At 59.9% G+C, this 114,952-nt stretch carries 103 protein-coding genes, 1 tRNA gene and 3 pseudogenes (2 of these 107 only partly in view); 59 read left to right on the top strand and 48 right to left on the bottom strand.

The features are described from left to right. On the top strand, positions 1-1,490 hold the 3' portion of the coding sequence (locus ACEN8Z_RS25925) for an O-linked N-acetylglucosamine transferase, SPINDLY family protein (RefSeq protein ID WP_495596095.1). 346 nt of this gene lie to the left of the window's left edge; the window shows 1,490 of its 1,836 coding nt (coding positions 347-1,836); its start codon lies beyond the left edge, outside the window; its stop codon occupies positions 1,488-1,490. 133 nt (positions 1,491-1,623) lie between these two features. Here ACEN8Z_RS25925 and ACEN8Z_RS25920 read toward each other — a convergent pair whose 3' ends face one another. Genes ACEN8Z_RS25920 through ACEN8Z_RS25910 form a run of 3 tightly spaced genes read right to left on the bottom strand, consistent with a single transcriptional unit; the run spans position 1,624 to position 6,012 of the window. After that, positions 1,624-2,952: a TolC family outer membrane protein gene (locus ACEN8Z_RS25920; protein ID WP_495596094.1), complete on the bottom strand. Its 1,329-nt coding sequence runs from the start codon at positions 2,950-2,952 to the stop codon at positions 1,624-1,626. Beyond that, positions 2,949-4,283, bottom strand: coding sequence for an HlyD family type I secretion periplasmic adaptor subunit (locus ACEN8Z_RS25915; RefSeq protein WP_495596093.1), 1,335 nt, complete (start codon positions 4,281-4,283; stop codon positions 2,949-2,951). Before ACEN8Z_RS25915 ends, ACEN8Z_RS25920 begins: the two co-directional genes overlap by 4 nt. 7 nt (positions 4,284-4,290) lie before the next feature. Continuing rightward, a complete protein-coding gene (locus tag ACEN8Z_RS25910) occupies positions 4,291-6,012 on the bottom strand; it encodes a type I secretion system permease/ATPase (protein WP_495596092.1) in 1,722 nt (573 codons plus the stop codon). 12 nt (positions 6,013-6,024) lie between these two features. Here ACEN8Z_RS25910 and ACEN8Z_RS25905 point away from each other — a divergent pair, with 12 nt between their 5' ends. Beyond that, a complete protein-coding gene (locus tag ACEN8Z_RS25905; RefSeq protein WP_495596091.1) occupies positions 6,025-6,249 on the top strand; it encodes a hypothetical protein in 225 nt (74 codons plus the stop codon). Positions 6,250-6,335: 86 nt separating this feature from the next. On the opposite strand, the gene ACEN8Z_RS25900 is transcribed toward ACEN8Z_RS25905, so the two are convergent. From ACEN8Z_RS25900 to ACEN8Z_RS25885, 4 genes are read right to left on the bottom strand one after another with little or no spacing between them, the layout of a single operon-like run. Next, complete coding sequence (locus tag ACEN8Z_RS25900; protein WP_495596090.1) at positions 6,336-7,499, bottom strand: DUF4350 domain-containing protein; 1,164 nt, start codon at positions 7,497-7,499, stop codon at positions 6,336-6,338. Continuing rightward, entirely contained in the window at positions 7,496-9,028 is a 1,533-nt protein-coding gene (locus ACEN8Z_RS25895) for a DUF4129 domain-containing protein (protein ID WP_495596089.1), read from the bottom strand. The genes ACEN8Z_RS25900 and ACEN8Z_RS25895 overlap by 4 nt, the downstream gene beginning before the upstream one ends. After that, positions 9,015-9,992 carry a stage II sporulation protein M gene (locus tag ACEN8Z_RS25890; protein WP_495596088.1) on the bottom strand — a complete coding sequence of 326 codons (978 nt, stop codon included), beginning with the start codon at positions 9,990-9,992 and terminating at the stop codon, positions 9,015-9,017. Before ACEN8Z_RS25890 ends, ACEN8Z_RS25895 begins: the two co-directional genes overlap by 14 nt. Next, positions 9,989-10,714 carry an RDD family protein gene (locus ACEN8Z_RS25885; RefSeq protein WP_495596087.1) on the bottom strand — a complete coding sequence of 242 codons (726 nt, stop codon included), beginning with the start codon at positions 10,712-10,714 and terminating at the stop codon, positions 9,989-9,991. Before ACEN8Z_RS25885 ends, ACEN8Z_RS25890 begins: the two co-directional genes overlap by 4 nt. Before the next feature lie 186 nt (positions 10,715-10,900). Here ACEN8Z_RS25885 and sbcB point away from each other — a divergent pair, with 186 nt between their 5' ends. Further along, positions 10,901-12,331, top strand: coding sequence for an exodeoxyribonuclease I (gene sbcB / locus ACEN8Z_RS25880; RefSeq protein WP_495596086.1), 1,431 nt, complete (start codon positions 10,901-10,903; stop codon positions 12,329-12,331). Between the two features lie 99 nt (positions 12,332-12,430). Here sbcB and mvaT read toward each other — a convergent pair whose 3' ends face one another. Further along, on the bottom strand, positions 12,431-12,808 hold the full coding sequence (gene mvaT / locus ACEN8Z_RS25875; protein WP_007933316.1) for a histone-like nucleoid-structuring protein MvaT: 378 nt from the start codon (positions 12,806-12,808) through the stop codon (positions 12,431-12,433). Between the two features lie 336 nt (positions 12,809-13,144). Here mvaT and purU point away from each other — a divergent pair, with 336 nt between their 5' ends. Together purU and ACEN8Z_RS25865 are read left to right on the top strand one after the other, a co-directional pair. Beyond that, the gene (purU, locus tag ACEN8Z_RS25870; protein WP_007993692.1) at positions 13,145-13,993 is read left to right on the top strand and encodes a formyltetrahydrofolate deformylase; all 849 of its coding nucleotides are present in this window, start codon (positions 13,145-13,147) and stop codon (positions 13,991-13,993) included. 80 nt (positions 13,994-14,073) lie between these two features. Continuing rightward, positions 14,074-14,256, top strand: a complete 183-nt coding sequence (locus ACEN8Z_RS25865) for a hypothetical protein (RefSeq protein WP_495598209.1) — start codon at positions 14,074-14,076, stop codon at positions 14,254-14,256. Here the strand turns inward: ACEN8Z_RS25865 and gpgF are convergent. The 5 genes and pseudogenes from gpgF to ACEN8Z_RS25840 all read right to left on the bottom strand — a co-directional run. Then, positions 14,243-15,238: a glucosaminyl phosphatidylglycerol flippase gene (gpgF, locus tag ACEN8Z_RS25860; RefSeq protein ID WP_495596085.1), complete on the bottom strand. Its 996-nt coding sequence runs from the start codon at positions 15,236-15,238 to the stop codon at positions 14,243-14,245. The two genes, ACEN8Z_RS25865 and gpgF, sit on opposite strands and share 14 nt — an antisense overlap. Then, a complete protein-coding gene (gene gpgD, locus ACEN8Z_RS25855; protein WP_495596084.1) occupies positions 15,235-16,011 on the bottom strand; it encodes an N-acetylglucosaminyl phosphatidylglycerol deacetylase in 777 nt (258 codons plus the stop codon). Before gpgD ends, gpgF begins: the two co-directional genes overlap by 4 nt. Next, complete coding sequence (gpgS, locus tag ACEN8Z_RS25850) at positions 16,004-17,116, bottom strand: N-acetylglucosaminyl phosphatidylglycerol synthase (protein WP_495596083.1); 1,113 nt, start codon at positions 17,114-17,116, stop codon at positions 16,004-16,006. Before gpgS ends, gpgD begins: the two co-directional genes overlap by 8 nt. A 225-nt stretch (positions 17,117-17,341) precedes the next feature. After that, a complete protein-coding gene (locus tag ACEN8Z_RS25845) occupies positions 17,342-18,106 on the bottom strand; it encodes a methyl-accepting chemotaxis protein (protein WP_428608872.1) in 765 nt (254 codons plus the stop codon). A 93-nt stretch (positions 18,107-18,199) separates the two neighbouring features. After that, a pseudogene (locus ACEN8Z_RS25840) lies at positions 18,200-19,231 on the bottom strand (HAMP domain-containing protein); the annotation flags it as partial. A gap of 188 nt (positions 19,232-19,419) precedes the next feature. On the opposite strand from ACEN8Z_RS25840, the gene ACEN8Z_RS25835 reads away from it, so the two are divergent. Then, positions 19,420-20,898, top strand: coding sequence for a helicase HerA-like domain-containing protein (locus tag ACEN8Z_RS25835; protein WP_495596082.1), 1,479 nt, complete (start codon positions 19,420-19,422; stop codon positions 20,896-20,898). Positions 20,899-21,018: 120 nt separating this feature from the next. Here ACEN8Z_RS25835 and ACEN8Z_RS25830 read toward each other — a convergent pair whose 3' ends face one another. Continuing rightward, complete coding sequence (locus ACEN8Z_RS25830) at positions 21,019-21,474, bottom strand: DUF721 domain-containing protein (RefSeq protein ID WP_007993705.1); 456 nt, start codon at positions 21,472-21,474, stop codon at positions 21,019-21,021. A 307-nt stretch (positions 21,475-21,781) separates the two neighbouring features. Between ACEN8Z_RS25830 and secA the strand changes: the two genes are divergently transcribed. The 4 genes from secA to ACEN8Z_RS25810 all read left to right on the top strand — a co-directional run bounded on the left by secA (position 21,782) and on the right by ACEN8Z_RS25810 (position 27,592). After that, the gene (secA, locus tag ACEN8Z_RS25825; protein WP_495596081.1) at positions 21,782-24,517 is read left to right on the top strand and encodes a preprotein translocase subunit SecA; all 2,736 of its coding nucleotides are present in this window, start codon (positions 21,782-21,784) and stop codon (positions 24,515-24,517) included. Between the two features lie 121 nt (positions 24,518-24,638). Then, positions 24,639-25,856: a bifunctional glutamate N-acetyltransferase/amino-acid acetyltransferase ArgJ gene (argJ, locus tag ACEN8Z_RS25820; RefSeq protein ID WP_007990760.1), complete on the top strand. Its 1,218-nt coding sequence runs from the start codon at positions 24,639-24,641 to the stop codon at positions 25,854-25,856. Positions 25,857-26,018: 162 nt separating this feature from the next. After that, the gene (locus ACEN8Z_RS25815) at positions 26,019-26,651 is read left to right on the top strand and encodes a glutathione S-transferase family protein (RefSeq protein WP_495596080.1); all 633 of its coding nucleotides are present in this window, start codon (positions 26,019-26,021) and stop codon (positions 26,649-26,651) included. Then, complete coding sequence (locus tag ACEN8Z_RS25810) at positions 26,648-27,592, top strand: Nudix family hydrolase (RefSeq protein WP_495596079.1); 945 nt, start codon at positions 26,648-26,650, stop codon at positions 27,590-27,592. Before ACEN8Z_RS25815 ends, ACEN8Z_RS25810 begins: the two co-directional genes overlap by 4 nt. A 117-nt stretch (positions 27,593-27,709) precedes the next feature. Here the strand turns inward: ACEN8Z_RS25810 and ACEN8Z_RS25805 are convergent, their stop codons facing one another. From ACEN8Z_RS25805 to ACEN8Z_RS25795, 3 genes are read right to left on the bottom strand one after another with little or no spacing between them, the layout of a single operon-like run. Continuing rightward, the gene (locus ACEN8Z_RS25805) at positions 27,710-28,291 is read right to left on the bottom strand and encodes a cob(I)yrinic acid a,c-diamide adenosyltransferase (protein ID WP_495596078.1); all 582 of its coding nucleotides are present in this window, start codon (positions 28,289-28,291) and stop codon (positions 27,710-27,712) included. Positions 28,292-28,293: 2 nt separating this feature from the next. Then, on the bottom strand, positions 28,294-30,330 hold the full coding sequence (locus tag ACEN8Z_RS25800; protein WP_495596077.1) for a sensor histidine kinase: 2,037 nt from the start codon (positions 30,328-30,330) through the stop codon (positions 28,294-28,296). 45 nt (positions 30,331-30,375) lie between these two features. Then, positions 30,376-31,293: a putative 2-dehydropantoate 2-reductase gene (locus ACEN8Z_RS25795; protein WP_008000744.1), complete on the bottom strand. Its 918-nt coding sequence runs from the start codon at positions 31,291-31,293 to the stop codon at positions 30,376-30,378. Positions 31,294-31,428: 135 nt separating this feature from the next. On the opposite strand from ACEN8Z_RS25795, the gene ACEN8Z_RS25790 reads away from it, so the two are divergent. Both ACEN8Z_RS25790 and ACEN8Z_RS25785 read left to right on the top strand, forming a co-directional pair. After that, the gene (locus ACEN8Z_RS25790) at positions 31,429-31,914 is read left to right on the top strand and encodes a YajQ family cyclic di-GMP-binding protein (protein ID WP_007990750.1); all 486 of its coding nucleotides are present in this window, start codon (positions 31,429-31,431) and stop codon (positions 31,912-31,914) included. Positions 31,915-32,050: 136 nt separating this feature from the next. Next, positions 32,051-32,893, top strand: a complete 843-nt coding sequence (locus tag ACEN8Z_RS25785) for a mechanosensitive ion channel family protein (RefSeq protein ID WP_008000743.1) — start codon at positions 32,051-32,053, stop codon at positions 32,891-32,893. A gap of 144 nt (positions 32,894-33,037) precedes the next feature. On the opposite strand, the gene ACEN8Z_RS25780 is transcribed toward ACEN8Z_RS25785, so the two are convergent. Next, the gene (locus tag ACEN8Z_RS25780) at positions 33,038-34,366 is read right to left on the bottom strand and encodes an OprD family porin (protein WP_495596076.1); all 1,329 of its coding nucleotides are present in this window, start codon (positions 34,364-34,366) and stop codon (positions 33,038-33,040) included. Between the two features lie 910 nt (positions 34,367-35,276). On the opposite strand from ACEN8Z_RS25780, the gene ACEN8Z_RS25775 reads away from it, so the two are divergent. Next, on the top strand, positions 35,277-35,702 hold the full coding sequence (locus tag ACEN8Z_RS25775; RefSeq protein ID WP_495596075.1) for an HIT domain-containing protein: 426 nt from the start codon (positions 35,277-35,279) through the stop codon (positions 35,700-35,702). A gap of 3 nt (positions 35,703-35,705) precedes the next feature. Then, on the top strand, positions 35,706-35,912 hold the full coding sequence (locus ACEN8Z_RS25770; protein WP_007977339.1) for a SlyX family protein: 207 nt from the start codon (positions 35,706-35,708) through the stop codon (positions 35,910-35,912). Positions 35,913-35,977: 65 nt separating this feature from the next. Here the strand turns inward: ACEN8Z_RS25770 and ACEN8Z_RS25765 are convergent, their stop codons facing one another. Continuing rightward, positions 35,978-36,580 (bottom strand): cold-shock protein, encoded by a 603-nt coding sequence (locus ACEN8Z_RS25765; protein WP_007995644.1) that lies wholly within the window; start codon positions 36,578-36,580, stop codon positions 35,978-35,980. Between the two features lie 589 nt (positions 36,581-37,169). Between ACEN8Z_RS25765 and ACEN8Z_RS25760 the strand changes: the two genes are divergently transcribed. The 18 genes from ACEN8Z_RS25760 to nadA all read left to right on the top strand — a co-directional run bounded on the left by ACEN8Z_RS25760 (position 37,170) and on the right by nadA (position 51,615). Next, complete coding sequence (locus ACEN8Z_RS25760) at positions 37,170-37,505, top strand: ribbon-helix-helix domain-containing protein (protein WP_495596074.1); 336 nt, start codon at positions 37,170-37,172, stop codon at positions 37,503-37,505. Between the two features lie 136 nt (positions 37,506-37,641). After that, positions 37,642-37,863, top strand: coding sequence for an FmdB family zinc ribbon protein (locus ACEN8Z_RS25755; protein ID WP_032829812.1), 222 nt, complete (start codon positions 37,642-37,644; stop codon positions 37,861-37,863). Between the two features lie 120 nt (positions 37,864-37,983). Continuing rightward, positions 37,984-39,759 carry an aspartate--tRNA ligase gene (gene aspS, locus ACEN8Z_RS25750; protein WP_007995642.1) on the top strand — a complete coding sequence of 592 codons (1,776 nt, stop codon included), beginning with the start codon at positions 37,984-37,986 and terminating at the stop codon, positions 39,757-39,759. 135 nt (positions 39,760-39,894) lie between these two features. Next, positions 39,895-40,641 carry a YebC/PmpR family DNA-binding transcriptional regulator gene (locus tag ACEN8Z_RS25745; RefSeq protein WP_007995641.1) on the top strand — a complete coding sequence of 249 codons (747 nt, stop codon included), beginning with the start codon at positions 39,895-39,897 and terminating at the stop codon, positions 40,639-40,641. A gap of 159 nt (positions 40,642-40,800) precedes the next feature. Continuing rightward, on the top strand, positions 40,801-41,325 hold the full coding sequence (ruvC, locus tag ACEN8Z_RS25740) for a crossover junction endodeoxyribonuclease RuvC (protein ID WP_007990733.1): 525 nt from the start codon (positions 40,801-40,803) through the stop codon (positions 41,323-41,325). Between the two features lie 114 nt (positions 41,326-41,439). Next, positions 41,440-42,048, top strand: a complete 609-nt coding sequence (gene ruvA, locus ACEN8Z_RS25735; RefSeq protein WP_007995640.1) for a Holliday junction branch migration protein RuvA — start codon at positions 41,440-41,442, stop codon at positions 42,046-42,048. Continuing rightward, positions 42,049-43,110, top strand: coding sequence for a Holliday junction branch migration DNA helicase RuvB (gene ruvB / locus ACEN8Z_RS25730; RefSeq protein WP_007990728.1), 1,062 nt, complete (start codon positions 42,049-42,051; stop codon positions 43,108-43,110). It abuts the gene before it with no gap. Positions 43,111-43,237: 127 nt separating this feature from the next. Next, positions 43,238-43,705 carry a tol-pal system-associated acyl-CoA thioesterase gene (gene ybgC, locus ACEN8Z_RS25725; RefSeq protein WP_007995638.1) on the top strand — a complete coding sequence of 156 codons (468 nt, stop codon included), beginning with the start codon at positions 43,238-43,240 and terminating at the stop codon, positions 43,703-43,705. Further along, positions 43,695-44,390 (top strand): protein TolQ, encoded by a 696-nt coding sequence (gene tolQ, locus ACEN8Z_RS25720; RefSeq protein ID WP_007995636.1) that lies wholly within the window; start codon positions 43,695-43,697, stop codon positions 44,388-44,390. Before ybgC ends, tolQ begins: the two co-directional genes overlap by 11 nt. A gap of 23 nt (positions 44,391-44,413) precedes the next feature. Continuing rightward, positions 44,414-44,866, top strand: a complete 453-nt coding sequence (tolR, locus tag ACEN8Z_RS25715) for a protein TolR (protein WP_162130673.1) — start codon at positions 44,414-44,416, stop codon at positions 44,864-44,866. Next, entirely contained in the window at positions 44,866-45,945 is a 1,080-nt protein-coding gene (gene tolA, locus ACEN8Z_RS25710; protein ID WP_495596073.1) for a cell envelope integrity protein TolA, read from the top strand. Before tolR ends, tolA begins: the two co-directional genes overlap by 1 nt. A gap of 17 nt (positions 45,946-45,962) precedes the next feature. Then, positions 45,963-47,243 carry a Tol-Pal system beta propeller repeat protein TolB gene (tolB, locus tag ACEN8Z_RS25705; RefSeq protein WP_177323268.1) on the top strand — a complete coding sequence of 427 codons (1,281 nt, stop codon included), beginning with the start codon at positions 45,963-45,965 and terminating at the stop codon, positions 47,241-47,243. 52 nt (positions 47,244-47,295) lie between these two features. Next, on the top strand, positions 47,296-47,793 hold the full coding sequence (gene pal / locus ACEN8Z_RS25700; RefSeq protein WP_003178634.1) for a peptidoglycan-associated lipoprotein Pal: 498 nt from the start codon (positions 47,296-47,298) through the stop codon (positions 47,791-47,793). A 6-nt stretch (positions 47,794-47,799) separates the two neighbouring features. Beyond that, positions 47,800-48,639, top strand: a complete 840-nt coding sequence (gene ybgF / locus ACEN8Z_RS25695) for a tol-pal system protein YbgF (protein WP_495596072.1) — start codon at positions 47,800-47,802, stop codon at positions 48,637-48,639. 166 nt (positions 48,640-48,805) lie between these two features. Then, positions 48,806-49,453 (top strand): 7-carboxy-7-deazaguanine synthase QueE, encoded by a 648-nt coding sequence (queE, locus tag ACEN8Z_RS25690; RefSeq protein ID WP_007995628.1) that lies wholly within the window; start codon positions 48,806-48,808, stop codon positions 49,451-49,453. Between the two features lies 1 nt (position 49,454). Next, on the top strand, positions 49,455-50,147 hold the full coding sequence (gene queC / locus ACEN8Z_RS25685) for a 7-cyano-7-deazaguanine synthase QueC (RefSeq protein ID WP_108228647.1): 693 nt from the start codon (positions 49,455-49,457) through the stop codon (positions 50,145-50,147). A gap of 63 nt (positions 50,148-50,210) precedes the next feature. Next, a tRNA-Lys gene (locus ACEN8Z_RS25680) sits at positions 50,211-50,286 on the top strand. A 270-nt stretch (positions 50,287-50,556) separates the two neighbouring features. Continuing rightward, the gene (gene nadA / locus ACEN8Z_RS25675) at positions 50,557-51,615 is read left to right on the top strand and encodes a quinolinate synthase NadA (protein ID WP_007982288.1); all 1,059 of its coding nucleotides are present in this window, start codon (positions 50,557-50,559) and stop codon (positions 51,613-51,615) included. A 150-nt stretch (positions 51,616-51,765) separates the two neighbouring features. Here nadA and ACEN8Z_RS25670 read toward each other — a convergent pair whose 3' ends face one another. The 12 genes from ACEN8Z_RS25670 to arcD (ACEN8Z_RS25615) all read right to left on the bottom strand — a co-directional run bounded on the left by ACEN8Z_RS25670 (position 51,766) and on the right by arcD (ACEN8Z_RS25615) (position 66,481). Next, entirely contained in the window at positions 51,766-52,254 is a 489-nt protein-coding gene (locus tag ACEN8Z_RS25670; RefSeq protein ID WP_495596071.1) for an RDD family protein, read from the bottom strand. 95 nt (positions 52,255-52,349) lie between these two features. Then, positions 52,350-52,562 carry a cold-shock protein gene (locus tag ACEN8Z_RS25665; protein WP_007977299.1) on the bottom strand — a complete coding sequence of 71 codons (213 nt, stop codon included), beginning with the start codon at positions 52,560-52,562 and terminating at the stop codon, positions 52,350-52,352. Positions 52,563-52,964: 402 nt separating this feature from the next. Further along, positions 52,965-54,089 carry a glycine cleavage system aminomethyltransferase GcvT gene (gene gcvT / locus ACEN8Z_RS25660; protein WP_495596070.1) on the bottom strand — a complete coding sequence of 375 codons (1,125 nt, stop codon included), beginning with the start codon at positions 54,087-54,089 and terminating at the stop codon, positions 52,965-52,967. A gap of 36 nt (positions 54,090-54,125) precedes the next feature. After that, positions 54,126-55,502: an L-serine ammonia-lyase gene (locus ACEN8Z_RS25655; RefSeq protein WP_495596069.1), complete on the bottom strand. Its 1,377-nt coding sequence runs from the start codon at positions 55,500-55,502 to the stop codon at positions 54,126-54,128. Between the two features lie 204 nt (positions 55,503-55,706). After that, positions 55,707-58,559 carry an aminomethyl-transferring glycine dehydrogenase gene (gene gcvP / locus ACEN8Z_RS25650; RefSeq protein WP_495596068.1) on the bottom strand — a complete coding sequence of 951 codons (2,853 nt, stop codon included), beginning with the start codon at positions 58,557-58,559 and terminating at the stop codon, positions 55,707-55,709. Positions 58,560-58,570: 11 nt separating this feature from the next. Then, positions 58,571-58,954 (bottom strand): glycine cleavage system protein GcvH, encoded by a 384-nt coding sequence (gcvH, locus tag ACEN8Z_RS25645; protein ID WP_007996035.1) that lies wholly within the window; start codon positions 58,952-58,954, stop codon positions 58,571-58,573. 454 nt (positions 58,955-59,408) lie between these two features. Continuing rightward, on the bottom strand, positions 59,409-60,917 hold the full coding sequence (gene gcsR / locus ACEN8Z_RS25640; RefSeq protein WP_429491039.1) for a transcriptional regulator GcsR: 1,509 nt from the start codon (positions 60,915-60,917) through the stop codon (positions 59,409-59,411). A 208-nt stretch (positions 60,918-61,125) separates the two neighbouring features. Then, positions 61,126-61,488, bottom strand: coding sequence for a DUF5064 family protein (locus ACEN8Z_RS25635; RefSeq protein WP_495596067.1), 363 nt, complete (start codon positions 61,486-61,488; stop codon positions 61,126-61,128). A 64-nt stretch (positions 61,489-61,552) separates the two neighbouring features. After that, a complete protein-coding gene (gene arcC, locus ACEN8Z_RS25630; RefSeq protein ID WP_007996028.1) occupies positions 61,553-62,482 on the bottom strand; it encodes a carbamate kinase in 930 nt (309 codons plus the stop codon). Between the two features lie 189 nt (positions 62,483-62,671). Further along, a complete protein-coding gene (locus tag ACEN8Z_RS25625) occupies positions 62,672-63,682 on the bottom strand; it encodes an ornithine carbamoyltransferase (protein WP_495596066.1) in 1,011 nt (336 codons plus the stop codon). 81 nt (positions 63,683-63,763) lie between these two features. Continuing rightward, on the bottom strand, positions 63,764-65,020 hold the full coding sequence (gene arcA, locus ACEN8Z_RS25620; protein WP_495596065.1) for an arginine deiminase: 1,257 nt from the start codon (positions 65,018-65,020) through the stop codon (positions 63,764-63,766). Between the two features lie 33 nt (positions 65,021-65,053). Then, positions 65,054-66,481: an arginine-ornithine antiporter gene (gene arcD, locus ACEN8Z_RS25615; RefSeq protein ID WP_495596064.1), complete on the bottom strand. Its 1,428-nt coding sequence runs from the start codon at positions 66,479-66,481 to the stop codon at positions 65,054-65,056. A 443-nt stretch (positions 66,482-66,924) separates the two neighbouring features. Between arcD (ACEN8Z_RS25615) and arcD (ACEN8Z_RS25610) the strand changes: the two genes are divergently transcribed. Further along, a complete protein-coding gene (arcD, locus tag ACEN8Z_RS25610; RefSeq protein WP_495596063.1) occupies positions 66,925-68,352 on the top strand; it encodes an arginine-ornithine antiporter in 1,428 nt (475 codons plus the stop codon). Next, positions 68,349-69,212 (top strand): DNA-3-methyladenine glycosylase family protein, encoded by an 864-nt coding sequence (locus ACEN8Z_RS25605; protein WP_495596062.1) that lies wholly within the window; start codon positions 68,349-68,351, stop codon positions 69,210-69,212. The genes arcD (ACEN8Z_RS25610) and ACEN8Z_RS25605 overlap by 4 nt, the downstream gene beginning before the upstream one ends. Positions 69,213-69,342: 130 nt before the next feature. Here ACEN8Z_RS25605 and ACEN8Z_RS25600 read toward each other — a convergent pair whose 3' ends face one another. The 10 genes and pseudogenes from ACEN8Z_RS25600 to gap form a co-directional block, all read right to left on the bottom strand. After that, entirely contained in the window at positions 69,343-70,692 is a 1,350-nt protein-coding gene (locus ACEN8Z_RS25600; RefSeq protein WP_495596061.1) for a CoA transferase, read from the bottom strand. Between the two features lie 173 nt (positions 70,693-70,865). Next, entirely contained in the window at positions 70,866-71,621 is a 756-nt protein-coding gene (locus ACEN8Z_RS25595) for a methyl-accepting chemotaxis protein (RefSeq protein ID WP_404942368.1), read from the bottom strand. Positions 71,622-71,723: 102 nt separating this feature from the next. Then, positions 71,724-72,731: pseudogene (locus ACEN8Z_RS25590) on the bottom strand (methyl-accepting chemotaxis protein); the annotation flags it as partial. Between the two features lie 473 nt (positions 72,732-73,204). After that, positions 73,205-73,594, bottom strand: a complete 390-nt coding sequence (locus tag ACEN8Z_RS25585; protein WP_495596060.1) for a YbaN family protein — start codon at positions 73,592-73,594, stop codon at positions 73,205-73,207. Between the two features lie 158 nt (positions 73,595-73,752). Beyond that, entirely contained in the window at positions 73,753-74,361 is a 609-nt protein-coding gene (locus ACEN8Z_RS25580; RefSeq protein WP_495596059.1) for a biliverdin-producing heme oxygenase, read from the bottom strand. A gap of 112 nt (positions 74,362-74,473) precedes the next feature. After that, a complete protein-coding gene (locus ACEN8Z_RS25575) occupies positions 74,474-77,038 on the bottom strand; it encodes a TonB-dependent receptor (protein ID WP_495596058.1) in 2,565 nt (854 codons plus the stop codon). Positions 77,039-77,160: 122 nt separating this feature from the next. Further along, positions 77,161-78,126, bottom strand: coding sequence for a FecR family protein (locus tag ACEN8Z_RS25570; protein ID WP_495596057.1), 966 nt, complete (start codon positions 78,124-78,126; stop codon positions 77,161-77,163). A 100-nt stretch (positions 78,127-78,226) separates the two neighbouring features. Then, on the bottom strand, positions 78,227-78,754 hold the full coding sequence (locus tag ACEN8Z_RS25565) for an RNA polymerase sigma factor (RefSeq protein ID WP_495596056.1): 528 nt from the start codon (positions 78,752-78,754) through the stop codon (positions 78,227-78,229). Between the two features lie 77 nt (positions 78,755-78,831). Next, complete coding sequence (locus ACEN8Z_RS25560) at positions 78,832-79,296, bottom strand: methylglyoxal synthase (protein ID WP_495596055.1); 465 nt, start codon at positions 79,294-79,296, stop codon at positions 78,832-78,834. Between the two features lie 149 nt (positions 79,297-79,445). Continuing rightward, positions 79,446-80,447, bottom strand: coding sequence for a type I glyceraldehyde-3-phosphate dehydrogenase (gene gap, locus ACEN8Z_RS25555; protein WP_007996007.1), 1,002 nt, complete (start codon positions 80,445-80,447; stop codon positions 79,446-79,448). A 220-nt stretch (positions 80,448-80,667) separates the two neighbouring features. Here gap and edd point away from each other — a divergent pair, with 220 nt between their 5' ends. From edd to ACEN8Z_RS25500, 11 genes are all read left to right on the top strand, one after another. Next, entirely contained in the window at positions 80,668-82,494 is a 1,827-nt protein-coding gene (gene edd, locus ACEN8Z_RS25550; protein ID WP_495596054.1) for a phosphogluconate dehydratase, read from the top strand. Next, positions 82,491-83,450 (top strand): glucokinase, encoded by a 960-nt coding sequence (locus ACEN8Z_RS25545; protein WP_495596053.1) that lies wholly within the window; start codon positions 82,491-82,493, stop codon positions 83,448-83,450. Before edd ends, ACEN8Z_RS25545 begins: the two co-directional genes overlap by 4 nt. Before the next feature lie 176 nt (positions 83,451-83,626). Next, complete coding sequence (locus ACEN8Z_RS25540; RefSeq protein ID WP_495596052.1) at positions 83,627-84,358, top strand: response regulator; 732 nt, start codon at positions 83,627-83,629, stop codon at positions 84,356-84,358. After that, positions 84,348-85,817, top strand: coding sequence for an ATP-binding protein (locus ACEN8Z_RS25535; RefSeq protein ID WP_495596051.1), 1,470 nt, complete (start codon positions 84,348-84,350; stop codon positions 85,815-85,817). The genes ACEN8Z_RS25540 and ACEN8Z_RS25535 overlap by 11 nt, the downstream gene beginning before the upstream one ends. A gap of 227 nt (positions 85,818-86,044) precedes the next feature. Beyond that, positions 86,045-87,304 (top strand): D-mannose isomerase, encoded by a 1,260-nt coding sequence (locus tag ACEN8Z_RS25530; RefSeq protein ID WP_495596050.1) that lies wholly within the window; start codon positions 86,045-86,047, stop codon positions 87,302-87,304. 117 nt (positions 87,305-87,421) lie between these two features. After that, complete coding sequence (locus tag ACEN8Z_RS25525) at positions 87,422-88,720, top strand: ABC transporter substrate-binding protein (RefSeq protein ID WP_495596049.1); 1,299 nt, start codon at positions 87,422-87,424, stop codon at positions 88,718-88,720. A 200-nt stretch (positions 88,721-88,920) separates the two neighbouring features. Then, positions 88,921-89,829: a carbohydrate ABC transporter permease gene (locus tag ACEN8Z_RS25520; protein WP_007974433.1), complete on the top strand. Its 909-nt coding sequence runs from the start codon at positions 88,921-88,923 to the stop codon at positions 89,827-89,829. Beyond that, positions 89,822-90,667, top strand: coding sequence for a carbohydrate ABC transporter permease (locus ACEN8Z_RS25515; RefSeq protein WP_495596048.1), 846 nt, complete (start codon positions 89,822-89,824; stop codon positions 90,665-90,667). Before ACEN8Z_RS25520 ends, ACEN8Z_RS25515 begins: the two co-directional genes overlap by 8 nt. 4 nt (positions 90,668-90,671) lie before the next feature. Then, on the top strand, positions 90,672-91,832 hold the full coding sequence (locus ACEN8Z_RS25510) for an ABC transporter ATP-binding protein (RefSeq protein WP_495596047.1): 1,161 nt from the start codon (positions 90,672-90,674) through the stop codon (positions 91,830-91,832). Positions 91,833-92,048: 216 nt separating this feature from the next. Continuing rightward, entirely contained in the window at positions 92,049-93,395 is a 1,347-nt protein-coding gene (locus ACEN8Z_RS25505) for a carbohydrate porin (RefSeq protein ID WP_495596046.1), read from the top strand. 114 nt (positions 93,396-93,509) lie between these two features. After that, positions 93,510-94,364: a D-hexose-6-phosphate mutarotase gene (locus tag ACEN8Z_RS25500; protein ID WP_442096996.1), complete on the top strand. Its 855-nt coding sequence runs from the start codon at positions 93,510-93,512 to the stop codon at positions 94,362-94,364. A 125-nt stretch (positions 94,365-94,489) separates the two neighbouring features. Here ACEN8Z_RS25500 and ACEN8Z_RS25495 read toward each other — a convergent pair whose 3' ends face one another. Further along, positions 94,490-95,350: a MurR/RpiR family transcriptional regulator gene (locus ACEN8Z_RS25495; protein ID WP_170948639.1), complete on the bottom strand. Its 861-nt coding sequence runs from the start codon at positions 95,348-95,350 to the stop codon at positions 94,490-94,492. A 228-nt stretch (positions 95,351-95,578) separates the two neighbouring features. Here ACEN8Z_RS25495 and zwf point away from each other — a divergent pair, with 228 nt between their 5' ends. The 4 genes from zwf (at position 95,579) to ACEN8Z_RS25475 (ending at position 99,381) form a co-directional block, all read left to right on the top strand. Then, positions 95,579-97,048, top strand: a complete 1,470-nt coding sequence (zwf, locus tag ACEN8Z_RS25490; protein WP_495596045.1) for a glucose-6-phosphate dehydrogenase — start codon at positions 95,579-95,581, stop codon at positions 97,046-97,048. Next, positions 97,035-97,748: a 6-phosphogluconolactonase gene (gene pgl, locus ACEN8Z_RS25485; RefSeq protein ID WP_495596044.1), complete on the top strand. Its 714-nt coding sequence runs from the start codon at positions 97,035-97,037 to the stop codon at positions 97,746-97,748. The genes zwf and pgl overlap by 14 nt, the downstream gene beginning before the upstream one ends. 17 nt (positions 97,749-97,765) lie before the next feature. Continuing rightward, on the top strand, positions 97,766-98,431 hold the full coding sequence (locus ACEN8Z_RS25480) for a bifunctional 4-hydroxy-2-oxoglutarate aldolase/2-dehydro-3-deoxy-phosphogluconate aldolase (RefSeq protein ID WP_007995989.1): 666 nt from the start codon (positions 97,766-97,768) through the stop codon (positions 98,429-98,431). A gap of 224 nt (positions 98,432-98,655) precedes the next feature. Further along, positions 98,656-99,381: an intradiol ring-cleavage dioxygenase gene (locus tag ACEN8Z_RS25475; RefSeq protein WP_495596043.1), complete on the top strand. Its 726-nt coding sequence runs from the start codon at positions 98,656-98,658 to the stop codon at positions 99,379-99,381. Between the two features lie 2 nt (positions 99,382-99,383). Here ACEN8Z_RS25475 and ACEN8Z_RS25470 read toward each other — a convergent pair whose 3' ends face one another. The 4 genes from ACEN8Z_RS25470 to ACEN8Z_RS25455 all read right to left on the bottom strand — a co-directional run bounded on the left by ACEN8Z_RS25470 (position 99,384) and on the right by ACEN8Z_RS25455 (position 102,626). Beyond that, positions 99,384-100,565 carry an aminotransferase class V-fold PLP-dependent enzyme gene (locus tag ACEN8Z_RS25470; RefSeq protein WP_495596042.1) on the bottom strand — a complete coding sequence of 394 codons (1,182 nt, stop codon included), beginning with the start codon at positions 100,563-100,565 and terminating at the stop codon, positions 99,384-99,386. A gap of 19 nt (positions 100,566-100,584) precedes the next feature. Next, the gene (locus ACEN8Z_RS25465) at positions 100,585-100,821 is read right to left on the bottom strand and encodes a DUF3820 family protein (RefSeq protein ID WP_003227425.1); all 237 of its coding nucleotides are present in this window, start codon (positions 100,819-100,821) and stop codon (positions 100,585-100,587) included. 348 nt (positions 100,822-101,169) lie between these two features. Next, on the bottom strand, positions 101,170-101,640 hold the full coding sequence (locus tag ACEN8Z_RS25460) for a MaoC family dehydratase (protein WP_007995982.1): 471 nt from the start codon (positions 101,638-101,640) through the stop codon (positions 101,170-101,172). 41 nt (positions 101,641-101,681) lie between these two features. After that, positions 101,682-102,626: an alpha/beta hydrolase gene (locus ACEN8Z_RS25455; protein ID WP_495596041.1), complete on the bottom strand. Its 945-nt coding sequence runs from the start codon at positions 102,624-102,626 to the stop codon at positions 101,682-101,684. A 239-nt stretch (positions 102,627-102,865) separates the two neighbouring features. On the opposite strand from ACEN8Z_RS25455, the gene fadD2 reads away from it, so the two are divergent. Both fadD2 and fadD1 read left to right on the top strand, forming a co-directional pair. After that, positions 102,866-104,554, top strand: a complete 1,689-nt coding sequence (gene fadD2 / locus ACEN8Z_RS25450; RefSeq protein ID WP_495596040.1) for a long-chain-fatty-acid--CoA ligase FadD2 — start codon at positions 102,866-102,868, stop codon at positions 104,552-104,554. 382 nt (positions 104,555-104,936) lie between these two features. After that, a complete protein-coding gene (fadD1, locus tag ACEN8Z_RS25445) occupies positions 104,937-106,637 on the top strand; it encodes a long-chain-fatty-acid--CoA ligase FadD1 (protein ID WP_495596039.1) in 1,701 nt (566 codons plus the stop codon). A gap of 147 nt (positions 106,638-106,784) precedes the next feature. On the opposite strand, the gene ACEN8Z_RS25440 is transcribed toward fadD1, so the two are convergent. Next, the gene (locus ACEN8Z_RS25440; protein ID WP_007996168.1) at positions 106,785-107,162 is read right to left on the bottom strand and encodes a hypothetical protein; all 378 of its coding nucleotides are present in this window, start codon (positions 107,160-107,162) and stop codon (positions 106,785-106,787) included. 354 nt (positions 107,163-107,516) lie between these two features. Between ACEN8Z_RS25440 and ACEN8Z_RS25435 the strand changes: the two genes are divergently transcribed. Next, positions 107,517-108,473 (top strand): YihY/virulence factor BrkB family protein, encoded by a 957-nt coding sequence (locus tag ACEN8Z_RS25435; RefSeq protein WP_007996169.1) that lies wholly within the window; start codon positions 107,517-107,519, stop codon positions 108,471-108,473. Between the two features lie 2 nt (positions 108,474-108,475). After that, on the top strand, positions 108,476-109,015 hold the full coding sequence (gene def / locus ACEN8Z_RS25430) for a peptide deformylase (RefSeq protein WP_008019271.1): 540 nt from the start codon (positions 108,476-108,478) through the stop codon (positions 109,013-109,015). A gap of 131 nt (positions 109,016-109,146) precedes the next feature. On the opposite strand, the gene ACEN8Z_RS25425 is transcribed toward def, so the two are convergent. Next, a complete protein-coding gene (locus tag ACEN8Z_RS25425; protein WP_495596038.1) occupies positions 109,147-109,563 on the bottom strand; it encodes a GNAT family N-acetyltransferase in 417 nt (138 codons plus the stop codon). Positions 109,564-109,891: 328 nt separating this feature from the next. Between ACEN8Z_RS25425 and ACEN8Z_RS25420 the strand changes: the two genes are divergently transcribed. From ACEN8Z_RS25420 to ACEN8Z_RS25395, 6 genes and pseudogenes are all read left to right on the top strand, one after another. Further along, a complete protein-coding gene (locus tag ACEN8Z_RS25420; RefSeq protein ID WP_495596037.1) occupies positions 109,892-110,833 on the top strand; it encodes a fatty acid desaturase in 942 nt (313 codons plus the stop codon). 143 nt (positions 110,834-110,976) lie between these two features. Next, complete coding sequence (locus ACEN8Z_RS25415) at positions 110,977-111,768, top strand: phosphate/phosphite/phosphonate ABC transporter substrate-binding protein (RefSeq protein ID WP_495596036.1); 792 nt, start codon at positions 110,977-110,979, stop codon at positions 111,766-111,768. 239 nt (positions 111,769-112,007) lie between these two features. Continuing rightward, positions 112,008-112,556: a sigma-70 family RNA polymerase sigma factor gene (locus ACEN8Z_RS25410; RefSeq protein ID WP_495596035.1), complete on the top strand. Its 549-nt coding sequence runs from the start codon at positions 112,008-112,010 to the stop codon at positions 112,554-112,556. After that, complete coding sequence (locus ACEN8Z_RS25405) at positions 112,553-113,566, top strand: ABC transporter substrate-binding protein (RefSeq protein ID WP_495596034.1); 1,014 nt, start codon at positions 112,553-112,555, stop codon at positions 113,564-113,566. Before ACEN8Z_RS25410 ends, ACEN8Z_RS25405 begins: the two co-directional genes overlap by 4 nt. 480 nt (positions 113,567-114,046) lie before the next feature. Further along, positions 114,047-114,907, top strand: a pseudogene (locus tag ACEN8Z_RS25400) (PAS domain-containing protein); the annotation flags it as partial. Positions 114,908-114,916: 9 nt separating this feature from the next. Then, on the top strand, positions 114,917-114,952 hold the beginning of the coding sequence (locus ACEN8Z_RS25395; RefSeq protein WP_495598195.1) for a methyl-accepting chemotaxis protein. 504 nt of this gene lie beyond the right edge of the window; only the first 36 of its 540 coding nucleotides appear in the window; the start codon lies at positions 114,917-114,919; its stop codon lies beyond the right edge, outside the window.

The following is a 114,952-nucleotide window of genomic DNA, read 5'->3' as shown; positions in this document are numbered from 1 at the left end:
AGGAGGCCCTGGCCATCTGGCAGTCGATGCTCGATGACCGCATGGTCGACGCCACGCAAAGCCGCGAGCTGTACCTGATGACCTGCAACAACCTGGGCCGCCTGTTCGAGGAAACCCGGCAGTTGCAGAAATCCGAAGCCATCCTGCGCACCAGCCTGGAAGCCGACCCGAATCAACCCAAGGTGATTCAGCACTGGGTGCACCTGCGCCAGAAACAATGCGTGTGGCCGGTCTATGAGCCGCCGGCAGGCTTGACCCGTGGCGACCTGCTCAAGGCGTCCTCGCCCCTGGCACTGCTCGCCGGCAGCGATGACCCCGGCCTGCAACTGGCCGCCGCGGTGCACTTCGTCAAGGAACGGGTCAATGTACGGGTACCCGCCCTGGCTTCGGCCCAGGGCTATGGCCACCAGAAGTTGCGCATCGGCTTCCTGTCTTCGGACTTCTGCCTGCATGCGGTGTCGTTGCTGACGGTGGAGCTGTTCGAGCTGATCGATCGGCAGCGCTTCGAGGTGTACGGTTTTTGCTGGAGCCGCGAAGACGGCTCGGCCCTGCGCGAGCGGGTCAGGCAGGCCATGGATCACTTCGTGCGCATCGACGCCATGGATGACGCCGCTGCCGCGCAATGCATCCGCAACCATGAGATCGACATCCTCATCGACCTGCACGGGCTGACGTCCGGGGCCCGTCCGGACATTCCGGCATACCGCCCGGCTGCGGTGCAGATGACCTACCTGGGCTTTCCCGGGTCGACCGGCCTGCCGGGCATCGATTATGTGATCGCCGATCGCTACCTGATCCCCGACAGCGAGAAGGCGTACTACAGTGAAACACCGCTGTACCTGGCGCAGATCTACCAGTGCAGCGACCGCCAGCGACCCGTTGCGGCGTTGCCGACCCGCGCCGAGTGCGGCTTGCCGCAAGAGCGTTTCGTGTTTTGCTCGTTCAACAACAACTACAAGTTCAACGAAGAAGTGTTCGACTGCTGGATGCGTATCCTGCAGCGCGCCCCCGACAGTGTGTTGTGGCTGCTGGCCGACAACCAGTGGGCCCAGGAAAACCTCTGCGCCAGGGCCGAGGCGCATGGCGTGGATCCGGCACGCCTGCTGTTCGCCCCACGGGTTGCACCGGCGCAATACCTGGCCCGCTACAGTGCCGCGGATCTGTTCCTCGACGCGTATCCGTTCAACGCCGGGACCACGGCCAACGATGCCCTGTGGATGGGCCTGCCGGTACTGACCCGCTCAGGACGTACTTTTGCCTCGCGCATGGCCGGCAGCCTGCTGACTGCGCTGGACCTGCCGGAGCTGATCACCACCACGCTGGCCGAGTACGAAGAGCGTGCCGTCGAACTGGCGACCCGGGCGGACCTGTTGCCTGGCTTGCGCGAGCGTCTGGACCAGGGCCGCGAGCACTCGGCGCTGTTCGACACACCACGCTTCGTCAGGGATTTCGAGGACGCGATCAGCAGTGTGGCGCCTGGCCGGGTGTAGGAGCGAGCTCGCGATGGACCTGTAGGAGCGAGCTTGCTCGCGATGGACTTGAGAGCGCCGCGTTTAGTCAGTAAACACGCGTTATCGTTAACGACCATCGCGAGCAAGCTCGCTCCTACAGTTGATCAGTTGGTCAGAACAACCCCTGGACCTTTTCCAGCTCGTTGCGGGTCATCTGGCCGGTGCGGGTGTGCAGGTTGACATAGCTTTGCAGCATCGCCAGCTTGGTATCGAGCAGGTCACGCTTGGAGGAGAACAGGCGCTGTTGGGCGTCGAGGATGTCGACCGTCGAGCGCACGCCGGCCTCATAGCCTTTTTCCGCGGACTTCAGGGCGGTCTGGCTGGAGCGCACGGCCGTCACCAGGGCCTTGATCTTCTCGAAGCCCGCCACCACCCCCAGGTAGTTGAGCTCGAGGTCCTCGTTCATTTGCTGGAGCTGGACCTCATAGCCGGACCGGGCACTCTCCAGGGCAGCGCGGGCTTTTTCGGAAGAAGCGCTGACCCCGCCGCCCTGGTACAGCGGGATATCGATGACGACGCCCACGTAGTATGTCGACTGGCGCTGGGTCGTTTCGTTGATGTCGCTCTGGTCGACCCGCGCCAGCCGGCCGCTCAGCGCCACGGTCGGGTAGTGCCCGGCCTTCTGCTGCTTGAGGTTGGCTTCGGCCACTTTGATCGAAGCACGGCTGATGCCCAGTGCAGACGCGGCCTGGTCGGCCTTGATCAGCCAATAGTCGAGGTCCTGCTCGGGGGCAAGCAAGGCGCCGGCCGGTGCCTGCTCCTGCATCTGCGGGATCTCGCTGACGGTAATCCCGGCGCGACCCGCCAGCTTGCGCAGGGCCGCACGATGCTGGGCCTGCAACTGGATTTCCTGGGCGCGGATAGAATCGAGCCGGGCTTGCGCTTCTTCAAGGTCGGTGATGCTGCCTTCACCGGCTTCGAACAGGCGCCGGGATTGCTTGGCCAGTTCTTCGACCGAGGCTTTCTGCTGGGTCGTCAGCTTGAGCTCGTTTTCCACCTGGGCGAGATCGAAATAGGCCTGCACCACGCGATCGAACAGCTGCTGGTCGGCGCCTTCGTGCTGGACTTCGCCCAACTGCCCGCGCGCCTTGGCCTGCTCGTAGGAGGCCCAGCGGCCTTTGTCGAACAGCGGCTGGATGACCGACAGAGCAATGCTGTCGGAAGCGTATTGATCCTCCTGGCTATTGGCCCGGGACTGTTTTTCGAACTGGCCGCCCTGGCCGTAGCGTGAGTTGATGGCGACCTGCGGCAGCAAGCCGCTGCGGCCGATAGCCTCTTCCTGGCGCGATGCCTCGAAGTCATGATTGGCAACCTGGTAGGTCGCATCGTTGAGTCGCGAGGCGTCGTAGAGGGCGACCAGTGACAACGGCGCTTCAGCCGCCAGCAGCCGGCACGAGCAAAACACGGAGAGTAGCAAGGCGATGCGTACGGACACGGTCATTCTTCCTTGAAAGCGCCGGCCATACGTTCGGTCACCGGCTGCATCAAGTAGTTGGCAAGGGTGCGTTCGCCGGTCTTGACCAGTACTTCGGCCTGCATGCCTGGCTTGACATCCAGGCCCAGCTCGCGCAGATGGATGATCGCCTCGGGGCTGACCGAAACCTCCACCGAAAAGTAGGGCGAACCGGTGTGTTCGTCGATCAACTGGTCGGCCGACACCGTGAGCACCTTGCCGACGATCACCGGGGTGTGGACCCGTTGCAACGAACCGAAACGCAGATCGACCGGCAGCTCCGGTTTGAGCCGGTCAGCCATCATCGGCGGGAATTGCGCCTTGACCACCCAACTGGAGCCTTGCGGGACAATGTCCATCAGGCGCTGGCCCGCGGGTGCGACGCCGCCGACGGTGTGTACGGTCATGCCCATCACCTGGCCGGTGACGGGCGCGACGATGGCGGCGCTGTTGACTTCGAATTCCAACGACTTGATCTGGTCGATCAGGCTCGAGGTCTGAGCCACGACCTGGGTCAATTGCGACTCGGCGTCGCTGCGAAAGACCTGCCCCTGTTGCAGCGCCTTGAGCTCGCTTTCATTGATCGCCTGGCGCGTGCGGCCGATATCGGAAACGCTCGAAGCCAATTGGGCGCCCAGCTGCGCCGCACTGCTTTCCGCTTCGAACAGCCGGTTGCGTGGCAGATAACCTTCACGGGCCAGTTCCCGCAGCCCCTTGAGCGCCTGCTCCTGGAATTGCAGCTGTACGGCGTGGTTGCGCTTGATCTCTTCGAAGCCCTGGAGCTGTTCTTTGAGCGAGGCTATTTCGTGCCGGCTGATTTGCATGCGGCTGGCCAGTTCGGCACGGCGGGTGGCGAACAGATAGCCTTGCAGCTCCATCGCCGCGACGGCGCGCGGGTCACTGGCGCGGGCCAGCAATGCCTCGGACCACTGCACTGTGTCGCGGTTCAGGCGTTCGGCCGTCAGCCGATCCTCGACCGCGCGGGCGCCGAGCCACTGGCCCAGGGCGACATCCAGTTGCGACTTGGCCTGGACGGTATTGAGCTGCATCACCACTTGCCCCTGCTGCACCTGGTCGCCTTCACGTACCAGGATGTTGTCGATCGTGCCGCCATTGCGCGACTGCACGGTCTTGCGCTCGCCGGAAACCACCACTGTGCCGCTACCGACCACGCCGCGGTCAAGCGGCGCCAGGCAGGCCCAGAGCAGGAACCCGCCGAGGCTCAGGAGCAAAAACCACACGCCGATCCTGGCAATGCCCGCGGCATCCGCATCGGGCTTGTTCTCGGGGGTCGAAATGTCGCTCGAACTGGGTTGCATTGACGCCTCAGGCTTCTTGATTGCGGGGTTCGACGGCTTTTGCCGGTGTCGCAGGCACCAGGGTCTTGAGCACCTGGTCACGCGGGCCGAACAGGGTTTGTACGCCGTCCTTGAGGAACAACAGCTTGTCGACCGCGCCGAGAATGCTCGGCCTGTGGGTGACCAGCACCACGGTGCAGCCTTCGGCCTTGAGCTTGCGCACGGCCTGCACCAGCGCAGCTTCACCGGCATCGTCGAGGTTGGAGTTGGGCTCGTCGAGCACCACCAGCGCCGGCTGGCCATACAACGCGCGGGCCAGGCCGATGCGCTGCTTCTGGCCGCCGGACAACCCCAGTCCGCCAGTCCCGAGCAAGGTGTCATAGCCTTTGGGGAAGTGCAGGATCATCTCGTTGATACCGGCCAGCTGCGCCGCTGCGATGACCTTGCCTGCATCCACCTCGCCGAAGCGCGCGATGTTTTCGGCGATGCTGCCATCGAACAGCTCGATGTCCTGGGGCAGGTAACCCAAGTGCGGGCCGAGGGCTGCACGCGACCACTGGCCGACCTCGGCGCTGTCCAGGCGTACCGAACCCTGCCTGGCGGTCCAGATGCCGACCATGGCGCGTGCCAGGGAAGACTTGCCTGACGCGCTCGGACCGATGATCGCCAGTACTTCGCCCTTGGCCAGGCTAATGGTCACACCGTTGACCGCGGGCTTGTGCATGCCCGGCGGGATGATCACCAGGCGGTCGATGCTCAGGGCCCCGGTCGGCGCCGGCAGGGGCATGCCTGGCGCGGCCTTGGGGAATTCGTTGAGCAGGCGGTTCAAGCGTTCGTAGCTGCTCTTGGCGTTCCCCATCTGCTTCCACGAACCGATCAGCGCTTCGGCCGGCGCCATGGCTCGTCCCAGCAATACCGACACGGCGATCATCACCCCGGCGGAAATCTGGTTCTCGATCACCAGGATGGCCCCCAGGCCAAGGGCCAGCGATTGCCAGGTCATGCGCACAAAGCGTGACAGCGCAGCGATCCGCGAGCTGCGGTCACTGGCCTCACCCTGCTCGGTAATGACCCGCTGCTGTACGTTGAACCAGCGCTGGCGCAAGGGCGCGAGCATGCCCATCGCCTGAATCACCTCGGCGTTCTGCAAGGTGCTGTTCACGTAGCTGGAAGACGCCACGGACAAACGGTTGGCTTCGCTCATGCTTTTGCGCGTGGTCAGCTCGTTCCAGACGCCCAGCCCGGCAAGGATCAGTGAGCCGATGACCGTGAACACCCCAAGCCAGGGATGGAACAGGAACGTCGCGATGACATAGATCGGCAGCCACGGCGCATCGAAGATGGCAATCAGCGCCGGACCGGTGACGAACTGCCGGATGCTGTTCAAATCGCTCAGCACCTGGGCCGGGTTGGAGCTGTGCTCCTTCAGGCTACGCTCGAACGCCGCATCGAATACCCGCTCGCCCAACTGAGTGTCCAGGCCGGCGCTCATCTTGATCATCACCTGGCCGCGCACCCACTCCAGCACACAGCCAAGGGCAAAGAACCCGAGCAGGATCAGGCTCAGCATCAACAGCGTGGTTTCATTGCGGCTGGTCAGGACGCGGTCGAAAACCTGCATCATATAGATGGACGGGACCAGCATCAGCAGGTTGATCACCCCGCTGAACAGAGCCAACACGCCGAACAGTCGACGATAACGTAGCAGCGCGGCATCAATATCTCGCTGGGGATCTAGGAAGAATCGCATAAAGTCCGAAAGATGAAAAAAGCATTGGGAAAGACGACGGTTATGTTGATGCCCGGGGTGCATTGCGCGGCGGCCGATGCTAGCACTTTGCCCCTTGTTAATGAACTGCTTGAAGCCAGTCGGCACCTCTATTCCATCGGCTTGAAGGAGGCGATCTTGAGTGGGTTTTCGATGGGCCGACGAGCAGTCACCAAGCCGGCTCGATGCGGGCATGGGCAAGCCCGCTTCATGCGCTGAGAAAGTCGCCTTTGGAGCGCGTCGAATCTCCCCGGATTCTCCAGGCACCTTGCAAGCTCAATGCGTAACGCTTTCCCAGTGCCGGATCACAGGGCGTTCCTCAAGGATTGCAGGTGGGCGACCTGACGGCTGAATTCGACGCTGGAAAGCCGTTGGTTCGGACGCGGGCTCATGGCCTGGCTGATGGCGCGTGTGGGTTGGCCGGTCAGGCGCGCGAGCACCAGCCATTGTTCGGCAACGCCGAGTTGTTCAAAACCGGGATGGCGACGTCGCACGCGCCGCAGAATGTCCTGCTGCAAGGCTTGCAGCAGACCGGCCTGACCGTTGCGGCGCAACAGGAAGTCGGCACTGGCGCGCAGGTGCTCCTGCAATTGCCGGCGTGCTTTCGGTGCCGGCTCCAGCAATGGCCCCTGACGCACGCCAACGTGCCAGAAACCCAGGCCGATCAAAGCGAGCAACGCGACCAGCGCCTGGGGAAAATAGCGCAGCAGCAAGGTCGGCAGGTTGTCGTGATCGGCAGTGAAAATCAGCGTCACGCGGGTATCGGCAGTCAGGTACCAGAGCAGCCAGGCATTGTCGAACTGGCCAATGGCCGGGGTTTTCCACAAGTCGGCATCGGTGACCACGGTGATCGAGCCGCGCCCGTGGCTGAGCTGCATCATGTGCGTGGCCCTGGCGCTGTTGGCCCAGGCCTGGGCGAGGTTTTTCGGGTCTTCGAGATGGAACGCAGTATTGAAACCGGCATAGGCCGGGGCGTCTTCGTTTTCCAGATAGAGCTTGGTCAGTAGCGGGAAAGGATCGTCGCCGACATTGGGCGGCGGTTCCTTGAGGTCTTTGCTCAGGGACTGGTGCAGTTGCACCCGATCGAGCAGCAGGTCTTTGCTGTGGCCGAGTTTTTTATTCCACAGTGACTCGGCGACGAACAGGAGCCGCCCGCCGGCCCGGGTCCAGTTCATTACCTGGTCGATCTGTCGTGGGGTCATGTTGTTGTGGTCCCCGAGCAACAGCAGGCTGCGTCGACGCGGGTCGAGACCGGGCAGGATGTCGAGGTCATTGGCGTGCTCGACGCTCAGGCCTTGGTTGCGCAAAAAGAGCTCCGCCGCCAGATAAGGGTTGGCCCTGGCTTCGGGGGAGGGACCGTGGTCAATTACGGTCTGGTAAGGGATAACCTTGAGGTACAGATAAACGCTCAGCGCAACCGCCGACACGGCGATCAACGCCGCAGCTATCGCCCCCCTGCGCCGACTCAACGGGCGGCCCCGGGGCCGAACAACACACGCCAGCCATTACACAATTGCTGTTGCACATGATCGGGCGGCAGGCGATGACCGTAAGCCATGTTTTGCCAGTGCCCGGTCAGGTTTGTGCTATAGGCCAGCAAGGCCGGTTGCTGTAACAGTTCGACCCGCCGAAGTACCTGCCCTTCGGTGTCGGCGGCTTTGAGCGCGATGTTGAAGTCGTGCACCAGGCGGCTGAGCAGGGCGCGATAGAGCAAGCCGAGCGCTTCGCGCGGGTTAGTCTGCCAGAGGCTTTCAGCGTTGGAGGCAATGTCCGCAGGCAGGGACTCGGGTTTGAGGTCCAGGCCGAATGCCTGCTGCGGTAACGGCCGCGTGGTTTTGACATTGAGTGCCGGTCGTCGGCTGACGAACGCCTGCAACCAGTCGCGATAGCGCCAGATCAACAGGCCGATGGCTGCGACGACCGTGCCCCACAGTACGATTTCAATCAGTGTCGCCAAGGTCCCGAAGTGCTGCCCCTCAAACAGCTTCAACAGGGCCTGCAGCCATTGCGGTGTCGGGGCTCCGGCGCCCGGTTTGTCTTCGCCCAAACGGTAGCGTGTCACCGTTTCCCGGTTCTTGAAGGGTGGCTGTTCGAGGATTGCCTTGATGTGGTCCCTGGAGGCCTGGCTGTTCAGGGGCTGGCCCAGCAGGCGCGGGCTGTCGGGCGAAATGGCGGGTTCGGCGGCCCACGCGCTGTGTGTGGCCGGCATCAGCACAATCACGGCGATCAACAGGACAGCACCTGCACTGACGAGACGCTGGCGCATTCGGCGGAACACCAGTTCGATATCCCAGGCCTCCAGAACGGTGCGCCGGTTCAGGTAAAGGCTGAAACCGCAGGCGACATAGACCGGTTCCCAGACCACCAGTACCAAGGCATAAAACGCGTTGGTCAGGTGTTCCAGCCAGCGCCAATCCTGGGTGGCCGCAGAAATCAGCGACTGCCACCTCCAGTCGAGCGCGACCTGTTGTGGCAGGAGCAGATAGAACAGCACCATCAAGCCGATCCACAACGCACCTTCGAGATGCGCACCGATGATCGTCAGCCATCGCGCCACGCCACCGTCTCGCTGCAGCAATACGTGCAAACGCTGCTGTCGCGCGTGTCCGTGCAGGCCTTCCAGTTGCATCACCGGCATCAGGAAGCTGCGGTGCAGGCTCAGGCGGCGCCAGGTCAGGCTGGCCAGCAGTTGTGGCTTGAGCAACCGTGGCCATTGATAGAGGGCCTGCTTGAGCGTCGGCGTTTCACCGAACATGGCTTTGGACAGGATGTACAAGGGCAGGCGTTCGAACGCCGGCTTCAGCCACCAGAAAATGAACACGGCGAGAGAGGGCGAATCCCGGAATCCCCAACTGAGCAGCGCGAAAACCGGCAAGGTGACAATGGCCCAACTGGTCATCAACAGGCGTCGGTGACGCTGGCTCAGGAGCACCCCGAGGTCCATGGCTTCCCAGGTCGGGCGTGGGCGAATCACCACCGTGGCGTCACTCAGGCGCATGGCGGTGACGTCCGGCAAACACGAGATAAACCCCCACCAGCAACCAGAGCGCCGCGCCGACCAGGTACTTGGTCTGGTGCGACGGGTGAGTCATTGATGACCAGTAGGCTTCGATAAACGCCGCGATCAACAGAAACAGCATGACGCCGCAGATCAGTAGCACACTCTTGCGCGCTGCCAGGCGCAAGGCCTCGGCGCGTGGCAGGCGGCCCGGGGCGATCAACGCCCAGCCCAGCTTCAGGCCGGCGGCACCGGCCAGGGCGATGGCGCTGAGTTCGAAAGCGCCGTGGCCGATCACGAATGACCAAAAGGATTGCCCGTAGCCGATGTAAGTCAGGTGGCCGGCCACTGCACCGATCATCAGACCGTTGAAGATCAGGAAAAATACGCTGCCCAAACCAAGCAGCAAACCGCTGGCGAAGGTCTGAAAGGCAATGCCGATGTTGTGCATGATGTAGTAGCCGAACATCGCCCAGTCCTCGCTGGCGGCTCGTTCCGCCGTGCGCCCGAGGTGACCGGCAATGGGGTCGTACATGCTTTGCATTTCACTGACCTGCCTGGCGGGGATCAGGTTGTAGACCAGGTCCGGGTACAGGTACACCAGCAACGCGAAGCCGGCCAGGCTGCCAAAAAACAGCAGGCTGGCGACGAGTACGAAACGCCACTGTTCGCGCACCAGCCGCGGGAAGTCGGCCAGGATGAATGCCAGCACATTGCCCCCCAAATGGCTGCGGTGACGGTAAAGCTGCTGATGCCCGCGCAGCACCTGTTGCTGCAGGGAGTCGATCAGAAAACTGCTGTAGCCGCGCTCCCTGGCCAGTGCCAGGTGTTGGCAGAGACGGCGGTAGTCCCTCGGGAAATTGCCGGCCCCGGTGGCTTTCCTGTCGTGCTCCAATTGCTCGAGCAGGCGAGCGAACTGTTCCCATTCGGCCTTGTGCCGGTTTTCAAAAAGGCTTTGCTTCATGTCGGCCCCAACAAGCCGCGGGCGATGCCGTTGAGCTCGGTCACCGCCTGCGGGGCCGTGATTTGCAACGGTTGGGCGAGGATCGCAGCGAGTTCATCGACCCGCGCCTGGGAGAGTTCACCCTGGCGCTCGGCAAACCCGAGGATGGCCCGTTGCTCGCTGAGCGTCAGGGCAAATGCCGTACGGCGGGGCTGGGCTTCGGGGAGTTCGGGGCGGGTGTGCGAGCGTTCGCGGTAGATCACCAGGGTCCCGGCGGCGATATCGCCAAGGCGCTTGAAGTGGGGGTGTTGCAGGCAGCTGATGGCCCCGAGGAAGTAACCGAAGGGCAACAGGTCGACAACGCGCAGCAGGTTGCGCAGCAGCGAAGCGGACCAGCCGACCGGGGTGCCATCGTCGTGCACCACTCGTAGCCCCATCCATAGCTTGCCCGGCGAACGACCCTGGTTGAGCACCTCGAACAGCACCATGTACCACCAGCTCACCCCGAACAGCAGGATCGACCCGAGCCCGGCGCCCAATTTGCCGAGCATCGCCAGCGCAATGAACAGCACACCGAGGACCAGGCCGCGCAAACCAAGATCGATGGCGAACGCCAGCGCACGTACCATCAACCCGGCCGGGCGCAGTGGCAGGTCGACGCCCTCCGGCGTTTCGACCTGGTATCGCGTATCCAGTGGCGGTGACAGCGGCGCATTCCCTGGCAGTGCTGTGGTCTCGAGCATGGGCAACCTGATGATGTGGCCTGGATCGGGATTCTCTGTCTATCCGATGCTAGCAGCCAATGCGCAGGGAAACGACATAACTGTGTATGGTCGGGCGAGCCGCGCAAGGTGCTTGAATGACAGACTACTGGCCGTGGCGGGAGGTGAACGCCTAGACTTTGCCGATCTTCAGTTCAGGAATCGCCCGTGACCTCCATCTTCTGGTACGACTACGAAACCACTGGCATCAATCCCCGTTGCGACCGTCCGTTGCAAATGGCCGGCCTGCGCACCGACTTCGATCTCAATGAAATCGACGAGCCGGTCAATCTTTATTGCCAACCCAGTGACGATATCCTGCCGCATCCGGCCGCTTGTGCGATCACGGGAATCACGCCCGGGCAACTGCAGGCGCAGGGCTTGAGCGAAGCCGATTTCATGACCCGGGTGCATGCCCAGCTCGCGGCGCCGGGTACCTGTGGCGCGGGGTATAACACCTTGCGCTTCGACGACGAGATGACCCGCTACAGCCTGTACCGCAACTTTTTCGACCCTTATGCACGGGAGTGGCAGGGCGGCAACAGCCGTTGGGACCTGATCGATGTGGTGCGCGCCGCCTATGCCTTGCGCCCCGATGGCATGGTCTGGCCGACCGATGACGAGGGGCGGGTCACGCTCAAGCTCGAACGCCTGACCGCTGCCAATGGCATCGATCATGGCAATGCCCACGAAGCGCTGTCGGACGTTCGCGCGACGATTGCCCTGGCACGCCTGATACGGGAAAAACAGCCAAAGCTGTACGATTGGCTGTTTCAGTTGCGCAGCAAGCAAAAAGTCATGGACCAGATACGCCTGCTGCAACCGCTGGTGCATGTATCCGGGCGTTTTTCGGCCGCGCGCAGTTATGTGGGTGTGGTGTTGCCGCTGGCCTGGCACCCGCGCAACAAGAACGCCCTGATTGTTTGTGACCTGCACCTCGATCCCCAGAGCCTGCTCGACCTGGATGCCGAAAGCTTGCGTCAGCGCTTGTATACCCGCCGCGACGAACTGGCCGAGGGGGAGTTGCCGGTGCCGTTGAAGCTGATTCACATCAACAAGTGCCCGGTAGTGGCACCGTTGTCTGTACTTCGCCAAGAAGATCAGCAGCGTCTGGGGCTGGATATGGCGCTGTATCAGCAGCGGGTGTTGCGGCTAAATGACGCGCAGAAAGTTTGGCTGGATAAAATCCTGGCGATTTATGCCCGCGAAGATTTTTCTCCGAGCCAGGATCCGGAGCAGCAGTTATATGATGGATTTATCGGTGATCGGGATCGGCGATTGTGTGAGCAAGTCAGAACCGTTGACCCGATGCAATTGGCACAAGAGCAGTGGCCTTTCGATGACGAACGTTTGCCTGAATTGCTGTTTCGATATCGCGCACGCAACTTTCCCGATACGTTGAATCCCGAAGAGCAGGAGCGCTGGCGAATATTCTGTCAGAAACGTTTGTCAGAACCCGGGTGGGGGGCGCCAAATACCCTTGAAAGTTTTGTAGAAGCCGCGGCCCAGTTGAGCGTTAGTGCTACTCCGTTTCAGCAGGGGGTACTCAGTGAGTGGCAGGATTATGTCCAGGGACTGCGCCAGCGTTTGTGTCTTTGAAATCGAACATGCCAGGGCTTAAATACCCCGTAAAAAATAACGCCAGCATTTGCTGGCGTTATTTTTTGTCACGGTTCCGTCTGCGACAAGCTCTGAGGCTTAGCCCAGCAGGGTAGCCCAGCCTTCCACCACGTCACCGCCCCACTTGGCTTTCCACTCTTTCAGAGTCTTGTGGTTGCCACCTTTGGTTTCGATGACTTCACCGTTGTGCGGGTTTTTGTATTGTTTAACTTTGCGAGCACGCTTGGTGCCGGTAGTTTTCACTGCGCCGCCGCGTGGTGCCTTGGTTTTGGATTCTGGATCCAGCAGCGCGATGATGTCACGCAGGGACTTGGAGTATTCACCCATCAGGGTGCGCAGTTTGCCTTCGAATTCCAGCTCGGTTTGCAGTTTGTCGTCTTGGGACAGGTTCTTCAAACGGGCTTGCAGCTCTTTGATAGCTTCTTCTGTGGCGCGATATTCGTTGATCAAGGACATGTGGACTACCTTATGTTGTACGCTGGATGGCAGGTGACAATGCCGCAATAATAGTCACGGTGTTTCATCAAGTAAACATTTAAGCCAGGTTTATTTAATTTAATTGCTGTGGTTTCGGCGCACATTGGTAATGCAGTTGTAAGTGTGGTCCGGGTCTGACAGATATACATAAATTAACAAATGACTGGCACCGCTAGAGCATCCGGACGAACTGGCAGCGGTGCTGTCCGCCCTGCCGCACCGACCTTCCGGCAGGGCGAAACGTCAACAATACTGCAGTTTTGCTGCGTAATCGCTAGAATGGCGGCCTTTGCGAAGTTCTGGAGTTTCCCCCTCATGCGCACTTTTCGTCTGGTGATTTCTTGCCCGGACCGTGTTGGCATCGTTGCCAAAGTCAGTAACTTTCTGGCATCACACAACGGCTGGATCACTGAAGCGAGCCATCACTCGGACAATCTCAGTGGCTGGTTCTTCATGCGTCACGAAATCCGTGCCGACTCCCTGCCATTTGGTATCGAAGCGTTTCGCGAAGCCTTTGCCCCGATTGCCGAAGAGTTCTCGATGGACTGGCGCATCACCGATACCGAACAAAAGAAACGCGTGGTCCTGATGGCCAGTCGTGAGTCGCACTGCCTGGCCGACTTGCTGCACCGCTGGCACAGCGATGAACTGGACTGCGAAATTTCCTGTGTGATTTCCAACCATGATGACTTGCGTAGCATGGTGGAGTGGCACGGCATTCCGTACTACCACGTTCCGGTCAATCCGCAGGACAAGCAACCGGCCTTCGCCGAGGTTTCGCGCCTGGTCAAACAGCACGATGCCGAAGTGGTGGTACTTGCCCGTTACATGCAAATCCTGCCGCCCGAGTTGTGCAGTGAATACGCGCACAAGGTCATCAACATTCACCACAGCTTCTTGCCGTCGTTCGTCGGTGCCAAGCCGTATCACCAGGCGTCCCTGCGTGGCGTGAAGCTGATCGGCGCGACCTGTCACTATGTGACCGAAGAGCTGGATGCCGGCCCGATCATCGAGCAGGACGTGGTGCGTGTCAGCCACAGCGACAGCATCGAAGACATGGTGCGTTTCGGCCGTGATGTCGAGAAGATGGTGCTGGCCCGTGGCCTGCGTTATCACCTGGAAGATCGGGTGCTGGTCCACGGCAACAAAACCGTCGTCTTCTGACAGACGTACGGCGCAGTTGAAATTCGAAGGGCCTGGGCGTTCAATCGCTTCAGGCCCTTCGCCGTTTCTGCACTGAGGACATGACCATAGCCGATCCACTGGACAAAGCCACCTCCAAGGCTCCCGCCACGCTGGGCGAGGGCTGCCTGAGCCGCTACGACCCGGATGACATGGGGCCTGAAACGGGGACGGAGTTTCCGGATGCCGCGCAGTTGTGGGAGCAGTTGCAGCAGGCGCCCGACGACAAACCTAAGCCTGTCTGAGTTTCATCAGCTTCATCAGCAGCGATCGACCCAGCATCAGCAAGAACACCGGGCCACCGACCAGCAAGTAGAAGTAATACGTCACTGCCCGCCAAATCAGAATCGCCGCTGCCGCCGTGGATTTTCCGACCATGGGCGCCAGCAGCGCAGCGGACGTCAGTTCAGCCGCCCCGGCTCCACCGGGCAGAAGGCTGAATTGTCCGGCGCTCAGCGCCAGCATCTGGACCAGAAAACACCAGGCCCACTGCAAATCCGCGCCAAGCCCGCGCAACGCCAGGTACAGCACGCTGTAGCGCAGGACCCAATGCACACAGGTCAGGGCAAATACCTTGATCAAGGTCTGCACGGGCAACTTCAACGTGTCGGTAAACGCCGCCAGAAACTGCAGTAGCTTGCGCGCCCAGCGCATTCGAGTGGCCGCTTTGACATTGACTCGGGCGAGCCATCGGCCGCTCAGGCGAATCAATAAACGGTGATAGCGCGCCACCATGACGCAAACGATCAGGCCACCGAACAGCGAGACGGCGCTGACCATCAGCATCCATTCCATGCGCTGGCTGAGGTGCTGGAACAGTGCGTAAATCAGAATCCCGCTCAGGGCGCAGAGGAAAAACAGCAAATCGCTCAGTTGGTCCATGGCAAACACTGCGCTGCCCCTGGCCGGACGCACGCCGTGTCGCGCCAGCAAAGCCATGATCGTCAGCGGCCCGCCACTGCCGCCGGGGGTGGCGCAGTAGGCAAATTCGGCGGCCATCACCACGCCGAGGCTTCTGAGCCGGCTGACCTTGCCGCATTGATCCCCCAGCAACAGGCGCAAGCGCAAGGTGTTCACTGCCCAGCACAGCAGGATCATGCTGAACATGACCAGCAGCCACGGCAGCGGAAAACCGGTCAGCCGAGACCAGGTCTCGCTGCCACCCAGCAGTGTCGGAATCAGCAGCGCCGCGAGCAGGCCAACGAGCAACAGCAGTCCGCGACTCACGCGGCACGACCCATCTGGTCGTCTTGCAGTGTCAGCCACTGGGCCTTGGTCATTGGAACGCGGCCGTTGTCGAGCAGGCGCTCGAGGGTTTGCAGCCAGTATCGACGCGAGAACTCATGGCGCATGTCCTCCGGGTGCAGGCCCAGGCGAATCACCGGGGCGTGCTGCCAGCGTTGTTCACGGCGGTCGCTGACGAGCTTCGATACGCCCCGGCGCCAGGCACTGCGCGCGCTCCATACCAGTCCAGGCGCTTCGATCGCGGTGAAATCCGGCAAGCGGTATAAATGCTGCGAGTCGCTGGTGTAACTCAGTGGCAATTGGTGCAATGCCTGGCGAGTGCCCGGGCTCATCAGCCAGGCCGGGGCGACGAACCCTTCCAGCGGCCAGTCATGACGTTGGAACATCTCGATGCCCGAACGCAGGCGGGCGAGGGCGTCTTCTTGCGACAAACGGTAAAACTCGCCTTCGTGGGTGTAGACCCGACGCATGAACCAGTCTCGGGGATTGCCGGTCATCGGCCCGTCGTCGCAGTGGAAGTAACCATGCAGCGCCAGTTCGTCACCCCGGGCGAGCCTGGTACTGAGCTGGCGGCGAAATTGCGGATGGGCGTCCAGGTTGTTGTGTTTGTGGAAATCCGGTACCACCAGCCAGGTGATCGGTACGCCACCCAAGGCATCGACGGCTTTGACGAACGGCTGATAATCGGCCCAGGTTGGCGGTGCCACGTCGTGCAGTACCAGCAGTAAAGCGGGACTGTTCATGGGCTCAACCATTGGCTGTCAGCGGCCATTGGCTGCCGAGCACGGCGTGGTAGTGGCGCAACAAGCTGTTGACCACCGTATCCCAGGCGTAATGCCGTTCGACATGCAATCGCGCTTGTTGGCCCAACGCTGCGCTGCCCGACCCGAACAGTTCTCGAACGGCGGTGGCCATTGCGGCGGGATTGTTCGGTGCGCAGAGCACACCGCAGTCATCGGTGACGATTTCCTCGAAGGCCCCGGCGGCCACAGCCACCACCGGAATGCCGCTGGCCATGGCTTCGAGTAACACCAGGCCGAAGGTTTCCTGATCGCCGGCGTGCAACAGTGCATCGGCACTGGCCATCAGGCGGGCAACTTGTGCAGCCGGGCAGAACTCGTCGATCACCGTCACGTTGGACGGCACGGCCGTGGGCATCGACGAGCCAACCAGCAACAGGTGATAGCGACGGCCCAGGCGATTCATGCAGTCGAGCAGCACCGGCAGGTTTTTTTCCTTGGCGCCGCGCCCGGCGAAGATCAATAGGTAGGTGTTTTCATCCAGGCCCAGCTCGGCTCGCAGCCCGGGGTCTCTGGCATCGGGATTGAAGGTTTGCAGGTCGACGCCGAGCGGTTGCACAAACACATTCCTGACCCCAAGCCCGGTGAGCTTGTCAGCCATGACCCGACTGGGCGCCAGGACCCGGTCGAAGTTGCCGTAGAGCTTGCTGACATAAGCCTCGACGTTGTTGGTCACCCAATTGCCCATGCGGTTGCGGACCAGTAGCGGCAGGTCCGAGTGATAGAAGCCGATGACCGGTACATCGAGTTGGCGCCGTGCATCCAGCGCTGCCCATGCGGTGAGATAGGGGTCGCCGACTTCGATCAGATCGGGTTGCAAGTCTTGCAGGACATTGCGCCAGGGCGCGAGACGCAGAGGAAAGCGATAGCCCTTGCCGAAGGGCAGGGCGGGTGCCGGAACCGTGTAGATGCCATCCTGCTCGCTAAAAGAAGATCCGGGAATCAACAAACTGTGGCGAATGCCCGGTTTGATCCCCATACGACGGTGTTTAGCATCCAGGTAAGTGCGCACGCCACCGCTGGCAGGGGCGTAGAACATGGTGATGTCAGCGATATGCACGATGAATAATCCTCCGGTCCCGGTACTCCCTTGGTTGACCTATATGAAGGATAGATGTTCGGTTGGGGTTGTGCGGGTGGGGGTGTCAGCGGGGATATGTATCGTTTGACGGGCCGCTATCGCGAGCAAGCTCGCTCCCACAGTAGATCTCCAGTGCGACAAAGATTCCTGTGGGAGCGAGCTTGCTCCGGGCGGCGTTCCGACGATGAGGCCGGTGAGGTTGCCTCAGATCCTGAAACTACCCACCAACTGCTTCAACCGTGCCGCCTGCTGCTCAAGGTCCGAGCACGCGCGCAACGTCGATTGCAGGTTTTCCACACCTTCCTGGTTCAGCGTATTGATCTCGGTGATGTCGACGTTGATCGACTCCACCACCGCAGTCTGTTCCTCGGTCGCAGTGGCCACCGACTGGTTCATGCCGTCGATTTCACCGATACGCAGCGTCACGCTGTTCAGGCGTTCGCCCGCGAGGTTGGCGATTTCCACGCTGTCCTGGCTGTGGCGCTGACTGTCGCTCATGGTGCTGACCGATTCCCGGGCGCCGACTTGCAGCTCCTCGATCATGGTTTGCACCTGTTGCGCCGATTCCTGCGTGCGGTGTGCCAGGTTACGCACCTCGTCCGCCACTACGGCAAAACCGCGACCGGCCTCACCGGCGCGGGCGGCTTCAATCGCGGCGTTGAGCGCCAGAAGGTTGGTTTGTTGGGAAATGCTGGTGATGACTTCGAGGATCTGCCCGATGTTCACGGTTTTGCTGTTCAGCGATTCGATATTGGTACTCGATGCGCTCAGCATGCTCGACAGTTGATTCATCGCCACGATACTGCGGTCCACCACTTGCTGGCCGTCTTCGGCCAGGCTGCGGGCATCGCTGGCCTGGCTCGAGGCCTGTGCCGCATTGCGGGCGATTTCCTGGGCGGCGGCGCCGAGCTGATTGATCGCGGCCGCAACGCTGCTGGTGCGCGAGGCTTGCTGGTCGGAGTTGAACATCGACGAGTTGGAAGCGGCGACCACGCGCAACGCCACTTCGTTGACTTGCCCGGTCGCCGAGGATACTTCGCGGATCGAGCCGTGAATGCGCTCGACGAAGCGGTTGAACGCGGTGCCGAGGGTTCCGAATTCGTCGTTGTTCTGGATGGTCAGGCGCTTGGTCAGGTCGCCTTCGCCGTCGGCGATGTCAGCCATGGCACGGGTCATGACGTGCAAAGGCTGGATCAGAAGGCGGATCAACATGCCGAGCAGGGCGATGATGATGGCCACGGCAATGATCGTCGCAATCACCGCGGAGGTGCGGAATTCGCTGAGCATCGAGTAGGCTTTTTCTTTGTCGACCGACAGACCGATGTACCAGTTGACCGACGACAAGCCTTTGATCGGGGTGAAGGTCACGATGCGGGTTTTGCCGTCGACCTGGATTTCGCTCAGTGCGCTGCTGATGGCCGGCGTGTCTTGCGGGTAGACATCCTTGAGCGTCTTCATCGCCAGTGCTTTGTCGGGATGTACCAGGATCTTGCCGTCGGAACTGACCAGGAAGGCATAACCTTTGCCGTCGAAATCCAGCGTGCCAAGGCTGTCAATGATCACTTGCAAACTCAGGTCGCCACCGACCACGCCGATGTTCTGGCCGTCCTTGATAACGCTGTCGACAATGGAAATCACCAGCTGGCCGGAGGCCAGGTCGATGTAAGGCTCGGTTAAGGCCGAACCGCTGCTGCCTTGCGCGCTCTTGTACCAAGGGCGTGCACGCGGGTCATAGCCATCGGGCATCTTGCTGTCCGGGCGAATGATGAAAGAGCCATCCTTGCTGCCGAGGTAGGCGCCCATGAAGGTCGAGGTCACGGCTTTTTGTACAAGCAGCCTGGAAACGTTGTCAGCATCGGGATTGAGCGCGACAGTTTGTGACAGGTTTTCAATCAGCAGGCTGCGCCCGTTCAACCAGGTCTGGATATTGTTGGCGGTCACTGCGCCCATTTCCTGAAGATAGTTCTCCAGGTCTTCGCGGATGGCGTTGCGCTGTAAATAGTCGTTGTACAGCGTGAATGAGGCGAAGGCGGCAATAACAATGAGGGCGGCGGCAAGCAGGATTTTATGGCTGAAACGCAGATTTTTGTTCATGGCTTGGGGTTCCGCTAAGGTCTTAATGTCCAGCGCGTGCTTTTATAAAGGGGCGCACAACGGGCAAGGTTGAAAGCAAGTGAATTTTCCGACTCTCCTTAGGGAAATTTCTGACCAGATCGTGTCTGACTGCTTTGTCGTTATCTCTATCGGCCGTGTAGGACCAAAGATTAATCATGGGTGACAAAATGCCTGACTCATTGCAACTCGTTATCGGCGCCGATCTCGAAGGGCTGCCGGTTGCCCAGGCCATGCGCCTGGCGAACCGCCACGGTTTGATCGCGGGCGCGACCGGCACCGGCAAGACCGTCACTTTGCAACGAATGGCCGAAGCCTTCAGCGATGCCGGCGTGGCGGTGTTCGCCGCTGACATCAAGGGTGACCTGTGCGGCCTCGGCGCTGCGGGCAACCCTCAGGGCAAGATCGCCGAGCGGATTGCCGGGATGCCCTGGCTCAACCACAAGCCTCAGGCTTATCCGGTGACGTTGTGGGACGTACACGGTCAGTCCGGTCATCCATTGCGCACGACTTTGAGTGAAATGGGGCCGTTGCTGCTGGGCAGTCTGCTGGAATTGACCGACAGTCAGCAGTCGGCGTTATACGCCGCGTTCAAGGTAGCGGACCGCGAAGGCCTGTTGTTGCTGGATCTGAAAGATCTGAAAGCGTTGCTCAATCACCTGCGGGACAACCCCCTGTTGCTGGGCGACGATGCGGCATTGATGACCACCGGTTCCAGTCAGGCATTGCTGCGGCGTCTGGCGACCCTGGAGCAACAGGGCGCCGAGGCCCTGTTCGGCGAGCCGGCGCTGCAACTCGAAGATATCCTCCAACCCACTGCCGATGGCCGCGGGCGCATTCATTTGCTGGATGCCAGTCGTCTGGTGCATGAAGCGCCGAAAGTCTACGCGACGTTCCTGCTGTGGCTGCTGGCCGAGCTGTTCGAGCAGTTGCCAGAGCGTGGCGATGCCGAAAAACCGTTGCTGGCGCTGTTCTTCGACGAGGCCCACTTGCTGTTCAACGGTACGCCCCAGGCATTGCGTGACCGTCTGGAGCAAGTCGTGAGGCTGATTCGTTCGAAAGGTGTGGGCGTGTATTTCGTCACCCAGTCGCCCGGTGACCTGCCGGATGATGTACTGGCGCAGTTGGGCTTGCGCATCCAGCATGGCTTGCGTGCGTTCACCGCCAAGGAGCAAAAGTCCCTGCGCGCAGTGGCCGAAGGTTTCCGGCCGAATCCGGCGTTCGATACGTTGTCGGTGTTGACCGAGCTCGGGATCGGCGAGGCGCTGGTCGGCACCCTGCAGGAAAAGGGCACGCCGGAAATGGTCCAGCGGGTGCTGGTAGCACCGCCGCAATCGCGGATCGGGCCGTTGACCGACGCCGAGCGTAAGGTGTTGATCGCAGGTTCACCGTTCAAAGGGCGTTATGACCAGCCGATCGATCGTGAATCAGCCTATGAAGTGCTGATGGGGCGCAAGGGCCTGGCGCCCGAGCCCGAGGCGGAGCAGGGCAAACAGGAACCGAGTTTCACCGAACAGGCGGGAGAGTTCCTCGGTACGGCAGCAGGGAAGGCGCTGAAATCGGCGATGCAACAGGCGGCGAACCAGCTTGGCCGACAGTTGGTGCGCGGCTTGATGGGATCATTGTTGGGTGGCAGCAAACGCCGCTAGCTTGAGCGGACACAGTCAGTGTAGGAGCGAGCCTGCTCGCGATAGCGGTCTGACATTCAACTTTTATGCTGACTGTTACACCGTCATCGCGAGCAGGCTCGCTCCTACATGGGGCCTGTGTCAGGATTTGGTCTTGGCGTGCGCCGCCAGTCGCTCCAGCGCTGCCCGCAGATTCGGGTCGCTGATTCCGTCGGCCGTGGCCTGGATGGTCGCGGCCGCATCATCCGACAGATCCATGGTGTGCCCGGCCGCGCCCCGCTGGACGGTGGGCGGCTGCACCTTGAACAGGATTCGCGTCAGGCTGGCAAACTCGTCGAACAGTTGCAGTTGCCGTTGCAGGCGCTTCTGCTGGTAGCGCAGGCGGGTGGCCCAATGACCGTCGGTGACAATCAGCAACAAACTGCCTTCGCGCCAGGAAGCCACGTGGCAATGCTCGCGAGCGGCGGGTTGCAATTGGCTTTCGAGCAATCGTTGCAGATGACCCAGGCGTTGTGCGTGGCCGAGAATGGCTTTCAGCGGCTTGGCTTCGCGTAGTAGAACGGCAGGTACTTTGGCCGTAAGTGGGCGAAATGCCATGATCAGACACCTGAAGTAACAGAGGCGCCATGGTAGCAGAAAGCACCGAATGCACCCGCCCATTGCTTTTGTGGGCGCTTTACCCATTAAATCAACAACTAACTTCTGCCTTGAACGGCTTGAAGTTGAGCAAAACGCCCTTATTTTAAGTGAGCCCCGTCAAAGCGCTGTGCCAGCATCGTGGAATATCGCCACTTTCCTCTCCATCGTTTCCGGGTAGAATGCTCGTTCGCATGCGGCCATGAGGGCTGCACGGGCGACTCACGGGGCCGCCCTCCATCCCTTTAGTGTGGAAGATCCTGCCGATATGTTTGCGCCTTTGTTAAAGAAACTTTTTGGAAGCAAGAACGAGCGTGAAGTCAAACGCATGCTCAAGACGGTGCAACTCGTCAATGCCTTCGAAGAGCAAATGGTGGCCCTTTCGGACGATCAATTGCGTGCCAAGACCAGCGAGTTCAAGGCCCGCATCGCCAAAGGGGAATCCCTCGACAAAATGCTGCCAGAAGCCTTTGCGGTCGCCCGTGAAGCCGGCAAGCGTGTCATGGGCATGCGCCACTTCGATGTCCAGCTGATCGGCGGCATGACCTTGCATGAAGGCATGATCGCGGAAATGCGCACCGGTGAAGGCAAGACCCTGGTGGCAACACTGGCCGTTTACCTGAACGCGTTGTCCGGCAACGGCGTTCACGTTGTGACGGTGAACGACTACCTGGCCCGCCGTGACGCCAACTGGATGCGCCCGCTGTATGAATTCCTCGGCCTGACGGTCGGCGTTGTCACGCCGTTCCAGCCGCCGGAAGAGAAGCGTGCTGCCTACGCCGCCGACATCACCTACGGCACCAACAACGAATTCGGTTTCGATTACCTGCGCGACAACATGGCGTTCAGCATGGAAGAAAAATTCCAGCGCGAACTCAATTTTGCCGTGATCGACGAAGTCGACTCCATCCTCATCGACGAAGCTCGTACGCCGCTGATCATCTCCGGTCAGGCCGAGGACAGCTCCAAGCTGTACATCGAGGTCAACAAGCTGATCCCGCAGCTGAAGCTGCACGTCGAAGAAGTCGAAGGCGAAGTGACCCAGGCCGGTCACTACACCATCGACGAGAAGAGTCGTCAGGTCGAACTCAACGAAGCCGGTCACCAGTACGTCGAAGAAATGCTGACCAGCATCGGCCTGCTGGCTGAAGGCGAGAGCCTGTACTCGGCGCATAACCTGAGCCTGTTGACCCACGTTTACGCCGGCCTGCGCGCGCACAAACTGTTCAATCGCAACGTCGAATACATCGTGCAGGACGGTCAGGTCGTACTGGTCGACGAGCACACCGGCCGTACCATGCCGGGCCGCCGCTTGTCCGAAGGTCTGCACCAGGCCATCGAAGCCAAGGAAAACCTGAACATCCAGGCCGAAAGCCAGACACTGGCGTCGACCACCTTCCAGAACTACTTCCGTCTGTACAACAAGCTGTCCGGCATGACCGGTACGGCCGACACCGAAGCGTTCGAGTTCCACCAGATCTATGGCCTGCAGGTCATGGTGATTCCACCGAACAAGCCGCTGGCCCGTAAAGACTACAACGACCTGGTGTTCCTGACCGCCGACGAGAAATACGCGGCAATCGTGGCTGACATCAAGGAAAGCATGGCCGCAGGCCGTCCGGTTCTGGTCGGTACTGCCACCATCGAAACCTCCGAGCACATGTCTGGCCTGCTCGTGAAGGAAGGCATCGAACACAAGGTTCTGAACGCCAAGTTCCACGAAAAGGAAGCCGAGATCATTGCCCAGGCCGGTCGCCCGGGTGCACTGACCATCGCCACCAACATGGCTGGTCGTGGTACCGACATCCTGTTGGGCGGTAACTGGGAAGTGGAAGTGGCCTCGCTGGAAAACCCGACCCCTGAGCAGATTGCCCAGATCAAGGCCGACTGGCAGAAGCGTCACCAGCAAGTGCTCGAATCGGGCGGTTTGCAGGTGATTGCGTCCGAGCGTCACGAATCGCGCCGTATCGACAACCAGCTGCGTGGTCGTGCCGGTCGTCAGGGCGACGCCGGTTCCAGCCGCTTCTACCTGTCGCTGGAAGACAGCCTGATGCGCATCTTCGCCTCTGACCGGGTGAAGAACTTCATGAAGGCCCTGGGCATGCAGCCCGGCGAAGCGATCGAGCACCGCATGGTGACCAACGCCATCGAAAAGGCCCAGCGCAAGGTTGAAGGCCGCAACTTCGACATTCGCAAACAACTGCTCGAGTTCGACGACGTCAACAACGAACAGCGTAAAGTGATCTATCACATGCGTAACACGTTGCTGGCCGCTGACAACATCGGTGAGACCATCGCCGACTTCCGTCAGGACGTGCTCAGCGCCACCGTTAGCGCACACATTCCTCCGCAATCGCTGCCTGAGCAGTGGGACGTGGCCGGTCTGGAAGCTGCGTTGCAGAGCGATTTCGGTGTGGCGCTGCCGATCCAGCAGTGGCTCGATGAAGACGATCACCTGTACGAAGAAACCCTGCGCGAGAAACTGATGCAGGAACTGATCGCGGCGTACAACGAGAAAGAAGACCAGGCGGGCGCCGAAGCGCTGCGCACCTTCGAGAAACAAATCGTTCTGCGCGTACTGGACGACCTGTGGAAAGACCACCTGTCGACCATGGATCACCTGCGCCACGGCATCCACTTGCGTGGTTATGCCCAGAAGAACCCGAAGCAGGAGTACAAGCGCGAGTCGTTCACCCTGTTCTCCGAGTTGCTGGATTCGATCAAGCGCGACTCGATCCGTGTGCTGTCCCACGTTCAGGTTCGCCGCGAAGACCCGATCGAAGAAGAGCAGCGCCTGCGTCAGGAAGCCGAGGCATTGGCCGCTCGCATGCAGTTCCTGCATGAAGAAGCCCCAGGCCTGGAGCATCCGGAAGTGTTGGGTGAAGAGGTCGATGTTGCCCTCGCTGCTGCGCCGGTTCGAAACGAGCAGAAGCTGGGTCGTAACGAGCTGTGCTATTGCGGTTCGGGCAAGAAGTTCAAGCATTGCCACGGGCAGATCCAGTAAAACCCGTTTCAATCGCTGAAATACCCGCGCCGCGACCGGCTTCTGCCGTCGCGGCGTTTTACCATTCGAACCACCGTTTTTCCTGAAGCGGTGCTGACATCATCTATAAAGGAGCGCATTCATGGCTGTTGGTCTTGGTCCTTTGCCAACGTTGCACCCGGTTGCCGGTTTTGAACTCGGTATTGCCTCGGCCGGTATCAAGCGCCCGGGGCGCAAGGATGTTGTGGTGATGCGCTGTGTTGAAGGCTCCACGGTTGCCGGCGTGTTCACCCTGAACGCGTTTTGCGCTGCTCCGGTGATCCTGGCCAAGCAACGCGTGCAAGGCCCTGTGCGTTACCTGCTGACCAACACCGGCAATGCCAACGCCGGCACCGGCGAACCTGGCCTGGCCGCCGCCGAGCGCACCTGCGCCAGGTTGGCGGAACTGACCGGTGTCGATGCCAGCCAGGTGCTGCCGTACTCCACCGGTGTGATTGGCGAGCCGCTGCCGGTCGAGAAAATCGAAGGCGCGCTGCAGGCTGCCCTCGATGATCTGTCGATCCACAACTGGGAAGCTGCCGCCACCGGCATCATGACCACCGACACCCTGCCAAAAGGTGCCAGCCGTCAGTTCCAGCACGACGGTGTGACCATCACCGTTACCGGCATCAGCAAAGGCGCCGGCATGATTCGCCCGAACATGGCGACCATGCTCGGCTACATTGCCACCGACGCCAAGGTATCCCGCGACGTTCTGCAAAACCTGATGCTCGATGGCGCCAACAAGTCGTTCAATCGCATCACCATCGATGGTGATACGTCGACCAACGATTGCTGCATGCTGATCGCCACCGGTCAGGCTGCGCTGCCGGAAATCACCCGCGCCGAGGGCGAGTTGTTCGCCAAGTTGAAGCAAGCGGTGTTCGAAGTGTGCATGGACGTGGCCCAGGCCATCGTGCGCGATGGCGAAGGCGCGACCAAATTCGTGACCGTTGAAGTCAACGGCGGCGGCAATCACCAGGAATGCCTGGACGTTGGTTACACCGTGGCTCACTCGCCGCTGATCAAGACCGCATTGTTTGCTTCCGACCCGAACTGGGGCCGTATCCTGGCCGCTGTTGGTCGTGCCGGTGTGCCGAACCTGGACGTGAGCAAGATCGACGTATTCCTCGGTGACGTGTGCATTGCCAGCCGTGGCGCGCGCGCCGCGACCTACACCGAAGCCCAGGGCGCGGCGGTGATGCAGCAGGAAGAAATCACCATTCGTATCGAACTGGGTCGTGGCGATTGCAGCGAAACCATCTGGACCACCGACCTGTCCCACGAGTACGTGAAAATCAACGCCGAGTACCGTACGTAAGACCGAGTCGCCCCTATCGCGAGCAGGCTCGCTCCCACAGTGACCGCGTTGAACACAACCATTGTGTACGCCGCTGAACCTGTGGGAGCGGGCTTGCCCGCGATGACGGATGACCAGACGCTAGAGATTTTGGCCTGTCCCCCTCATCAAAAGGTCCCGAATATGAGCCTGCACCTGATCATCGGCGACAAACTGCTTTCTTCCTGGTCCCTGCGCGGCGCCCTGGCTCTCGATCTGACTGGCGCTGCCTACACCGAAGAACTGATCAAACTGAACCAGCCGGACACCCGCGAGCGTCTGCTTAAGCATTCGCCCACCGGCAAGGTCCCGCTGTTGAAAACCGAACACGGCACCATCGCCGACTCTCTGGCGATTGCCGAATACCTGGCAGAACAGTTTCCGGCCGCCGGCCTCTGGCCGAAAGACATCGCCGCCCGTGCCCAGGCGCGCTCGGCGTGTGCACAGATGCACAGCGGATTCTTCGCCATGCGCGGCAACATGCCGTTTGACCTGAGCCATGACGCCCCTTTGTCGCCGGTCCCGGCTGACGTTCAGGCCGACCTCGATCGCATGTCGGCGCTGTGGGCCGAATGCCGTGCTGCCGCGACCGAAACCGGGCCGTACCTGTTTGGCCGTGCAACCCTGGCAGACGTGTTTTTCGCACCGATTGCCGTGCGCTTGCGCACCTATCAGGTGAAGCTGTCTGCAACTGACGAAGCCTACGTTGAAACCCTCTACCAATGGCCGGCTTTCAAGGCCTGGCAGAAGGCCGGACTGGAGGAGTTGGAAAAGTGAAACGAGTCCATGTCGCCGCCGCCGTCATCCGCGATGGCAGTGGCCAAATCCTGATCGCCCGTCGTGCCGACTCACAGCACCAGGGCGGCTTATGGGAGTTTCCAGGCGGTAAGGTCGAGGCCGACGAGTCGGTCGAAACCGCACTGGCCCGCGAACTTCATGAAGAGCTGGGTATCGTGGTCGGCGCTGCGCGCCCGCTGATCAAGATCCGGCACGATTACCCGGACAAGCAAGTGTTGCTGGATGTCTGGGAAGTCTCGTCGTTTACCGGCGAGCCTCACGGCGCCGAAGGCCAACCGCTGGCCTGGGTGGCGCCCCGCGACTTGTCGGGTTACGAGTTTCCGGCGGCCAATCAGCCGATCGTCGCGGCCGCGAAGTTGCCCCCTCAGTACCTGATCACGCCGGAAGATCTGGAAGCACCGGCATTGCTGCGTGGTATTCAGAAGGCCATTGCCGGCGGCATCAAGCTGATCCAGTTGCGTGCACCGAACGGCTACGACCCGAAATACCGCGACCTGGCCGTGGATGCGGCAGGGCTGTGTGCCGGCAAGGCGCAGTTGATGATCAAGGGGCCGTTCGAATGGCTGGGCGACTTCCCGTCCGCGGGTTGGCACATTACTTCGGCGCAGCTGCGCAAGTACGCAGCGGCTGGCCGACCGCTACCGGCATCGCGCTGGCTGGCGGCGTCGTGCCATAACGCGCAAGAGCTGGCGCTGGCCGAACAGATGGGGGTGGATTTCGTGACCCTGTCGCCGGTTCAACCCACTTTGACTCACCCGGGCGCCGAGCCGTTGGGTTGGGAGCAGGCCTCGAGCTTGATCGAAGGGTTCAGCAAGCCGGTGTTTCTGCTCGGCGGTGTTGGCCCGGCAGAGGTCGAGAAGGCTTGGGCTGCGGGCGCGCAAGGGGTGGCGGGGATTCGGGCGTTTTGGCCTGACGCCTGATTTTCCGGTGATGCAAACGGCTTCATCGCGAGCAAGCTCGCTCCCACAGGTTTTGTGATCGCCACAAATCCACTGTGGGAGCGAGCTTGCTCGCGATGAGGGCCTGACAGGCGCCGACTAAACCTCAGGTTTCGCAGCCGGCTGCCAAAGAATCTCCGCCACGCCCTGACGCTTGGCAATCAGTCGCGCCACCACAAACAACAAATCCGACAATCGATTGATATACGCCAGTCCAACCCCGGCCAGCGGTTCAATCGCATTTAGCTGCTGACACCGCCGCTCGGCACTGCGCGCCAGGCTGCGGCAGACATGAGCCTGGGCAATCAGCGCCGAGCCACCGGGCAAGATGAAGTTTTCCAGTGGTCCCAACTCTTCATTCCACACATCGATCGCGGCTTCCAGACGTTCGATTTCTGCTGCATTCAACGCCTGATACACCGGCATCGCCAGTTCGCCGCCAAGGTCGAACAATCGATGCTGGCAAGGTGCCAAAACATCGATCACTTCCTGCAAGCCTGTAAAGGTGTGCGTTTGCGCCGCCAATCCGGCCAGCAACACGCCCACCTGACTGTTCAGCGTATCGACTTCGCCAATGGCCTCGATCCGCGGGTGATCCTTGGGTACGCGACGGCCATCGCCCAGCCCGGTCTCGCCTTTGTCGCCAGTGCGGGTGTAAATCTTCGACAAACGAAAGCCCATGGTTACCTCGATAGCAGATTGAGTTCTTGCGAGACAGGTGGCGTGTTTGCCAGGGGCAGGCGCAAGGTGAAGCAAGTGCCTTGGCCCAGAGTCGATTGCACTTCCATCTGCCCCTTGTGGTTGTTGGTGATGATGAAATACGACACCGATAGCCCAAGGCCGGTGCCTTGGCCGATTTCCTTCGTTGTGAAGAACGGCTCGAAAGTCCGTTTGCGCACGCTTTCGCTCATGCCGATGCCGTTGTCCTCTACCTGAATTTCCGCCCACGGCGGATTGAGCCTGGTGCGCAGAGTGATCCGCCCCGGTTCGCTGTCGTCTTCGCGCTGGTGAATGGCTTGCGCGGCGTTTTTCAACAGGTTGAGCAGCACCTGCTCCAGTTCGTTGGCGGTGCCGGGTACCGGACCCAGCGCCGGATCGAACTGACGAATGATGGCCTGGCCCTTGAAGTCGAAGCCGATTGCCAGGTCAAAATCGTTGCTGGCGATCTCCACCGCCTGGTCGATCAGCGCGGGCAAATCGCACGGGGCCATCTGGCGGGTGCTGCGGCGGCTGAAACTGAGCATGTGGGTGACAATTTTCGCCGCCCGGGCACCGGCCTGCTGGATGCCGTCAAGCAACTGTGGCACCTCGCGGATTTGCAGATACTGGTTGACCGTCGCCAGTTCGATTCCGGCGTGTTCAGCCAGTTCAAGGTTCTTCGGCAGATCGGGTGACAGGCGTCGGCGGATGTTTTGCACGTTATGCAGGATTGCACCCAGGGGGTTGTTGATCTCGTGGGCCATGCCGGCGGCAAGGCCACCGACCGAGAGCATTTTCTCCGACTGCACCATCATCTCTTCCAGGGACAGGCGCTGGGTGATGTCGTCGATCCGGATCACCACGCCGCGCCCGGCACCGCCCATCAACGGATAGAAGGTCAGGGCATAGTGGCGGGGCTCTTCATCCTTGAGCCAAGTGACACGTTCGATTTTGGCCACTGTATGTTGCTCGACCGTTTGCTTGAGTTGCGGCAAGAACGGCTTGAGCGGTTCAAAGGCAAGGAAGATTGGCTGGTTCAGGGCTTCGTCGAGGCGTGTACCGGACAGGGCGCTGGCCTCCTGGTTCCATTGCGTCACGTAGAGCTGTTCGTCGAGGGCGATCAGTGCTGACGGCATCGAGTCAATGATGCTGTTGAGGTAGTTCTGAAAACCGGTGAGCTTTTTCTCGATCTTGCTGCGCACCTGGACTTCGAGTTCCAGTTTTCGGTTGGTGTGCCGGGTTTCTTCGGCCAGCCCCTGGGCCTGGTCGTAGGCGGCCTGGGAGTCGTCCCTGGCCCGCTTGAGTTGCTGCTCCCGGGCCTCGATCCGCGAAAGCATGGTGTTGAACGCTTCGGCGAGGCTGCCGATTTCATCATGGTTGCCGCGAGAGGCGCGCAGGGAATAGTTCTCTTCGCGGGTCACCTGCCGGGACAGTTCTTCGAGCTGATGGATCGGCCGGGTAATCAGGCGCTTGATCTGACGGGCAATGACCAGCCAGAGCAGTACACTGAAAATCAGAATCCCCAGGCTGGCCGTCAGGGTCCCGGTGTAGAACGCCACCGGCAGTTCGCTGCTGGCCACCAACAGCAAATGCCCCGGTGCGGTTCCGGGGCGGGGCAGGGTGATGACCTGGTTGCTGCGAAACTCGGTCACCTGCCAGTCTTCGATATGCTGGAACCGTTTCGGCAGCTCCAGTTTGTCGCCGCTCTGCAGTTGCGCCAACTGCTCGCCCTTGCCGTCATACAGGACTGCCGCGCGCAGCGGTGAATAACTGTTGAGTTCGTTAAGCAGACGCTCGGCGCTTTGCGGCGACTCCAGGGCTTCGGACACCAGGCTCGGGTTCGACACCAGTCGGCCGATGGTCTGCAGGGCCTGTGGTGCCATGCTTTCCTGGGAGATGTAGTAGGCGGCGCTGATGAAGGTCAGGTTGGCGACCAGCAGGACAGTGGTCAACAGGACCAGCAGGGCGGCCAGCAGTTTCTGGCCGACAGGCAGGTTTTCAAGGCGCTGGCGCAATGGCATCGGGTTCATCGCTGAAAAGGAACAAGTGGCCAGCGTAGCCGCTGCTCAGTCGCTGGGCAATCCAAGGCTTTGCAGGCGAGCAATCAACCTCGACTCAAGCTGATTGAGGTGAGGCAGGTTCAGTTGATGGCGCCCGGCCACTTTGCAGGCGTAACCCAACAGGTAGCTGATTTCTGTGCGGCGCTGGCTCGTGACGTCCTGGTGCATCGAGGAGTAATTCGCTGCGGTGGCGTGAATCACCCGCTCGACTTCCTGTTGCAGGTTTTCGGCCGCTGCCGGCTGACCACAACGGTCAAGCAACTCCACCAGTTCACCGCACAGGGTGGCGACTTCGCAGTGATGTTGCTGTAAACCGCCGTTGCGGCAATCGTGCAGCACCGTCAGCGGATTGATCGCACAGTTGAGGGCGAGCTTGCGCCACAGCCTGGTCAGAATCTCCGTGCTCCACTCGTGAGGGATGCCGGCAGCGCTCAGGTCATCGAGCCAGATCGGTGCCACTGGATGGCTGGCATCCCCCAGCCAGGTGAAACCATGCCCGGCAAACACCACGCGCCAGTCGCCATCGCGAAAGGCGCCTTCGGTGCTCGACGCACAGATGCAACGTGCCTGAGGCACCTGTGCCGCCACCGCGTCCTGACTGCCCAGGCCATTTTGTAGCAGGATCAGTTCGGCGCCGGGGGCCAGGCGGGGCGCCAGCCGGGCCACCGCACTTTCGGTATCGTAGGCTTTGCAGGCCACCAGCAGGCGGTTGATCGGCTGCGTGCTGTCGGCGGTCTCGGCGGGTACGGCATAGTGTTGCGCCTCGCCGTGTTCCACCAGTGTCAATCCACCAGCCGCCTCATAGGCTTGCAGCCTCGCTGTGTCCCGCAGGATCAGCCTGACTGGCACTCCGGCCCGTGCCAGACGTGTCGCCCATAAAGTGCCGAGGCTGCCGGCGCCCAGAACATGCCAGGTGGTGGACATCAGCTTTTTGCTCTGTTTAAGGCGTGCATCGGCAGCTCACAGTGAATGATGGGAAAGACCCGTTATAATCAGCGCGGATTTTAACCGCAAGCCAGGCGTGCTCCATCGGTACGCCTTTATATTTGGAGAGATTACATGCCGTCGTTCGACGTGGTATCCGAACTGGACAAACACGAAGTCACCAACGCGGTCGAGAACGCCGTCAAGGAACTCGATCGTCGTTATGACCTGAAAGGCAAAGGCAGCTTCGAGTTCAAGGAAAAAGACCTGACCGTCAACCTGACCGCGGAAGCGGATTTCCAGCTCGAAGCAATGATTGAGATCCTCAAGCTGGCGCTGGTCAAGCGCAAAATCGACGTGCAGTGCCTTGAGGTCAAGGATGCTTTTGCGTCGGGCAAGCTGATGAAGCAGGACGCCGTCCTCAAGGAAGGCATCGACAAGGAGCTGGCAAAGAAGATCGTCGCTCACGTCAAAGACGCCAAGCTCAAGGTCCAGGCCGCAATCCAGGGTGAGCAAGTGCGCATCACCGGCAAGAAGCGTGACGACCTGCAAGAAGCCATTGCCGTGCTGCGGGCCAAGGAATTCGGTATGCCGCTGCAGTTCAACAACTTCCGCGACTGACCTCGAAAGCGGGAACCTCTTGGCGTTTGCGACGTCGGAGGCCCAAGCATCGGCAGAAACGATTGAGCCCGTCGCGGTTCGATCTTTCTGCCGCTTTTTTACGCGTGCCGGATAGCCGGAAAAAAGGAGCAAGCAGATGGACTTAAATGCTGAGGTAGACAACCTGGTCAAGGTTTCCCAAACCTGGATCCCGATGATCATGGAGTACGGCAGTCGTGTACTGCTGGCGGTCATCACCCTGGCCATCGGCTGGTGGCTGATCAACAAGGTCACGAAAAAGCTTGGCGGCCTGATTGCATTGCGTAACGCCGACCTGGCGCTGCAAGGCTTTATCAGCAGCCTGGCGAACATCATCCTCAAGATCCTGCTGATCGTCAGCGTGGCTTCGATGATCGGTGTGGAAACCACTTCGTTCGTGGCGGCGATTGGTGCGGCGGGTCTGGCCATTGGTCTGGCCTTGCAGGGTAGCCTGGCGAACTTCGCCGGTGGTGTGCTGATTTTGCTGTTCCGTCCGTTTCGTATCGGCGACTGGATCGAAGCTCAGGGTGTCGCCGGCACCGTCGACAGCATCCAGATTTTCCATACCGTACTGCGTACCGGTGACAACAAGACCATCATCTTGCCCAACGGCAATCTGTCGAACGGCATCATCACCAACACCAATCGTCAGCCGACCCGCAAGGTCGTGTTTGATGTAGGCGTTGATTACGAAGCAGACTTGCAGAAAGCCCGTGAAGTGTTGCTGGAACTGGCCAAGGATCCGCGTGTATTGACTGACCCGGCACCTCAGGCAGTCATTTCGACATTGGGTGACAGTTCTATCACTGTTTCCCTGCGTGTCTGGGTGAATACTGCGGATTATTGGGATGTGATGTTCATGTTCAACGAACTGTCCCGTGATCGTCTGAGAGAGGCGGGCATCGATATTCCATTTCCACAGCGGGTTATTCGCGTGGTTCAGGAATCTGCTGCGCAGTGATTGGTTTTCTGGTCAATGCCTGACTATTCGGTCAGGCATGTTCTGCATGGATCTGATCGTTTAAACACACTGTTGTCACACCAACGAAAAAGGCCCATCCGAAGATGGGCCTTTTTTTGATTACCGCGAACTAACTTTCTGCAATTACAGAATGTTGAGCGGGTAGTCGGTGATCAGGCGGAACTCAGAGATATCGCCTTCGCCTTCGTCAGCATTGGCGGTGTGCCATGCTTGACGGATGCGGAACGACAGGTCTTTGGCTGGGCCCGATTGAATGACGTACTTGGCTTCCACGTTGGTTTCGTGGTGTTTGCCGTCTGCACCGTACAGACCGGTGTAGGTGCTGTTCGATGGAGTGTTGGTACCGTCGATGTTCCAACCATTCACGTAACGAACCATGAAGCTCAGGCCAGGCACACCGTACTCGGCCATTTTCAGGTCGTAACGGGCTTGTACCGACTTCTCGCCAGGGGCGTTGAAGTCAGAGTACTGGATGGAGTTGGCGAGGAAAATCGAGTCGCCACCACGGTTGTTGTCACCCACACCGATGTAGTCGAACGGGGTATCGCCGTTGACCTTCTGGAAGGCCAGGGTCAGGGTGTGTGCTTTCAGGAACGAGTAAGCAGCAGCCAGGGAGTAGGCGGTGTTGCTGATGTCGCCTGCTTTAGCGTTACCGGTGTCCTTGGTGTTGTAGATGTTACCGTCGAAGTTGATCGAGTTATCGCCGCCCAGTGCGAGGGTGTAGTTCGCGTTGGCGTAGTACTGGTTCCAGACGTCTTCGAGCTTGGCACCGTAAAGCGATACGCTCAAGTCCGGGGTAATGCCGTACTTGCCACCGAAGTAGTCGATGGAGTTGGCTGTCACGCCAGCGTAAGTAGCGAACAGTTCGCCGTCACGAGCGTTGCGGTCCTGGCTGGTTGCCGAGTAGAAGTGACCGGCTTCGAGGTCGAGGTCAGTAACTTCGCTGCTCTGCAGTTGGATACCGCTGGCAGTTTGGTGAAGGATACGGGAACCACCTACAGCGAACACCGGAGAGGTGCTTGGCTGCATGTCGCCGATTTTCAGCTCGGTCTTGGAGATGCGGAACTTGGCGGCAGCACCGGCTTTGCCCTGGCTGTTGTTGACTTCGCCATCAGAGTCCACGGACATGTTGCCGGAACCTGCATACTTGTCGGAGCCGTCCAGCTTAATGGCCAGTTGGCCCCAAGCTTCAACGCCAACACCGATCAGACCTTGGGTGTAGCCCGAGCTGTACATGCCCTGGATGCCCTGGGTCCAGTCTTTGTCATCGACTTGGCCGTTTTTCTTGTTACGGTTGTAGTAGTAGTTGCGAACCAGCAAGTCGAGTTTGCTGTCTTCAACGAAACCTTTGGCTTCAGCCTGGTCACTTACGAAAGGGGCGGCCGTAGCCAATTGAGTACTGGCTGCTGCTGCAACTGCCAGTGCGATCATGCTCCACTTCATCACGCGCATCGTGATTTGCTCCTTTGGTTTTAGAAGAGTACTGCCGTCCCACCTGGTTTATTATCTGGGCGGCTCTTTCTTTTTGTGTCGGCGCAAACTTATATCACGCCGACAATGTTGGCGATACTTGCGTATCTAACCTTTCGCCTTCTTTACGACCCTGTCGCAAACAGCGTGCTAGATGTCGCAAATTTCCAGCTCCGACGCAACCGGGCTGACAACATTAATGCTGTTTTCTGAACCTTGGCGTCGGTAAAAAGAGTCCTGGTGAAACGTTTGAATCTCCATCGGGCTACCTTGCCACTGTTTTTTTTGCCTCAAGACCTCCGCTTCCAGCGGGTGTCACTCAGGCGATATTGGGTATGAATGCAACAAGCGTGCACAAATCCGGGTTTTGCTGCGGTTTTTTTCTCATTGACCTTCTGACGCTGTAAAAACCTCATAAAACCGGGGGGTTCAAGCACCTTTAGTTTGGGCTTGACGCCTTGCCTGACATCATGTTGTACCGTTCTGGTCCACTGAATGACAAGCAAAAATGTTACCGGTTCACCCCGCCAGTGAGTAGATGGCGGATGTCGAAGCATTCAGCGTAGACCCACGGTGCGGTTTTGGTGCAAAAAAATTTTAGCCTGATACTGAATTCATCCAGGTCGACCGCTTGTTCGAAGCGAACTCCTTGTTGTTAATCAGTCACTTCGGCGTTTTTTGCTGGCTGGTCGGTTCTGTAATGGTGCGCCACAACGAAAAATGTCTCATCCGGGGGCGGGCTGTCAGCCTTTCGCTGGCGCTCATGGGCTCTGTGCAAGGTTCGTCGTGAAGCGTGCGCCGTTCGCAGGTATGCTGCCGTCCGGTCGTTTGGTGCGCTGTCCCTCGGGATGGGCGCTAAGCTGAAAATGATGCCCCGGCGGGAGTGCGCGCAGTGTTCGCTTTAGATTCACGACTTCAACAAGACACGTTACCGATCGGGGACTTTCCGCTCTGCCGGTTGCTGTTGTCCAACGACTCGAACTATCCCTGGTTCATCCTGGTACCTCGTCGCGAGGCTATCAGTGAGATATTTCAGTTGGATGTCGCAGACCAGCAGCAGCTTTGGCTGGAGACGACGGCGCTTTCGCAAGTGCTCAAGGACTCGTTCGACGCGGACAAATTGAATGTTGCGGCGCTGGGCAACGTTGTCAGTCAGTTGCATATGCATGTGATTGTGCGCAAGCGCGAAGATGCCGCCTGGCCAGCGCCGGTTTGGGGTAAGCATCCGGCAAAACCCTACGGTTCGGAGCAGATCGCCGCCATTCGCGAACGTTTGCGTCTGATTTTGACCGATGATTTTACGTTTCTGGAGGGCTGAACCATGAGCCTGGAAGAACGCGTTACCGATCTTGAAAGTCGCCTGGCGTTTCAGGATGACACCATCCAGGCATTGAATGATGTGCTGGTGGCGCAACAGCGGGTGGTCGAGCGTCTGCAGCTGCAAATGGCTGCACTGCTCAAGCGGCAGGAGGAAATGGTCGGCCAGTTCGAGTCATTCGAGGAGGAAGCGCCGCCGCCGCACTATTAAACAAGGCGCAAGCATAAAAAAACCGCGAACAGCTCGGGCTGTACGCGGTTTTTTTTAGCCTTGAATCAGCGGCGCGGCAGTGCGGCGATCACATCTTCGGCTTGCAGGCCCTTGTCACGATTCATGACGGAGAACTCCACGCGCTGGCCTTCGACCAGGACGCGGTGGCCTTCGCCACGAATGGCCCGGAAGTGCACGAAAATATCGTCACCGGAGTCGCGGGAAATAAAGCCGAAGCCTTTGGACGTGTTGAACCACTTGACGGTGCCGGTATCGCGGTTGCTCATGTCGTAGCTTGGCGAGGCGGCGACCGGTGATGACTTGTAGAAACTGATGGCCAGGTGCAGAAAAACAGCAACCACGGCGGCGATCAGGCTGAACAGAACGGCGGGTTGACCGGCGATGACAGGCATCGGTGCGATCAGCGTCAGGGTTTGCAGGACCACAGCCAGAACCAGCAGGGCGCTGACCAGGTTTTGCAGTTGATGGCGCGGGCCTTTGTTCCAGTAAGGGATGACAGGTGCAAGTGTGAGGTTGAGCAGGCCGAAAAAGGCCAGGTACAGAGCATCGGGTTGTTGCAGGTAAGGTAAAGCCTCGGACCGCAGGCTCGGGATGAAGGACAGCAGCAAGGCCGCTGCGCCTATCAGTAGATGGACGATTTTCAACATTTTGATTAACTCACGTTAAGACAGCTCACAAGGAAGAGCTGATGGCGCACGGTTCGCTTCAAAACAATAAAGAGGCGTTGGACACGTACCCGGTATCAGCCTATGCGCCGTACCCGGAAAAATAGGCACTGGCGACACGCTGTCTATTTAACAGCAAAGCCGCGGGCTACTCAAATCAGGGCGTCCGGCGGCTCTTTTGGGGCGATTTGCCGCAGGTTGCCCGAAGTTTCGGAGCTGTGGCAAGGCGGCCGACTTGCTGCCCGGCGTATGCAGGTGCATGAAAAAAAACGGCGTGGATGCTTCGCACTCTGCTGGATCAGTAACGCTTGCGTGCGCGGATGACGCCTTGAAGTGTTATTCGCGCTCTTCTTTCCTACGCCATTCAATACTGTGCTTCTGAAGGGGGTGTCACTTCGCTGCGTGGGAAAATGTCCGGAGTAGGACGTTCTCCAGGGGCTGCCAACAGTTGTTGGCTTATCCTACGCCGAGGGTCATAAAGTCGTCTGGATATACCTTTGTATCTGCGTTTTTATAAGTCGACAGACAGTTGCTCTTAAGGAAACCAGGATGGCAAAGGAGTGTCAGCGTTATGGTTTATGAAAGGCAAGAAGAGAGGCGATACGGTTCGCACAAAAATGTAAGGGTTGACCCGTTCGTTCGTGAGTTCGATATGGGGTTGGCCCAGCCCTTGTCCCGCTCCGTACGATTGAATGGCTTCGCCACCTGTTTGCGGCTTGAGCAGGTTTATTGGGAGATTTTGGGGGAAATGGCCCGGGTCAATTGTTGCTCGGTCAGCAGCCTGTTATCTCATGTGGATCGCGAAGTTCACTTGCGTCACGGTGGGGTAAGGAATTTCAGCGGGTTGGTGCGGGTTGTCTGTGTCGTGCACAGTCTCAGGGAAGGGGGCTGCATCGTCACGACCTAGTCTGGACAGCGAAAGCGGCAGAGTGTCGGTCTGTGCTGTCTTACGGCTGCACAGGCCGCATTTAATGGATATAATCCCGCTCTTTGCCGCAAAACCCTGCGTGTGCGGTAGCAATCTGATCGCCGAGACAACCTCCATGCCGATGTACGATTATCAATGTGCTTCCTGTGGTCATCAGTTGGAAGCCATTCAAAAGATCAGCGATGCACCGCTGGTCGACTGCCCTGCCTGTCAGGCGCCAGAGCTTAAAAAACTGCTGTCCATGCCGGGCTTCCGCCTCAGCGGCACCGGTTGGTACGAAACCGATTTCAAGACCGGTTCCAAGAAGAACCTGGCCGGCGGCGACAAAGCTGACTAAGGTCTGGACCCTGGGTTGAACCACACGCGTGAGCTCTTGCATCACCCGACGACTTTTTAAAGACGGGGCTGCTGTAGGATCTCCACCGAATTTCGAATTACGAGAAGTGAAAACACGACCATGATGCGCAGCCATTATTGCGGCCAACTGAACGAAAGCCTGGACGGCCAGGAAATTACCCTTTGCGGATGGGTCCACCGTCGCCGTGACCACGGTGGGGTGATTTTCCTCGATATCCGTGATCGTGACGGTCTGGCCCAGGTCGTGTTCGATCCGGACCGCGCTGAAACCTTCGCTGCTGCCGATCGCGTGCGCAGCGAGTACGTCGTGAAGATCACCGGCAAGGTTCGCCTGCGTCCGGCCGGTGCGACCAACGCCAACATGGCGTCGGGCATGATCGAAGTCCTCGGCTATGAACTCGAAGTGCTGAACGAATCGGAAACCCCGCCGTTCCCGCTGAACGAGTTCTCCGACGTCGGCGAAGAAACCCGCCTGCGCTATCGCTTCCTCGACCTGCGTCGCCCGGAAATGGCCGAGAAGCTGCGTCTGCGTTCGCGCATGACCACCAGTATCCGTCGCTTCCTGGACGAGAACGGCTTCCTCGACGTCGAGACGCCGATCCTGACCCGTGCCACTCCTGAAGGTGCTCGCGACTACCTGGTGCCGAGCCGTACTCACGCCGGTTCCTTCTTCGCCTTGCCGCAATCGCCGCAGCTGTTCAAGCAACTGCTGATGGTGGCCGGCTTCGACCGTTACTACCAGATCGCCAAGTGCTTCCGTGACGAAGACCTGCGGGCCGACCGTCAGCCGGAATTCACCCAGATCGACATCGAGACCAGCTTCCTCGATGAAAAAGAGATCATGGGCCTGACCGAGCAAATGATCCGCAACCTGTTCAAGGAAGTGCTGGGCCTGGAATTCGGCGAGTTCCCGCACATGACCTTCGAAGAAGCCATGCGCCGCTACGGTTCCGACAAGCCAGACCTGCGTAACCCGCTGGAACTGGTGGACGTGGCTGATCAGCTCAAGGAAGTCGATTTCAAGGTGTTCAGCGGCCCGGCCAATGATCCGAAATGCCGTATCGCTGCCTTGCGCGTACCTGGCGGGGCGAGCATGCCGCGCAAGCAGATCGACGACTACACCAAGTTCGTCGGCATCTACGGTGCCAAGGGTCTGGCGTACATCAAGGTCAACGAGCGCGCCAAGGGTGTTGAAGGCCTGCAGTCGCCAATCGTGAAGAACATCCCTGAAGACAACCTCAACGTGATCCTCGATCGCGTCGGTGCGGTCGACGGCGATATCGTGTTCTTCGGCGCCGACAAAGCCAAGATCGTCAGCGAGGCCCTGGGCGCGCTGCGGATCAAACTGGGCCATGACCTGGACCTGCTGACTTGCAAGTGGGCGCCAATGTGGGTCGTCGACTTCCCGATGTTCGAAGAAAACGACGACGGCAGCTTCACCGCCTTGCACCACCCGTTCACCGCACCGAAGTGCACCCCGCAAGAGCTGGAAGCCAACCCGGCTGGCGCTCTGTCCCGTGCCTACGACATGGTGTTGAACGGCACCGAACTGGGTGGCGGTTCGATCCGTATCCACCGCAAAGAGATGCAACAGTCGGTGTTCCGTCTGCTGGGTATCAATGAAGCCGAACAGGAAGAGAAATTCGGCTTCCTGCTCGACGCCCTGAAGTACGGCGCGCCGCCGCACGGTGGTCTGGCCTTCGGTCTGGACCGTCTGGTGATGTTGATGACCGGCGCCCAGTCGATCCGTGAAGTGATCGCCTTCCCGAAAACCCAGAGCGCGGCGGACGTCATGACTCAGGCACCGGGCCAGGTGGATGCCAAGGCATTGCGCGAGTTGCACATTCGTTTGCGCGAAACGCCCAAGGCTGAGTAAGGTCGACCTGAAGGCGCATCTTCGGATGCGCCTTTTTTCTATCTGTAAAGATCGAAAACGGGTCGGGATTTTTATTTGCCGGTTGGCGCATCATGGCGTGGCGGGCAATGTTTCAAAGAGAATTCGGAGCGAGTTATGGCAGGTCATTCCAAGTGGGCGAACATCAAGCACCGCAAAGAACGTCAGGATGCCAAGAGAGGCAAGATCTTCACCAAGTGGATTCGCGAGCTGACCGTCGCAGCCCGTCAGGGTGGCGGTGATCCGGGCTCCAACCCGCGGCTGCGTCTGGCGCTGGACAAGGCCCTGGGTGCGAACATGAGTCGTGACATCATCGATCGTGCTGTCGCCCGCGGTACCGGCGCTGCCGATACCGATGATGTGGTCGAATTGACCTATGAGGGCTACGGTCCTGGCGGCGTGGCAGTGATGGTCGAATGCATGACCGACAACCGTAATCGCACTGCAGCCGCTGTTCGTCACGCGTTCAGCAAGTGCGGTGGCAACCTCGGGACTGACGGTTCGGTGGCCTATCTGTTCGAGCGCAAGGGGCAGATTTCCTTCGCTGCCGGCGTGGATGAAGACGCGTTGATGGAAGCGGCCATGGAAGCCGACGCCGATGACGTGGTGACCAACGAAGACGGTTCCATCGATGTGTTCACCTCGTTTGCCGGTTTCTATTCCGTGCGTAACGCACTGGAAGCGGCGGGTTTCAAAGGTGACGACGCGGAAATCGTCATGTTGCCGACCACCAGCGCCGAGCTCGATCTGGAGGGTGCCGAGAAAGTCCTCAAGCTGATCGACATGCTCGAAGACCTGGATGACGTGCAAAACGTCTATTCCAACGCGGAAATTCCGGAGTCGGTGGCCGCGCAGCTCGGTTGACCCGCTTCCTTCTGTAGGAGCGAGCCCTGCTCGCGAAAAACCTGAGAACGACGCTAATCTAAAGCGTTGCGTTATCGTTAAGGTCCATCGCGAGCGAGCTCGCTCCTACAGCGAGCGGTGTCATGGCCGACGCGTTATTTCAATTTATCCGCAGGCGTTATGACTTTAATTCTTGGTATCGACCCCGGTTCACGCATCACCGGTTACGGTGTGGTTCGTGATACCGGCCGTGGTTGTGAGTACGTCGCCTCCGGTTGTATTCGCACCGGTGCCGGCGAGTTGCATGAGCGCCTGCAAATTGTCTATCGCGGTGTGCGGGAGATCATTCAGACCTATGGCCCGGTCACCATGGGTATCGAAAAAGTGTTCATGGCCCGTAACGCCGACTCCGCCCTGAAACTGGGGCAGGCCCGTGGCGCCGCTATCGTGGCGGGGGCGGAAGAGAGTCTGGAAATCGCCGAGTACACGGCGACGCAGGTCAAGCAGGCCGTAGTCGGCACCGGTGCGGCCAACAAGGAGCAGGTGCAGATGATGGTCATGCATATGTTGAAGCTGACCAGCAAACCGCAAATCGATGCTTCGGATGCCCTGGCCATTGCCATCTGCCATGCTCATACCCGTTCCAGCCTGCTGCCCCATGGTCTGGGAGCGGCACGCAGTCGTGGCGGGCGCCTGCGTCTCTGATAGCATCAGCAATCATTTTTATGGAGTGGGGGCGTTTCGCCTGGGTTGTCGGCGGTACTTCCTCGCTCTGTCAGTCGCTGGCCCAGAGCTGGCCAACGCTCAAGGATTTGTAACGTGATTGGACGTTTGCGCGGCACCCTGGCTGAGAAGCAGCCACCGCATCTGATTCTGGATGTAAACGGTCTGGGTTATGAACTTGAAGTGCCCATGACGACTCTTTATCGCTTGCCGTCGGTCGGTGAGCCGCTGACCTTGCACACCCATTTGGTGGTGCGCGAAGACGCGCAGTTGCTCTATGGTTTTGTCGGCAAGCGTGAGCGGGACTTTTTTCGTGAATTGATCCGCCTCAATGGCGTCGGTCCGAAACTGGCGCTGGCCTTGATGTCGAGCCTTGAAGTCGACGAACTGGTGCGTTGCGTGCAGTCCCAGGATACTTCGGCGCTGACCAAGGTCCCGGGCGTCGGCAAGAAAACCGCTGAACGCTTGCTGGTGGAACTCAAGGATCGCTTCAAGGCCTGGGAAACCGTACCGGCCATGTTCGCCCTGGTGCCGAACCAGCCGGATGGACCCGCCCCGGTGAACACTGCCGAAAATGACGCCGTCAGCGCCCTGATTTCCCTGGGGTACAAACCCCAGGAAGCCAGCAAGGCGGTGTCTGCAATCAAAGAGAAAGGTTTGAGCAGTGAAGACATGATCCGCCGCGCCTTGAAGGGAATGATCTAAGTGATTGAAGCTGATCGTCTGATCGCTGCCACGCACAGCCCGCGTGAGCGCGAAGAAGTCCAGGACCGGGCGATTCGCCCGGTCAGCCTGGCCGAGTACATTGGCCAGCCGACCGTTCGCGAGCAGATGGAGTTGTTCATTCAGGCTGCCCGCGGTCGTAACGAGTCCCTGGATCACACGCTGATCTTCGGGCCGCCCGGCCTGGGCAAGACCACCCTCGCCAACATCATCGCCCAGGAAATGGGGGTGTCGATCAAAAGCACCTCGGGGCCGGTGCTGGAGCGCCCCGGTGACCTGGCGGCGCTGTTGACCAACCTTGAGCCCCACGATGTGCTGTTTATCGACGAAATCCATCGCCTGTCACCCATCGTTGAAGAAGTGCTGTACCCGGCCATGGAGGATTTTCAGCTCGACATCATGATCGGCGAGGGGCCGGCCGCGCGCTCGATCAAGCTGGATCTGCCGCCGTTCACCCTGGTCGGCGCAACGACGCGGGCGGGGATGCTGACCAACCCGTTGCGTGACCGTTTCGGCATCGTCCAGCGCCTGGAGTTCTATAGCAACGCCGACCTGGCGACCATTGTCGGTCGTTCGGCGAACATCCTCGGTTTGCCGCTCGACCCGGAAGGCGCCTTCGAAATCGCCCGTCGCGCCCGTGGCACGCCACGAATCGCCAACCGGCTGCTGCGTCGGGTGCGTGATTTCGCCGAAGTTCGCGCCAAGGGGCATATCACCAAGCCGATTGCCGACCTGGCGCTAAACCTGCTGGACGTCGACGAGCGTGGCTTCGATCACCAGGACCGGCGCCTGTTGCTGACCATGATCGAGAAGTTCGACGGCGGGCCAGTCGGGGTCGACAGCCTGGCCGCGGCCATCAGCGAAGAGCGTCACACCATTGAAGACGTGCTGGAGCCTTATCTGATCCAGCAGGGCTATATCATGCGCACGCCACGGGGGCGGGTGGTGACGCGGCATGCCTACCTGCATTTCGGTTTAAACATCCCGTCACGATTGGGCGAAATGCCCGTGGTAGACGAGTTCCTCGATGCCAGTGACGATTAATTAACATTGCGTGCTGATTTTTTCGGGCAATGTAGGGTCCCAGGACCGTACTTTCGCAAGAAAGCCGCAGAACAATGAAAAACAGTTGCCTGGCCGGATTGGCAACCTGAGGAGTAAGCACTAGAGTATGCGCGCGCAAAACGGGCTTGAGCCTTTCGCACATCGTTGTCGCGTTTATTACGAGGACACCGATGCGGGCGGCATCGTGTATTACGTCAATTACCTCAAGTTTATGGAACGGGCTCGAACCGAGCGGCTACGAGATCTGGGCTTTGCCCAGTCGCAGCTGGCAGGGGAGGACCTGTTGTTCGTCGTGCATTCCAGCGAAGCGCGCTACCACGCGCCGGCGCGACTGGATGACGAACTGATGGTAAGCGCTGAAGTAATCGAATTGAACCGTGCCAGCCTGCGCTTTAAACAGCAGGTCAGGCGGGCGACGGATAATGTGCTGCTCTGCGAAGGGCAGTTTCTGGTGGCCTGTGTGCGCACTGAAAGTTTGAAACCCCGGGCCATTCCCGAAGCTCTACGAGCGGCCTTTGCCGACGTGAGCGGCGCGGGTACACACTCAAAGCAGGAGATAAAGCGTGGAAGCTAACGTCGTCGACCATTCCTCCATGTGGAGCCTGGTCAGCAATGCCAGTATCGTGGTGCAACTGGTAATGCTGACCCTGGTAGCCGCATCGGTGACCTCGTGGATCATGATCTTTCAGCGCAGCAACCTGCTGCGCGCCGGTCGACGTGCCCTGGAGAGCTTTGAAGAGCGCTTCTGGTCGGGAATCGACCTGTCCAAACTCTACCGTCAGGCCGGTAGCAACCCGGACCCGGATTCGGGCGTCGAGCAAATCTTCCGTGCCGGATTCAAGGAATTCTCCCGTCTGCGCCAGCAGCCAGGCGTTGACCCGGAAGCGGTCATGGAAGGTGTGGCCCGTGCCATGCGCGTTGCCATTTCCCGCGAAGAAGAAAAGCTCGAGCAGAGCCTGCCCTTCTTGGCCACCGTCGGTTCCGTCAGCCCGTACATCGGTCTGTTTGGCACCGTCTGGGGCATCATGAACTCCTTCCGTGGTCTGGCAACCGCCCAGCAAGCGACCCTGGCCACCGTGGCGCCAGGTATCGCCGAAGCACTGATCGCCACGGCGATCGGTCTGTTCGCTGCCATTCCAGCCGTTATCGCTTACAACCGTTTCGCTGCTCGCAGCGAAACCCTGCTGGGCCGCTACTACACCTTCGCCGACGAGTTCCAGGCGATCCTGCACCGCAAAGTGCACACCAGCGAAGAATAAGCAGGTAATTTCCAATGGCTTTAATCGCTCGAGCTCGCAAAAAGCGCAAGCCGGTCGCCGAGATGAACGTGGTGCCTTACATCGACGTGATGTTGGTGCTGCTGGTCATCTTCATGGTGACCGCGCCGATGCTCAATCAGGGCGTGAAAGTTGATCTGCCCAAGGTTTCCAGCGAAGCCTTGCCGCAGGACAACAACACCCAGGTCCTGACCATTTCCATCAAATCCGACAAGACCTATTACTGGAACCTTGGCAGCGAAGTCGACACAGACAAGCAGCAAGATCGGGCCATGACCCTGCCGCAGATGACTGACGCGGTGACCAAGATCATTCGCGTCGGCAACGAAGGCGGCAAGCGTACCCAGGTCTTCATTCGCGGCGACAAATCTGTCGATTACGGTTCCGTCATGGGAGCCATGGGCGGGTTGCAGAAAGCCGGGGTCGGTAATGTTGGCTTGATTACCGAGGCGCCCTGATGCAGCAACAGCGAGAGCCGTCCGCCTCGGAGAGCTACTTCTGGCCTAGTGTCTGGGCGATTGGCTTGCACGTGCTGGTGTTCGGCATGCTGTTCGTCAGTTTTGCCTTTACCCCGGAACTGCCGCCGGCCAAGCCGATTGTCCAGGCGACCTTGTACCAGCTGAAATCGAAAAGTCGGGCGACCACCCAGACCAATCAGAAGATTGCCGGTGAAGCGCAGAAATCTGCTGCGCGTCAGACCGAAGTCGAGCAGATGGAACAGAAAAAGGTCGAGCAGGAAGCGGTGAAGGCTGCGGAACAAAAGAAAGAAGAGGCGGCTCAAAAGGCCGAAGAAGCCAAGAAGGCCGACGAGGCGAAGAAAGCGGACGAGGCGAAAAAGGCTGATGAAGCCAAGAAAGCCGACGAAGCGAAGAAAACCGCGGAAGCCAAGAAGGCAGAAGAGAAACAATTGGCTGATATAGCCAAGAAGAAAGCTGAAGAAGAAGCCAAGAAAGCTGCTGAAGAAGAGGCCAAGAAAGCGGCCGCTGAAGAAGCCAAGAAAAAGATCGTCGAAGACGCGAAGAAGAAAGCCGCGGAAGACGCCAAGAAGAAAGCCGAGGCTGAAGAGGCGAAGAAGAAAGTCGCCGAGGAAGCGAAGAAGAAAGCTGCTGCCGATGCTGCGAAGAAGAAGTCGCAGGACGCGGCACGTAAGTCCGCCGAAGACAAAAAGGCCCAGGCCCTGGCAGATTTGCTTTCCGATACGCCGCAGCGTCAGCAGGCCTTGGCCGATGAGCAGGGTGACGAAGTCGCCGGCAGTTTCGATGACCTGATTCGTGCTCGTGCAGCGGAAGGCTGGGCTCGTCCACCTTCGGCACGCAAAGGCATGACGGTCGTGTTGCAAATCGGCATGTTGCCGGACGGTACGGTGACCTCGGTCAGCGTGGCCAGGTCCAGTGGCGACGGTCCGTATGACGCATCGGCTGTTGCCGCAGTGAAGAATATTGGACGTTTGACAGAAATGCAGGGAATGAAGCCGAGTGATTTCGCTCCGTATCGTTCATTCAAGATGACATTCACACCTGAGGATCTAGCCTTGTGAGAAACCTTCTACGAGGAATGCTGGTCGTTATCTGCTGCATGGCAGGGATGGCGATGGCAGACGAGAAAAACATTCTGGTTACCAGTGGCAGCGATCGGGCCACCCCGATCGCCGTTGTGCCGTTCGGCTTCCAGGGCGGTAGCGTGCTGCCAGACGACATGGCGGAAATCATCGGTAACGATCTGCGCAACTCGGGTTACTACTCGCCGCTTCCAAAGCAGAACATGATCAGCCAGCCGAGCCAGGCCAGCGAAATCATCTTCCGTGACTTCAAGGCGCTGGGTGCCCAGTACGTCATGGTCGGCAGCATTGTTCCGGCGGGCGGTCGCCTGCAGGTGCAATACGCACTGTTCAACGTGGCCACCGAGCAGCAAGTGCTGACCGGCAGCGTGTCGGGCGGCGTCGATCAGTTGCGCGACATGGCGCACTACATCTCCGACCAGTCGTTCGAAAAGCTCACGGGTATCAAGGGTGCCTTCTCGACTCGTCTGCTGTACGTAACGGCCGAGCGTTTCTCCGAGAACAACACTCGCTACACCCTGCAACGTTCGGACTACGACGGTGCTCGCGCCGTGACCCTGCTGCAGTCGCGCGAGCCGATCCTGTCGCCACGTTTCGCACCTGATGGCAAGCGCATCGCTTATGTCTCCTTCGAGCAGAAGCGTCCACGCATCTTCATGCAGAACATCGACACCGGTCGCCGTGAGCAGATCACCAACTTCGAAGGCCTGAACGGTGCGCCAGCCTGGTCGCCGGATGGCAATCGCCTGGCGTTCGTGCTGTCGAAAGACGGCAACCCGGACATCTATGTGATGAACCTGGGTTCGCGTCAGATCTCCCGCGTCACCAGCGGTCCCGGCATCAACACCGAACCGTTCTGGGGCAAGGATGGCTCGACCATCTACTTCACGTCCGACCGTGGCGGCAAGCCGCAGATCTACAAGACCAGTGCCGGTGGTGGCGGTGCCGAACGCGTGACTTTCGTCGGTAACTACAACGCCAACCCTAAATTGTCGGCTGATGAAAAGACGCTTGTCATGATTCACCGTCAGGAAGGCTTCACCAATTTCAAGGTGGCGGCCCAGGATTTGCAACGTGGTAGTGTAAAAATCCTCACTGATAGCACTCTGGACGAGTCGCCTACTGTCGCGCCCAACGGCACCATGGTAATCTACGCCACCCGCCAGCAGGGCCGGGGAGTCTTGATGCTCGTGTCCATCAATGGACGCGTAAGGCTCCCGCTTCCTACCGCACAAGGCGAAGTCAGAGAACCTTCCTGGTCCCCTTACCTGAACTGACGCGGCGCTATACGTTGTACTTAACACACTGGGGTTCATTAGGAGTTTCACGATGGAAATGCTGAAGTTTGGTAAATTTGCTGCGCTGGCACTGGCCATGGCTGTAGCTGTAGGTTGCTCGTCCAAAGGCGGCGACAATGCCGGTGAAGGCGCGGTAGATCCAAACGCTGGTTACGGCGCAAACACCGGTGCAGTTGACGGCTCCCTGAGCGAAGAAGCTGCACTGCGCGCTATCACCACTTTCTACTTCGAATACGACAGTTCGGACCTGAAGCCAGAAGCCATGCGCGCTCTGGACGTTCACGCCAAAGACCTGAAAGCAAACGGCGCTCGCGTTGTTCTGGAAGGCAACACCGACGAACGTGGTACTCGTGAGTACAACATGGCACTGGGCGAGCGTCGTGCGAAAGCCGTTCAGCGCTACCTGGTACTGCAAGGTGTTTCCCCAGCTCAGCTGGAACTGGTTTCCTACGGCGAAGAGCGTCCAGTTGCTACCGGCAACGACGAGCAGTCCTGGGCTCAAAACCGTCGCGTCGAACTGCGTAAGTAATTCGTCATGCGAACGTGCCGTCGTGCTGTAACTGTTCTGGCTCTCAGCCTCGCGCCGCTTGCGGTGTGGGCTGCGGTTCCTGTGGTCGATGACAACTCCGGTTATAACAATAGCGGGAGCAGTTATCCGCCTGCAGGTTACGGTACGAACGGCGCCTATGCCGGGGGAGGGGTTTCGGCCCCTGTCTCGGCACAGGGCGAGCTGTTCAACCAACTGCAATCAATGCAGCAACAGATCGAGCGCCAGCAAGGTGCGATTGAAGTTCTGCAAAATGATGTAGCGCGCATGAAGCAGGAAAACCTGGAGCGATATCAGGATCTTGATCGGCGCATAGGAACCGGCGTTGCACCAGCCGCGACTCCTGAAAATTCTTCCACCGGTGGTGATTCGAATGCCTCCGGTGTAGCCGCAGGTGCGGCAGCTGGCGCCGCCGCCGCTCAAGCACCCGCCGCGGGTAGCGAGCCGGCAGATCCGGCGAAGGAAAAGCTCTATTACGATGCTGCCTTCGACCTGATCAAGGCCAAGGATTTCGACAAGGCCAGCCAGGCTTTCGCCGCATTCCTGCGCAAATACCCGAATAGTCAATACGCGGGCAATGCCCAGTACTGGTTGGGTGAAGTAAACCTGGCCAAAGGTGATCTGCAAGGTGCAGGTCAGGCATTTGCCAAGGTTTCGCAGCTGTATCCGAAGCACGCCAAAGTGCCTGATTCGCTGTACAAGCTCGCTGATGTGGAGCGCCGCCTGGGTCATACCGACCGGGTCAAAGGCATTCTGCAGCAGGTGGTGTCCCAGTATCCGGGCACTTCCGCCGCTCAGCTGGCTCAACGCGATCTGCAGAAAATGTAAGCCAGTTTGACCCGTTTCGAAGAAACCCGCGCTTGTCGCGGGTTTTTTCGTTAGAATTCACACCCTTTTTCTGAAACACGCTTTTTGGGATCTGCGCATTGCCGGGGTTCCTTGAAGTGCCTGACGGAGGCGGACAGCCTGTTTAGCTGTTACGCCCGTGGCGACTATGCAAGACACATTGAGAATCACCGAAGTTTTCTACTCGTTGCAGGGTGAAACGCGGACTGCCGGCCTGCCCACTGTTTTTGTGCGCCTGACCGGTTGCCCTCTGCGTTGCCAATACTGCGACAGCGCCTACGCGTTCACGGGCGGAACCATTCGCACGCTCGACGACATCCTCGAGCAGGTCGCCGGTTTCCGCCCGCGTTATGTCTGCGTCACGGGCGGCGAACCCCTGGCGCAACCCAATGCCATTCCCTTGCTCAAGCGCTTGTGTGACGCCGGTTACGAAGTGTCACTGGAAACCAGTGGCTCTATTGATATCTCGGCGGTAGATTCCCGGGTCAGTCGCGTCGTCGACCTGAAAACCCCGGGTTCGAAGGAAGCACACCGCAATCGCTACGAAAACATTGAGCTGCTCACGCCCAACGACCAGGTGAAGTTTGTCATCTGCTCGCGGGAGGACTATGACTGGTCCGTTTCCAAGCTGATCCAGTACGGTCTGGACCAGCGCGCCGGTGAAGTCCTGTTCTCGCCAAGTCACCATGATCTCAATGCCCGGGACCTGGCGGACTGGGTGGTGGCGGACAACCTGCCTGTGCGTTTGCAATTGCAGCTGCATAAATATCTATGGAATGACGAGCCGGGGCGCTGAAATGACTGAACAACTGAATACTCCTGAAAAACGTGCGGTCATCCTGCTGTCCGGTGGCCTGGACTCGGCAACCGTCGTGGCCATGGCGCGCGCCGAAGGCTATAGCTGCTACACCATGAGTTTCGACTACGGTCAGCGTTCTCACGCCGAATTGCACGCCGCCGAGCGTGTGGCCCGAGACCTGGGTGTGGTCGAGCACAAGGTAATCGGTCTGAACCTGAACGGAATGGGCGGCTCGGCGCTGACCGACAGCAGCATCGATATTCCGGAAGAGCTGGGTGAGGGCATTCCTGTCACTTACGTGCCTGCGCGTAACACGGTGTTCCTGTCCCTGGCCCTGGGCTGGGCTGAAGTGCTCGGCGCACGCGACATCTTCATCGGCGTCAATGCGGTGGATTACTCCGGTTACCCGGACTGTCGTCCCGAGTTCATTGAGTCGTTCGAGCGCATGGCCAATCTGGCCACCAAGGCCGGCGTGGAAGGCAATGGTTTCCGCATTCAGGCACCGCTGCAAAACCTCAGCAAAGCGCAGATCGTCCAGGCGGGCGTGAAGCTTGGCGTGAACTACGGGTTGACCGTTTCCTGCTATCAGGCCGACGATAACGGTCGCGCGTGCGGCAAGTGCGACAGCTGCCGACTGCGTGCAGAAGGCTTTGCGGCAGCCGGAATCAGCGATCCAACCCCTTATTTTTGATTTATTTCAAAATAGGTGTTGAATAGTCCTTAAAAATCAGTATTATACGCGCCACCACACAGCGGGTCGTTAGCTCAGTTGGTAGAGCAGTTGGCTTTTAACCAATTGGTCGTAGGTTCGAATCCCACACGACCCACCATTTTTGGCGGTTTAGAAAATCCGGAAGGCCCACGCAAGTGAGGATTTCCGGGTTTTTTTTTGCCCGCGATTCAGGTCCGCCTTGCTCCAGGCTGCTGCGCATGACGCAGGTCAGAATGACCTTTTGCATCCGTCGGATATTCTGTAGCCTTGCGCAGCTTCAACGCTGTCCGTGCCTGATGAATACTCACTTTCCCGGCGGTACCCTGAAAGGTACGGAGCCGGGTGTATACTCGACTTTCGCGCGAAAGCGCCTGCAGGTCTTGCGAACATGACGCAAATTTCCGAACGCCTTCTGGTTCAAGCCCACCTCGACGCCAAGCAGCCCAAGCCGCTGACCGCCGATGAAGAGGCCTATTACCGTGCTGCCATCGCTGCCGAGCTCAAGGCTCAGGACGCGGTGCTGGTGGCGCACTTCTATTGTGACCCTGTCATTCAGGCGCTGGCCGAAGAAACGGGCGGCTGTGTCTCCGACTCGCTGGAGATGGCCCGTTTCGGTAACGCCCATCCGGCCAAGACCGTGGTCGTCGCCGGCGTGAAGTTCATGGGTGAGACTGCCAAGATCCTCAACCCGGAAAAGCGCGTGCTGATGCCGACGCTCGAAGCGACCTGTTCGCTCGACCTGGGTTGCCCGGTGGATGAGTTTTCCGCGTTCTGCGATCAACACCCGGAGCGCACGGTGGTGGTGTACGCCAACACTTCGGCTGCGGTAAAAGCCCGAGCGGATTGGGTGGTGACTTCAAGCTGTGCACTGGAAATCGTCGAAAGCCTGATGGATAACGGCGAGACCATCATCTGGGGCCCGGACAAGCACCTGGGTACCTACATCCAGCGCCAGACCGGTGCCGACATGCTGCTGTGGGACGGTGCCTGCATCGTGCACGAAGAGTTCAAGTCCAAGCAGCTTGAAGACATGAAGGCGCTGTACCCGGATGCGGCGATTCTGGTGCACCCCGAGTCGCCGACTTCGGTGATTGAGCTGGCCGACGCCGTGGGCTCCACCAGCCAGTTGATCGCGGCGGCACAGAACCTGCCGAACAAGACGCTGATCGTTGCGACCGATCGCGGCATCTTCTACAAGATGCAGCAGCTGTGCCCGGACAAGGTCTTTATCGAAGCCCCGACGGCGGGTAACGGCGCGGCGTGCCGCAGTTGTGCGCATTGCCCTTGGATGGCCATGAACACCCTTGAGCGCACGCTCAAGGCGTTGAAAGAAGGGGCGAACGAGATCTTTGTCGATCCGGCGCTGATTCCGCAGGCGATCCGGCCGCTCAAGCGCATGCTCGACTTCACTCAGGCGGCGCGGATGAAGCTGGCGGGTAACGCATAAGATCTTTCAACCAAGCGCAAAAAACTGTGGGAGCGAGCTTGCTCGCGATAGCGGCGTATCAGTCACCATTGAAATTGACTGACACTACGCCATCGCGAGCAAGTCGGATCGCCGCACCGTCGCTCCCACAGTGGTTTCTGCGTCGGGAAATTATTTGGTCTTCTTTGGAATCCGCACGAGCTGGGTATTGGAATACATGTCGTGCCAGCTGCGTTTCTGCTTGTCGAACAGTGACCAGATGAAGCCCAGGCCAATGCATAGCAAGGAAGCGATGGACACCACAAAACGCAGCAGCGCCTGCCACAGGCTGATGGACGAGCCATCGGCGTTCTGTACCCGGATACACCAGACTTGCATGCCCAGGGTCTGACCGGACCAGGTCCAGAATTTGGCGAAGAAGCCGAACAGTACGAACAACAGCACCGTCGAGAGAAGGGGGTCACCGTCCAGCGCGCCGGCTTCGGTCAGGGTGCGCATCCTTTCTTCGCCGATGATCGCCATCTGGATCATCTTGTAGATGCCGCTGGTGACGATCAGCAGGGCTGTGCACAGCAGGAAATCATAGAACATGGCTGCCAGGCGACGACCCAGGCCAGCGGCAGGAAAGTCGCCCTGGGGAGTAAGCAGGTGTTTCGACATGGCAGGCTCTCGGCGAAAAAAGAAGCCATTTTACGGATTTACGCGCACAAAAAAGCCCCTGATGTCAGCATCAGGGGCTTTTTCGTTACAGAAGATTAGGCTTCTGCTTGTACTTCGTCAGCCTGCATGCCTTTCTGGCCCTGCACGGCGATGAAAGTCACTTTCTGGCCTTCTTTCAGGCTCTTGAAGCCGTTGCCCTGGATGGCGCGGAAATGCACGAACAGATCCGGACCGCTTTCAGGAGTGATAAAACCAAAACCTTTCTCGTCGTTAAACCACTTGACGGTACCGCTCTGACGTTGGGACATTTCTTATTTCCTTTGACGCAAAAATTAATGACAGTCTCCTTCTCGTGAAAGAGTACTGGGGCTGGTTGCAGGAGAGTAAGAAGACGTCGAACGGGATGTAGCTAACTTGTAGGCTACTGCCCAGGTCACGATTCCAAGCGACCCATGCAAACACAGTGAACAAACTCTACGCCAACTACGGGAGAAAAAACAAGCCCTGTGAAGGCCCCGTATTTCCTCAGGTTGATGGCAAAGTCAGTCCACTCGTGGCGCCTTATACGTTAACGCTGTTCAATTGTTTTCGATCGTTATAAGCAAAGTTCATAATCGAAGCTTAGAGTCAAACAATGCACTATTTTATGGCGGTTGCGTTACACATTAGTGCACAGTTAACGCAACCGCGTTACTTATAGAAACATTCAATCAGCCACGATAGTAGCGTTGTGGAACGAATGGCATTTTGCTTACAAGCAAAGGCACCTTTTTCCCACGAACAATCGCCCAAACGGGTGTGTCCAGTGCGATGTAAGCGCTGTCGACATAACCCATGGCCAGCGGCCCGCCCAGTGTCGGGCCGAAACCGCCGCTGCAGACGCTACCGATGATGTCGCCGGCTTCGTTGACGATCTCGGCACCTTCGCGCACCGGTGTACGTTCCTGCGGCAGCAGGCCTACGCGTTTACGGTTTACGCCTGCCTGTTGCTGAGCGAATACGGTTTCGGCGCCGGGGAAGCCGCCGGCCCGTGCGCCATCGGCGCGACGTGGCTTGGAGATCGCCCACAGCAGGCTCGCTTCGATCGGGGTGGTGTCGGTATTCATGTCATGGCCGTACAGGCACAGACCCGCTTCCAGGCGCAGGGAGTCGCGGGCGCCAAGGCCGATGGCGGCCACTTCCGCTTCAGCCAGCAGTGCACGAGCCAGGGCTTCGGCGTTGGCGGCCGGCACGGAGATTTCGAACCCGTCTTCACCGGTGTAACCCGAGCGGCTGACAAAGCAGTCCACGCCCAGCAGTTTCACTCGAGCGAACTGCATGAAGGTCATCCTGGCCACTTCAGGTGCCAGACGTGCCAGCACGGTGACCGCTGCCGGACCTTGCAGGGCGAGCAGGGCGCGTTCTTCGAACAGCGGCTCGATCGTGCACTGGTCGCCAATGTGCTTGCGCAGGTGTGCCAGGTCCTGATCCTTGCAGGCGGCGTTGACCACCAGGAACAATTCGTCGTTGCCCAGGTTGGCGACCATCAGGTCATCGAGGATGCCGCCCGTCGCATTGGTGAACATCGCGTAGCGCTGCATGCCCACCGGCAGGTCAATGATGTCCACCGGCACCAGGGTTTCCAGAGCCTTGGCCGCGTTGGCACCGGTCAGGCGGATCTGGCCCATGTGCGAGACGTCGAACAGCCCGGCCTGTTCGCGGGTGTGCTGGTGTTCCTTCATCACGCCCAGCGGGTATTGCACTGGCATGTCGTAGCCGGCGAACGGCACCATGCGCGCGCCGAGTTCGATGTGCAGTGCGTGCAACGGGGTTTTCAACAGTTGTTCGGTGGACATATTCAGCTCCTGAAGAAGGGTGCAGATGAGCGCTCATCAGCACTCGATAATGTTGACCGCCAAACCGCCACGGGCGGTTTCCTTGTATTTGCTTTTCATGTCGGCGCCGGTCTGGCGCATGGTGCGGATAACCTTGTCGAGGGAGACGAAGTGTTGCCCGTCGCCGCGCATGGCCATGCGCACGGCATTGATGGCCTTGACCGAGCCCATGGCGTTGCGCTCGATGCAAGGCACTTGCACCAGCCCGCCAATCGGGTCGCAGGTCAGCCCGAGGTTGTGTTCCATGCCGATTTCGGCGGCGTTCTCCACTTGTTGCACGGTGCCGCCCAGTACTTCGCACAAGGCACCGGCGGCCATCGAGCAAGCGACGCCGACTTCGCCCTGGCAGCCGACTTCGGCACCGGAGATAGAGGCGTTTTCCTTGTACAGAATGCCAATGGCCGCGGCAGTCAGCAGAAAACGCACCACCCCGTCATCATTCGCGCCGGGAATAAACCGCATGTAGTAATGCAGCACCGCCGGAATGATCCCGGCCGCACCATTGGTGGGCGCCGTGACCACGCGCCCGCCGTTGGCGTTTTCTTCATTGACGGCCAGGGCGTACAGGTTGACCCAGTCCAGCACCGACAGCGGATCGCGCAAGGACGATTCGGGGTTGCTGCACAATTGCCGATGCAGCGCTGCCGCCCGGCGTTTGACCTTCAAGCCACCGGGCAGGATGCCTTCATTGCGGCAACCGGCGGCTACGCAGTCCTGCATGACTTGCCAGATTTTCAACAGGCCGGCACGGGTTTCCGCTTCCGGGCGCCAGGCGCTTTCATTCGTCAGCATCACCTGGCTGATCGACAGCCCGTATTTGACGCAATGACCGAGAAGATCCTTGGCGCTTTTGAAGGGGAAGGTCAGGGGGGTGGCGTCTTCGACGATGCGATCGGCACCGGCAGCGTCCTCATCAACGACAAACCCGCCGCCCACCGAGTAGTACTCGCGACTGCGGACCTGCAGGCCCGCCGCGTCGAAGGCGCGAAAAATCATGCCGTTGGGGTGATAGGGCAACGGTTTGCGAATCATCGCCAGGTGTTCTTTCTCGTTGAACGCAATGCTGTGTTCGCCGAGCAGGTTCAAGCGACCGTTGCCACGAATTTCCTGCAGGCGCGCAGCGACGGTTTCTGTATCCACGGTGTCCGGGTGTTCGCCTTCCAGGCCCAGCAACACAGCCTTGTCACTGCCGTGGCCCTTGCCGGTGGCGCCGAGCGAGCCGTACAGCTCGACCTTGACGCAGGTGGTGGCCGTCAGCAGCCCTTCACGGCGCAGGCCTTCGACGAAGCGCGCAGCGGCGCGCATCGGACCGACGGTGTGGGAGCTGGAGGGGCCGATACCAATCTTGAACAGGTCGAACACGCTTAACGACATGGTGGTTCTCCGGTTTCTTGTTATAGGAATAGGCGGAAACAGGGGGGCTTGGCGCAGATCCCTGTGGGAGCGGGCTTGCTCGCGAAGGCGGCGTAACAGGCAGCACATTTGGCGGCTGACACACCGCCTTCGCGAGCAAGCCCGCTCCCACAAGGGGAATGCGGTGTTCTTGAGAGGGGCGAGTAAACCCGCCCCCTCATTGGTTTAAGCGTAGCTTTCGATCGACGGGCAGGCGCAGACCAGGTTGCGATCGCCAAACACGTTGTCGACACGACCGACCGGCGGCCAGTACTTGCCTTCGATCAGCGACGCAACCGGGTAAACCGCTTGTTCACGGCTGTACGGGTGCGACCACTCGCCAACCAGTTCCTTGGCGGTGTGCGGAGCGTTTTTCAGCGGGTTGTCGTCCTTGTCCAGGGTGCCGTTTTCCACTGCGCGGATTTCTTCGCGAATGCGGATCATGGCGTCGCAGAAGCGGTCCAGTTCTTCCTTCGACTCGCTTTCGGTCGGCTCGATCATCAGCGTGCCGGCTACCGGGAACGACATGGTCGGCGCGTGGAAACCGAAGTCGATCAGGCGCTTGGCCACGTCATCGACGCTGATGCCGCTGCTGTCTTTCAGCGGACGCAGGTCGAGGATGCATTCGTGCGCCACCAGGCCGTTGCTGCCGGTGTACAGCACTGGATAGTGCTCTTCGAGGCGACGGGAAATGTAGTTGGCATTGAGGATCGCCAGCTGCGATGCGCGCTTGAGACCCGCACCACCCATCATGCGAATGTACATCCAGGTGATCGGCAGAATGCTCGCGCTGCCGAACGGTGCTGCGCAAACGGCACCTTCCTTGCGCTCCATCTGGGCGTGGCCCGGCAGGAACGGCGCGAGGTGCGACTTGACGCCAATCGGGCCGACGCCCGGGCCGCCACCACCGTGCGGGATGCAGAAGGTTTTGTGCAGGTTCAGGTGCGACACGTCGCCGCCGAACTTGCCCGGGGCGCAGAGGCCGACCATGGCGTTCATGTTGGCGCCGTCGATGTACACCTGGCCGCCGTTGTCATGAATGATGCCGCAGATTTCGCGGATGCCTTCTTCGAACACGCCGTGGGTCGACGGGTAGGTGATCATCAGCGCGGCGAGGTGTTCGCGGTGCTCGATGGCTTTGGCGCGCAGGTCTTCGATGTCAACGTTGCCGCGGGCGTCGCACGCGGTCACGACCACGCGCATACCCGCCATTTGTGCGGTGGCCGGGTTGGTACCGTGGGCCGACGACGGGATCAGGCAGATGTCGCGACGGTCTTCGCCACGGCTCTGGTGGTAGGCACGGATCGCCAAGAGACCTGCGTATTCACCTTGGGAGCCAGCGTTCGGTTGCAGCGAAACCGAGTCGTAGCCGGTCGCAGCGCACAGCATGGCTTCCAGTTCGTCGGTCAATTGCTGATAACCGGCGCTTTGCTCGGCCGGGGCGAACGGGTGCAGGGCGCCGAACTCGGCCCAGGTCACCGGGATCATTTCGCTGGCGGCGTTGAGTTTCATGGTGCACGAACCCAGCGGGATCATGGTGCGGTCCAGCGCCAGGTCCTTATCCGCCAGTTTGCGCAGGTAACGCATCAGCTCGGTTTCCGAGTGATAACGGTTGAACACCGGGTGGCTGAGTATCGGCGACTGACGCACCAGTGCGGCCGGGATGGCGCTCACCACCGAGGCGGCGAGGGCGGCGAAGTCCGGCAGGGCCTTGCCGTCGGACAGCAGGCTCCACAGGGTTTCAACGTCGGCCTGAGTGGTGGTTTCGTCCAGGGACAGGCCCAGGCGTTCGCCATCGACCACGCGCAGGTTGATGCGCTGGGCGTGTGCCTTGTCGTGCAGGGCGGCGGTGTGGGCGCCGGTCTTCACGGTCAGGGTGTCGAAGAAGCTCGCTTGCTCGACGTTCAGACCCAATGCGCTCAAGCCTTTGGCCAGGATTGCAGTCAGGTGATGCACGCGATTGGCGATCTGTGTCAGGCCTTTTGGACCGTGGTACACGGCGTACATGCTGGCGATGTTGGCCAGCAGCACTTGCGCGGTGCAGATGTTCGATGTGGCTTTCTCGCGACGGATGTGTTGTTCGCGGGTCTGCATGGCCAGGCGCAGGGCCGGGTTGCCGAAACGGTCTACGGAAACACCGACCAGGCGGCCTGGCATGTCACGCTTGAACGCATCCTTGGTGGAGAAGTACGCCGCGTGCGGGCCACCAAAGCCCAGCGGCACGCCGAAGCGTTGTGCGCTGCCGATGGCCACGTCGGCGCCAAACTCGCCCGGTGCGGTCAGCACGGTCAGGGCCAACAGGTCGGCAGCCACGGCAACGAGGGCGTTGGCGGCATGGAAGCGTTCGGTCAGCTCGCGGTAGTCGAACACGTCACCGTTGCTCGCCGGGTATTGCAGCAGGGCGCCGAAGAACGGCGTCACGTCGGTCAGTTCGAGTTCGTCGCCAACCACCACGTCGATGCCCAAAGGCTCGGCACGGGTGCGCAGTACGTCGAGGGTCTGCGGGTGGCAATGCACGGAGGCGAAGAATTGGTGGCTGCCCTTGTTCTTGCTCAGGCGTTTGCAGAAGGTCATGGCTTCGGCAGCGGCGGTGGCTTCGTCGAGCAGGGAGGCGTTGGCGATCGGCAGGCCGGTGAGGTCGCTGATCAGGGTCTGGAAGTTCAGCAGCGCTTCGAGACGGCCCTGGGAAATTTCTGGCTGATATGGGGTGTAGGCGGTGTACCAGGCCGGGTTTTCCAGCAGGTTGCGCAGGATCGGCGACGGCGTGTGGGTGCCGTAGTAACCCTGGCCGATGAAGGTCTTGAACAGCTGGTTTTTAGTCGCGATGGACTTGATCAAGGCCAGGGCATCGGCTTCGCTCAGGCCGTCTTCCAGGCCGAGAACGCTGGTGCCCTTGATGCTGTCGGGAATCACGCTGGCGCTCAGGGCTTCCAGGGAGTCGAAGCCGAGGCTGTTGAGCATGGCTTGCTCGTCACCGGCGCGCGGGCCGATGTGACGGGCGATGAATTCGTTGGCGGTGGTCAGATTGATTTGAGTCATGTCATCGCTCCTCAGGCTTCGGCTTGCGCTTTGATCAGGCGGTCGTAGGCGTCCTGGTCCAGCAGTTGGCCGACAGCGGCGGCGTCGCTTGGTTTGAAACGGAAGAACCAGCCTTCACCCAGCGGATCTTCGTTGACCAGTTCAGGGCTGCTGTCCAGGGCCGGGTTCACTTCCAGCACTTCACCGTCCAGCGGCATGTACACGCCGCTTGCAGCCTTTACCGATTCCACGGTGGCGGCTTCGGCGCCTTTGTCGTAAGACTGCAGCTCAGGCAGTTGAACGAAAACCACATCGCCCAGAGCGTTCTGTGCGAAAGCGGTGATGCCGACCGTGACGCTGCCGTCAGCTTCGGTGCGCAGCCATTCGTGATCTTCAGTAAAACGCAACTCGCTCATGGAAACTCCTAAGGGGCCAGACTCGTCTGGTGGACGCGATTGAATGCTTGGGCGATGCCCTGGTTATGGAGGACTACATAGCAAGAACGCGGCCAATATTGTTTTTATGGTTATTGATCAATGATTTAGGTGGTTTCGACAAACGCTGAAACTCACTCGCTGTAGCGAAATCGATACGGCATATGTCCTGGATAAAAGCCGAGCTGGATCAAAGCCTTGCACAGCCGTGACCGGAGAGGGGTGTAGCGATATCGTTCCACTGTAGCGCTTTCAGTACAGGTGGAGGTCGTTTTTGGCGTGATTTCGCACCGAACACAAAACCTGTAGGAGCGAGCCTGCTCGCGATAGCGGTGCGACATTCAACACTGATGCCGACTGACAGGCCCTCATCGCGAGCAGGCTCGCTCCCACAGTGGTTCTGTGTTGTTGGTGGGTAACATGTTCCGGCAGTGCCTCAGGCCTTGCCGGGAATCCCGTACTTGCGCAACCGATGGGCAATCGCGGTGTGGGAGGTTTGCAGGCGGGTCGCGAGTTGCCGGGTCGACGGGTAGCTGGTGTAGAGTTTTTCCAGCAGGGTCTTCTCGAACTCGTCCATGGCCTGTTCCAGGCTGTCGACGTCATGGTCGCTCTGGCGGGCCACCGAGGTGCCGGCGATGTCGAGGTCGCCAATGTCCACCAGGCTGCTTTCGCAAATCGCCGCGGCACGGAAGATCACGTTCTGCAATTGCCGCACGTTGCCCGGCCAGCGGTTGCCCAGCAGCGCCGGGTAGGTGCCTGGCGCCAGGCGACAGATCGGGCGCTGGATCTGCGCACAGGCCTGCTGCATGAAGTAGCGGGCCAGCAGCAGGATGTCCTGGCCGCGCTCGCGTAGCGGCGGCACTTCAACGTTGAGGACGTTGAGGCGATAGAACAGGTCTTCGCGGAACAGGCCTTCGCTGACCATTTTTTCCAGGTCGCGATGGGTCGCGCTGAGGATCCGTACGTTGACCTTGACCTCACGGTCACCGCCGACCCGGCGAAAACTGCCATCGTTGAGGAAACGCAGCAATTTGGCCTGCAAATACGGCGACATCTCGCCGATCTCATCGAGAAACACCGTGCCCTGGTTGGCCAGCTCCATCAGCCCTGGCTTGCCGCCGCGTTGCGCGCCGGTGAAAGCGCCGGGGGCGTAGCCGAACAGTTCGCTTTCGGCGAGATTCTCCGGTAATGCCGCGCAGTTCAACGCCAGGAACGGTGAACTGTGCCGGGCGCTGATGGCGTGGCAGGCACGGGCCACCAGTTCCTTGCCGGTGCCGGTTTCACCCTGGATCAACAGCGGCGCATCGAGGGCCGCCACCCGCTGGGCGCGCGCCTTGAGGGTGCGGATCACCGGGGACTCGCCGAGCAGTGCATCGAAACCTTCGGCATGATCATGGTGCAGCGCGGACAGGCGTTCGCCGATGCGGTTCGGTTGATACAGGGTCAGCAGGGCGCCGGCGTCGGTGATCGGTGTGGCGTCGAGCAGCAAGGTCTGGCCGTTTACGGTGATTTCCCGCAGCGGCAGGCGAAAGCCGTGTTCCAGCAGGGCGTCGAGCAAAGCCGGGTCGGCAAACAGGTCGGCCACGCTTTCACCGGCCGGCTCGCGGCCGTACAGGGCGATCAATGCCGGGTTGGCCAGCAGCACCTTGCCGTCGCTGTCCAGTGCCAGCACCGGGTCGGTCATGGCGGCCAGCAACGCGTCGAGCTGCAAGTGCCGGCGCTGGCCGGGCAGGATGTCGACCACTGTCACCGCTTGCACGCCACGCACGCTGAACAGGGCATCGCGCAGTTCCTCGAGGACTTGCGGGCTCAGGGTCGGGGCGTCGATATAAACATTGGGCGGGACCATTTCCACCGCATCCAGGTTCAGATTGCGCCCACCGAGCAGGGCCAGGACTTCCTGGGTGATACCGACGCGGTCGATGAAGCTGACGTGGATACGCATGGGGCGGTTTCGGGTTATGCAGTGCGGAGGGTGGCAAGTATGCCTTGGGGCGGGCTAATGGTGAAATGTACCGTCGATATTCAGGACGACATTACCCTCTGTGGGAGCGAGCTTGCTCGCGATAGCAGTGTGTCAGTCAACATCAATGTTGGATGACAGGCCGCTATCGCGAGCAAGCTCGCTCCCACAGTAGATTGTGGTGAGTCAGTTATTCCAGGTGCTCGGGTTTGACCGGGTCGCCCGATTTCATGTTCAGCTGCACCCGCACGTCTTCGAACATCGCGTCGTAGTGCTTGTGGATCGAACCGATATTGCTATGGGTTTTCGGGATGCCGTACTTCTCGGCAATCTTGGTGACGTTGCTGGCGAAGTTGTAGGCCATGTCCTTGGGCAGGAAGAACGACTCGCTCATGTCTTTGTTCTGAATGCTGCCGTGCATTTTGAACAGCATCCCTTTGCCTTCCTTGGGATCCTGGCTGACTTCATAGTCGAGGTAGATGTTGTAGCTGACGTCGTCCTTGTTCAGCGCGTGCCGCTCGATGTGCAGGTGACCCGGCTCGAACGTTGCCATTGTTGACTCTCCTTCAAAAGGTCTTGAATCAGGGCAGGCCCCAGGCCTGCCCCCGAAGTTTCGGTTACTGATAGCTGATGCCCGGTGTCGCCGTACTGATGCGCGTACCGGCCTTGCCCTGGACGATCGCTTCGATGTCCGCGAGCGAGCCGATCACCGCCACTTTTCCAGTATGGCGTGCGAATTCGCAGGCTGCCTGCACCTTCGGTCCCATTGAGCCGGCGGCGAAACCGAGTTTTTCCATTTCGTCGGGGTGGGCCTGGGCGATGGCTTTCTGCGTGGGTTTGCCAAAGTCGATGAAGGCGGCGTTGACGTCGGTGGCGATCACCAACAGATCGGCTTCAAGCTGTTCGGCCAGCAGCGCCGAGCACAGGTCTTTGTCGATGACCGCTTCGACGCCCTCGAGCTTGCCGGGCGAGGTATACATGGTCGGAATGCCGCCGCCACCGGCGCAGATCACGATGCTGCTTTTTTCCAGCAGCCATTTGATCGGACGGATTTCGAAAATGCGCTTGGGTTTCGGGCTGGCGACCACGCGGCGGTACTTGTCGCCGTCCGGGGCGATGGCCCAGCCTTTCTCGGCGGCGAGTTTCTCCGCCTCGGCCTTGCTGTAGACCGGGCCGATGGGTTTGGTCGGGTTCTTGAAGGCCGGGTCGTTGGCATCGACTTCGACCTGGGTCAGCAGGGTCGCGAAGGGCACTTCGAAGTCCAGCAGGTTGCCCAGTTCCTGTTCGATGATGTAGCCGATCATGCCTTCGGTTTCGGCACCGAGCACGTCCAGTGGATAGGGCGAAACCGAGGTGTAGGCCGCCGCCTGCAATGAAAGCAGACCGACCTGGGGGCCATTGCCGTGGGCGATGACCAGTTGGTTGCCGGGATGGATCTTGGCGATCTGTTCGGTGGCGATCCGGATGTTGGCGCGCTGGTTGTCAGCGGTCATGGGTTCGCCCCGGCGGAGCAGGGCATTACCGCCCAGAGCAACGACGATACGCATGGTGCAGTCCTTCTAAACAAAGAGGTTGCAAGCAACACGGCCTTTCTGTGGAACCCGGACCAGTGTGGGAGCGGGCTTGCTCGCGAAAGCGGAGTGTCAGTCGACATCACTGTTGCCTGATACACCGCTTTCGCGAGCAAGCCCGCTCCCACATTGACCCTTTTCCGTCAGTGGGAGCCGAGTCAGCCGTTAGAGATCAGCCAGTGTCGACACCAGAATCGCCTTGATCGTATGCATGCGGTTTTCCGCTTGCTCGAAGGCGATGCAGGCTGGCGACTCGAACACGTCATCGGTCACTTCGATGCCGTTCTTCAGGTGCGGGTACTGCTCGGCAATCTGCTTGCCGACTTTGGTATCACTGTTGTGGAACGCCGGCAGGCAGTGCATGAACTTGGTGCGCGGGTTGCCGGTGGCTTTCATCAGCTCGGCGTTGACCTGATACGGCAGCAGTTGCTGGATGCGTTCGGCCCAGGCTTCGACCGGCTCGCCCATCGACACCCAGACGTCGGTGTGGATGAAATCCACGCCCTTGACGGCGGCTTTCGGATCTTCGGTGAGAGTGATGCGCGCGCCGCTTTCTTCACCGTACTGTTTGCAGCGGGCGACCAGATCGTCCGCCGGCCACAGGGCTTTTGGCGCGCAGATGCGCACGTCCATGCCGAGCTTGGCGCCGATCAGCAGCAACGAGTTGCCCATGTTGTTACGCGCATCGCCGAGGTAGGCGTAGCTGATCTCGTGGATCGGCTTGTCGGCGTGCTCACGCATGGTCAGCACGTCGGCGATCATTTGTGTCGGGTGATACTCGTCGGTCAGGCCGTTGAACACCGGTACGCCGGCGAACTTGGCCAGCTCCTCGACGACTTCCTGCTTGAAGCCACGGTATTCGATGGCGTCGTACATGCGCCCAAGCACGCGGGCGGTGTCCTTCATGCTTTCCTTGTGACCGATCTGCGAGGAGTTCGGGTCGATGTAGGTGACATTGGCGCCCTGGTCATAGGCGGCGACTTCGAACGCACAGCGGGTGCGGGTCGAGGTTTTTTCGAAGATCAGCGCGATGTTGTTGCCCTTGAGATGTTGCTGTTCGGTGCCGGTGTACTTGGCACGTTTGAGGTCGCGGGACAGGTCGAGCAGGTAGCGCAATTCGCGAGGGGTGTGGTGTTCCAGGCTCAGCAGATTGCGGTTATGAATATTGAACGCCATTTTGGATCTCCTAAGGTGTCGGTTATCCCCTTGTCCGGGCATGCCCTTGGGTAGAGGGCAGCGCGGGCCAAGGCTAATAGGTTAGTAGTCAATCGGATCGCGGATGATCGGGCAGGTCATGCAATGGCCGCCGCCTCGTCCCCGGCCGAGTTCGCCGGCGCTGATGGTGATGACCTCCACCCCGGCCTTGCGCATCAGGGTGTTGGTGTAGGTATTGCGGTCGTAGCCGATGACCACGCCGGGCTCCACGGCTACCACGTTGTTGCCGTCGTCCCATTGCTCGCGTTCGGCGGCGAAGCTGTTGCCGCCGGTTTCCACCACGCGCAGGGCCTTGAGGTTGAGGGCCTGGGCCACAGTGTCGAGGAAGTTGGTTTCTTCGCGGCGGATGTCGATGCCACCCGCTTTGCTTTCATCGGGACGCAGGGTGAAGGCGACAATCTGGTTCACCACTTCCGGGAAGATCGTGACGAGGTCGCGATCGCAGAAGCTGAATACGGTGTCCAGGTGCATCGCCGCGCGGGATTTCGGCAGGCCGGCGACGATCACTTTCTCCGCGGCTTTGTTCTTGAACAGGTTCACCGCCAGTTGGGCAATGGCCTGCCGCGACGAGCGTTCGCCCATGCCGATCAATACCACGCCGTTGCCGATCGGCATCACATCACCGCCCTCAAGGGTGGAGTTGCCATGGTCCTTGTCCGGGTCGCCGTACCAGATCTGGAAATCGGCGTTGGTGAACTCGGGGTGGAACTTGTAGATGGCAGTGGTCAGCAGGGTTTCCTGACGGCGCGCCGGCCAGTACATCGGGTTGAGGGTGACGCCACCGTAGATCCAGCAGGTGGTATCGCGGGTGAACTGGGTGTTGGGCAGCGGCGGCAGGATGAAGCTGGAGTTGCCGAGGAAGTCGCGGAACATCTCGATGGCCTTGCCGCCGAAACTGGTGGGCAAGTCGTCGCCCGAGACGCCGCCGATCAGGAACTCGGCGATCTTGCGCGGCTCCAGGCTACGCAGCCACGAAGTGGTTTCGTTGATCAGGCCCAGGCCCACCGAGTTGGCGGTGATCTTGCGCTCCAGAATCCAGTCCAGGGCTTCGGGGATGGCGACGATGTCCGTCAGCAGGTTGTGCATTTCCAGTACATCGATGTTGCGTTCACGCATCTTGGTGACGAAATCGAAGTGGTCGCGCTTGGCCTGGGCCACCCACAACACGTCATCGAACAGCAGTTCATCGCAGTTGTTAGGGGTCAGCCGCTGATGGGCAAGCCCTGGGGAGCAAACCATGACTTTGCGCAGTTTGCCGGCTTCGGAATGGACGCCGTACTTAACTTTTTCCTTGGTCATTACAGTGATCCTCCAGATGACAAAACAGGGTAGTTAAAGAGTCAGGAAGCCGTCATAGAGGCCGTAGGCCGCCACCACGGCGCCGACGACCACCGCCGCGAAAATCAGCTTCTCGACGTTGGTGAAAACCGGTTTGTTTACTTCAAGCTTAGCCTTGGCAAACAGGATCACGCCGGGGGCGTAGAGCAGTGCGGACAGCAGCAGGTATTTGATGCCGCCGGCGTACAGCAGCCAGATCGCGTAGACCAGGGCCACGGCGCCGATGACGAGATCCTTCTGCCGCTCGCCCACCGCGCCTTCGTAGCTTTCGCCACGCACCGCCAACAGCAGTGCGTAGGCCGCCGACCACAGGTAGGGCACCAGAATCATCGAGGTGGCGAGGTAGATCAGCGACAGGTAAGTACTGGCCGAGAACAGCGTGATGATCAGGAAAATCTGCACCATGGCGTTGGTCAGCCACAGGGCGTTGACCGGTACATGGTTGGCGTTTTCGCGGCGCAAAAACGCCGGCATGGTGTGGTCCCTGGCGGCGGCGAACATGATCTCCGCGCACAGCAGCACCCACGACAACAACGCCCCCAGCAACGAGATGATCAAACCGACGCTGATCAGCACTGCGCCCCAGTGACCGACCACGTGTTCCAGTACGGCGGCCATCGACGGGTTCTGCAGTTTGGCCAGTTCCGGCTGAGTCATGATCCCCAGCGACAGCACGTTGACCAGGACTAAAAACAACAGCACGGTGACGAAGCCGATAACGGTGGCCTTACCCACATCGCTGCGTTTTTCCGCTCGGGCGGAAAAGATGCTCGCGCCTTCGATGCCGATGAACACCCACACGGTGACCAGCATCATTTTGCGCACCTGGTCCATCACGCTGCCCAGGTCCGGGTTCTTGAGGCCCCAGATATCGGCGGTGAAGATCTCCAGTTTGAAGGCAAACAACGCGATCAACATGAACAGCACCAGCGGCACAATCTTGGCGACGGTGGTCACCAGGTTGATGAACGCTGCTTCCTTTATTCCTCGCAGTACGAGGAAATGTACGGCCCACAGCAGCACCGAGGCACCGATCACGGCAGCAGGGGTATTCCCCTCCCCAAATAGCGGAAAGAAGTAGCCGAGCGTGCTGAACAGCAAAACGAAGTAGCCAACGTTGCCCAGCCAGGCACTGATCCAGTACCCCCAGGCGGACGAAAAGCCCATGTAGTCGCCGAACCCGGCCTTGGCGTAGGCATAAACCCCGCCATCAAGATCGGGTTTGCGGTTGGCCAGGGTCTGGAAAACGAACGCCAGGGTGAGCATGCCGACGGCGGTGATCGCCCAACCGATCAGAATGGCGCCGACGTCCGCACTGGCGGCCATGTTTTGTGGCAAGGAAAAGATCCCGCCACCAATCATCGAACCGACGACTAATGCAACCAGTGCGCCGAGTTTGAGTTTTCCGGGGGCTTCAGACATTGCATGACTCCAATGCAGGAGAAGAGAGGCAACAGACTAATTCCGTTGGCTATCCAATCAGCTGACTTGGATCACTAAATGAGAGCGTTCCCAGTTTGTTGGCGGAGTGCCATCATTTGCAAGGCGGCTGCTTGTAATGCTTGTTCTAGAGCCTTTTTGTAGATTATTTCAGTTGTTTTGTATTTTATTTCGAATTATGACGCTAGTTGGTTTTTCAGAATCCGCCAATCTTCCCCATGGGTTTTTTGTACAAAATTGATGTATAGGGAAAACGTATACAACAAAAGATTATATCGGCGCTTCCAATAGCCGTTTTGTGCAAGTAAAAAGACATATGTTGGCGTTATCCAATAAACGTTATTACTCTTCAGCAGTTTAGTTGACGCTCGTTATGTGACGATCTCGCGGCACTTGTCGCCCCCCAGAGAAATGGAGATGCAACGATGTCGCAATCACCGAGCAAGCTTCGCCTGAGTGCATTGATCGCGTTGGTGGTGGGGTCGATGATTGGCGGCGGGATCTTTTCCCTGCCGCAAAACATGGCGGCCAAGGCCGATGCCGGGGCGATCCTGATCGGTTGGGCGATCACCGCCGTCGGCATGCTGACCCTGGCGTTCGTATTCCAGACCCTGGCCAATCGCAAGCCGGAGCTGGACTCCGGGGTGTACGCCTACGCCAAGGCCGGGTTCGGCGACTACATGGGCTTTTCTTCGGCCTGGGGGTACTGGATCAGCGCCTGGCTGGGCAACGTCGGTTACTTCGTGCTGCTGTTCAGCACCCTCGGTTATTTCTTTCCGGTCTTTGGCGAAGGCAACACGCCAATCGCTATCGTCTGCGCTTCGCTGCTGCTCTGGACGGTGCATTTTGTGGTGATGCGCGGGATCAGGGAGGCAGCGTTCATCAATCAAGTGACCACCGTGGCCAAGATTGTGCCGCTGATCATGTTCATCGTGATTGCCGCCGTGGCGTTCAAGGCGGACGTCTTTACTCTCGATATCTGGGGGCGCAACAACCCGGAATTCGGCAGCGTGATGGATCAGGTCCGGCACATGATGCTGGTCACCGTGTTCGTGTTTATCGGGATCGAGGGGGCCAGTGTCTATTCGGCCCGGGCGGAGAAACGTTCCGACGTGGGCCGGGCGACGGTTATCGGGTTTCTTGGGGTCTTGGCGCTGCTGGTGCTGGTGAACGTGCTGTCGCTGGGGATCATGACCCAGCCGGAGTTGGCGAAACTGCAGAACCCCTCGTTGGCCGCGGTGCTTGAACATATCGTCGGCCCTTGGGGGGCGTTGCTGATCAGCGTCGGCCTGGCGATCTCGCTGTTGGGGGCCTTGTTGTCCTGGGCGCTGCTGTGCGCCGAAATTCTGTTTGCCACGGCGAAAGACAAGACCATGCCGGCATTCCTGACCAAGGAAAATGCCAACCGTGTGCCGGTCAATGCGATGTGGCTGACCAGCTCGATGATCCAGTTGTTCCTGCTGATCACGCTGTTTTCCGCCGGCACCTACACCAGTCTGATTTATCTGGCGTCCTCGATGATCCTGGTGCCGTATCTGTGGTCGGCGGCCTATGCGGTGTTGTTGTGCGCGCGGGGTGAAACCTACCAACAGGCACCCGCCGAGCGGATCAAGGATCTGCTGATCGGTGGCATCGCTCTGGGCTACGCGGTGTGGTTGCTGTATGCCGGGGGCCTGAAGTATTTGCTGCTGTCGGCGTTGCTGTATGCGCCGGGTGTGATCCTGTTTGCCAAGGCACGTCATGAGCAGGGCAAGCCATTGTTCACGGTTGTCGAGAAAGGCATTTTCACCTGTGTCATCGGTGGTGCGGGGCTGGCGGCTTTTGGGTTGTACAGCGGGGTGCTCAGTCTGTGAGGTTGTTGCTGGCGTACCAGCCGCCCTATGACTGGCCGGCGTTGCTGGGGTTCTTGTCGGCGCGGGCGATTGTTGGCCTGGAAACGGTGGTCGAGGGTGTTTACTCGCGCAGCATCGACTTGTATGGCGTTCACGGTACGTTTTCGATCCAGCCTGCTACATCCGATGCACTTGAGCTGACCCTGGATTTTCCTGACCCGGACGCCGTACCTGAAATTGTCGCAAGGCTGCGGCGGATGTTCGACCTGGATGCCGACTTGTCGACGATTCACCGGCACCTGGCGGTTGATCCGCTGATGGCACGGTTGATTGCCGAGCGCCCCGGGTTGCGAGTGCCGGGGGCGTGGGATGGGCTGGAACTGGCGATCCGCGCGGTGCTGGGGCAGCAGATTACGGTAGCGGCGGCGATCCGGTTGGCGGGGAAGCTGCTGGCGCAATACGGTGTGCCGTTGAGTTCACCGCAGCCGGGATTGAGCCATGTGTTTCCCACGGCTGAGGTGCTGGCGGGGGCGGACCTGGCGACGCTGGGCATGCCGAAAAGCCGAGGCCGGACGTTGTCGGGGGTGGCTCAGGCATTACTCGATGATCCGCGGTTGTTCGAGTCCGGCCGGGAGGGGAGCGTAGCGCGGTTGCTGGCCTTGCACGGGGTTGGTGACTGGACGGCGCAATACATTGCGTTGCGCCAGTTGCGGGAGATGGATGGGTTTCCCAATGGCGACGTGGGGCTGATCAATGCGTTGGCAGCGCTGGAGGGTGGGCCGGTAACGGCGAAGCAGCTTTTGTTGCGGGCTGAGGGCTGGCGGCCTTATCGAGGGTATGCGGCGCAGGTGCTGTGGACGTCATTGAGTCGGGCGGACTGAAAAGATCCGGGTTATGTGTTGCCTTTTCTGGCGCCATCGCGAGCAAGCTCGCTCCCACAGTTGATCGTGGTCGTCCTCTAGAACTCGGTCACCTGTGGGAGCGAGCTTGCTCGCGATGGCTATCTGAAGTTCACCACCACTGCGCAGGATGTGAACCCAGTTCCGTTGCCGGAAGCGCCCACTGCAAAGGCGTCGCGGTGATCTTCAAAGGCGCGAGCAACCGATGCGCCGGTCCCCACGGTGTTTGCTCCACGAACATTCCCTGATCCTGCACATCTTCCGCGCGTAACGCCTCGCCCGTCCCGGCCCCAGCCTCGATCAACAGCTTCGCCGTACGCGCCAACGACAATCGCGCCGAGCCGCCTGTACCGTCGCTCAACCGTTGCGCCAACAACCTGATCGCACTGGCCGCCATCAAGTACCCGGTGGCGTGATCAAGCGCTTGTACGGGGAGTGGTGTCGGCTTGTCGGCACTTTTCCAGCACATGCCCGCTTCGGCGATGCCGCTGCTCATCTGCACCAGGCTGTCGAAGCCCCGACGGTTTTGCCAGGGGCCGCTCCAGCCATAGGCATTGAGGCAAACATCAATCAGCCCCGGGTTCAGTTGCCGGCGCTCATGCATGCCCAAGCCAAGCCGCTCCAGTGCATCGGCACGATAACCGTGGAGCAGAATGTCGGCGTCCCTGAGCAAGCATTCGAATATGTCGCGGTCGGATTTATCGTTCAGATCAAGACGCGCGCAGCGTTTTCCCAAAGTGACTTCCGGCACCACCCCCGGCTCGTTCCAGGTCGGTGGATCGATGCGCAAGACATCGGCGCCGAGGCCGGCCAGAAAGCGGCTGGCAATAGGGCCGGCAAGCACCCGCGTCAAATCCAGCACCTTGATGCCAGCCAGTGGCCGGGCCACTGACCCCATCCACGGTTGGCTACTCTGGCTTGGGTGGTTGGCGAAATGAATCAAGGGTTCGGCATTTACCGCCTGGCCTTGAGGATGGGTCTGCCATTGCTCCCAAGTGCGCATTTCGGCGGCACAACCACCAGCATCGACCACCGCCTGCTCAAGTTCGCTTTTCGTCCATTGCGCCACTTTGCCGGTCATTGCTGTGCGGTCGGTGCAGGCGCCGAGCACGCTTTCGGCAGCGGCGCGGTGATGGGGCGCGTTGGTGTGCAGGCGAATCCAGCCATCACAGGTGGCGTAGTCACCGGCGACCGCATCCCACAGCGGCGGAACGCTCCAGCCTGTCGGGCGAATCGAGGTCGCGAACCAGAAGGACGCCAGGCGTCGGTCTACTTCAAGGTCGGGCAGGCGCCCGGTTTGTTGGTGCAGCAGTTCGCTGGCGGCCTGTCCGGCGGCGGCAATGCTGGCGCAGGCCAGGTCAGTGACAGCAAACGCCGAGGGCAGGGCGCCGCTGGAGGTGAAAGGAATCGGAGTGTGAGGCAAACCGAGTGCGGCTTGAATGGACGTGAGCAGATCAGTCATCGAAGGCCCTCCGGAGCGAGAGCCTGATCTTAGTCCAAAAGTTTCCAGGTCAGATGAAATCCTTGTGGGAGCGAGCTTGCTCGCGATAGCAGACTTTCAGTCGACATCAATGTTGAATGTCAGTCCGACATCGCGAGCAAGCTCGCTCCCACAGAGGATCTTCGGTCGGTTCTTTAAACGCGGAACTGATCCATCAACTTCATCTGGTGAGTGGTCAGGGAATTGAGCTGGCTGCTGATTTGCGCCGATTCAGTGGCCTGGCCGGTCAGGGTTTCGGTGACGGTGCGGATCGCCGAGACATTGCGGTTGACCTCTTCGGCCACGGCGCTTTGCTGCTCGGCGGCACTGGCGATTTGCAGGTTCATGTCGCTGATCACGGTGACCGCGTCGCTGATTTTGCCCAAGGCCTGGACCGCCTGCTGGATCTGCCCGGCGTTGCTGTGGGCCTGGGTCTGGCTTGAATGCATGGTGGCGACCACGCCGCGGGTGCCGGACTGGATGCGCTCGATCACCAAGCGAATTTCTTCTACCGAATCCTGGGTACGCTTGGCCAGGTTACGCACTTCGTCGGCCACCACCGCGAAGCCGCGACCGCTTTCACCGGCACGGGCGGCCTCGATGGCCGCGTTGAGTGCCAGCAGGTTGGTTTGCTCGGCAATACTGCGGATCACTTCCAGCACCGAACCGATCTGCTCGCTGTTGACCGCCAGGGCTTCGACTTCGGTCACGGCCTTGCTGACCTCCTCGGCCAGTTGATTGATGTCGCGGGTGCTGCGCTCGATGATCGACATGCCGTCGCGGGCCGACTGGTCGGCACCCTTGGCGGCGTTGGCCGCGTTCGAGGCGCTGTTGGCGACATCGTGGGCAGTGGCGCTCATTTCGTTGGACGCCGTGGCGACCTGGTCGATTTCGCGGAACTGCACCTGCATGCCTTCACTGGTCTGGCGGGCAATCTCGGACGACTGATCGGCCGTGCCGCGGGCGTCGGTAATGCTTTGCTTGATCTGCGCAATGGTCGGTTGCAGCTTGTCGAGGAAGCGGTTGAACCAGCCCACCAGCTCGCCCAACTCGTCTTTCTTGCTGTAGTGCAGGCGCTGGGTCAGGTCGCCGTCGCCACTGGCAATCGCCTTGAGCATTTCGGCCACGCTGTTGATCGGTCGGGTCACGCCCGACGCGGTGAGCCACATCAGCAGCAGACCGAGCAGGCCGGCAATCACCGCCACCGAAAGGGCCTTGATCGTGCCGCTTTGCTGGGCATCGTCGAGCACTGCTTGCAGCTTCACCGAGTCGGCCAGCAGCACTTGTTTGGGCAGGTCGATCACCACGGCCCAGGCCTTGGCATCGGCAATCGGGCTGACCGGGTAAACCGCACGGATCAGGTCGCCTTGCTGGAGAATCTTCGGGGCACCGCTACCGAGCAATTGCAGGATGTCCTTGCCATCCGCGCCCAGGGTGTCGCCGATGCTCTTGCCGACTTTCGCCGCATCGACGCTGTAGGCGGCCATTACGCCAGTGCCGGAGACGATCAGCATGTGCCCGGCGTTGTTGAACAGTTCACGCTGGGAGCCGACCGCCGCCGCTTGCAGGGCGTCGAGGGCGATGTCGATACCGACCACACCGATGGACTTGCCATTTTCCAGCAGCGGTACGGAAATGCTGGTCATCAACACTTCCTTGCCGCCGACAGTATCGGCGTAGGGGTCGAGCAGACAGGTGCGCTTGCTGTCCCGAGGGCAGGTGTACCAGACGTTGTACGGCGTGCCGCTGAGGTTCAGGGTGGTTTTGGTCATGTCCTCTTCGACCATGATCGTGTTCAGCGACTCACCCCCGGCGCGGCTCCAGTAGGTGGCGTAACGACCGATCTCATTGGACTGGCGCACGGCGTCATTGACGAATTCGCTGTCCTTGCCGTCCAGGCCGTTGGGCTCGAACGCCAGCCAGATGCCCAGCACCTTGCCGTTGCGCTCGAAGGCGGTTTTCAGGCTCTGGTTCAACTCTTCACGCAGGGCGCCAGGCTCCAGCGAGCGCTTGGCGGCCATGGCGCGCATGTCCTTGATCTGATCCGCCAGGGCGGTCACCACCGTCAGGGTTTCACCGAAGGTCTTCTGCACCCGTACCGCTTGCTCGGCGGCTTTGGCCTGAAGCAGGTCCTGCACACTGGCGGTGAGCATTCTGCTGCTGGAATCGTTGACCAGATCATCGTTCTGATTGGTCTGGTAGATGTTCATGCCCACTATCAAGGCGACTACACCCAGCAGGCACAGACCGGACAGCAGGACGATTTTCAGGCGGATGGACAGTGAGTCGAACATAGGGCGAACTCGCGAATGGATGAAGTGTTGGCTGCGAGCCGTTGCGGCTCACTCGCTAAATCCATTTAGCGCCGATCAATGCACATCGGCGTGAAGGCCAGGTTACATGAATGGGGTGCCGACGAACGGTAGTGGTTGAACGTTTGCGCAGAAAAATGTGCCGAAAAGTGCTTTAAAACGAAGAAATATCGCGGAGTTGTTCAGCAGGATTCCGGCAGTGATTCCGGCCGGGACCAGATCCACAGATTGCCCAGCCCCATCCCGGCAATCGCCAGGTAGACCGGCCAGCCGTGCTCGAGCATCGCCAGCATGAGACCTGCACATAACAGCATGCTGACAGTGGCGCTGATCTTTGCCCGGCGCGCGATGATCTTGCCGTTGCGCCAGTTATAGAGGATGGGGCCGAACAGCCGGTGGTTTTCCAGCCAGGCACTCAGGCGCGGCGAACTTCGGGTCGCGGCCCAGGCGGCCAGCAGGATGAACTCGGTGGTTGGCAGGCCGGGAATGACGATGGCGATCAGGCCGATGCCCAGGCTGACATAGGCCAACAGGCCGAAGAGGAGGCGGGAGAGTCTGGAGGAGGTGGGCATGGGCTCAAGGCAATACGTGAGGCGGATCGAAATCTGACAGGCTACGACATCCCCTGTAGGAGCGAGCCTGTTCGCGATGACGGTATTCCAGACAGCATTGTTGTTGACTGGTACTCCGCTTTCGCGAGCAAGCCCGCTCCCACAGGGGCAGTGGTGTGTCAGGCGACTTCTGGCGCGCTGGCGTAAGCCCGCTCCAGCAACACGGTAAAACGGTTGAACGCGTCGATGGCGCCTTTTTCCACTTCGGCTTCTTCTCGGGCGCTGAACGCCAGGCCGTCGAGGGTTTTGACGAAGCTTTTCCAGCCTTCAGCACGGCCGCCGGCTGGTTCGCCAAGGTGACGGGCGCCAAAGGTTTCGCTCAGGCCAAGGCCCACGGCACGCTTGATCAGGAACGCAGCACCGAGCTTCGAACCTTCCGACACAAAGATCCAGCCCAGGGCTTCGGCCTTGGTCGGGTGCTTCAGTGCACCGGCGACGGGCGCCGGCACGTCGGTGTCCAGGTCCGCGAGGTCGGCCTTGGCTGCATCGGCACGGCAGCGCGCCGGCAGGTCCGGGACGATGGTGGTCAGTTCGGCATCGTTGTACAGCGAGACCAGTTCCGACTGGAACAGATACTGCGCCACCACGAAGCGGGCGAAATTGGCCGGGGTTTCAAACGGGGCATGGGCTTTGACCAGGGCATCGAGCTTGCTGTGCGGCTCGTGGGTGATCTGGTTCAAACGCTGTGAACGCAGGTTGGGACGTTGTTCGGTGGCCTGGGTATTCATGGCAATTCCTTGGGGAAAAAAGGCGCTTGGTAACGAGACGAACAAGCAGGCGCCTGACAGTAAAAAATCTTCACCGGGCGGCTTGATGAAACCGCTCGGTGGCAGGACCGGATCAGATGTCCCAGATCACGTTGACCGCAAAGTTGCGACCCGGCTGGGTCAGGCGGTCGAGGTTGGCCGGCTGGGTCACCGACGCTTCGCCGACGCTGTCATAGCCGCGCACGTCATCCCATAGCCAGTATTTCTTGTTGGTCAGGTTGAAGATGCCGCCGTTGACGGTCACGTCGTCGGTCACCTTATAAAAGGCGCTCAGGTCCAGAATGCCGAAGCCCGGGGTCTTGAACTGGGTGCTGGTGCCGTCCGGGGTTTTGAAGCTGGTGCTGTCGACGCGGTCCTGCTTCTTCACCAGGGTCCAACTGAGCAAACCGCCATAGTTGTCCTGGTCGTAACCGAGGCCGAATACGCCGGTCAGCGGGTTGACGCTGTTGAGCGGCTCGCCGTTGTCGTCGTTGCGCCCGTAGGCATAGGCCACCGAGCCCTGGGTGTAGAGGCCCTGCGGGGCACCGAAGGCGTCGAGGTTCAGGCGTCCCTTGACCTCGGCACCCTTGATGGTGGCGCGCTTGATGTTGTTGCTCTGGAACGTGGTCTCGGTGTAGCCGGGTGTGATGGCGTTCTCGTTAATGAAGTCGCGGTATTTGTTGTAGAACACCGCCACGTCAAACGAGCCCTGCTCGAAGTTGCCGCGCAAACCCGTTTCGTAGCTTTTGCTTTTTTCCGGTTCCAGGTCCGGATTAGGCGCGACCCGATAGCCGCCGGCGAGGTTTTCGAAACGACCATACAACGCCTTGGCCGTCGGTGTGCGGAAGCCTTCGGCGTATTGGCCGTACCAGGTGTAGTTATCGTTGAAGCTGTAGGTGGTGCCGAACTTCGGCGACAGACGATGCCAGGTCTTGGTGTCGTCGCTCACCGTGCCATTGCCGCTCTGGTCGGCGGTGGCCAGGAACTCTTCGGTGATGTGCGGCTTGAGCTCGGTGTAGTCATAGCGTGCACTGGGCATGAAGGTCCAGTTGCCCCAACTGATCTGATCCTGGGCGAACAGGCTGTAGCTATTGATGGTCGGGTCCGGGAAGTCACTGGCGGGTGTCAGCGTGTCGAGGGCGCTAGGGGCACCAATGACCCGGCAGGCACCTGCCACGGTCAGGCAGGTGCCGGTACCGGTACGCAGGCCGGTGACTTTGTCCTGCTTGATGGTGGTGCCATAGGTGACGAGGTGTTCGGTGTCGGCGATGGCAAACGACTTGTCAGCCTGGGCATCGAATATCCATTGGCGATCCTTGAAGTTGGTATCGCGGTTACGCAGCACAGTCCGCGACGGCGCGTAGATTTCCTCGGTGCTCTGGTCGGTCTTGGCGATCTGGTAGTTCAGCGTCCACTTGATGTTGTCAGCCAGTGCACTGTCCAGGCCGAAGCTGTGTTCCAGGCCAAAGCGTTCGCGGGTGATCGTGTCGTTGCCGGTGCGGGACTTATAGAAGCCGAAACCACGTCCGGCATTGAACGGGCCACCCACCGCGCTCAATTGATTGGTGTCGCGGTCGGCCTTGTAATTCTCGTAGGTCAGGCCCAGGCGTGCGTCGTCGACGTAGTTCCAGCCCAGTTTGGCCAGCACGCTGGTGGTGCGCACGTCCTGGGGGTTGGCTTCAGTGCGGTTCAGGCCAGTGCCGCCGGTTTCGCCAAAGGACTCTGTTTCATGACCGTTGCGTTGACTGAGATGCAGCAGGCCATCGAACTCGCCGGTGCGGCCGGCGATGGTGCCGGAGGTCAGCCAGCTGTCGTCGGCGGAGCTGTAGCCGGTTTTCAGCCGTGCGCCGACATCCTTGCCCGGTTTGATGATGTCGTCCGGGTCCAGCGTGTAGTAGCTGACGGCGCCGCCAATGGCATTGCTGCCGTACAAAACAGAGGCCGGGCCGCGGAGGATTTCCACACGTTTGACGATTTCCGGGTCGACATAGTTGCGGTTGGTCTGGGCATACGGGCCGTTGAAGAAACCGTCGGGCACCTGCACGCCATCGACCTGGGTCAGCACTCGGTCACCATCGATGCCGCGAATGTTGTAACCCGTGATGCCGGCGCGTTGGCCCGAACCGCCCACCGAAACACCGGGTTCATAGCGCACCAGTTCCTTGATGGTATTGACGTTGTTGCGGTCCAGATCCTCGCGTGTGTAGACAGAGACCGTGCTCGGCACGCTGTTCACACTCTGCTCATTACGGGTGGCGCTGATGGTCACCTGATCCAGATTGAGGGCACCGCTGTTGGCGCGCTTTTCCAGAACGATGCTGTTGTTGCCCAGTTTGCGATAGCTCAGGCTGGTCCCCACCAACAGGCGATCCAGGGCTTTTTCCGGTGACAGGGTGCCGCGTATCCCCGGCGAGACGACACCTTGCGCCAGCTGCGACGACACGCCGACCTGCCAGCCTGTCACGGCGGTAAAGGCATTGAGTGCCGACACCAGTGACTGTTGGGGAATGGCGAACGAGTAGTCGCCCATTTTGCGAGTCGACGGCTCGGTGGCGGTGGCGGCCATGAGCGGTGCGGCGCCGGCCGTCAGGATGGCCGCGGTCAGCAGCGACAGCATGCGGGAAGGTGAAGAGGCTTGGCGGGTGAGGCGAGGGGACATCGATAGCGCTCCGTGTCGCACGAATCTTTATAGGTGCTGATCGGCATGGTTAGATGCGAATCAATTGCATTGGCTATAACGAGACGTACGGGGTTTGGCTATCGAGTAAAAATAATTCTCATTCAGTTCAGGATGACCAGCGCCGGGAATTCCTGAAGCCGTGCCGAGGTGATGTGGGCCAGGGCGCGAACCACGTCCAGCGGCTGATCGAGGCGATAGTTGCCCGTCACGGCGACATCGGCCAACTGCTCGTTGTTGTTGATGATCCAGCCCGGGTAGTAGCGGCGAAGTTCTGCCAGCACCTGGTTCAACGGGCAGTTTTCAAACACCAGTCGCCCCTGGACCCACGCCAGGTCGGTGGCGGCATCCAGCCTGGCCGGGTGGTCGAAACCGTTGGGGCCGATGCGGATACTTTCCCCGGCGGACAAGCGCACCCGCGCATCGTCACGGGTGGCTCGCAAGTCGACATCGCCGCGCTGCACCCGCACCTGTGCCACGCCGTCGAGGTAACGCACGGCAAACGCGGTATCGCGAACGCTGGCCGTGACCGGGCCGGCGTCGATTTCCAGTGGCTGGCTGTGGTTGGCCTGCACTTCAAAAAACGCTTCGCCTTGATACAGGCGGGCAATACGTTGTTGATCGTTGATGGTGCTTGAGAATGCCGAATTGGTATTGAGCAGGACCCTGGAGCCGTCCTCCAGTTGCAGGCGCTGACGCTCCCCGACCACGGTCAGGTGATCGGCCTGCAGGCGCATTGGCAAATTGCTGAAACTGAACATTCCGAGCAGCAGCACGGCGGCGGTGGCCAGCGGTTTCCAGTGCGGACGCAGGCGGGCGAGGACCGTGACTTTCGCGGGACGCGCAGCCAGGCTTTGCGCGCATTGCGCCACTTGCGGGCCGTCCCAGATCGCCTGGGCCTTGGCGAACGCCTGGGCATTCAACGGATCGGCGTCGAGCCATGCGTGGAATTGGCGGCTCTGCTCCTCGTCGGGACTGCCGAGCACGATCAACCAGTCCAGGGCCTGGTCCATCGCACTTGCGGGATCCTGCGCCAGTGAAGGCTCGGGGGAGCGGTGGTTGTCCGTCACGGTGTTTCCTCGGCGGGGGCTTTTTGAGCAGCAGTTTCAAGTTTCAAGCTACAGGCTGCAAGCTAAAGCTCGGTTTGGCGTTGAGCCTGCGGCTTGCCGCTTAAAGCTTGCCGCTGCCGTCATTCCTTTCGGCGACACCCATGCAGATCGACATGATCAGTTTGAGTTCTTTCTGCACGGTGCTGAGGGATACGTTCAGCTTGTCGGCGATTTCCTGATAGCTGTGCCCGTGCAGGCGGCTGAGGATGAAAATCCGCTGCTGGCGGGCGCTGAGTTCACTGAGGCTCACGTTCAGGCGCTCCAGCAATTGTTCGGCATGGGCAGCGTCTTCCGCGCTGCTGGTGGGGGCGGCGATGCTGTGCATCACCTCCTGCGGCACGTCGTCGACCATGGTGCGCGAATGGATGCGCCGCGCGCGCAAATGGTCCAGCGCCAGGTTGCGCGCCGTCTGGAAGACAAAGGGCTCAAGATGATCGATGGCCCGTTCGCTCAACGCGCGGGTCACCCGCAGATAGGTTTCCTGCAAGAGGTCTTCAGCGGTGCTGTGATTGTTGACCATCCGTTCCAGCGTGCGCAGCAGGGAGGTACGCTGGGTGAGGAAAACGTGGTTGAAGCGCGACTGACTCACGGGAGGACCTGATCCATTTCGAGCAAATGATAATGCTTATCATCTACTCGAATGGTCAAGCACTGATTTGTGAAGCTTTACGCACGACCCTGCAAATAGGTCGCGTAATCGGGAATCCGATGGAGGTGTGCCTGATCCATCAGCGGACTGCTGAGCAGATAGTCGGCGCTGCATTCGTTGCACGCCACCGGGATGTTCCACACCGCCGCGACCCGAAGTAATGCCTTGATATCCGGATCGTGGGGCTGGGGTTCGAACGGGTCCCAGAAAAACACCAGCATGTCGACCCGCTGTTCGGCGATTTGCGCACCGAGCTGTTGGTCGCCGCCCAGCGGCCCGCTGATCATGCTGTGCACAGGCAGGTCGAGGCGTTGTTGCAACAACAACCCCGTGGTGCCAGTGGCGACCAGATCATGCTGGGCCAGTTTGTCTTTTTGCCGTTCGGCCCAGTCCAGCAAGAACACCTTGCAGTGGTCATGGGCGACCAGGGCAATACGCTTGCGCGCTGCCATGGTCTTTTGCGTAAAGCTGATGCCGATCATCGATTGTTACTCCAGACATGACACGCACCTTGTAGGAGCGAGCCTGCTCGCGATGGACTGTAGAGCACCGCGGGGCATCAGGTTCCTCGCGTTATCGTTAACGACCATCGCGAGCAGGCTCGCTCCTACAAGACCGGGGGGCGTGCTGCTTATTCTGCGTTGCACAGCGCCAGGCAGTTATCGAGCATGCGGTTGGAGAAGCCCCACTCGTTGTCATACCACGCCAATACCTTGAGCAATTTGCCACTGGACTTGGTGTGGTTGGCGTCGAAGATCGACGACAGCGGGTTATGGTTGAAGTCGCTGGAGACCAGCGGCAGGGTGTTGTACCCAAGGATCTTCGAATGCTGGCTGGCTTCTTTCATCAGCGCATTGACTTCCTCTGCGCTGGCTTCTTTTTTCAGATGCACCGTCAGGTCCACCAGCGACACATTGATGACCGGTACGCGCACCGACATGCCGGTCAATTTGCCTGCCAGTTCCGGCAGTACCAGGCCCACCGCTTCGGCGGCACCGGTCTTGCTCGGGATCATGTTCTGGGTGGCTGAACGGGCGCGGTACGGATCGACGTGATAGACGTCGGTCAGGTGCTGGTCGTTGGTGTAGGCGTGAATGGTGGTCATCAAGCCGCTTTCGATGCCCAGCTCGCGATGCAGCACCTGGGCCACCGGGGCCAGGCAGTTGGTGGTGCACGAGGCGTTGGAAATAATCTGGTGCGACTGGCGCAGAATGTCGTGGTTGACCCCGTAAACCACAGTGGCGTCAGCGCCTTTGGCGGGAGCCGAGATGATCACTTTGCGCGCGCCGGCCGTAATATGCGCGGCGGCTTTGGCGCGGTCGGTGAACAGACCGGTGCATTCGAATACCACATCAATCTTTTCCGCGGCCCAGGGCAGGTCGGCCGGGTTGCGGATGGCGCTGACCGAAATGCGGTCGCCGTTGACGGTCAGGCTTTCCTGATCATGTTGAACATCGGCGTCGAACGTGCCGTGAACAGTGTCGTACTTGAGCAAGTGCGCGTTGATCGCGCTGTCGCCCAGGTCGTTGATGGCGACGATCTGCAAATCCCGGCGATAGCCTTGGGTATAGAGTGCCCGCAGGACATTACGGCCAATACGGCCAAAACCATTGATTGCGATTCGAAGAGTCATATTTCAGCGCCGCCGTCGTTTTGTTGTTGGAATTACAAGATTATTCGCAAAAAAATAGAAAACAAGCCTTTTTAGTGGCAATATTTTGTTCAATCTACAACGAGTGACCTGAATCAACTGGTCCGATTGATCAAGAAAACCGTCTGTCATCCCGTCAACAACGGCTCTTGTTCAGCATAGACAATCAGGTCGCCACATCCGTTAGCCTGGAGTTCTACACATGCATCCCCGCGTCCTTGAGGTCACTGAACGGCTTATCGCCCGCAGCCGCGCCACGCGTGCGGCCTACCTTGCATTGATCCGCGGTGCGGCCAGCGACGGTCCGATGCGCGGCAAGCTGCAATGCGCCAACTTCGCCCATGGCGTGGCCGGTTGCGGCAGCGATGACAAGCACAGCCTGCGGATGATGAACTCCGCGAACATCGCGATAGTTTCGTCATATAACGACATGCTCTCGGCGCACCAGCCGTACGAAGTCTTCCCCGAACTGATCAAGAAAGCCCTGCGCGAGATCGGCTCCGTCGGCCAGTTCGCCGGTGGCACGCCAGCCATGTGCGACGGCGTGACCCAGGGCGAGCCGGGCATGGAGCTGAGCCTGCCAAGCCGCGAAGTGATCGCGCTGTCCACGGCCGTGGCGCTGTCCCACAACATGTTCGACGGCGCGCTGCTGCTCGGCATCTGCGACAAGATCGTGCCGGGCCTGATGATGGGCGCGCTGCGCTTCGGCCATCTGCCGATGATCTTCGTGCCGGGCGGGCCGATGGTGTCGGGCATTTCCAACAAGCAGAAAGCCGACGTGCGCCAGAAGTACGCCGAAGGCAAGGCGACCCGCGAAGAGCTGCTGGAATCGGAAATGAAGTCCTACCACAGCCCTGGCACCTGCACCTTCTACGGCACCGCCAACACCAACCAGTTGCTGATGGAAGTCATGGGCCTGCACCTGCCGGGCGCGTCCTTCGTCAACCCGAACACGCCGTTGCGCGATGCCCTGACCCGTGAAGCGGCGCATCAGGTCACGCGCCTGACCAAGCAGAACGGCGACTTCATGCCGATCGGCGAAATCGTCGACGAGCGTTCGCTGGTCAACTCGATTGTCGCGTTGCACGCCACGGGCGGCTCGACCAACCACACCCTGCACATGCCGGCCATCGCCATGGCGGCGGGCATTCAATTGACCTGGCAGGACATGGCCGACCTCTCCGAGGTGGTGCCGACCCTGAGCCACGTCTACCCGAACGGCAAAGCCGACATCAACCACTTCCAGGCCGCGGGTGGCATGTCGTTCCTGATCCGTGAACTGCTGGAAGCCGGGTTGCTCCACGAAAACGTCAACACCGTGATGGGCCACGGCCTGAGCCGCTACACCCAGGAGCCGTTCCTCGACAATGGCCAGCTGGTGTGGCGCGAAGGCGTGACCGACAGCCTCGATGAAAGCATCCTGCGTCCGGTCGCTCGTGCATTCTCGCCGGAAGGTGGTCTGCGGGTGATGGAAGGCAACCTTGGTCGCGGTGTGATGAAAGTCTCCGCCGTAGCCGTGGAGAACCAGATTGTCGAAGCGCCGGCCATGGTGTTCCAGGATCAACAGGACCTGGCCGATGCGTTCAAGGCCGGTTTGCTGGAGAAGGATTTTGTCGCGGTGATGCGCTTCCAGGGTCCGCGCTCCAATGGCATGCCGGAGCTGCACAAGATGACGCCGTTCCTCGGTGTTTTGCAGGATCGCGGCTTCAAAGTCGCCCTGGTGACCGACGGGCGCATGTCCGGCGCATCAGGGAAAATCCCGGCGGCCATTCATGTCAGCCCCGAGGCCTATGTAGGCGGCGCTTTGGCGCGGGTGCAAGAGGGCGATATCATCCGCGTCGATGGCGTCAAAGGCACCCTGGAACTTAAGGTGGACGCCGAAGAATTCGCAGCGCGCACGCCGGCCAAGGGCCTGTTGGGCAACAACATCGGCACCGGTCGCGAGCTGTTCGGTTTCATGCGCATGGCCTTCAGCTCGGCGGAGCAGGGCGCCAGCGCCTTTACTTCTGCCCTGGAGACGCTTAATTGAAACTGGCTTTGGTCGGTGACATCGGTGGGACCAACGCACGTTTCGCGTTGTGGAAAAACCAGCAACTGGAATCGGTCCAGGTGCTGGCAACGGCAGATTTCCCCAGCCCGGAGGAGGCGATCAGCCTCTATCTCAATGGCCTGGGGCTGGCGCCGGGTTCGATCGGATCGGTGTGCCTGTCGGTGGCCGGTCCCGTGAGCGGCGATGAATTCAAGTTCACCAACAATCACTGGCGCTTGAGCCGCAAGGGTTTTTGCCAGATCTTGCAGGTCGATCAACTGCTGTTGGTCAACGACTTCTCGGCCATGGCCCTGGGCATGACCCGTTTGCAGCCCGGCGAATTTCGCGTGGTCTGCGAAGGCACGCCGGAGCCGTTGCGTCCGGCGGTGGTGATTGGCCCGGGCACGGGCCTGGGCGTCGGCACCTTGCTCGATCTGGGCGAAGGCCGATTCGCTGCGTTGCCGGGGGAGGGCGGTCACGTCGATCTACCCCTGAGCAGCCCGCGTGAAACCCAGTTGTGGCAACACATTTTCAACGAGATCGGCCATGTCAGCGCAGAAACGGCACTGAGCGGCGGCGGCTTGCCGCGCGTCTACCGGGCGATCTGCGCGGTGGACGGACACACGCCTGTGCTCGAAACACCGGAAGCGATTACCGCTGCCGGACTGGCGGGTGACCCGATTGCCTTGGAAGTGCTCGAGCAGTTCTGCTGCTGGCTCGGTCGCGTGGCTGGCAACAACGTGCTGACCACCGGTGCGCGTGGTGGCGTGTACATCGTTGGCGGGGTGATCCCGCGGTTTGCCGATTTCTTCCTTGAAAGCGGTTTCGCCCGCTGCTTCGCCGACAAGGGTTGCATGAGCGACTACTTCAAGGGGATTCCGGTGTGGCTGGTTACGGCGCCGTATTCCGGATTGATGGGGGCGGGTGTGGCACTGGAGCAATCCATCCCCGCTTGAAATGCGCTCAAAATGTGGGAGCGGGCTTGCTCGCGAATGCGGACTGACATTCAACATTAATGTCGACTGACACACCGCTTTCGCGAGCAAGCCCGCTCCCACAGTTGTTCTTCAGTGTTTGTAAAATCGGTGCTTAAGGCATAATCCGCCCAATTCAAACAACAAGGACGCCGCCCGTGAGCTCAGTCAACAAGTCGATTTTGTTGGTCGATGACGATCAAGAGATACGCGAGTTGCTGGACACCTACCTGACCCGCGCCGGGTTCCAGGTGCGTGCCACTGCCGACGGTGCCGGTTTTCGCCAGGCACTGAACGAGGCGCCGGCCGACCTGGTGATCCTTGACGTGATGCTGCCCGACGAGGACGGTTTCAGCCTGTGCCGCTGGATTCGCCAGCATCCACGCCAGGCGCAGGTGCCGATCATCATGCTCACCGCCAGTTCCGACGAAGCCGACCGCGTCATCGGCCTGGAACTGGGCGCCGACGATTATCTGGGCAAGCCGTTCAGTCCACGGGAATTGCAGGCGCGGATCAAGGCGTTGCTGCGCCGCGCGCAGTTCGGCCAGGAACGTAACGGCGGTGAGGTGCTGGCCTTCGATGACTGGCGCCTGGACATGGTCAGCCATCGGTTGTTTCACATCGATGGCGAAGAGGTGATTCTCTCGGGCGCCGACTTCGCACTGCTGAAACTGTTCCTCGATCACCCGCAGGAAATCCTCGACCGCGACACCATCGGCAACGCCACCCGTGGCCGCGATTTGATGCCCCTCGATCGCATCGTCGACATGGCGGTCAGCCGATTGCGCCAGCGCCTGCGCGACACTGAAAAACCGCCACGGCTGATCCGCACCGTGCGTGGCAGCGGCTACCAACTGGCGGCCAATGTGGTTGCCAGCAATGGCCACTGAGATTTTCCGCAAACTCGCCGGCAAAATACCGATGCCGCGTTCGCTGCTCGGGCGGATGTTGCTGTTGACCTTGCTGGCGGTGTTGTTCGCCCAGACGCTGTCGAGCGTGATCTGGGTTTCGCAATTGCGCGCCACGCAGCTCGAGGGCCTGGTCACCAGCGCCCGCAGCCTGGCCCATTCGATGACGGCCAGTGTCAGTTACTTCCGTTCGTTGCCGGTGGCGTTTCGGCCGTTGGTGCTCGATCAGTTGCGCAGCATGGGCGGCACCCGGTTCGTGGTGACGCTCAACGATAAACCTCTGGGCATGGAAGTACTGCCCATCACCCCGCGCAAAGCGGCGGTGCTCAAAGCGGTGGACGAAGTGCTGCGCGAGTCCCTCGGCCAGGACACAGACATCTCGGTAACCTTCGTCAGCCCGGAAGACCTGCGCATCTTCAATGGCGGCCTGAAGCTCGATGAGTTGCCTCGCTCCTGGGCGCACTACGCGCTGACCCTGGAACCGGTGAACCCGCCGGTGCTGGTCACGCAGATCCAGATGGCGCCAGGCGAATGGCTGTACATCGCCTCGCTGTTGCCCGAGCCCTATACCAGCCTTGAAGAGCAGGGCCTGCCGGCGCAGCAGGTGTGGTTCATCCTCCTGACCAGCGGCTTTTTGCTGTTGTTCATCGGCCTGCTGGTGCACTGGCAGAGTCGTCCGCTCAAGCGCCTGGCGCGGGCGGCCCGGGATCTGTCGTTGGGAGCCGACGTGGAACCGGTGGCCGAAGGCGGGGGCAGTGAAGTGGTCGAGGTTGGGCGCGCGTTCAACACCATGCGCGAGCGCATCAGCCGTTACCTGACGGAGCGCAGTCAGTTGTTCAGCGCCATTTCCCACGACCTGCGCACACCGATCACCCGCTTGCGCCTGCGGGTCGAATTGCTCGAGGACGAAACGCTGCAAACCAAGTTCGGGCGCGATCTTGACGAGCTCGAATTACTGGTCAAAGGCGCGCTGCAATGCGTGAAAGACACCGACATCCACGAGAATATCGAGTTGGTGGATCTCAACCATGTGCTCGACTGTCTGGTTGAGCCCTATCTCGCGCCGAACGGCAACGGCCGCGTGACCCAGCAGGGGCGGGCGCTGGCGGCGTACCCGGGCAAACCGCTGGCGCTCAAGCGTTGCATCGGCAACCTGATCGACAATGCATTGAAGTACGGGCAGAACGCGCACCTGCACATCGATGACGATGACAGCGCGTTCATCCTGCATGTCGATGATGAAGGGCCGGGTGTGCCGGAGCAGCGGCTGGAGCAGGTGTTCGAGCCGCACTTTCGACTGGCCGGGCAGCAGCAGGGGTATGGATTGGGCTTGGGGATTGCCCGCAACATTGCCCATAGCCATGGTGGTGAGGTCAGCTTGCAGAACCTGCGTGAGGGCGGGTTGCGGGTGACCTTGCAGTTGCCACGCAGCGTTGACTAGTTAGACCGCGTTATCGTTCATCGCGAGCAAGCTCGCTCCCACATTGGATTTGTGTACGACGCAGCCCCCCTGTGGGAGCGAGCTTGCTCGCGATGGCGCCAGATCAATCACCACATCCATTCAGCAAATGTCACAGCCTGGTGACATAACCCACCCCCTTCGTTACAAGCCCGCCGCTGCCCGTTGTTTAGACTGCCCCTCAGTCATAACAACAAAAAAGGTACGCCATGGACACCCTCCAACCAGCCTTCAGCAGTTGGCTGAACGCACCTGCCCATCAGCAATGGCTCGCCGCCGAAGGCCTGCGCTTGTTGAGTTTTGCCAGGGCTTCAAAACTCCCTGAAGGCTTCGGCAACCTCGATGAACAAGGTCGCCTCCCGGCTGATGCGCAAGCCCAGACCATGAACACCGCGCGTATGACCCACAGCTTCGCCATGGCCCATATTCAGGGCTTGCCGGGTTTCGCCGAGCTGGTCGATCACGGCGTCGCCGCCCTGCGCGGGCCGTTGCGCGATGCGGTTCACGGCGGCTGGTTCGCCACTGCCGAACATCGCGACGGCAACACCGGCAAGAACGCCTATCTGCATGCCTTCGTCGCGCTGGCCGCCAGCTCTGCGGTGGTCGCACAGCGTCCCGGTGCTCAAGCCCTGCTCGATGATGCGATCGACATCATCGACACCTGTTTCTGGAGCGAAGAAGAAGGTGCGATGCGCGAGTCTTTCAACCGCGACTTCAGTTGCGAAGAAGCCTATCGCGGTGCCAACAGCAACATGCACGCCACCGAAGCCTTCCTCGCCCTGGCCGATGTCACCGATGACAATCGCTGGTTGTGCCGCGCCCAGCGCATCGTGGAACGTGTGATCCATGGCCACGCCGCCGCCAACGACTACCTGGTGATCGAGCATTTCGACCGCGACTGGCAGCCACTGCGGGACTACAACCGCGACAATCCGGCCGACGGCTTTCGCCCCTACGGCACCACCCCGGGCCACGGTTTCGAGTGGGCGCGACTGTTGCTGCACCTCGAAGCTTCGCGGGTGAAAGCCGGGATGCTCACGCCGGGCTGGCTGGTCACCGACGCGCAAAAACTGTTCGAGCACAATTGCCTCCACGGCTGGGACATCGATGGCGCGCCGGGCATTGTCTACACCCTCGATTGGGACAACAAAGCGGTGGTCCGCCACCGCCTGCACTGGACCCATTGCGAGGCCAGCGCCGCCGCCAGTGCCTTGCTCAAGCGCACTGCAGAGGCGCAGTACGAACACTGGTACCGACTATTCTGGGAGTTCTGTGACCGTCATTTCATCGATCGCGAAGGCGGCAGCTGGCATCACGAACTCGACCCGCTGAACCGCCCGAGTGCCGATATCTGGCCCGGCAAGCCTGACCTTTATCACGCCTGGCAAGCCGTGCTGATTCCGCGCCTGCCTCTGGCGCCGAGCATGGCCAGTGCGCTGGCACAGCTGTCCCAGAGCGGTTCTATGTAACCATACGGTGACATACGCGCGTCCCTTCGTTACCTGCCGGGGGATGGCGCCTGTTTAAAATCCTATGCAGCGCAAGCAACAGACTTGCATGCATAACAACAAGAAAGGTGCTCCTAGATGAATGCGATTTCTCGCCTCGCTACTGTCATTTCTCTCGCTTCCCTGTCTGCACTCCCCCTCAGTGTCCTTGCCGCCGAATCCAAAGGTTCCGTTGAAGTCGTTCACTGGTGGACTTCCGGTGGTGAAAAAGCAGCGGTCGATGTCCTGAAGGCACAAGTCGAAAAAGACGGCTTCACCTGGAAGGATGGCGCGGTCGCCGGTGGTGGCGGTTCCACGGCCATGACCGTACTCAAGAGTCGCGCCGTAGCCGGCAACCCGCCGGGCGTTGCACAGATCAAGGGTCCGGACATCCAGGAGTGGGGCAGCACTGGCCTGCTCAGCACCGACGCGCTGAAAGAAGTTTCGAAGGCGGAAAACTGGGATGGCCTGCTGTCGAAAAAAGTCTCCGACACGGTGAAGTACGAAGGTGACTATGTCGCCGTGCCGGTGAACATCCACCGCGTCAACTGGCTGTGGATCAACCCGGAGGTGTTCAAGAAAGCCGGGATCGAAAAGGCCCCGACCACCCTCGAAGAATTCTATGCCGCTGGCGACAAGCTCAAAGCCGCAGGCTTCATCGCGCTCGCCCACGGTGGCCAGCCTTGGCAGGACAGCACCGTGTTTGAAGACGTGGTGCTCTCGGTGATGGGCGCTGACGGTTACAAGAAAGCCCTGGTCGACCTGGACCAGAAAAGCCTGTCCGGCCCGGAGATGACCAAGTCGTTCGCCGAGCTGAAAAAGATCACCGGCTACATGGACCCGAACCGCGCCGGTCGTGACTGGAACATCGCCGCCGCCGACGTCATCAATGGCAAGGCCGGTATGCAGATGATGGGCGACTGGGCGAAAAGCGAGTGGACGGCGGCGAAGAAAGTCGCGGGCAAGGACTACCAGTGCGTAGCGTTCCCGGGCACCGAAAAAGCCTTCACCTACAACATCGACTCCCTGGCGGTGTTCAAGCTCAAGGCTGATCGCAAGGGTGACATCGCCGCGCAACAAGACCTGGCCAAGGTCGCGTTGGGCACCGACTTCCAGAAAGTCTTCAGCATGAACAAGGGTTCGATCCCGGTGCGCAACGACATGCTGAACGAAATGGACAAGCTCGGCTTCGACGAGTGTGCCCAGAAGTCGGCTAAGGACTTCATCGCGGACGACAAGACCGGCGGTCTGCAACCGAGCATGGCGCACAACATGGCCACGTCTCTGGCCGTGCAGGGCGCGATCTTCGACGTGGTCACCAACTTCATGAACGACAAGGACGCAGACCCGGCCAAGGCCAGCGCCCAACTGGCTTCGGCTGTCAAAGCTGCCCAGTAACTCGTAATCGCCGCAGGTGATCCTGCGGCAAACCCCAGAGAGAGCTCCGCCCCATTGTAGGAGCGAGCTTGCTCGCGATGGACTACCAAACACCGCGATCATCCAGACAGAACCCGGTGTTCTTGATTCCATCGCGAGCAAGCTCGCTCCTACAGGGGGGAACTCTGTCCGGATTTCACTTCTCCACCTGGATAATCCCGATGAGCTCTGTGGCGGTTTTCAGCAAAGCCTCACCGTTCGATGCCCTGCAACGCTGGCTACCCAAGTTGGTACTCGCGCCGAGCATGCTGATCGTGTTGGTTGGTTTCTACGGTTACATCATCTGGACGTTCATTCTGTCCTTCACCAATTCCAGCTTCATGCCGAGCTACAAGTGGGTTGGCCTGCAGCAATACATGCGCCTGATGGACAACGACCGCTGGTGGGTCGCGAGCAAGAACCTCGCGGTGTTCGGCGGCATGTTCATCGGTATCAGCCTGGTGCTGGGCGTGTTCCTCGCCGTGCTGCTGGACCAGCGCATTCGCAAGGAAGGCTTCATCCGCACCGTTTACCTGTACCCGATGGCGCTGTCGATGATCGTCACCGGTACCGCGTGGAAATGGCTGCTCAACCCCGGCCTGGGCCTGGACAAGATGCTGCGTGACTGGGGCTGGGAAGGCTTCCGTCTCGACTGGCTGGTGGATCAGGATCGCGTTGTCTACTGCCTGGTGATCGCCGCCGTGTGGCAAGCCTCCGGGTTTGTCATGGCGATGTTCCTCGCCGGCCTGCGCGGTGTCGATCAATCGATCATCCGTGCCGCGCAAGTCGATGGTGCGAGCCTGCCGACCATCTACCTGAAGATCGTCCTGCCGAGCCTGCGTCCGGTGTTCTTCAGTGCGTTCATGATCCTGGCGCACATTGCGATCAAGAGCTTCGACCTGGTCGCGGCGATGACCGCGGGCGGCCCGGGTTACTCCTCCGACCTGCCGGCGATGTTCATGTATTCCTTCACCTTCAGCCGTGGCCAGATGGGCATCGGTTCGGCCAGCGCCATGCTGATGCTTGGTGCCGTGCTGACTATCCTTGTGCCGTACCTGTACTCTGAGCTGCGAGGCAAACGCCATGACTAATCAACTCGGCAAGCCAGCCTTGAGCTTCAGCCGCATTGCGATCTACGCAACCCTGTTGCTGGCGGCTGCGGTGTACCTGATCCCGCTGGTGGTGATGCTGCTGACCAGTTTCAAATCCCCGGAAGACATCCGCACCGGCAACCTGTTGAGCTGGCCGACCGTGATCGACGGTATCGGCTGGATCAAGGCCTGGGATGTGGTTGGCGGCTACTTCTGGAACTCGGTGAAGATCACCGTGCCGGCGGTTCTGATTTCTACCTTTATCGGCGCAATGAACGGCTACGTGCTGTCGATGTGGCGCTTCCGAGGTTCGCAACTGTTCTTCGGCCTGCTGTTGTTCGGTTGCTTCCTGCCATTCCAGACCGTGCTGTTGCCGGCCTCGTTCACCCTCGGCAAGTTCGGCCTGGCCAACACCACCACCGGCCTGGTGCTGGTGCACGTGGTCTACGGCCTGGCGTTCACCACGCTGTTCTTCCGCAACTACTACGTGAGCATTCCGGATGCGCTGGTCAAGGCCGCAAGGCTCGATGGCGCGGGCTTCTTCACGATCTTCCTGAAAATCCTGCTGCCGATGTCGATCCCGATCGTGATGGTCTGCCTGATCTGGCAGTTCACCCAGATCTGGAATGACTTCCTGTTCGGCGTGGTCTTCGCCAGCGGCGACGCCCAGCCAATTACCGTGGCCCTGAACAACCTGGTCAACACCAGCACCGGGGTCAAGGAATACAACGTTGATATGGCCGCCGCGATGATCGCCGGGCTGCCGACACTGCTGGTCTACATATTCGCTGGCAAGTATTTCCTGCGTGGGCTGACGTCCGGCGCGGTCAAGGGGTAGAAAAATGGCAACTCTCGAATTACGCAACGTCAACAAGACCTACGGCCCCGGCCTGCCGGACACCCTGAAAAACATCGAACTGAAAATCGATGACGGTGAGTTCCTGATCCTGGTCGGCCCGTCGGGCTGCGGCAAGTCGACCTTGATGAACTGCATCGCCGGCCTGGAAACCATCAGCGGCGGTGCGATCCTGGTGGACGACGCGGACATCAGCGGCATGAGCCCCAAGGATCGCGACATCGCCATGGTGTTCCAGTCCTACGCGCTGTACCCGACCATGAGCGTGCGCGACAACATCGCCTTCGGCCTGAAGATTCGCAAAATGCCGACGGCCGAAATCGACGAAGAAGTCGCTCGGGTTTCCAAGCTGTTGCAGATCGAGCACCTGCTCAGTCGCAAGCCTGGCCAGCTCTCCGGTGGCCAGCAGCAACGTGTGGCGATGGGTCGTGCATTGGCGCGGCGGCCGAAGATTTATCTGTTCGACGAACCACTGTCCAACCTCGACGCCAAGCTGCGGGTCGAGATGCGCACCGAAATGAAACTGATGCACCAGCGCCTGAAAACCACCACGGTCTACGTGACCCACGACCAGATCGAAGCCATGACCCTGGGCGACAAGGTGGCGGTGATGAAGGACGGGATCATCCAGCAGTTCGGCACGCCGAAAGACATCTACAACAACCCGGCCAACCTGTTCGTGGCGAGCTTCATCGGCTCGCCGCCAATGAATTTCATCCCGCTGCGCCTGCAGCGCAAGGACGGTCGTCTGCTGGCGCTGCTCGACAGCGGCCAGGCCCGTTGCGAATTGCCGCTGGGCATGCAGGACGCCGGTCTTGAAGACCGCGAAGTGATCCTCGGCATGCGCCCTGAACAGATCATTCTGGCCAACGGCGAAGCGAATGGCTTGCCGACCATTCGTGCCGAAGTCCAGGTCACCGAACCGACCGGTCCCGACACCCTGGTCTTCGTCAATCTCAACGACACCAAGGTCTGCTGCCGCCTGGCACCGGACGTGGCGCCGGCGGTGGGCGAGACCCTGACCCTGCAATTCGATCCGGCGAAAGTGCTGCTGTTCGATGCCAAGAGCGGCGAGCGGCTGGGGGTTGCCGGTGTGGCAAAAGCGGAGACTCACGCTGCCAACGTAGCGCAATTCAAAAGCCGCTGAAGAACAAGACTGTAGGAGCAGCCGGTCGACGCTCGATTGCTCGCGATGATCTCAATGGCGCCGCATTTAATCAGAAAGTACGCGTCGTTATTGCGTTCATCGCGAGCAAGCTCGCTCCTACAGGGGGGGATATGCGCCGGGTGGAGACATCCGTCGCAACTGATGTAACCGCGTTAAAAAAAGAAAAGTTAATAACAATAAAACGAGGATGTAGGGATGAAGATGAAGAACAAGGCCCGGTTGATCTGCCAAGTGTCAGCAGCGGCAGCACTGGTTCTGGCCGGCAATGCGATGGCCGATGAAGCGTTCAGCTCCGGCTCCAAGTGGATGACGGGCGACTGGGGTGGCGAGCGTACCAAGCTGATCGAGCAAGGCATCGACATCAAGATGGATTACGTCGGTGAAGTCGGCGGCAATCTGCATGGCGGTTTCAACGATGACAAGACCGCGCGCTACAGCGACCAGTTCGGCCTGGGCGCGGCGCTGGACCTGGAAAAACTGTTCGGCTGGGACAACACCCAGGCCAAGATCCAGCTCACCAACCGTAACGGCGAGAACATCTCCAATGACCGTATCGGCGACCCGCGTGCCGGCACCCTGAGTTCTTCCCAGGAAGTCTTCGGTCGTGGCCATATGGTCCGTCTGACCCAGTTGTGGATCCAGCACCAGTTCTTCGACAACAAACTGGACGTCAAGGCCGGTTACTTCGGCGAAGGTGAAGACTTCAACACCTTCCCGTGCGAATTCCAGAACCTGGCGTTCTGCGGATCCCAGGTGGGTAACTGGGCCACCAACGTCTGGTTCAACTGGCCGGTCAGCCAGGCGGCGATCCGCGTGAAGTACAACATCAACGACGAGCTCTACGCCCAGATTGGCGCGTACAACCAGAACCCGTCGCAACTGGAGCACGGAAACGGCTTCAAGCTCAGCGGCAGCGGTACAGCTGGCACCGTTTTGCCGGTCGAGCTGGTCTGGTCGCCGAAGGTCAACAGCCTGCCGGGTGAATACCGTGTCGGTTACTACAAAAGCACAGCTCCTGCTGATGACGTTCTCAAGGACGACAACGGTCAGGACGCAGCGACCACCGGCAACGCATTCCGCGTCCACGATAGCAAGCACGGCTACTGGTTCGTCGCGCAGCAGCAACTCACCAGTCACAACGGTGACGCTTCTCGCGGTCTGAACATCGCCGCCAACGCCACCTTCCACGACAAGGACACTAACGTCGTCGACAACTACCAGTCGCTGATGTTCGTGTACAAGGGCCCGTTCGACGCGCGTCCGAAGGATGACGTGGGTATCGGTTTCGCCCGTATCCATGTCAACGATGACGTGAAGAAAAACGCCGAGCTGACTAACGCAGCCAACGGTGTTTCGGACTACAACAATCCACTGTTCTCGCCCATTCGTGAAACCGAATACAACTACGAGCTCAACTATGGTTTCCACGTGACCAACTGGCTGACCGTGCGTCCCAACCTGCAATACATCACGCACCCGGGTGGTGTGGATCAAGTCGACAACGCGCTGGTGGCCGGCCTGAAAATTCAGTCGGTGTTCTGACGCGTCTGCGATAAGCTTCTCTCCATGTGCGCATATTTGCGGACAGCCATGGCTGTCCGCTTTTTTTTGCGGGCCGCGCACCCCGGTGACAGATGATTTTCAGGATCGTGGCACATGCTTGAGCATCCGCTACAACGCTTCTTCAAATCCTTGCGCGAGCGTTCCGTGTTCGCGTGGGAGCGCTATCAGATGCGCGACGTGCTGGTGATCGATCATCCGCTGTGTCAGGCGGTGTTCAGTCGTCAGGGGGCGCAGTTGTTGCACTTCCAGCCCAAGGGACAAAAGCCCTGGCTGTGGTGCGCGGCGAAGTGGCCGCAGGTCGGTGCCATTCGCGGTGGCGTGCCGGTGTGTTGGCCGTGGTATGGCCGGCATCCGAGCGAAAACGCCTGGCCGTCCCATGGCTGGGCCCGATTGCTCGACTGGAAACTGCTCGACAGCAACAGTGGCGACGATGGCGTGCGTTTGCACTGGCAACTGAAATTGTGCGACTGGCAGGTAGACCTGCACGCGCACCTGGGTGAGCGCATGGAGTTGCGCCTGAGCACCGAGCATCAGGATGACATGCCGTGCCAGTTGAGCCAGGCTTTGCATGCTTACTGGCGTATTGGCGATGTCAGTGAGGTAGCGCTGTCTGGGCTCGAAGGTGCGCAGGGTTACGACCAGTTGAGCCGGCAGGTTTGTCAGCAGGAAGGCGAATTACGCGTGGACGGCGGTTGTCAGCGGGTGTTCCAGCACGACGGTGAATTACAACTCAATGACCATGCCTGGCAGCGGGCGTTGTGCATCGATACGGGTGAAACGGCCGACACGGTGGTGTGGCATCCCGGCTCGCGGCCATTGCTTGGCGTGACCTGGAACGAGATATCCGAATTCGTTTGCGTAGAGGCCGCAAGCGGCGGCACCGACAGCCTGTGCCTGAAACCGGGGGAGCGGGCGCATTTGAGTTTGCAGGCGCGGGTGGGGGTTTAGCTCAGCATCTGTGGTGCTCCGTATACCGCCATCGCGAGCAAGCTCGCTCCCACATTTGGAATGCATTCCCCTGTGGGAGCGAGCTTGCTCGCGATGAGGCCATTCAGAGCGATGGAGATGCTGGATTAATTAAACTCATCCCCAACGGGATACCGACTCGCATTCAAGCTCTCCTTGATCTTGCGCAAATGCGGCTGGAAATCCACACCACGGCGCAACGTCATGCCGGTGGCGAGCACGTCCAGCACGGTCAACTGAATGATTCGCGAAGTCATCGGCATGTAGATGTCGGTGTCCTCCGGCAGCGGGATGTTCAGGCTCAGGGTGCTGGCCTTGGCCAGTGGCGAGTTCTCGGCGGTCAGGCCAAGGACCGAGGCGCCGTTTTCCCGGGCGATGCGCGCCACTTCCACCAGTTCGCGGGTGCGGCCGGTGTAGGAAATGATCACGAACAATTCGCCGGTATGGGCCACCGAGGCAATCATGCGCTGCATCAGCACGTCCGCGTGGGCGGTGACGGCGAGGTTAAAGCGGAAGAATTTGTGCTGCGCATCCAGTGCCACCGGGGCCGAGGCGCCGAGGCCGAAGAAGTGGATCTGCCGCGCCTGGATCAACAGGTCGACAGCGCGGCTGATCAGGTTCGGGTCCAGGGCCTGACAGGCGCTGTCCAGCGAGGCGATGGCGCTGCCGAAGATCTTCTGGGTATAGGCTTCAGGGTTGTCGTCGGCTTCCACCGCGCGGCTGACATACGCGGCGCCACTGGCCAGGCTTTGCGCCAATTGCAGTTTGAGCTCGGGGTAACCGCTGACGCCGAACGAACGGCAGAAACGGTTGACCGTCGGTTCACTGACCGAAGCAGCCTGGGCGAGGGCGGCGATACTGAACCGGGTAGCCTGCTGCGGGTTGAGCAGGATCACCTCGGCGACTTTGCGCTCGGCCTTGTTCAGCTCTTCAAGGCGATTCTGGATTTGTTCCAGTAAATTTCGCACGCGGTCCATATGGGATTCCTTGATTCACCGGCGCCGATAAGCGCGCGGCTAATGCAAAAAGGGCCTTTGGTGAGGCCCGTAACGGTGGCCTATCCTACTGATGGCTCCGACCGACCACCACTCGGAATCTGTATTTTGCGAAAATGTTGTGGTTATTACTACATTTTCCCTTGAGTGATGCCTTGAAAAAAGGTATTTGTAGCTTAACTTGATAAAAGAACAAACATCATGCTCTCGATTACGGTTGAACCGTGCACCTTTGCCTTGTTCGGCGCCCTTGGCGATCTGGCCTTGCGCAAGCTGTTTCCTGCCCTCTATCAACTTGACGGTGCCGGCCTGCTGCACGAGGACACGCGCATCATCGCGCTGGCCCGTGAGGCTGGCAGCGAGCAGGAACACCTGACCTTCATCGCCGCCGAGCTGCGCCGCTATGTCGGTGCCAAAGAGCTGGACGAAGCCGTGGTCGAGCGTTTTCTGGCGCGCCTGAGTTACCTGCACGTCGATTTCCTCAAGTCCGAAGACTATGTGGCCCTGGCCGAAGTTGCCGGTACCACGCAACGTGTCATTGCCTACTTCGCCACGCCGGCAGCCGTCTACGGCGCGATTTGCGAGAACCTGGCCAAGGTCGGCCTCGCGCAAAACACCCGTGTGGTGCTGGAAAAGCCCATCGGCTCGGACCTGGAATCCTCGCGCAAGGTCAACGACGCCGTGGCGCAGTTCTTCCCGGAGAACCGCACCTACCGCATCGACCATTATCTGGGCAAGGAAACCGTCCAGAACCTGATCGCCCTGCGTTTCGCCAACAGCCTGTTCGAAACCCAGTGGAACCAGAATTACATTTCCCACGTGGAAATCACCGTGGCCGAGAAGGTTGGCATCGAAGGCCGTTGGGGCTACTTCGACAAGGCCGGCCAGCTGCGGGACATGATTCAGAATCACCTGTTGCAACTGCTCTGCCTGATCGCCATGGACCCGCCGGCCGACCTGTCCGCCGACAGCATCCGTGACGAGAAGGTCAAAGTGCTCAAGGCCCTGGCGCCGATCAGCCCGGAAGGCCTGACCACTCAGGTGGTGCGCGGCCAGTACATCGCCGGCTACAGCGAAGGCAAAGCGGTGCCGGGGTACCTGGAAGAACCCAATTCCAACACCCAGAGCGACACTGAAACTTTTGTCGCCCTGCGTGCCGACATCCGCAACTGGCGCTGGGCAGGCGTGCCGTTTTACCTGCGTACCGGCAAGCGCATGCCGCAGAAGCTGTCGCAGATCGTCATCCACTTCAAGGAACCGTCGCACTACATTTTCGCTCCCGAGCAGCGCCTGCAAATCAGCAACAAGCTGATTATCCGCCTGCAACCGGACGAAGGCATTTCCTTGCGTGTCATGACCAAAGATCAAGGCCTGGACAAAGGCATGCAGCTGCGCAGCGGTCCGTTGCAGCTGAATTTTTCCGACACCTGGAGCAGCGCACGGATTCCCGATGCCTACGAACGGTTGTTGCTGGAAGTGATGCGCGGCAATCAGAACCTGTTTGTCCGTAAAGATGAAATCGAAGCCGCGTGGAAGTGGTGTGACCAGTTGATCGCCGGGTGGAAGAAGTCCGGTGATGCGCCCAAGCCGTATGCGGCCGGGTCCTGGGGGCCGATGAGCTCCATTGCTCTGATCACGCGGGACGGGAGGTCGTGGTATGGCGATATCTAAACTGAAACTGCCGCAGGGCGTCAGCGCCCATGCGTTCAAGAGCCCGGTGTTGCTAGCCGAAGGCTTGGCACTGAATGTGGCCAAACAATTGAGCGACGCGATCGAAGCCCAGGGCACTGCGACCCTTGTGGTTTCCGGTGGCCGCAGCCCGGTGGCGTTTTTCCAGCACCTGGCCAGGCAGACGCTGGACTGGTCGAATGTGGTGATCAGCCTGGCCGACGAGCGCTGGGTGCCGGTGGAACATGCCGACAGCAACGCCGGCCTGCTCAAGAAATATCTGTTGCAAGGCCCGGCGGCCAAGGCGCAGTTCCTGAGTCTGTACAGCGCCAGTGCCAACCTTGAACAGGCTGCCGAGCAGGCGGACCGTTTGCTGTCCGAGCTGCCTACGATCGACGTGCTGATCCTCGGCATGGGCGATGACGGCCACACCGCGTCGCTGTTCCCCAACAGTCCGAACCTTGCCGAAGCATTGCAGGCCGACGGTGTCCGTCGTTGCTGGCCGATGCTGGCGCCGACCGTGCCGCATCAGCGCCTGACCATGAGCCGCGCGCTGCTGGCCTCGGCCAAGCACAAAGTTCTGTCGATTTCCGGTCAGTCCAAGTTGACCACCCTGAGTACCGCACTGGCGGGTGACGATGTCGCCGCAATGCCGGTTCGCGCATTTCTGCAACCCACGTTAGAGATTTACTGGTGCCCATGAGCCAAGGAACAGCCGCTATGACAAACCCATCCCCGACCGTTTCCATGGCGGACAAAGTTGCCCTGATCGACAGCCTCTGCGCGAAAGCGCGGATTCTGCCGGTGATCACCATCGCCCGCGAGCAGGACATTCTGCCGCTGGCTGACGCTCTCGCGGCCGGTGGCCTGACGGCCCTGGAAGTGACCCTGCGTTCGCAATTCGGCCTCAAGGCGATCCAGATTCTGCGCGAGCAGCGCCCGGAGCTGGTGACCGGTGCCGGCACTGTGCTCGATCGCCACATGCTGGCGGCGGCGGAGGCGGCGGGCTCGCAATTCATCGTTACGCCGGGCATCACCCGTGACCTGCTCGAAGCCAGTGTCGCCAGCCCGATTCCACTGTTGCCGGGTATCAGCAATGCCTCGGGCATCATGGAAGGCTACGGTCTGGGTTACCGCCGCTTCAAGCTGTTCCCGGCGGAAGTCAGCGGCGGCGTCGCGGCCATCAAGGCCCTGGGCGGCCCGTTCGGCGAAGTGAAATTCTGCCCGACCGGCGGCGTGGGACCTGCCAATATCAAGAGCTACATGGCATTGAAAAACGTCATGTGCGTGGGCGGTAGCTGGATGCTTGATCCGGAGTGGATCAAGAACGGCGACTGGGCCCGCATTCAGGAATGCACCGCCGAGGCTTTGGCGCTGCTGGACTGATCGCTTCACCCGACACTTCGTTGTGTGTTCTACGGCTTTACGGTGCGCTTGGTCGGTGCACCGTTTTTTTTGCCTGAAGAAAGTTGCCTGGATCGACTCATCCCCCCTGTGGGAGCGAGCTTGCTCGCCCCCACAGGGGCGGGAACATCATGCGATACATAGTTACCGCATACCGAAAGTCGACCGGTGCTAGCCTGCGTTCATCTTATGGAAGAGAGAACGTCATGGAAGACAACACCTTCGCAGTCCCCTCAGCACCGGTTTACCTGCTGTCCCCCGAACAGATTGCCGGCCCGTATTTCCGCAATCCGAAACTGATCCGCAGAAACAACAGCGAAGGTGCCGATGGCATTCCGTTGGTGCTGCGGCTGACCATTGTCGATGCCATGACCGGTGAGCCAGTCCCCGATGCGCTGGTGGATATCTGGCATTGCAATGCGCGGGGGGCCTATTCCGGCTGGAGCAAGATCAACCCGGATGTCGAGGTCGATACCGGTGATATCGGCGCTGTCCCGCGAACCGATGACGATACCTACCTGCGCGGCGGGCAGTTCACCGACAAGTCGGGCATCGTGCGCTTCACCACGATCTATCCGGGCTTTTACGCCGGTCGCGCCCTGCACATTCACGTCGCCGTGCGCATCACGACCGGCAACAACTATTTGCAGGAGCGGCATGTCGCCTGGGTCGGGCAGCTTTATCTGCCTGAGGTGGCCTCGCGTTCGGTGCTCGGCAGCCGACCGTACAGCGGCCGAGCCGTACCGGTACTGAGCAACGATAAGGATTTTTTTTATACAACCATGGGCGGTGACAAATCGACCTTGAGCGTGCACACCCTGGGGCGGGATTCGGCTGAAGACGGATACTTCGGGCAGATGACCATCGGCATCGACACGTTCGCCGTGTCGACACAGATCAAACCCGAAGACTTCGACAAGTACACCGTCTGAGGTCAGCCCAGTTCGGTCAGTGCCCTGGTCAGCACATCCATGTCGGCCGCCGTAGTAGTCAGCCCCGGCGTAATGCGGATGCACGGACCGCACGCCGCGCCACTGCGCGTCACGGTGAACAGGTTGTACTCATTGAGCAGGCGCTCGACCATGACTTGCTGGTCGGCATGCCGGGTAAAGCGCATCGACGTAATGCCGCAATACAGGCGCGGGTCATCCGGGGTCAGGACTTCGATGCCCGGTAACTGCCGCGCCGCACCGACCCAGCGATTGCGCAGATAATTGAGCCGCGCGCCCTTGGCCGCGGCACCACCCATCGCCCAATGTTCTTCGAGCACCAGCGGCAGGGTCAGCAGCGCCGGGATGTTGAGGGTGCTGTACGAGGTACGGGCGCGAATGTCAGTGACCGGGAAGTGCATCTCGCCCATGTCCAGATCGATGTCAGCCAGGCGTTCGGGGGCGATGTAGATAAAACCGAGCGTCAGCGGTGCGCCGATCCACTTGTGCAGGTTGTAGCCGGCGAAGGCGATACCGAGTTCGGCCAGGTCGAATTCGAGTTGGCCGAGGGCATGGGCCCCGTCGAGGATGACGTCGATGCCATGTTCTTTCGCGGCGGCTGCAATCGCCTGCACCGGCATTACCAGGCCCGTGCGATGGGTGACGTGGGTCAGGGCCATCAACTTCAGCCGTGGGTGCCGCGCGAAGGCTTCTCGATAGGTATTGAGCAGGCTGTCGAAGGTTGCCGGGTGCGCGTGTTCGATCTCGATCACTTCGACACCACGATTGCGTGCCAGCCAACGCATGGCGCCTTTGACCGTGTCGTATTCCAGATCGCAAATCAGTACCTGATCGCCGGGCTGGAGCCGGTTGTAGTTGCGGATCAGCGATTGCAAACCTTCCGACGCGTTTCGGGTCAGGGCGATGCTGTCGGCGGGTACGCCAATCATCCTGGCCAGTTGCGCGCGGATCTTCAGGCTGTCGGCCTGTTCGAAACGCTGACGCACGTACACCGAGTTGCTGCGGTTGATGAGCTCGATGTTGCGCTGGTACTCCTCGACCACCGTGCGGGACATGCGCCCGAAGTAACCGTTCTCCAGGTTGAGCGGGCCGGGTTCGACATCGTAACGGTCGGCAAAGGTTTGCCAGAAGGCTTCATCACGGGCGCGGCGGGTGTTGTCGGGCATGGGGTACTCGGTAGGTGATTCAGTGGCGCGGGGCCGGTTTGCCGTGTTTGGCGCGCAGCGGTTCGAGCAAGTCCGACAAACCGTTGTGATCGATTTCCTGCATCAGGGCCAGCAAGCCACCCAACTCACCATGGGGGAAACCCTCCCGGGCGAACCAGTTAAGGTAAGGGCCGGGCAGGTCGGCAATGATTCGCCCCTTGTACTTGCCGAAGGGCATTTCGCGGGTGATCAGCAGTTCGAGTTTTTCAGGATTCATCGATCGGTCGTCTTGATTCAGTCAGTCTGGAAAATACAGGCCTTCTGCATGCGGGCCAAATGACCGACATGAATAATGCCAACTAGCCTAATGCCGATCAGTTAGGCGAACCCAGACGCTACACCTTCCTTGTAGCAGCTGGCGTAGCCTGCGTCCGGCTGCGCAGCAGTCGTAAATCCGGCTTGCACGATCTCTCTGACGTACCGCGAACTCTGATTTTACGACTGCTGCGCAGCCGGACGCAGGCTACGCCAGCTGCTACAGATTGCGTTGTGGCTTAACTGATCGGCATTAGCCAGCTAGCTGCGGGGACAGAGGCGAGGGGGCAAGCCCCCTTGCCACAGAGGGTTAGCCGATGCTGATCGCGGGCAGCGTGGTCAAGGTCACGCTTTGTTGCTTGCGTGGCGCAAGGATTTCCGCTTCGCCATCCACTACCAGTTCATCGCGCTGGTTGAACACGCGGGTGGCAATGCGCACGCGAAACTTCGGCAGTTTTTCCAGGATTTCCAGGCGCACGGTCAGGGTGTCGCCGATCTTCACTGGCTTTTGAAAGCTCATTTGCTGGCCGATGTAGATGGTCCCCGGTCCAGGCAATTCGCAGGCGACCGCCGCGCTGATCAACGCGCCGCTGAACATGCCGTGGGCGATGCGCTCCTTGAACATGGTGCTGGCGGCGTACTCGGCATCCAGGTGCACCGGGTTGTGATCGCCGGACATCGCGGCGAACAACTGGATGTCGCGCTCTTCGACCGTCTTGCTGAAACTGGCGGTCTGGCCGACTTCAAGGGCTTCGTAGGGGGTGTTGGTAACCTGGGTCATCTATCTCAATTCCTGTGACGAGTTAAAAAATTCACAAAAAACTATTCGGATCGGTGCGGCCGAGGGGCGCTCAAGGCTTGTGCGATCCAGTTCAGCACATCGGCGATGATTTCATCGCGGTTGCTCTCATTGAACAGTTCGTGCCGCGCCTGCGGGTAAACGGTCAGTTGCAGGTGCTGGCTACCGGCCGCCCGTAGCGCGCCGGCAAGATCCTTCAGACGTTTGCCTTCGCTCACCGGATCACATTCACCACCAATCACCAGCAGCGGCAGACCCGGATCGATCTGGGCGAGATTGGACGCTTTGCTGATTTGCTGCAAGCCACCGAGCAAATCGATCCACAGTTGATTGGTGCAACGAAAACCGCAGAGCGGGTCGTTAACGTACAGATCGACCTGCGCCGGATCACGGCTGAGCCAGTCGAACGGCGTGCGTGCCGGTTTGAATTTGTTGTTGAACGAGCCGAACGACAGCCATTCGATCAATGCGCTGCGTCCTTTTTGGCCCTGGCGCAGGCGTTCGATACGGGCGATTTGCCGTGCCGCGCGATAAAGCGCCACGGGCTGGAAGTTCGAGCCGCTGAGGATTGCCCCGTGCAGGCTGGCACTGTGGTGCAGCAGATAGGCCTGGGCGATGTAACTGCCCATGCTGTGGCCCAGCAGCACGATCGGTACGCCAGGGTACTGCTGGCCGATGTGCTGGTTGAGGCACGCCAGGTCGCTCACGACCTTGCACCAACCGTCGTCATCGGCGAAATGCCCGAGCGTCCCGTTTTCGGCAGTTTTGCCATGTCCACGCAGGTCCGGTGCACACACGCCATAACCCTGATCACAGAGTTTTTCCGCAAGGGGGCCATAGCGACCGCTGTGTTCGGCCATGCCGTGGGCCAGCAGAATCATTGCCTTGAGGCTGCCGTCAGGAAGCCACTGGTTGACGAAGAGACGGCTGTGGTCGCTCGTGGTCAGCCAGAAAGTGTCATGGATCATGGCGGTTCCTTTGCACTGAGTCGTTGCATTGTATAGCTCATCCCGTTGCACGCGTCTGATCAGCCCACAGCAAGGCAGGAAGATTCACACGATCAATGACGGCTTTCGGCATATTTGCCTGAATCGTCATAGCTGCTAGTGTCCGTGAAGCTCCGCTTTTCACTTTCTGCCTTTGAGGGATCAGAGAGAAATGACAGAAAAGTGGCCCCGGATAGATTCAGGTAAAGAGGACAAGAACAATGCAACCTGATTTCTGGAATGACAAACGCCCGGCCGGCGTCCCCCTGGATATCGACCTGGGGGCCTACAAGTCGGTGATCGAGGTGTTCGAGCGTTCCTGCAAGAAGTTTGCTGACCGCCCCGCGTTCAGCAACATGGGCATCACCCTGACCTACGCCGAGCTGGAACGCCACAGCGCCGCCTTCGCCGGTTACCTGCAAGCCCACACCGACCTGGTGCCGGGGGACCGCATCGCGGTGCAGATGCCCAACGTCCTGCATTACCCGATTGCCGTGTTCGGCGCCTTGCGCGCCGGGCTGATCGTGGTCAACACCAACCCGCTGTACACCGCGCGGGAGATGCGTCATCAATTCAAGGACTCCGGCGCCCGGGCGCTGGTGTACCTGAACATGTTCGGCCAGAAAGTCCAGGAAGTGCTGCCCGACACCGATATCCAGTACCTGATCGAAGCGAAGATGGGCGACCTGATGCCGGCCGCCAAGGGGTGGCTGGTCAACACTGTGGTGAGCAAGGTCAAGAAGATGGTCCCGGACTATTCCTTGCCCCAGGCTGTTTCCTTCAAGAGCGCGCTGCGCATGGGCCGGGGCCTGGGAATCAAACCGCTGAACGTCGGCCTCGACGACATCGCCGTGCTGCAATACACCGGCGGCACCACCGGCCTGGCCAAGGGCGCGATGCTGACCCACGGCAACCTGGTGGCGAACATGCAGCAAGCGCGGGCTTGTCTCAGTCAGCATGGACGTGACGGCCAGCCGTTGTTGCGCGAAGGGCAGGAGGTCATGATCGCGCCGCTGCCGCTGTACCACATCTATGCCTTCACCGCGAACTGCATGTGCATGATGGTGACGGGCAACCACAACGTACTGATCACCAATCCACGGGACATCGGTGGCTTCATCAAGGAACTGAAGAACTGGCGGTTCTCGGCGTTGCTGGGGCTCAACACGCTGTTCGTCGCGCTGATGGATCACCCGGACTTCAAGACCCTGGATTTCTCCAGCCTCAAGCTCACCAACTCAGGCGGCACTGCGCTGGTCAAGGCCACCGCCGAGCGTTGGGCGCAACTGACCGGATGCCGCATCACCGAAGGTTACGGCCTGACCGAAACGTCGCCGGTGGCCTGTACCAACCCGTACGGCGACCAGTCGCGGATCGGCACGGTCGGCCTGCCGGTGCCGGGCACCACGCTGAAAGTCATCAGCGATGACGGTGTCGAACAACCTTTGGGCGAACGCGGCGAGTTGTGCATCAAGGGCCCGCAGATCATGAAGGGCTACTGGCAGAAACCCGATGCCACTGCCGAGGTGCTGGATGCCGAGGGCTGGTTCAAGTCCGGTGACATTGCGGTGATCGACCCGGACGGTTTCGTGCGAATCGTTGACCGCAAGAAGGACATGATCATTGTCTCGGGCTTCAACGTGTACCCGAACGAGATCGAAGACGTGGTGATGGCCCACCCGAAAGTCGCCAACTGTGCGGTCATCGGTGTGCCCGACGAGCGGTCGGGGGAGGCCGTGAAGTTGTTCGTGGTGGCCCGTGAAGCGGGCGTCAGCCTTGAAGAGTTGAAGGCTTACTGCAAGGAGAACTTCACCGCGTACAAAGTACCGAAGCACATCGTGCTGCGTGAGTCGTTGCCAATGACGCCGGTGGGCAAGATCCTGCGGCGGGAGTTGCGTGATATCGCCTGATCGGTGAATGGCCGATCCCTGTAGGAGCGAGCTTGCTCGCGATGGACGTCAACGATAACGCGCCCTGTTTGAATGATCGCGTCGTCCGGACGTTTTTCGCGAGCAAGCTCGCTCCTACAGTTTTAGCGCGAAAGCCCCGATTTTCGGGGGCTTTCAGGGATGTATAGAATCTTTGCTCTAAAATGACCAATCGCTAGTCTTGAGTCACAAAAGTGACCGTAGAGGCCTCTTTTGGCTCTAGTCGACCCTTGGCAAAGCTGCTACTCTCGGCGCGCTTTGTGACTTCTCGGCCTTCTATCAGCCAGATTCACCAATGGCCAAACACCAATAATAATCGCATCAAATGCGGTGCTGAATTCGCGTTGCTGAGGAGTGGGCTTCCATGATCGAAGACTTTTGGAAGGATAAGTACCCAGCTGGAATTGCTGCCGACATCAATCCAGATGAGTATCCGAATATTCAGGCAGTGTTGAAGCAATCCTGCCAACGCTTCGCCAACAAGCCGGCATTCAGCAACCTGGGCAAGACACTCACCTACGGTGAACTGTACGAATTGTCCGGTGCGTTTGCCGCTTACCTGCAACAGCATACCGACTTGCAGCCCGGCGATCGAATCGCCGTGCAACTGCCCAACGTGTTGCAGTACCCGGTTGCCGTCTTCGGCGCCATCCGCGCCGGGTTGATCGTGGTCAACACCAACCCGCTGTACACCGCGCGGGAAATGGAACACCAGTTCAACGACTCCGGTGCCAAGGCCCTGGTCTGCCTGGCCAACATGGCGCACCTGGCGGAAATCGTGGTGCCGAAAACCGGCGTCAAGCACGTGATCGTCACCGAAGTCGCCGACCTGCTGCCGCCGCTCAAGCGCCTGCTGATCAACAGCGTTATCAAGTACGTGAAGAAGATGGTGCCGGCCTATCACTTGCCAAAAGCCGTCAAGTTCAATGAAGTGCTGAGCAAAGGCCTGGGCCAGCCAGTAGCGGAAGCCAATCCGGCCAGCAGCGATGTCGCAGTGCTGCAATACACCGGTGGCACCACCGGCGTGGCCAAGGGCGCGATGCTGACCCACCGCAACCTGGTGGCGAACATGCTGCAGTGCAAGGCGCTGATGGGTTCCAACCTCAATGAAGGTTGCGAAATCCTGATCACACCGCTGCCGCTGTACCACATCTATGCGTTCACTTTTCACTGCATGGCGATGATGCTGATCGGCAACCACAACATCCTGATCAGTAACCCGCGTGACCTGCCGGCGATGGTCAAGGAACTGTCGAAGTGGAAGTTCAGCGGCTTCGTCGGTTTGAACACACTGTTCGTGGCCCTGTGCAACAACGAAGGCTTCCGCAAGCTGGACTTCTCCGCGCTGAAAGTCACCTTGTCGGGCGGCATGGCCCTGCAACTGGCCGCGGCCGAACGCTGGAAGGCAGTCACCGGTTGCGCCATCTGCGAGGGCTACGGCATGACCGAAACCAGCCCTGTGGCCACGGTCAACCCGATCCAGAACATCCAGGTCGGCACCATCGGCATTCCGGTGCCGTCGACCCTGTGCAAAGTCATCAACGATGCCGGTGTCGAACAACCGATGGGCGAAATCGGCGAACTGTGCGTGAAGGGCCCGCAGGTCATGAAGGGTTACTGGCAGCGCCAGGAAGCCACCGATGAAATCCTCGACAGCGAAGGCTGGCTGAAGACCGGTGACATCGCGCTGATCCAGCCCGATGGCTACATGCGCATTGTCGATCGCAAGAAAGACATGATCCTGGTTTCCGGTTTCAACGTGTACCCGAACGAGCTCGAAGACGTGCTGGCCACCTTGCCGGGCGTGCTGCAATGCGCGGCCATCGGTGTACCGGACGAGAAGTCGGGCGAGGCGATCAAGATTTTCATCGTCGCCAAGCCGGGCGTGACCCTGACCAAGGAACAGGTGATGGAGCACATGCGCGCCAACGTCACCGGCTACAAGGTCCCGCGTTCCGTGGAGTTTCGCGATGCACTGCCGACCACCAACGTCGGCAAGATCCTGCGTCGTGAATTGCGCGATGAAGAGCTCAAGAAGATCAACGCGAAAAAAACCACCGCGTAATCAACAAAAAGCCCCGCTGATGCGGGGCTTTTTGCATCTGTAGGAGCGAGCTTGCTCGCGATGGTCGTTAACGATAACGCGTGTTTACTGGTTAAACGCAGCGCTCTTGAATCCATCGTCGGAACGCCGCCCGGAGCAAGCTCGCTCCTACAAGCGAAACGGCGCGAAGTTGACGTTGGTGCCCGCCGGGCGCATGTCTTGCAGGTACGAGTCCTTGTCGGCGCTCAGTTCCAGGCTCAGGGCGGCCTTGCGTTTGCCCTGGTTGCGCACCACCAGGCCTTCGAGCTTCTCGCGCAGGAACACGGTCGGCACTTTCAGGTGCAGCAGTTCGTCGGTGTCCGGCGTGTGCATCAGCAGGTGAATCCACTCGTACTGACCCACGGCCAGGCGCGCTACCGGGATGTCGAACCACCAGATGTTGCGGTTGCGGTTCAATTCGGTGAAGTGGCAGTTGTTGACGCCAAGCACAGCACCGCCGAGTTCCTGGTTTCTGCGGGCAATGGCCTGCTTTTTATCGAGTTTCATAACGTTCCTACGGGATTGGATCTTCAGCGCCATGGCCTGAATGTGTTGCGCATTCTCAGGGGTTGCCGGGCAAACATAAAGCGCAACCTGCACTGAACGATGAAATGTCGTGGTGAAAATAAATCAAACGCCCTGCAAAAGCCCCCGGTCAACCTTGTGTAACGATTTTCCTCCATTGAAATGTCTTTAATGAAAAGAAGAAGCGGACATCTTCAGATAGCCGTTTTTGTGTCAGCCTGAACTTGCACTCTGAATTTGTTTCAAAGTCGCCAACTGGGCTACCTTGATGAAGAAAACGGCCCCTGAGTCGCCACGACTTCAACCCAAATGCGTATGCGGCGAATGGAGACGCTAATGATTTTTCCGGACATGAGAGGCTTGCCCCTGCACCGTGTGATGATGCGCACGGTCACCGAGTTCATCGCCGACGAAATGTCGACCTATGCCTCGGCGCTGGCCTATCAAATGCTGTTTTCGCTGTTTCCGTTCATTCTGTTTCTGATCGCCCTGATCGGCTTCCTGCACCTGCCGGATTTCTTCTCCTGGCTGCGCCTGCAATCGGAACTCGTATTGCCGCCCCAGGCACTTGAGCAGGTCAACCCGGTGATCGACCAGTTGCAGCAATCCAAGGGCGGCTTGCTGTCGGTGGGTATCGTGATTGCGCTGTATACCGCCTCCGCCGGTGTGCGGCTGATGATGAGCGCGATGAACGCTGCCTACGACGTGGTTGAAGGGCGCCCGCTGTGGAAACGCTTTCCGTTGTCGATCATCTACACCGTCGGCATTGCCGGCATGCTGCTGATCGCCGCTGCGCTGATGGTGCTCGGGCCGCAGGTGATGGAGTGGATCGCCGCGCAAGTCGGCCTTGAGTACTTTATCGTCACGCTCTGGACCATCGCGCGCTGGCCGGTGATCGTGGTTCTGCTGATGGTCGCGGTGGCGTTGATCTACTACGTCATGCCCGATGTCAAACAGGAGTTTCGCTTCATCACCCCAGGCTCGGTGCTGGCGGTGGTGGTGTGGATCATCGCCTCCCTGGGCTTCGGCTTGTACGTCAAGGAGTTCGCCAACTACAACGCCATGTATGGCAGTATCGGTGCGATCATTGTGCTATTGCTGTACTTCTACATTTCCGCCGCGGTGCTGCTGTTGGGCGCGGAGATGAACGCGGTGATCGAGCACATGTCGCGTGAGGGCAAGGACCCTGGCGAAAAAGTGGCTGGCGAGCATGGTCCCGTCCATGAGGAAAAACACCACGTGTCGGGACTGGGCCGCGATCACTCACACAAACCGACCATTGATGAAACCTGATCATGATTCGTGAAATTCTGAAAATGGGCGATGAACGCCTGCTGCGCGTTGCCCCGCCAGTGCCGGCCGAGATGTTCGACAGCCCCGAACTGTGGCAACTGATCGATGACATGTTCCAGACCATGGAAAGTGTGGGTGGCGTTGGCCTGGCTGCTCCGCAGATCGGTGTCGACCTGCAACTGGTGATCTTCGGTTTCGAGCACAGCGAGCGTTATCCGGATGCCGAGGCCGTGCCGCAGACAATCCTGATCAACCCGTTGATCACACCGCTGAGCCCGACCCTGGAAGAGGGTTTCGAAGGTTGTTTGTCCGTGCCCGGCCTGCGCGGTGCGGTGCAGCGTTACCAGCGCATTCGCTACGAAGGCGTCGACCCCAAGGGCGAGCCCATCGTGCGGATTGCTTCGGGCTTCCACGCACGGGTGGTGCAGCATGAGTGCGATCACCTGATCGGCCGCTTGTACCCGTCGCGCATTACCGACTTCAGCAAGTTTGGCTTCACCGAAGTGATGTTCCCGGACCTGGATCCCAACGCGGACGATTAAATCGCCGCAAAACCTTGTGGGAGCGGGCTTGCTCGCGAAAGCGGTTTAACAGTCAAAACTGATGGTGACTGACACACCGCCTTCGCGAGCAAGCCCGCTCCCACATTAGTTCTCCACCAGGTTTTAGTGTGTCATTGGTCTGGCTCCAACCCCATCGCAATCATCGGCTTGCTGCGCGCATACCGGCTCAACCGTTCAACCATCGCGTAAGGCATCGGCGGATCGAAAGTGAACCCGCGTCGCTCATAAAACCCGCGCAAGTCCGGATGACAGAACAACCACACCGGCAGTTGGCAATCCTTCACCGCGGCCGCAATCAACCCGGCGGCAATCCCTTGTTCGCGACACCCCGGATCGACAAACAACCCGGTCAGCCAATGCCCGCCGGACACCGGGCGCAAACACAGCGCGGCAACAATCTGGTCGCGCCGGGCCACCCACAGCTGTGCCTCGCGCACGGCTTTCATCGACGATTGGTGAGCGCGATAGAACTTGTTCATCAACGGCCATAACGGCTCTTCGAGCAGGGTGAATCGGGTATCGGGCATGGTCTCGGACTGTCGGTGTGCAAGTGGGCGATTATAAAAGAACACGCGCGCCGGGATAGGTGTATACCTGATCTCACATCCCCATGAGTGGAGTACGCATCATGTCCAAAGGTATGGATTCAAAGAAAGCGGCGAAAAAGAAACCGGTGAAAACCGCCATTGAAAAGCGCGCGGACAAGAAGGCCAAGAAGGTCGGCGTGTTCGGTCACTGATCCCGCGTTGATTGATCGCTCCCATGCAACATGGGAGCGATCTTCCTGAAAATAATCTGCAGGATTTCCCAAGGCCATTGCACAGAAGGGGACTGGTCCCCGATCTGAGCAACGCCATGCCCCATTACTTTGATAGCGCCCACCAACAAGAAATCGAAACCCTGCGCCGACGCTTCACCGCGCGCACCGAATGGCCGACCTGGTTGCTGCTGATCGGTGTGTATGGCGGCTGGTTTGGCATCGTGTTGGCCAGCCATCGGTTGGGTTTGTGGTGGAGCACGTTGTTGCTGATTCCAGTGCTGGTGCTGTGGCTGTCCGTGCAACACGAACTGCTGCACGGTCATCCCACGCGCTGGCCAACCCTGAACAAAATCCTTGGCTACGCGCCGTTCGCGGTCTGGTATCCGTACACCTTGTATCGCGATAGCCATTTGCTGCATCACCGCGACGAGGATCTGACAATTCCCGGTCGCGATCCGGAAAGCCGTTACCTGAGCGCCGAGCAGTGGCAGGGCAGTTCACTGCTGGTGCGCAGCTTGCACTGGCTGAACAAAACCGTGCTCGGGCGCTTTGTCCTGGGTGCACCGCTGGCCTTGGTGGCGTTGGCCCGGGAAGAACTGCAGCGCCTGAGAACAGGCGAACGCCAGGCCTGGTTGATGTGGCTGAGCCACGGCTTGATGACCGGGTTGATGCTGTTGTTCATCGCGAAGGTCAGTGTGTTGCCGGTTTGGCATTACCTGTTTTTGATCAGTGTGCCGGCGCTGTCGATTGCCATGATTCGCTCCTACTATGAACATCGGCCTCACGCGGCGCCGGAGCAACGCACCGTGCTCAATGAAGCGGCGTGGCCGTGGCGCTGGTTGTTCCTGAACCTCAATTTTCATCTGGTGCATCACGAGTTGCCGGGGCTGCCCTGGTACGACTTGCCCCGCGCCTATCGGGCCCGCCGCGAGCAATGGCTGGCGCGCAGTGGTGGATTCCTGGTGCAGGGTTATGGGCAGTTGTGGCGACAACACAGTGTGAGAGCCATCGATAGCCCGAGGCATCCGTTTCACTGATTTTTCTGCCAGACGCCTTCCCCCTGTGGGAGCGGGCTTGCTCGCGAAGGCGTCGTCCCTGCCAACATCAATGTTGAATGACACACCGCATTCGCGAGCAAGCCCGCTCCCACATTGGATTTTCGCTGCTCTGGAACACTTCGATGACCCAACACATAGCCGAACTGCTGATGTACGTCGCTCCTGAGCCGATCCACCAGGCCAACGAACGCTGGCTGGCGCGAATCCTCGAGCACCTGGGCGACTCCCGTCGTGATGCTGCTGGCCTGTCATTGCCGGACCTGTGGTTGTCGCCGCACTTGTTGCTCACACAAACCTGCGGTTATCCGCTGATGACGGCATTGCGCGGCAAGGTCCGTGTGCTGGGCCGTCCTCGTTATGAACTGCCGGACAGCAGCGGCGGCAATCATTGCAGCCTGCTGTTGGGCCGCGTCGATGATCGACGACAGACCTTGGCGGATTTTCGCGGTAGCCGAGGGGTGATCAATAGCCATGACTCCAACAGCGGCATGAACCTGCTGCGCCACCGGTTGGCGCCGTTGCAACGTGACGGGCAGTTTTTTGCTCAGGTTGGCATCAGTGGTAGTCATCGCGAAAGCCTGCGCTGGTTGCGCGAAGACCTGGCTGATCTGGCGGCCATCGACAGCGTGACCTTTGCCTATCTGGCGCGTCATGCCGAGGAGGAAGTGGCCGGTTTGCGCGTGATTGCTCGCAGTGCATTGAGTCCGACGTTGCCCTACATCACGGCAGCCACCGTCAGCGATCAACAGGCTGAAGGGCTATTGCAGGCGATGAATCAGGCGTTGTGCGAATTGCCGGATGTCGCCGAAATCCTCGGGTTGCCAGAGGTGCTGCCGGCTAGCGAAAGCGACTATCAGGTTGTGCTCGATTATCAGCGTGAGGCCGAGATGCTGGGGTATGGAGATTTGCGATAGAGCGCAAATGTCGGGTCGACAGGTCCATTTTTCGCGGGCAAGCCACGCTCCCACAGGTACACCGAAACCCTGTGGGAGCGGGCTTGCCCGCGATGACGGACTGTCAGGCGCAAGTGATCTTTAATTCTTAATAGGAATATAAAAATAAGTTTTAAGTATTATTAAAGAATAAGGCTCCTTGCTAGGATTCGCCTCACCGGACCACCGGACATTCAGCGACCCCTAACCCAGGAGCCCCTATGTCCGGCGCCGATATTCTTCATCGCAAACACGTGGACGGACTGTTCCGTGCTCACTACCACTGGCTCTGCACACGCCTGCGTCAGTCTCTGAACGATGCCGCCGGTGTCGAAGACATTGCCTGCGAAACCTTCGTGCAATTGCTCGAAGCCCCTGGCCTGACGGCCATCCGTGAACCCCGTGCCTTGCTCACCACCATCGCCCGGCGCCTGCTCTATCAGCGTTGGCGCCGAGGTGATCTGGAGCGCCGGTATCTTCAGCAACTGCAACAGGCCGAGCCGATCCACGCCGAATCGCCGGAAAAACTGGCTCAGTTGTCCCAGACCCTGAGCCGTGTGGATCACAGTCTTCAGCGGCTGCCAGGCAAAGTTCGCTCGACCTTCCTGCTGTCGCGGATCGACGGCCTGACCTATCCGCAAATTGCCGCTGCGCTGGGCATCTCGCTGCGTTCGGTCAGTGACTACATGACCCGTTCCCAGGCCCTGTGCGACCGGCACAGCGCCAATCAATCCCTGAACCGTCCACTCCAGAACAAGAGGTCCGCATGAGATCGATCAAAACCCTGCTCGGCAGTTCGCTGCTGGCCCTGAGCCTGTTGTCCCACCCGGCATCGGCCACGGAAAAAACGGCACCTATCCACTTTGGCGACATCACCTGGGAAAGCGGCAGCCTCATCACCGAAATCCTGCGCCTGATCGTTGAAAAAGGTTACGGCTACCCGACCGACACGCTGCCGGGCAGCACTGTCAGCCTTGAAGCGGCGCTGGCCAAAAACGATATCCAGGTCATCGGTGAAGAGTGGGCCGGGCGCAGTCCGGCGTGGGTCAAGGCCGCCGCCGAGGGCAAGGTGTTCGGCCTCGGCGATACGGTCAAAGGCGCCACCGAAGGTTGGTGGGTGCCGGAGTACGTGATCAAGGGCGATGCCGAACGCGGCATCAAGCCCTTGGCCCCGGAGTTGAAATCCGTCGCTGATCTGGCGAAGTACAAGGACGTGTTCCGCGACCCCGAAGACCCGAGCCGCGGACGCTTCCTCAACAGCCCGACCGGCTGGACCTCGGAAATCGTCAACAGCCAGAAACTCAAGGCCTATGACCTGACCGCCAGCTACGTCAACTTCCGCACGGGGTCCGGTGCCGCACTGGATGCCGAGGTGGCATCGTCGATCCGCCGAGGCAAACCGGTGCTGTTCTACTACTGGTCGCCGACACCGCTGCTGGGGCGCTTCAAACTGGTGAAACTCGACGAACCGCCGTTCGACGCCGCAGCCTGGAAAACCCTGGCCGATGCCAACAACCCGAACCCCAAAGGCACGCGCTCGATGCCAGCCAGCCTGGCTATCGGCGTATCGGCACCGTTCAAGGTGCAGTACCCGGATCTGGTGACGTTCTTTGAAAAGGTCGACCTGCCGATTGATCTGCTGAACCAGACCTTGGGCCAGATGAGTGAAAAGCGGCAGAAACCCCGAGAAGTCGCCGAAGCGTTTTTGCGTGAACAGCCGCAGGTGTGGAAGGGCTGGGTGCCGGGGGAGGTGGCCTCCAGGGTGAGTGCCAGCTTGTAGTTTTGTGGTGCCTGGAAGGTAGCCATCGCGAGCAAGCTCGCTCCCACATTGGATCTGTTGCGGCCACACATCCCGTGGTCAGCAGAGATCCCCTGTGGGAGCGAGCTTGCTCGCGATGCGATTTGAAGTCTTACGCCAATTCGGCAGCCAACGCCGCTTTCACCGCCGGCCGCTGAATCGATTTTGTCCTCGGTGATGGCATACTAGTGGCCTTGCAAACCCAAGGTGGCTGTCTATGATCAGCTGTAACTAACTATGTCGACCGTGATGGGGCAGTCGAAGTCTTGGCGAAAGAGTGCGCAATCGAAGGCACCGACACTTAATGACAGGGAGCCGTGCGCTAAATGGACTTTGATTTGAATCTGTTAGGGCTGGCCCGCATGCGGGCTATCAAGAGAAGGATGTCTTGATGAGAGTGCCAATTTAGGACCCTCCGATTGATCATCATTTATCACCTGACGAGTCCTTCTTTTTGGAGGGATGTGTGCGCCTGTTCCATGGAACGTAGTGGTGGATGTGAAAGACCTGCAACTTTCATCAATCAAAAACCGCACAGAAGGTGATGCAACAATGTTCAACCTACATCACAAGGCTGACCTGCTGGAAATCGAACGATTCAGTTGTGCGCTGACCGAGGCCAACTCTAAGCTGGCAGCGATCAGTGGTTCGATGGCGATGATTGAATTCACCCCGGACGGCATCGTCATCGATGCCAACGAAAATTTTTGCAATGCCATGGGCTACAGCGCCGACGAAGTGCGTGGCAAGCATCACCGGATCTTTTGCGAAGAGCAGTATTACCGCAGCGATGACTACACCAAACTGTGGCGCGACCTGGCGCGGGGCGAGTCGCTGAGCGGAACATTTTTGCGCTTGCACAAAAGCGGCCGGGAGATCTGGCTCGAAGCCAGCTACATGCCGGTGCTGGGTCCCGACCGGCAAGTGAAAAGCGTGATCAAGGTCGCTACCGACATCACCGCCCGGGTCAACAAGGAACACGAAAACGAAAGCCGACTCGCCGCGATAGGCCGCTCCATGGCGGTGATCGAGTTCACTCCCGATGGCAAGGTCATCAGCGCCAACGACAACTTCCTGAAAACCATGCATTACTCGCTCAACGAGGTGCTCGGCCAGCATCACAGCCTGTTCTGCCACCGGGCCGAAGCCGAGTCCCAGGGCTACAGGAATTTCTGGGCCTCGCTCAATCGTGGCGAATACCACTCTCACCGTTTCGAGCGCAGGAACAAGCAAGGTCAGACCATATTCCTGGAAGCGTCCTACAACCCGCTGTTCGACGCCAAGGGGCGTTTGTACAAAGTGGTCAAGTTTGCCAGCGATATCACTCACCAGATGACCACCCTGCAAACCGCCGCTGAATCGGCCCAC

The sequence above is a fragment of the Pseudomonas sp. Pseusp10 genome (genome assembly GCF_059492225.1).
Note: the sequence above shows the minus strand (reverse complement) of the source record. Positions and strands in the feature narration are given on the sequence as shown.

Coding starts and splice junctions, on each gene's coding strand:
- ACEN8Z_RS25440 (WP_007996168.1), bottom strand. CDS start 107,162: ATGAAACTCGATAAAAAGCAGGCCATTGCCCGCAGAAACCAGGAACTC.
- ACEN8Z_RS25765 (WP_007995644.1), bottom strand. CDS start 36,580: ATGTTGAAAATCGTCCATCTACTGATAGGCGCAGCGGCCTTGCTGCTG.
- queE (WP_007995628.1), top strand. CDS start 48,806: ATGCAAGACACATTGAGAATCACCGAAGTTTTCTACTCGTTGCAGGGT.
- pal (WP_003178634.1), top strand. CDS start 47,296: ATGGAAATGCTGAAGTTTGGTAAATTTGCTGCGCTGGCACTGGCCATG.
- ACEN8Z_RS25780 (WP_495596076.1), bottom strand. CDS start 34,366: ATGCGCGTGATGAAGTGGAGCATGATCGCACTGGCAGTTGCAGCAGCA.
- ACEN8Z_RS25530 (WP_495596050.1), top strand. CDS start 86,045: ATGGACACCCTCCAACCAGCCTTCAGCAGTTGGCTGAACGCACCTGCC.
- ACEN8Z_RS25500 (WP_442096996.1), top strand. CDS start 93,510: ATGCTTGAGCATCCGCTACAACGCTTCTTCAAATCCTTGCGCGAGCGT.
- ACEN8Z_RS25665 (WP_007977299.1), bottom strand. CDS start 52,562: ATGTCCCAACGTCAGAGCGGTACCGTCAAGTGGTTTAACGACGAGAAA.
- ACEN8Z_RS25575 (WP_495596058.1), bottom strand. CDS start 77,038: ATGTCCCCTCGCCTCACCCGCCAAGCCTCTTCACCTTCCCGCATGCTG.
- ACEN8Z_RS25905 (WP_495596091.1), top strand. CDS start 6,025: ATGAAAAAAGCATTGGGAAAGACGACGGTTATGTTGATGCCCGGGGTG.
- gpgD (WP_495596084.1), bottom strand. CDS start 16,011: ATGGTTGAGCCCATGAACAGTCCCGCTTTACTGCTGGTACTGCACGAC.
- queC (WP_108228647.1), top strand. CDS start 49,455: ATGACTGAACAACTGAATACTCCTGAAAAACGTGCGGTCATCCTGCTG.
- ACEN8Z_RS25915 (WP_495596093.1), bottom strand. CDS start 4,283: ATGCAACCCAGTTCGAGCGACATTTCGACCCCCGAGAACAAGCCCGAT.
- ACEN8Z_RS25460 (WP_007995982.1), bottom strand. CDS start 101,640: ATGACCCAGGTTACCAACACCCCCTACGAAGCCCTTGAAGTCGGCCAG.
- argJ (WP_007990760.1), top strand. CDS start 24,639: ATGGCTGTTGGTCTTGGTCCTTTGCCAACGTTGCACCCGGTTGCCGGT.
- mvaT (WP_007933316.1), bottom strand. CDS start 12,808: ATGTCCTTGATCAACGAATATCGCGCCACAGAAGAAGCTATCAAAGAG.
- tolB (WP_177323268.1), top strand. CDS start 45,963: ATGCTGGTCGTTATCTGCTGCATGGCAGGGATGGCGATGGCAGACGAG.
- tolA (WP_495596073.1), top strand. CDS start 44,866: ATGCAGCAACAGCGAGAGCCGTCCGCCTCGGAGAGCTACTTCTGGCCT.
- ACEN8Z_RS25895 (WP_495596089.1), bottom strand. CDS start 9,028: ATGCGCCTGAGTGACGCCACGGTGGTGATTCGCCCACGCCCGACCTGG.
- ACEN8Z_RS25805 (WP_495596078.1), bottom strand. CDS start 28,291: ATGGGCTTTCGTTTGTCGAAGATTTACACCCGCACTGGCGACAAAGGC.
- ACEN8Z_RS25745 (WP_007995641.1), top strand. CDS start 39,895: ATGGCAGGTCATTCCAAGTGGGCGAACATCAAGCACCGCAAAGAACGT.
- ACEN8Z_RS25480 (WP_007995989.1), top strand. CDS start 97,766: ATGACAAACCCATCCCCGACCGTTTCCATGGCGGACAAAGTTGCCCTG.
- ACEN8Z_RS25655 (WP_495596069.1), bottom strand. CDS start 55,502: ATGTCGTTAAGCGTGTTCGACCTGTTCAAGATTGGTATCGGCCCCTCC.
- ACEN8Z_RS25470 (WP_495596042.1), bottom strand. CDS start 100,565: ATGCCCGACAACACCCGCCGCGCCCGTGATGAAGCCTTCTGGCAAACC.
- gcvT (WP_495596070.1), bottom strand. CDS start 54,089: ATGTCCACCGAACAACTGTTGAAAACCCCGTTGCACGCACTGCACATC.
- ACEN8Z_RS25515 (WP_495596048.1), top strand. CDS start 89,822: ATGACTAATCAACTCGGCAAGCCAGCCTTGAGCTTCAGCCGCATTGCG.
- ACEN8Z_RS25455 (WP_495596041.1), bottom strand. CDS start 102,626: ATGATCCATGACACTTTCTGGCTGACCACGAGCGACCACAGCCGTCTC.
- ACEN8Z_RS25410 (WP_495596035.1), top strand. CDS start 112,008: ATGTCCGGCGCCGATATTCTTCATCGCAAACACGTGGACGGACTGTTC.
- ACEN8Z_RS25760 (WP_495596074.1), top strand. CDS start 37,170: ATGGTTTATGAAAGGCAAGAAGAGAGGCGATACGGTTCGCACAAAAAT.
- ruvC (WP_007990733.1), top strand. CDS start 40,801: ATGACTTTAATTCTTGGTATCGACCCCGGTTCACGCATCACCGGTTAC.
- arcC (WP_007996028.1), bottom strand. CDS start 62,482: ATGCGTATCGTCGTTGCTCTGGGCGGTAATGCCCTGCTCCGCCGGGGC.
- ACEN8Z_RS25885 (WP_495596087.1), bottom strand. CDS start 10,714: ATGCTCGAGACCACAGCACTGCCAGGGAATGCGCCGCTGTCACCGCCA.
- gcsR (WP_429491039.1), bottom strand. CDS start 60,917: ATGCGTATCCACGTCAGCTTCATCGACCGCGTCGGTATCACCCAGGAA.
- arcD (WP_495596064.1), bottom strand. CDS start 66,481: ATGTCTGAAGCCCCCGGAAAACTCAAACTCGGCGCACTGGTTGCATTA.
- ACEN8Z_RS25835 (WP_495596082.1), top strand. CDS start 19,420: ATGCCTGACTCATTGCAACTCGTTATCGGCGCCGATCTCGAAGGGCTG.
- ACEN8Z_RS25425 (WP_495596038.1), bottom strand. CDS start 109,563: ATGCCCGATACCCGATTCACCCTGCTCGAAGAGCCGTTATGGCCGTTG.
- ACEN8Z_RS25800 (WP_495596077.1), bottom strand. CDS start 30,330: ATGCCATTGCGCCAGCGCCTTGAAAACCTGCCTGTCGGCCAGAAACTG.
- arcA (WP_495596065.1), bottom strand. CDS start 65,020: ATGACCAAGGAAAAAGTTAAGTACGGCGTCCATTCCGAAGCCGGCAAA.
- ACEN8Z_RS25510 (WP_495596047.1), top strand. CDS start 90,672: ATGGCAACTCTCGAATTACGCAACGTCAACAAGACCTACGGCCCCGGC.
- arcD (WP_495596063.1), top strand. CDS start 66,925: ATGTCGCAATCACCGAGCAAGCTTCGCCTGAGTGCATTGATCGCGTTG.
- ACEN8Z_RS25770 (WP_007977339.1), top strand. CDS start 35,706: ATGAGCCTGGAAGAACGCGTTACCGATCTTGAAAGTCGCCTGGCGTTT.
- gcvH (WP_007996035.1), bottom strand. CDS start 58,954: ATGAGCGAGTTGCGTTTTACTGAAGATCACGAATGGCTGCGCACCGAA.
- ACEN8Z_RS25845 (WP_428608872.1), bottom strand. CDS start 18,106: ATGTTCAACTCCGACCAGCAAGCCTCGCGCACCAGCAGCGTTGCGGCC.
- ACEN8Z_RS25865 (WP_495598209.1), top strand. CDS start 14,074: ATGACCATAGCCGATCCACTGGACAAAGCCACCTCCAAGGCTCCCGCC.
- fadD2 (WP_495596040.1), top strand. CDS start 102,866: ATGCAACCTGATTTCTGGAATGACAAACGCCCGGCCGGCGTCCCCCTG.
- gap (WP_007996007.1), bottom strand. CDS start 80,447: ATGACTCTTCGAATCGCAATCAATGGTTTTGGCCGTATTGGCCGTAAT.
- gcvP (WP_495596068.1), bottom strand. CDS start 58,559: ATGACTCAAATCAATCTGACCACCGCCAACGAATTCATCGCCCGTCAC.
- ACEN8Z_RS25585 (WP_495596060.1), bottom strand. CDS start 73,594: ATGCCCACCTCCTCCAGACTCTCCCGCCTCCTCTTCGGCCTGTTGGCC.
- ACEN8Z_RS25635 (WP_495596067.1), bottom strand. CDS start 61,488: ATGGCAACGTTCGAGCCGGGTCACCTGCACATCGAGCGGCACGCGCTG.
- ACEN8Z_RS25405 (WP_495596034.1), top strand. CDS start 112,553: ATGAGATCGATCAAAACCCTGCTCGGCAGTTCGCTGCTGGCCCTGAGC.
- def (WP_008019271.1), top strand. CDS start 108,476: ATGATTCGTGAAATTCTGAAAATGGGCGATGAACGCCTGCTGCGCGTT.
- ACEN8Z_RS25790 (WP_007990750.1), top strand. CDS start 31,429: ATGCCGTCGTTCGACGTGGTATCCGAACTGGACAAACACGAAGTCACC.
- ACEN8Z_RS25435 (WP_007996169.1), top strand. CDS start 107,517: ATGATTTTTCCGGACATGAGAGGCTTGCCCCTGCACCGTGTGATGATG.
- ACEN8Z_RS25580 (WP_495596059.1), bottom strand. CDS start 74,361: ATGAATACCCAGGCCACCGAACAACGTCCCAACCTGCGTTCACAGCGT.
- ACEN8Z_RS25785 (WP_008000743.1), top strand. CDS start 32,051: ATGGACTTAAATGCTGAGGTAGACAACCTGGTCAAGGTTTCCCAAACC.
- ACEN8Z_RS25920 (WP_495596094.1), bottom strand. CDS start 2,952: ATGACCGTGTCCGTACGCATCGCCTTGCTACTCTCCGTGTTTTGCTCG.
- ACEN8Z_RS25670 (WP_495596071.1), bottom strand. CDS start 52,254: ATGTCGAAACACCTGCTTACTCCCCAGGGCGACTTTCCTGCCGCTGGC.
- ACEN8Z_RS25475 (WP_495596043.1), top strand. CDS start 98,656: ATGGAAGACAACACCTTCGCAGTCCCCTCAGCACCGGTTTACCTGCTG.
- ACEN8Z_RS25595 (WP_404942368.1), bottom strand. CDS start 71,621: ATGCAGGTGCAGTTCCGCGAAATCGACCAGGTCGCCACGGCGTCCAAC.
- ACEN8Z_RS25600 (WP_495596061.1), bottom strand. CDS start 70,692: ATGACTGATCTGCTCACGTCCATTCAAGCCGCACTCGGTTTGCCTCAC.
- edd (WP_495596054.1), top strand. CDS start 80,668: ATGCATCCCCGCGTCCTTGAGGTCACTGAACGGCTTATCGCCCGCAGC.
- ACEN8Z_RS25415 (WP_495596036.1), top strand. CDS start 110,977: ATGACCCAACACATAGCCGAACTGCTGATGTACGTCGCTCCTGAGCCG.
- zwf (WP_495596045.1), top strand. CDS start 95,579: ATGCTCTCGATTACGGTTGAACCGTGCACCTTTGCCTTGTTCGGCGCC.
- ACEN8Z_RS25420 (WP_495596037.1), top strand. CDS start 109,892: ATGCCCCATTACTTTGATAGCGCCCACCAACAAGAAATCGAAACCCTG.
- ACEN8Z_RS25465 (WP_003227425.1), bottom strand. CDS start 100,821: ATGAATCCTGAAAAACTCGAACTGCTGATCACCCGCGAAATGCCCTTC.
- ACEN8Z_RS25560 (WP_495596055.1), bottom strand. CDS start 79,296: ATGATCGGCATCAGCTTTACGCAAAAGACCATGGCAGCGCGCAAGCGT.
- ACEN8Z_RS25755 (WP_032829812.1), top strand. CDS start 37,642: ATGCCGATGTACGATTATCAATGTGCTTCCTGTGGTCATCAGTTGGAA.
- aspS (WP_007995642.1), top strand. CDS start 37,984: ATGATGCGCAGCCATTATTGCGGCCAACTGAACGAAAGCCTGGACGGC.
- ACEN8Z_RS25625 (WP_495596066.1), bottom strand. CDS start 63,682: ATGGCGTTCAATATTCATAACCGCAATCTGCTGAGCCTGGAACACCAC.
- purU (WP_007993692.1), top strand. CDS start 13,145: ATGCGCACTTTTCGTCTGGTGATTTCTTGCCCGGACCGTGTTGGCATC.
- ACEN8Z_RS25535 (WP_495596051.1), top strand. CDS start 84,348: ATGGCCACTGAGATTTTCCGCAAACTCGCCGGCAAAATACCGATGCCG.
- pgl (WP_495596044.1), top strand. CDS start 97,035: ATGGCGATATCTAAACTGAAACTGCCGCAGGGCGTCAGCGCCCATGCG.
- ACEN8Z_RS25815 (WP_495596080.1), top strand. CDS start 26,019: ATGAGCCTGCACCTGATCATCGGCGACAAACTGCTTTCTTCCTGGTCC.
- ACEN8Z_RS25505 (WP_495596046.1), top strand. CDS start 92,049: ATGAAGATGAAGAACAAGGCCCGGTTGATCTGCCAAGTGTCAGCAGCG.
- ACEN8Z_RS25890 (WP_495596088.1), bottom strand. CDS start 9,992: ATGAAGCAAAGCCTTTTTGAAAACCGGCACAAGGCCGAATGGGAACAG.
- ACEN8Z_RS25910 (WP_495596092.1), bottom strand. CDS start 6,012: ATGCGATTCTTCCTAGATCCCCAGCGAGATATTGATGCCGCGCTGCTA.
- ACEN8Z_RS25830 (WP_007993705.1), bottom strand. CDS start 21,474: ATGGCATTTCGCCCACTTACGGCCAAAGTACCTGCCGTTCTACTACGC.
- ybgF (WP_495596072.1), top strand. CDS start 47,800: ATGCGAACGTGCCGTCGTGCTGTAACTGTTCTGGCTCTCAGCCTCGCG.
- secA (WP_495596081.1), top strand. CDS start 21,782: ATGTTTGCGCCTTTGTTAAAGAAACTTTTTGGAAGCAAGAACGAGCGT.
- ACEN8Z_RS25795 (WP_008000744.1), bottom strand. CDS start 31,293: ATGTCCACCACCTGGCATGTTCTGGGCGCCGGCAGCCTCGGCACTTTA.
- nadA (WP_007982288.1), top strand. CDS start 50,557: ATGACGCAAATTTCCGAACGCCTTCTGGTTCAAGCCCACCTCGACGCC.
- ACEN8Z_RS25525 (WP_495596049.1), top strand. CDS start 87,422: ATGAATGCGATTTCTCGCCTCGCTACTGTCATTTCTCTCGCTTCCCTG.
- fadD1 (WP_495596039.1), top strand. CDS start 104,937: ATGATCGAAGACTTTTGGAAGGATAAGTACCCAGCTGGAATTGCTGCC.
- ybgC (WP_007995638.1), top strand. CDS start 43,238: ATGCGCGCGCAAAACGGGCTTGAGCCTTTCGCACATCGTTGTCGCGTT.
- ACEN8Z_RS25520 (WP_007974433.1), top strand. CDS start 88,921: ATGAGCTCTGTGGCGGTTTTCAGCAAAGCCTCACCGTTCGATGCCCTG.